The organism is Lelliottia sp. SL45 (genome assembly GCF_026672535.1).
GTDB classification, from domain to species: Bacteria; Pseudomonadota; Gammaproteobacteria; order Enterobacterales; family Enterobacteriaceae; genus Enterobacter; species Enterobacter nimipressuralis.
In genome coordinates this window covers 1-100469 of sequence record NZ_JAPPRH010000009.1, presented here as the reverse complement: position 1 = coordinate 100469, position 100469 = coordinate 1, and the positions used below count along the sequence as shown (strand labels likewise).

The 100469-nt window shown below is 46.8% G+C and carries 72 protein-coding genes and 25 pseudogenes; 38 read left to right on the top strand and 59 right to left on the bottom strand.

Features of this window, described 5'->3' with window-relative positions; all coding sequences use genetic code 11:
- Positions 1-218 precede the first annotated feature (218 nt).
- The 3 genes and pseudogenes from OVA10_RS23615 to istA form a co-directional block, all read right to left on the bottom strand.
- Positions 219-714, bottom strand: a pseudogene (locus OVA10_RS23615) (hypothetical protein); the annotation flags it as partial.
- A 48-nt stretch (positions 715-762) separates the two neighbouring features.
- Positions 763-948: a hypothetical protein gene (locus OVA10_RS23610; RefSeq protein WP_268197032.1), complete on the bottom strand. Its 186-nt coding sequence runs from the start codon at positions 946-948 to the stop codon at positions 763-765.
- A 94-nt stretch (positions 949-1042) separates the two neighbouring features.
- Positions 1043-2531, bottom strand: a pseudogene (gene istA / locus OVA10_RS23605) (IS21 family transposase).
- 283 nt (positions 2532-2814) lie between these two features.
- Here istA and OVA10_RS23600 point away from each other — a divergent pair.
- Positions 2815-4277, top strand: a pseudogene (locus tag OVA10_RS23600) (IS3 family transposase).
- A 113-nt stretch (positions 4278-4390) separates the two neighbouring features.
- Here OVA10_RS23600 and OVA10_RS23595 read toward each other — a convergent pair.
- From OVA10_RS23595 to OVA10_RS23585, 4 genes are all read right to left on the bottom strand, one after another.
- Positions 4391-4747 (bottom strand): D-Ala-D-Ala carboxypeptidase family metallohydrolase, encoded by a 357-nt coding sequence (locus tag OVA10_RS23595; RefSeq protein ID WP_268197031.1) that lies wholly within the window; start codon positions 4745-4747, stop codon positions 4391-4393.
- Positions 4748-4976: 229 nt separating this feature from the next.
- The gene (locus tag OVA10_RS26255) at positions 4977-5276 is read right to left on the bottom strand and encodes a phage holin family protein (RefSeq protein ID WP_442788021.1); all 300 of its coding nucleotides are present in this window, start codon (positions 5274-5276) and stop codon (positions 4977-4979) included.
- 169 nt (positions 5277-5445) lie between these two features.
- Entirely contained in the window at positions 5446-6492 is a 1047-nt protein-coding gene (locus tag OVA10_RS23590) for a hypothetical protein (protein WP_268197030.1), read from the bottom strand.
- Between the two features lie 214 nt (positions 6493-6706).
- Entirely contained in the window at positions 6707-7396 is a 690-nt protein-coding gene (locus OVA10_RS23585) for a DNA -binding domain-containing protein (protein ID WP_268197029.1), read from the bottom strand.
- Between the two features lie 307 nt (positions 7397-7703).
- Between OVA10_RS23585 and OVA10_RS26250 the strand changes: the two are divergent.
- The 5 genes and pseudogenes from OVA10_RS26250 to OVA10_RS23560 form a co-directional block, all read left to right on the top strand.
- Positions 7704-8199: pseudogene (locus tag OVA10_RS26250) on the top strand (hypothetical protein).
- A gap of 709 nt (positions 8200-8908) precedes the next feature.
- Entirely contained in the window at positions 8909-9070 is a 162-nt protein-coding gene (locus OVA10_RS23570; RefSeq protein ID WP_268197028.1) for a hypothetical protein, read from the top strand.
- A 1055-nt stretch (positions 9071-10125) separates the two neighbouring features.
- Positions 10126-10346 (top strand): annotated as a pseudogene (locus OVA10_RS23565) (hypothetical protein); the annotation flags it as partial.
- Positions 10345-10466 (top strand): annotated as a pseudogene (locus OVA10_RS26245) (IS110 family transposase); the annotation flags it as partial. The pseudogenes OVA10_RS23565 and OVA10_RS26245, both read left to right, overlap by 2 nt.
- A gap of 123 nt (positions 10467-10589) precedes the next feature.
- Positions 10590-11074: pseudogene (locus tag OVA10_RS23560) on the top strand (DDE-type integrase/transposase/recombinase); the annotation flags it as partial.
- 468 nt (positions 11075-11542) lie between these two features.
- Here the strand turns inward: OVA10_RS23560 and OVA10_RS23555 are convergent.
- Positions 11543-12079, bottom strand: coding sequence for a fimbrial protein (locus tag OVA10_RS23555; RefSeq protein WP_268197027.1), 537 nt, complete (start codon positions 12077-12079; stop codon positions 11543-11545).
- Positions 12080-12266: 187 nt separating this feature from the next.
- Here OVA10_RS23555 and OVA10_RS23550 point away from each other — a divergent pair.
- Positions 12267-12754: pseudogene (locus OVA10_RS23550) on the top strand (hypothetical protein).
- A gap of 396 nt (positions 12755-13150) precedes the next feature.
- Complete coding sequence (locus tag OVA10_RS23545; RefSeq protein ID WP_268197026.1) at positions 13151-13660, top strand: hypothetical protein; 510 nt, start codon at positions 13151-13153, stop codon at positions 13658-13660.
- A gap of 1312 nt (positions 13661-14972) precedes the next feature.
- Here the strand turns inward: OVA10_RS23545 and OVA10_RS23540 are convergent.
- The 3 genes and pseudogenes from OVA10_RS23540 to OVA10_RS23530 form a co-directional block, all read right to left on the bottom strand.
- Positions 14973-15588 (bottom strand): annotated as a pseudogene (locus OVA10_RS23540) (IS1 family transposase).
- Between the two features lie 217 nt (positions 15589-15805).
- The gene (locus tag OVA10_RS23535; RefSeq protein ID WP_268197025.1) at positions 15806-17029 is read right to left on the bottom strand and encodes a hypothetical protein; all 1224 of its coding nucleotides are present in this window, start codon (positions 17027-17029) and stop codon (positions 15806-15808) included.
- A 207-nt stretch (positions 17030-17236) separates the two neighbouring features.
- Positions 17237-18042 (bottom strand): IS5 family transposase gene (locus OVA10_RS23530; protein WP_268197024.1). Its coding sequence is split into 2 segments (ribosomal slippage): positions 17237-17689 and positions 17692-18042, totalling 804 coding nucleotides; the frame shifts between segments, so codons are not numbered across the junction.
- Positions 18043-19331: 1289 nt separating this feature from the next.
- Between OVA10_RS23530 and OVA10_RS23525 the strand changes: the two genes are divergently transcribed.
- The 6 genes from OVA10_RS23525 to OVA10_RS23505 all read left to right on the top strand — a co-directional run bounded on the left by OVA10_RS23525 (position 19332) and on the right by OVA10_RS23505 (position 25217).
- Positions 19332-20066 (top strand): fimbria/pilus periplasmic chaperone, encoded by a 735-nt coding sequence (locus tag OVA10_RS23525; protein WP_268197023.1) that lies wholly within the window; start codon positions 19332-19334, stop codon positions 20064-20066.
- Between the two features lie 37 nt (positions 20067-20103).
- Positions 20104-22602, top strand: a complete 2499-nt coding sequence (locus OVA10_RS23520) for a fimbria/pilus outer membrane usher protein (protein ID WP_268197022.1) — start codon at positions 20104-20106, stop codon at positions 22600-22602.
- Between the two features lie 29 nt (positions 22603-22631).
- Positions 22632-23078 carry an AfaD family invasin gene (afaD, locus tag OVA10_RS26240; protein ID WP_442788020.1) on the top strand — a complete coding sequence of 149 codons (447 nt, stop codon included), beginning with the start codon at positions 22632-22634 and terminating at the stop codon, positions 23076-23078.
- Positions 23079-23209: 131 nt separating this feature from the next.
- Positions 23210-23722: a hypothetical protein gene (locus tag OVA10_RS23515; protein WP_268197021.1), complete on the top strand. Its 513-nt coding sequence runs from the start codon at positions 23210-23212 to the stop codon at positions 23720-23722.
- A gap of 375 nt (positions 23723-24097) precedes the next feature.
- Positions 24098-24628, top strand: a complete 531-nt coding sequence (locus OVA10_RS23510; RefSeq protein ID WP_268197020.1) for a hypothetical protein — start codon at positions 24098-24100, stop codon at positions 24626-24628.
- 76 nt (positions 24629-24704) lie between these two features.
- Complete coding sequence (locus OVA10_RS23505) at positions 24705-25217, top strand: hypothetical protein (RefSeq protein WP_268197019.1); 513 nt, start codon at positions 24705-24707, stop codon at positions 25215-25217.
- Between the two features lie 245 nt (positions 25218-25462).
- On the opposite strand, the gene OVA10_RS23500 is transcribed toward OVA10_RS23505, so the two are convergent.
- A complete protein-coding gene (locus OVA10_RS23500; RefSeq protein WP_268197018.1) occupies positions 25463-26086 on the bottom strand; it encodes a helix-turn-helix domain-containing protein in 624 nt (207 codons plus the stop codon).
- Between the two features lie 448 nt (positions 26087-26534).
- On the opposite strand from OVA10_RS23500, the gene OVA10_RS23495 reads away from it, so the two are divergent.
- Positions 26535-26783 (top strand): ANR family transcriptional regulator, encoded by a 249-nt coding sequence (locus OVA10_RS23495; protein WP_268197017.1) that lies wholly within the window; start codon positions 26535-26537, stop codon positions 26781-26783.
- Between the two features lie 962 nt (positions 26784-27745).
- Here OVA10_RS23495 and OVA10_RS23490 read toward each other — a convergent pair.
- From OVA10_RS23490 to OVA10_RS23480, 3 genes are all read right to left on the bottom strand, one after another.
- Positions 27746-28123 carry a hypothetical protein gene (locus tag OVA10_RS23490; protein WP_268197016.1) on the bottom strand — a complete coding sequence of 126 codons (378 nt, stop codon included), beginning with the start codon at positions 28121-28123 and terminating at the stop codon, positions 27746-27748.
- A 337-nt stretch (positions 28124-28460) separates the two neighbouring features.
- The gene (gene mscS / locus OVA10_RS23485; protein WP_268197015.1) at positions 28461-29312 is read right to left on the bottom strand and encodes a small-conductance mechanosensitive channel MscS; all 852 of its coding nucleotides are present in this window, start codon (positions 29310-29312) and stop codon (positions 28461-28463) included.
- Positions 29313-30111: 799 nt separating this feature from the next.
- Positions 30112-31248, bottom strand: coding sequence for an ISAs1 family transposase (locus OVA10_RS23480; protein ID WP_268197014.1), 1137 nt, complete (start codon positions 31246-31248; stop codon positions 30112-30114).
- Positions 31249-32597: 1349 nt separating this feature from the next.
- On the opposite strand from OVA10_RS23480, the pseudogene OVA10_RS23475 reads away from it, so the two are divergent.
- Positions 32598-33622: pseudogene (locus OVA10_RS23475) on the top strand (Mu transposase domain-containing protein); the annotation flags it as partial.
- 485 nt (positions 33623-34107) lie between these two features.
- Positions 34108-34314, top strand: coding sequence for an ANR family transcriptional regulator (locus tag OVA10_RS23470; RefSeq protein ID WP_268197013.1), 207 nt, complete (start codon positions 34108-34110; stop codon positions 34312-34314).
- A 562-nt stretch (positions 34315-34876) separates the two neighbouring features.
- Here OVA10_RS23470 and tnpC (OVA10_RS23465) read toward each other — a convergent pair.
- From tnpC (OVA10_RS23465) to tnpA (OVA10_RS23455), 3 genes are read right to left on the bottom strand one after another with little or no spacing between them, the layout of a single operon-like run.
- Positions 34877-36370, bottom strand: a complete 1494-nt coding sequence (tnpC, locus tag OVA10_RS23465; protein WP_268197012.1) for an IS66 family transposase — start codon at positions 36368-36370, stop codon at positions 34877-34879.
- Positions 36371-36419: 49 nt separating this feature from the next.
- Positions 36420-36767 carry an IS66 family insertion sequence element accessory protein TnpB gene (gene tnpB, locus OVA10_RS23460; RefSeq protein WP_042922210.1) on the bottom strand — a complete coding sequence of 116 codons (348 nt, stop codon included), beginning with the start codon at positions 36765-36767 and terminating at the stop codon, positions 36420-36422.
- Positions 36764-37162: an IS66-like element accessory protein TnpA gene (gene tnpA, locus OVA10_RS23455; protein ID WP_268197011.1), complete on the bottom strand. Its 399-nt coding sequence runs from the start codon at positions 37160-37162 to the stop codon at positions 36764-36766. The genes tnpB (OVA10_RS23460) and tnpA (OVA10_RS23455) overlap by 4 nt, the downstream gene beginning before the upstream one ends.
- A 162-nt stretch (positions 37163-37324) precedes the next feature.
- Between tnpA (OVA10_RS23455) and istB the strand changes: the two are divergent.
- A pseudogene (istB, locus tag OVA10_RS23450) lies at positions 37325-38071 on the top strand (IS21-like element helper ATPase IstB).
- A gap of 239 nt (positions 38072-38310) precedes the next feature.
- On the opposite strand, the gene OVA10_RS23445 reads toward istB, so the two are convergent.
- On the bottom strand, positions 38311-38916 hold the full coding sequence (locus tag OVA10_RS23445) for a fimbrial protein (protein ID WP_268197010.1): 606 nt from the start codon (positions 38914-38916) through the stop codon (positions 38311-38313).
- A gap of 525 nt (positions 38917-39441) precedes the next feature.
- Between OVA10_RS23445 and OVA10_RS26235 the strand changes: the two genes are divergently transcribed.
- A complete protein-coding gene (locus tag OVA10_RS26235) occupies positions 39442-39639 on the top strand; it encodes a hypothetical protein (protein WP_442788018.1) in 198 nt (65 codons plus the stop codon).
- A gap of 390 nt (positions 39640-40029) precedes the next feature.
- On the opposite strand, the gene OVA10_RS23435 is transcribed toward OVA10_RS26235, so the two are convergent.
- The 4 genes from OVA10_RS23435 to OVA10_RS23420 all read right to left on the bottom strand — a co-directional run bounded on the left by OVA10_RS23435 (position 40030) and on the right by OVA10_RS23420 (position 46671).
- Complete coding sequence (locus tag OVA10_RS23435; protein WP_268197009.1) at positions 40030-40563, bottom strand: fimbrial protein; 534 nt, start codon at positions 40561-40563, stop codon at positions 40030-40032.
- A gap of 285 nt (positions 40564-40848) precedes the next feature.
- The gene (locus OVA10_RS23430; protein WP_268197008.1) at positions 40849-43962 is read right to left on the bottom strand and encodes an efflux RND transporter permease subunit; all 3114 of its coding nucleotides are present in this window, start codon (positions 43960-43962) and stop codon (positions 40849-40851) included.
- Between the two features lie 3 nt (positions 43963-43965).
- Positions 43966-45132 (bottom strand): efflux RND transporter periplasmic adaptor subunit, encoded by a 1167-nt coding sequence (locus OVA10_RS23425; RefSeq protein ID WP_268197007.1) that lies wholly within the window; start codon positions 45130-45132, stop codon positions 43966-43968.
- Positions 45133-45534: 402 nt separating this feature from the next.
- The gene (locus OVA10_RS23420; protein ID WP_268197006.1) at positions 45535-46671 is read right to left on the bottom strand and encodes an ISAs1 family transposase; all 1137 of its coding nucleotides are present in this window, start codon (positions 46669-46671) and stop codon (positions 45535-45537) included.
- Positions 46672-46759: 88 nt separating this feature from the next.
- Between OVA10_RS23420 and OVA10_RS23415 the strand changes: the two genes are divergently transcribed.
- The gene (locus OVA10_RS23415) at positions 46760-47074 is read left to right on the top strand and encodes an integrase core domain-containing protein (RefSeq protein ID WP_268197005.1); all 315 of its coding nucleotides are present in this window, start codon (positions 46760-46762) and stop codon (positions 47072-47074) included.
- A 371-nt stretch (positions 47075-47445) separates the two neighbouring features.
- Here the strand turns inward: OVA10_RS23415 and OVA10_RS23410 are convergent, their stop codons facing one another.
- Complete coding sequence (locus OVA10_RS23410; RefSeq protein WP_268197004.1) at positions 47446-49023, bottom strand: EAL domain-containing protein; 1578 nt, start codon at positions 49021-49023, stop codon at positions 47446-47448.
- Between the two features lie 385 nt (positions 49024-49408).
- Complete coding sequence (locus OVA10_RS23405) at positions 49409-50368, bottom strand: GGDEF domain-containing protein (protein WP_268197003.1); 960 nt, start codon at positions 50366-50368, stop codon at positions 49409-49411.
- Positions 50369-50706: 338 nt separating this feature from the next.
- Here OVA10_RS23405 and OVA10_RS23400 point away from each other — a divergent pair, with 338 nt between their 5' ends.
- The gene (locus OVA10_RS23400) at positions 50707-50886 is read left to right on the top strand and encodes a hypothetical protein (protein WP_268197002.1); all 180 of its coding nucleotides are present in this window, start codon (positions 50707-50709) and stop codon (positions 50884-50886) included.
- A gap of 21 nt (positions 50887-50907) precedes the next feature.
- On the opposite strand, the gene OVA10_RS23395 is transcribed toward OVA10_RS23400, so the two are convergent.
- The 7 genes from OVA10_RS23395 to OVA10_RS23365 all read right to left on the bottom strand — a co-directional run bounded on the left by OVA10_RS23395 (position 50908) and on the right by OVA10_RS23365 (position 59431).
- Positions 50908-51417, bottom strand: a complete 510-nt coding sequence (locus OVA10_RS23395) for a fimbrial protein (RefSeq protein ID WP_268197001.1) — start codon at positions 51415-51417, stop codon at positions 50908-50910.
- 133 nt (positions 51418-51550) lie between these two features.
- Positions 51551-52582, bottom strand: a complete 1032-nt coding sequence (locus OVA10_RS23390; protein WP_268197000.1) for a fimbrial protein — start codon at positions 52580-52582, stop codon at positions 51551-51553.
- A gap of 57 nt (positions 52583-52639) precedes the next feature.
- Positions 52640-53386: a fimbria/pilus periplasmic chaperone gene (locus tag OVA10_RS23385; RefSeq protein WP_268196999.1), complete on the bottom strand. Its 747-nt coding sequence runs from the start codon at positions 53384-53386 to the stop codon at positions 52640-52642.
- Between the two features lie 39 nt (positions 53387-53425).
- Positions 53426-55903 carry a fimbria/pilus outer membrane usher protein gene (locus OVA10_RS23380; protein ID WP_268196998.1) on the bottom strand — a complete coding sequence of 826 codons (2478 nt, stop codon included), beginning with the start codon at positions 55901-55903 and terminating at the stop codon, positions 53426-53428.
- Positions 55904-55948: 45 nt separating this feature from the next.
- The gene (locus tag OVA10_RS23375) at positions 55949-56473 is read right to left on the bottom strand and encodes a fimbrial protein (protein ID WP_268196997.1); all 525 of its coding nucleotides are present in this window, start codon (positions 56471-56473) and stop codon (positions 55949-55951) included.
- A gap of 247 nt (positions 56474-56720) precedes the next feature.
- On the bottom strand, positions 56721-59042 hold the full coding sequence (locus OVA10_RS23370) for an FKBP-type peptidyl-prolyl cis-trans isomerase N-terminal domain-containing protein (protein WP_268196996.1): 2322 nt from the start codon (positions 59040-59042) through the stop codon (positions 56721-56723).
- Positions 59039-59431, bottom strand: coding sequence for a hypothetical protein (locus OVA10_RS23365; RefSeq protein ID WP_268196995.1), 393 nt, complete (start codon positions 59429-59431; stop codon positions 59039-59041). Before OVA10_RS23365 ends, OVA10_RS23370 begins: the two co-directional genes overlap by 4 nt.
- 447 nt (positions 59432-59878) lie before the next feature.
- Here OVA10_RS23365 and OVA10_RS23360 point away from each other — a divergent pair.
- A pseudogene (locus OVA10_RS23360) lies at positions 59879-61099 on the top strand (IS3 family transposase).
- A 32-nt stretch (positions 61100-61131) separates the two neighbouring features.
- Positions 61132-61741, top strand: a pseudogene (locus OVA10_RS23355) (IS3 family transposase); the annotation flags it as partial.
- A 104-nt stretch (positions 61742-61845) separates the two neighbouring features.
- Here OVA10_RS23355 and OVA10_RS23350 read toward each other — a convergent pair.
- Together OVA10_RS23350 and OVA10_RS23345 are read right to left on the bottom strand one after the other, a co-directional pair.
- Complete coding sequence (locus tag OVA10_RS23350; protein ID WP_268196994.1) at positions 61846-62367, bottom strand: hypothetical protein; 522 nt, start codon at positions 62365-62367, stop codon at positions 61846-61848.
- A gap of 480 nt (positions 62368-62847) precedes the next feature.
- The gene (locus tag OVA10_RS23345) at positions 62848-62988 is read right to left on the bottom strand and encodes a hypothetical protein (protein WP_268196993.1); all 141 of its coding nucleotides are present in this window, start codon (positions 62986-62988) and stop codon (positions 62848-62850) included.
- Between the two features lie 1134 nt (positions 62989-64122).
- Here OVA10_RS23345 and OVA10_RS23340 point away from each other — a divergent pair.
- Entirely contained in the window at positions 64123-64746 is a 624-nt protein-coding gene (locus OVA10_RS23340) for a helix-turn-helix domain-containing protein (protein WP_268196992.1), read from the top strand.
- A gap of 201 nt (positions 64747-64947) precedes the next feature.
- Here OVA10_RS23340 and OVA10_RS23335 read toward each other — a convergent pair whose 3' ends face one another.
- The 4 genes and pseudogenes from OVA10_RS23335 to OVA10_RS23320 all read right to left on the bottom strand — a co-directional run.
- Positions 64948-65715 carry a carbonic anhydrase gene (locus OVA10_RS23335; RefSeq protein WP_268196991.1) on the bottom strand — a complete coding sequence of 256 codons (768 nt, stop codon included), beginning with the start codon at positions 65713-65715 and terminating at the stop codon, positions 64948-64950.
- Positions 65716-66335: 620 nt separating this feature from the next.
- Complete coding sequence (locus OVA10_RS23330) at positions 66336-66767, bottom strand: helix-turn-helix domain-containing protein (RefSeq protein ID WP_268196990.1); 432 nt, start codon at positions 66765-66767, stop codon at positions 66336-66338.
- A gap of 66 nt (positions 66768-66833) precedes the next feature.
- On the bottom strand, positions 66834-67922 hold the full coding sequence (locus OVA10_RS23325; protein WP_268196989.1) for an acyltransferase family protein: 1089 nt from the start codon (positions 67920-67922) through the stop codon (positions 66834-66836).
- Positions 67923-68028: 106 nt separating this feature from the next.
- Positions 68029-68195, bottom strand: a pseudogene (locus OVA10_RS23320) (type VI secretion system contractile sheath small subunit); the annotation flags it as partial.
- Between the two features lie 484 nt (positions 68196-68679).
- On the opposite strand from OVA10_RS23320, the gene OVA10_RS23315 reads away from it, so the two are divergent.
- The gene (locus OVA10_RS23315; RefSeq protein ID WP_268196988.1) at positions 68680-68868 is read left to right on the top strand and encodes a hypothetical protein; all 189 of its coding nucleotides are present in this window, start codon (positions 68680-68682) and stop codon (positions 68866-68868) included.
- A 4-nt stretch (positions 68869-68872) separates the two neighbouring features.
- Here OVA10_RS23315 and OVA10_RS23310 read toward each other — a convergent pair whose 3' ends face one another.
- The 4 genes and pseudogenes from OVA10_RS23310 to OVA10_RS23300 form a co-directional block, all read right to left on the bottom strand.
- Entirely contained in the window at positions 68873-69487 is a 615-nt protein-coding gene (locus OVA10_RS23310) for a DUF2913 family protein (RefSeq protein WP_268196987.1), read from the bottom strand.
- 112 nt (positions 69488-69599) lie between these two features.
- A pseudogene (locus OVA10_RS23305) lies at positions 69600-70476 on the bottom strand (IS66 family transposase); the annotation flags it as partial.
- Positions 70477-70956: 480 nt separating this feature from the next.
- Positions 70957-71052 (bottom strand): annotated as a pseudogene (locus tag OVA10_RS26230) (helix-turn-helix domain-containing protein); the annotation flags it as partial.
- A 47-nt stretch (positions 71053-71099) separates the two neighbouring features.
- Positions 71100-71240 (bottom strand): hypothetical protein, encoded by a 141-nt coding sequence (locus tag OVA10_RS23300; protein WP_268196986.1) that lies wholly within the window; start codon positions 71238-71240, stop codon positions 71100-71102.
- Positions 71241-71856: 616 nt separating this feature from the next.
- On the opposite strand from OVA10_RS23300, the gene OVA10_RS23295 reads away from it, so the two are divergent.
- From OVA10_RS23295 to OVA10_RS23265, 7 genes and pseudogenes are all read left to right on the top strand, one after another.
- Entirely contained in the window at positions 71857-72372 is a 516-nt protein-coding gene (locus OVA10_RS23295) for a fimbrial protein (protein WP_268196985.1), read from the top strand.
- A 92-nt stretch (positions 72373-72464) separates the two neighbouring features.
- On the top strand, positions 72465-73151 hold the full coding sequence (locus OVA10_RS23290) for a fimbrial biogenesis chaperone (protein WP_268196984.1): 687 nt from the start codon (positions 72465-72467) through the stop codon (positions 73149-73151).
- A 115-nt stretch (positions 73152-73266) separates the two neighbouring features.
- The gene (locus OVA10_RS23285) at positions 73267-75795 is read left to right on the top strand and encodes a fimbria/pilus outer membrane usher protein (RefSeq protein ID WP_268196983.1); all 2529 of its coding nucleotides are present in this window, start codon (positions 73267-73269) and stop codon (positions 75793-75795) included.
- A gap of 197 nt (positions 75796-75992) precedes the next feature.
- Positions 75993-76844, top strand: coding sequence for a fimbrial protein (locus OVA10_RS23280; RefSeq protein WP_268196982.1), 852 nt, complete (start codon positions 75993-75995; stop codon positions 76842-76844).
- A 79-nt stretch (positions 76845-76923) separates the two neighbouring features.
- Positions 76924-77460, top strand: coding sequence for a fimbrial protein (locus OVA10_RS23275; RefSeq protein WP_268196981.1), 537 nt, complete (start codon positions 76924-76926; stop codon positions 77458-77460).
- Positions 77461-77898: 438 nt separating this feature from the next.
- Positions 77899-78009 (top strand): annotated as a pseudogene (locus OVA10_RS23270) (IS66 family insertion sequence element accessory protein TnpB); the annotation flags it as partial.
- Positions 78010-78028: 19 nt separating this feature from the next.
- A pseudogene (locus OVA10_RS23265) lies at positions 78029-78367 on the top strand (transposase domain-containing protein); the annotation flags it as partial.
- 78 nt (positions 78368-78445) lie between these two features.
- Here the strand turns inward: OVA10_RS23265 and OVA10_RS23260 are convergent.
- The 12 genes and pseudogenes from OVA10_RS23260 to OVA10_RS26225 form a co-directional block, all read right to left on the bottom strand.
- A pseudogene (locus tag OVA10_RS23260) lies at positions 78446-79983 on the bottom strand (IS3 family transposase).
- An 82-nt stretch (positions 79984-80065) separates the two neighbouring features.
- A pseudogene (tnpA, locus tag OVA10_RS23255) lies at positions 80066-80233 on the bottom strand (IS66 family insertion sequence element accessory protein TnpA); the annotation flags it as partial.
- Between the two features lie 472 nt (positions 80234-80705).
- Complete coding sequence (locus OVA10_RS23250) at positions 80706-81659, bottom strand: fimbrial protein (RefSeq protein ID WP_268196980.1); 954 nt, start codon at positions 81657-81659, stop codon at positions 80706-80708.
- A 14-nt stretch (positions 81660-81673) separates the two neighbouring features.
- Entirely contained in the window at positions 81674-82177 is a 504-nt protein-coding gene (locus OVA10_RS23245; protein ID WP_268196979.1) for a fimbrial protein, read from the bottom strand.
- A 12-nt stretch (positions 82178-82189) separates the two neighbouring features.
- Entirely contained in the window at positions 82190-82720 is a 531-nt protein-coding gene (locus tag OVA10_RS23240; RefSeq protein WP_442788019.1) for a fimbrial protein, read from the bottom strand.
- Between the two features lie 10 nt (positions 82721-82730).
- Positions 82731-85316 (bottom strand): fimbrial biogenesis usher protein, encoded by a 2586-nt coding sequence (locus OVA10_RS23235; RefSeq protein WP_268196978.1) that lies wholly within the window; start codon positions 85314-85316, stop codon positions 82731-82733.
- Positions 85317-85438: 122 nt separating this feature from the next.
- Positions 85439-86164 carry a fimbria/pilus periplasmic chaperone gene (locus OVA10_RS23230; RefSeq protein WP_268196977.1) on the bottom strand — a complete coding sequence of 242 codons (726 nt, stop codon included), beginning with the start codon at positions 86162-86164 and terminating at the stop codon, positions 85439-85441.
- A 25-nt stretch (positions 86165-86189) separates the two neighbouring features.
- Positions 86190-86726 (bottom strand): fimbrial protein, encoded by a 537-nt coding sequence (locus tag OVA10_RS23225; RefSeq protein WP_268196976.1) that lies wholly within the window; start codon positions 86724-86726, stop codon positions 86190-86192.
- 71 nt (positions 86727-86797) lie between these two features.
- Complete coding sequence (gene fimA / locus OVA10_RS23220) at positions 86798-87346, bottom strand: type 1 fimbrial major subunit FimA (protein WP_268196975.1); 549 nt, start codon at positions 87344-87346, stop codon at positions 86798-86800.
- Positions 87347-87615: 269 nt separating this feature from the next.
- Positions 87616-87798, bottom strand: a pseudogene (locus OVA10_RS23215) (type VI secretion system contractile sheath small subunit); the annotation flags it as partial.
- A gap of 81 nt (positions 87799-87879) precedes the next feature.
- Positions 87880-88670 (bottom strand): annotated as a pseudogene (gene tnpC / locus OVA10_RS23210) (IS66 family transposase); the annotation flags it as partial.
- A gap of 242 nt (positions 88671-88912) precedes the next feature.
- Positions 88913-89008: a group II intron maturase-specific domain-containing protein gene (locus OVA10_RS26225; protein WP_442788008.1), complete on the bottom strand. Its 96-nt coding sequence runs from the start codon at positions 89006-89008 to the stop codon at positions 88913-88915.
- Between the two features lie 69 nt (positions 89009-89077).
- Between OVA10_RS26225 and tnpA (OVA10_RS23205) the strand changes: the two genes are divergently transcribed.
- From tnpA (OVA10_RS23205) to OVA10_RS23180, 6 genes and pseudogenes are all read left to right on the top strand, one after another.
- Positions 89078-89752: an IS66-like element accessory protein TnpA gene (gene tnpA, locus OVA10_RS23205; protein ID WP_268196974.1), complete on the top strand. Its 675-nt coding sequence runs from the start codon at positions 89078-89080 to the stop codon at positions 89750-89752.
- Positions 89749-90096, top strand: coding sequence for an IS66 family insertion sequence element accessory protein TnpB (gene tnpB / locus OVA10_RS23200; protein WP_268196973.1), 348 nt, complete (start codon positions 89749-89751; stop codon positions 90094-90096). The genes tnpA (OVA10_RS23205) and tnpB (OVA10_RS23200) overlap by 4 nt, the downstream gene beginning before the upstream one ends.
- A 19-nt stretch (positions 90097-90115) precedes the next feature.
- Positions 90116-91672, top strand: a complete 1557-nt coding sequence (tnpC, locus tag OVA10_RS23195; RefSeq protein ID WP_268196972.1) for an IS66 family transposase — start codon at positions 90116-90118, stop codon at positions 91670-91672.
- Positions 91673-91987: 315 nt separating this feature from the next.
- The gene (gene tnpB / locus OVA10_RS23190) at positions 91988-92335 is read left to right on the top strand and encodes an IS66 family insertion sequence element accessory protein TnpB (RefSeq protein ID WP_268196971.1); all 348 of its coding nucleotides are present in this window, start codon (positions 91988-91990) and stop codon (positions 92333-92335) included.
- Between the two features lie 19 nt (positions 92336-92354).
- Positions 92355-93915 (top strand): annotated as a pseudogene (gene tnpC / locus OVA10_RS23185) (IS66 family transposase).
- Between the two features lie 31 nt (positions 93916-93946).
- Positions 93947-94291 (top strand): annotated as a pseudogene (locus OVA10_RS23180) (IS66 family transposase); the annotation flags it as partial.
- Between the two features lie 146 nt (positions 94292-94437).
- Here the strand turns inward: OVA10_RS23180 and OVA10_RS26220 are convergent.
- The 5 genes and pseudogenes from OVA10_RS26220 to OVA10_RS23160 all read right to left on the bottom strand — a co-directional run.
- Positions 94438-94623, bottom strand: a pseudogene (locus tag OVA10_RS26220) (hypothetical protein); the annotation flags it as partial.
- Positions 94608-95135: a hypothetical protein gene (locus OVA10_RS23175; RefSeq protein ID WP_268196970.1), complete on the bottom strand. Its 528-nt coding sequence runs from the start codon at positions 95133-95135 to the stop codon at positions 94608-94610. The pseudogene OVA10_RS26220 and the gene OVA10_RS23175, both read right to left, overlap by 16 nt.
- Positions 95132-97159, bottom strand: coding sequence for a hypothetical protein (locus tag OVA10_RS23170; protein ID WP_268196969.1), 2028 nt, complete (start codon positions 97157-97159; stop codon positions 95132-95134). Before OVA10_RS23170 ends, OVA10_RS23175 begins: the two co-directional genes overlap by 4 nt.
- Before the next feature lie 11 nt (positions 97160-97170).
- The gene (locus OVA10_RS23165; RefSeq protein WP_268196968.1) at positions 97171-98928 is read right to left on the bottom strand and encodes a hypothetical protein; all 1758 of its coding nucleotides are present in this window, start codon (positions 98926-98928) and stop codon (positions 97171-97173) included.
- A gap of 1 nt (position 98929) precedes the next feature.
- Complete coding sequence (locus OVA10_RS23160) at positions 98930-100360, bottom strand: site-specific integrase (protein WP_268196967.1); 1431 nt, start codon at positions 100358-100360, stop codon at positions 98930-98932.
- Positions 100361-100469: the final 109 nt, after the last annotated feature.

The following is a 100469-nucleotide window of genomic DNA, read 5'->3' as shown; positions in this document are numbered from 1 at the left end:
ATAATATTCTCAAATTATCAAATGCTATATTTATCATAAAATTAAACGTATAATGTTTATTTATTGGCGCTAAAAAATCTTCTCAAAATCAGAATTTTCATTTTTCATCACGCTGTGCATTCATCTAATTTTTTAGCCTCATACACAAGACAATCGCTGTAGGGCTTTGTTGAATAAATCAGAGTGAGAGGGCAGAATGGTCCCCACCGGAATTGCCGTTATACAATGCGGATGCTGTTCGGCATGACCGACAACGTCATGTGGTTTACCGCCTTAACCATTGCCATCGCTTCCCCCACCTGCGCGTCACAGTCTCTCAGTCCCGGATTACCGCCCGGCAAGCTCTGGATTCGGAACATCGCCGTTTATGACACTGACCGCCGGTGATGAAGATGCTTCCCTGATTTTCCGGGGGGCTGGTCAATCAGTCCCGGCAGTGCCTGCGCATCCGTCATTTAGCTGAGCGGTAAATCGGCACGAATAATCTTATGCGTCGTACTGCATGCGGACAGAGAGTAATCAGGGCTGCGCAACGGCAGACCCATAAGCTTAAAAATCAAGTCAACGAAACCCTGTAAAGCCCGAAGCCACAGGCTGTACTCTGTCAGTCCATGCAGCAATAGCAGACTCATCAAGCCAGACTGTCAGCGAACCGCGCTGCCTGAGTGCTTTGTTGTTGCGCCAGTCGGTGGTTTTTAACTCGTTTGATCGGTTTGCGCCAGTTTAAGCATTGATTCACCTCTGAACTCAACACGGTGCTCGTTATGCAGAAGCCGGTCCATCAGTGTATCGGCAACCGTCGGGTTCCGGCCTGTAATCAAGCTGTGAAGGCTGCGCATCCAGTCTCAGTTTTGACTGTCTTCGCAGGCGATTGGCATTCGAGACCTTACGCTGCAGCAGTTCGTGCTCCAGCAGAAGCTCCAGACGCTCCTCGAAGCTGTAGGTCATGGGCTATGACCATTGCAGCTCCAGCGCGTTACTCATATGCACCAGCCGCAGGGGCCTTATCTGTTCCAGCAGGTTGTTGTGCATTATTTTTTCCTCAGTTGTAGTACCCAGCACAGCGTAGATTGCTGTGCTCTACAAGGGATTCATCCGGCGCTTCGTCTTTCAGCTGGTCCCGGTGGTTCGTTAGCAGATTCAGGAGCACTTGTCGCCATTGGCGCTCAAGTAACAGCGGCTGCTGGCAGGCATTCTCCAGCCGGGCATCATCATATTCGCGGCTGAGATTGAGCAGCCCCTGGCAGGTCCTGTAAGCCTGTTCCGGATGTGCCCGGTGGTGCAGATGTCAGGTCACCACTGCACGGGTGGCACTGCAGATGCTTTCTCCCGGGACAGTAGCCTGGCCTTGCCGGCGGTGCGACTCCGGCATATGTTTTGCCTGCGTGGTGAAGCCGCCCTGTTGCTGCGCACGTGGATGCTGGGCAACCAGTGTTCCACGGTGATCGAGGCGAACAGCCTCGATATAGATATGGCTGCCAACCAGCGCGTGGAGGACGGATTACGCATCTTTGCCGTACTGCACGTGATAGTCCGGACCGACCTTTGCCTGGAGGATATCAACGTATTCATACCGCTATGGCGGCAGCGCCTTCAGTGCAGGTTTATCCAGTTTTTCGTACAGGCTTTTCCGGCAACCCGGTAAACGGCGGAACGGCCGCTCATTCAGATCCTGCAGTAGCTCACTGATGGTCAGATTCAGCGCGTCCAGCGTGTGGAACACTTCATGCCGCAACCGCATCAGGAACCAGCGCTCCACAACCAGAACGTCTTTATCTTTGGGTTTGCGTGGCCGCGCCGGGATCACTGTCGTGTTGTAAGGGCGGGCCAGCTTACGGTAGTTCTCGTTCAGTACCTGCTCATAGCGGTCTGCGCGACTTACCGCCGCTTTCAGGTTATCCGGCACAAGAAGCTGGGTGCGCCACAGAAGAACTCGAACGCCCTGACGTGGGTCATCAGCCAGCTTTCCTGTCGCTGGTTTTCGCAGGCTTCGGCGTAGGTGTAGTTTGAGGCACACAGCGTGGCGACGAAGATCTGCGCCTGTCTCACTTCACCCGTATCCGGGTTGATGACCGGGATTGTTGGCCCGCAGAAGTCGAGGAACAGCTTTCTCCGGCGACATGATGCCGGTGCATACTGCGTTTTTGTAGCTTCAGCCAGTCATTGTAGAGGTTGCAGAACTGGCTGTAGCCGTAGGCATTTTCGCCGGCATCCTGTTGATATTCCTGCCAGAGCAGGATTTTTGTCATCCCTTTACGCTTCAGTCCCGGATGGCACACCGGGAAGTCCGGCATCCGTTTATGACTGTCGCTGGCTCGCCCGGTATAGAGCAACGCCTCGAGTTGTTATTCCGTCATACCTTCCGGCAGGGGCCACGCCAGCTGGCTTCCCCTGGAGGGGGGGGCCACATCAGATACGGTGCTACACCCGATATTCAGACAGGGCTAGATGCTCCTGTTGGGCAGGTGACAGTCAAATTTAAGGCGCAGCAGTTCTTTAATTTTACTCATCCGCGTTCTCAGTCTTGCCATGGCGACACGTCTGCGGGAGATGTGTTATCAGGAGAAAGTGTTGTCCATTGTTTTAAAGTGAAAAGCGCGGGATTCCGACAACGGGATCACCCATTCTGACAATCCGATCGAGGATTCCGGAGCCAGGATCACGGATTCCGACGAATGGCCAGATTTGGCCGGAACAAATCGAAATCCCCCAGTGACAGGATACTTGTCGCGTGAATTATTCACTGGGGGCTGGAGTTATAAAATGGCTAAACATCGGATCGCACCTGATTTAAGAGAGCGCGCTATCATGCACCTGATGCCGCCTCATAACTGGACTCTCAGACAGGTTGCACATGATATTGGCGTTGGTACTGCTACGGTACATGCCTGGCGAAAACAACGGGAACTTGAGGAACTTATTATCCGAAAAAAAGAACCCGGTACTGAACTATCGGCTGAGCAAATTTTTACCATTTTGCTTGAGACTGCCTCACTGTCTGAATACTGCCGTAAAAATGGGCTTTACCCTGAGTATCTCGCCGACTGGAAGCAAAACTGTCTGACAGCTAACCACCCGAAACATCGCCAGAACACCTATGAGCCGAGGGCTCTCCGAACAGAGAAAAGTCGTATCCGTGCTCTAGAAAAAGAATTGCATCGGAAAAACAGGGGATTGGCCAAAATGGCTGCTCTGTTGGTACTCCAGGAAAAGTTGTCAGCCCTCCAGAACAACGAAGAGGACGACTGACCTCTTACCTGGAGAGGCAGCGAATATTCCGGCTTATAAAGGAAGCGGTAAAAAGTGGAGCCATGTGTGCAAAGGCGTGTCGGGTGGCAGGGATCATGCATCGCACCTTCAAGCGATGGTTCCGTGGCGGCACGGTGTAAGCTTACGGACGTCCATTAGCCCTGCGACCAGCACCATCAAATAAGCTGACAGAACATGAGAGGGCGCAAGTGCTACAGGTCTGCCCAGAAGCACTGTACGCCTCGCTACCACCATCGAGGATAGTTTCCATGCTGGCCGACCGGGGAATATATCTTGCTTCAGAATCAACGTTTTACCGGATCCTGAAAGCTGAGAACCCGTTGCATCATAGGGGAAACGGGAAACCCCATGGAACTTATGCACGCCCGTCCAGCTTCCTGATCAGCTGTGGTCCTGGCATATCACCCATTTAACGGGAGAGGTGAAAGGCGAGAGATACTATCTGTATATGATAATGGATGTGTACAACCAGAAATAATAGCGGCAGAAGTACGGGAAGTAAAACGTGGAGAATATGCAGCTGCCCTGTTACAACGAGCCGTCATTATGGAAAAGTTTCGGAATAGTGTGCTGATCTTACACTCAGACAACAGTGCGCCAGTGAAGAGCTTCACTATGCTGGCTAAAATGTACGAACTTGGCGTCTGCTCATCTTTCATGCAGACCGCGAGTCAGCAACGGCAATCCTTATTCAGAGTCACTGTTTCGTACGCTGAAATATTGCCCCGAATGTCCGAGCGAGGGCTTTAACAATATAAGTGAGGCGCGAAAGTGGGTGCACAGTTTCATCCGTTGGTACAACACCAGCATCGGAATAGCGGTATTAAGTTTGTCACGCCAGGGCAAAACACCAGGGGCTGGATAAAGAACTACTCAAACAACGGGAAGTCGACTACGAAGCAGCCCGATTCCAACATCCAGAGCGTTGGTCAGGAAAAACTCGCAACTGGACGCCAGTCAGCACAGTGGCACTTAATCCCGAGAATGAATATCGCCGGGCAACATAAAAACGACATCTATCTTGAAAAACGCCGACATGTTTATTTCATAAAGAAACCTGATGTTGATACTCAAATTAGCATACCAAAATCAGGTTAGAGCTCCATACTAAAATATTCGGTTATCCTCGCCAGCGAAATGCAACTTCACGGACATCGATATGAGTGAATCCTTCATAGCGGCCAATGCCATATTTTTTCGGGTATTTTTTCTCAAGATAGTCAGCAACAATTTTTGAGGGGATTTCATTAACCACTATATCTGCAGCGCAGCCAGAAATATGCTGTGAGTTATCTCTCCCCCCGACTACTTTATTGTAAACAACACAGCGGCATCCACTATTAATGATAACGGGCTTACAAAAGTATGTCCTGACATCAATGAGAACAGTAATCAACTCCTGAGATACTGCGTTATAACCACATCCGCAATGACAGGAAAACTCCTTATAATCAAAAAAACCTGAACTATCCAGCACGCAATCCCCCTATGTACAGGATTAAATATTAAGGAAAGATTTCCTTTCCGTTTAGTGACGACAAATTAAATTTGCTAATGTTAAGTGAGGTTTACAATGCCCACTTTATGCTCGACACACTCTAGACTATAAGTGTTGGCCCGGTTTTGCCATGATATCTCAACCTCAAATAATTAGAATGCGAATCATAATGCAGGATATAAATTTCGAGTTGAGGGTTATTTAATTATTACTTCCGAGCTATCTGATTGTACTTTTCTTGACCCAGTTTTTTAATTGCCTTCTCTATTTGAATATCAACCATTACGCTGACTTTTTCAAATCCGAGAAGGCTGACGCATGCCCCAACACAAGGACTGAGCGACTGAGGAAAGGAAAAGAAATCCAGAGAAGAAACAATACCAAAAGTTATAAGTGCGCATAAAAACCCCTCAGTTATAGACTTGAAAATAGTTTCCCCATGATGAAAACTACTAAAAAACGCCAAAAGAAATGAAAGAAAAACCCCATGAAGTGGAGCGCTTTGCATATACGTATAAATATTCACCTCATTTCAGTTTTTATTTAATGGTAATTCCTGTGCACATATAGCCATATCAAATGTAATATTATACTCAGGAAATAACAATACAATGCAACTCATTCAAGTTGCATTGTTTTTTATAAGTTACCGCTTTGCGTTTTTCTTTTGTTTGCTATTAAATCCTGCGATAACACAAGGTATGGCACAGTCCTTCATCAATAACACTGCGACATTCACCCCGATCAAGAACAATAAAGTAATGGTAACCATCAGTGCTTTTTTCACTTGACCAGTAACCACCAGGTACAAATCCAGAATTAGTATATGCCAGCATATTACCCCACTCAGACCAGACACTACCTACAACTCCACGAATGCCGTTACCATAATCAGAACTACCGTTTATTTCCTGAACTGTCGCAAGAGCATTTTCCGGTGACTGCATGACCCAGGTTTGAGTATCTGACCAGTTCATTGAAATGTCATCATTATTAATAAACCACTTCTCCAGAGAGAAACTATATTGATAAATCCGCCCAACGCCTGATAATGGTCTGGCAGTTACAGTTACGTTCTTGGTTTCTGAGGTTGGCGCCCCTGTGAAAATTAACTCCCCCCCCCTTGTAACGGAGACCCAGGATTGATCACAACTCCATTCGTGCTGAGAATTTAAATCAGCGCTTCCATTGATATAAAACAAAGCTTTTGCCATGCTAAAACCTGTTTTAGGAAAACCCTGCTCAGGTGTATACGTAAAGCCGCCAGCCATAACAGACATAGCATTCAAGACAGGCTCTGTAGTGAATGTTACTTGAGTACTTTGCGTGTACCCCATTGCAATTGCTTCCACCGTAACGATTTCATCTTTGGCAACACTTAAAATCTGCTCCGTTCGGCCTGCTGTAAGATAGCCTGTAATAGTATTAGAACCATTGGAAAAAAATGCATTTCCGGAAGCGGTAAATGTAACAGGAGTCCCATTAGGAGGAGCTACACCATCATTATATAATGTAGCAATAACTTTTGTGCTGCTGCTGCTAGGGTTAGGAACAGCTGATACATTCAATTCATATGCTTTTTGAGTCATTTTGAAATTCACCTTTTGAATTTTAATTACTATAGAGATAAAGCTTGCATTACATTTCCTCTCACCATCATCATTTTTACAATAGATGCAAAAAACATCTTTGATGTGATAAGGTGAAATTAATTCTCTGAACATTAATTCATTTTATATCTCTGCTATGTGGATATAAAATGAATGCGTTCTAAATAGAAAGTTCAAAATTCCTATTTAATGTAGCGAGCCCTCCTTGTTTCTTATAAAATCATACTGTTAATTTTTATAAACATCTAAAAAACACTCACCATATAATTCACATAATTACTTCACATCGTAATAATCAAGTTACATATAAAACCCAGATTTTAAATACTTACAAAATACCATGATATCCACCATTAATCATCGATTTCGCTCTTTGTATTTTGTACCGTACCTTTGCCCGTAGCCAGGAATCACTATGCCAATGATTCACCCTGGCTTCTTCTGAATATATTTCATTTGCTATATCTCTGTGAGTCATACCAGATAAATACTTATCATAAGCTCTAAGTGATTTTGCATGCTCGCATTTTTTGGAATTCTCATATTTACCATCTAACAAAAACAGCATTACTCTTTTAATGGTGGCAAAGCAATTTGGGTTTAATGAAATATATACAAATTTATTTTCAATATCATTTTCACAAAGATCTGATGCGCTCAAAAAAAACTGGAAATAAGAGTTTTCATTATACACTTTAACACATGCAGAGCCATCGGATAAAACCAATATTTTATTTTGGAACTGATTTCTATTCATAAGTATATACGAAGCGGGTATATCACCAGTTTTTGATAATGTTATCCTGGCGCTCCTGGTGCTGACTGCCTGACTCCAGAACACATTGTTTTCAGCACTCAAATTAGGATTGGCAAATTCGAGAAGCCCCCACTTCCTCTCTGCGAAATTGTTTTTTTCAATAACCTCGCTCATTGTCTCAGTGCGTTTAGAGTAATTATTCCAGTCATTAACATATTCTTTGTTTCGCTTTAGATATTCCCATGCAAAATCAATGTACATATTCCCTCCTGTATCCATTGCGTTTTATTTAAATACATAATCGTTGATTGGGAAAGGGATAATTTTTATTTTTTTTAACTATCCGTATGTTCCAATTAGATATTAAGCACCTACACCAGCAGGGATTGTCAGAATGTCGTAACTGATAATTTCTGAAGGTGAAATGATGACAGGCAGAAAATGGCGGATCAGCGATGAACTCTGGGGGAAAATGGCACCGATTATTACTCAGGGCTTTGTTAAATAAACCGAACGTTTAGATGATTGGCAACTCTGAACGCTACAGTCGTTTGAGAATCGGGTCTCTATGGAAAAGAAAAAGTTAAAAACCACCGACTGGCGCAACAACAAAGCACTCAGGCAGCGCGGTTCGCTGACAGTCTGGCTTGATGAGTCTGCTATTGCTGCATGGACTGACAGAGTACAGCCTGTGGCTTCGGGCTTTACAGGGTTTCGTTGACTTGATTTTTAAGCTTATGGGTCTGCCGTTGCGCAGCCCTGATTACTCTCTGTCCGCATGCAGTACGACGCATAAGATTATTCGTGCCGATTTACCGCTCAGCTAAATGACGGATGCGCAGGCACTGCCGGGACTGATTGACCAGCCCCCCGGAAAATCAGGGAAGCATCTTCATCACCGGCGGTCAGTGTCATAAACGGCGATGTTCCGAATCCAGAGCTTGCCGGGCGGTAATCCGGGACTGAGAGACTGTGACGCGCAGGTGGGGGAAGCGATGGCAATGGTTAAGGCGGTAAACCACATGACGTTGTCGGTCATGCCGAACAGCATCCGCATTGTATAACGGCAATTCCGGTGGGGACCATTCTGCCCTCTCACTCTGATTTATTCAACAAAGCCGGTTCCAGATTAAACTCTCTGACGAACCTGCTCTCTGTTATACGCCAGCAAGCAACATCAAAGGAATATAAGGCAACCTGACGCATGCTGGAGTGAAGAAAAACACTTTCCTCCGTCAACAACATTTAATACCTGGGGTGTCCAGTTTCTTTCCGCCACAACCCCCGGCTGAAGTTATATGCACTGTGCATGCCCGTAACAAGAGCGATGGTGCTCACATTATGCTCGCCATCCTGTAGCGTTCCGCCAGAAGAATGGCAGGCAGGCCTGAAGCGTACTGAGGATGCAGACTCTATATGACGCAGATGGACATGGTGTCGTGATGCTTAAATATCGCGCAAAGAATTGCTGATATACATAAAGGAATTAGATATCAAAAATTTCCTCAATACCTGGTCAGAGATAAAAAGTGGTCTGTAAAAAAATCGCACCCGGATTTGATGATGTCTTGAATGCCAAGAAAAAACACAATACCACCTATTCCCACAGGTAATATTACACTTGTTAGCAGTGTGGAATTCAACAGGAAAACACAGAATGTACATTAATGCGCATCGGGTGCATTTCATTCCGCATTTGAGTCACTTCATTCCATTGCTATTGAGCAAATGAAGTAAATCAACATAAAATATAGAAAATAAAGGAGAAGGATTGTGAACTACTACCTGACGGCAGTTTTTCTGCTCATGAATGAATTAAATATAGACTTTAAAACAGCGCTTGCAAAGCTACGTGTGCCTGACGTTGTAGAAAAAGAAATTTGCACTAAATACTCAGAAATCCTGATGCGACAAATACAGTTAATGAAAAAGTAAGGTTCTGCAATAAATGTTTTGGATGTGACAGACCTTACAGAGATAAAAGCAATGAGTTCAACTAAAAAATTTTGCTACTTATGCAACGACCATTATGACAGCAAGAATATCTTGTGCCCTAAGTGCAGTAAATCCGTTACAGGGGCCGATATTACGTTCAGAGCCATTTGTCTTTTTATAGTGGTGGCAATCGAACTAATTATTTTGAAAGAAATAACGCCATGAGCAAATTCACTTTTCATGTCATTTTTTGCTCATACGTAGTCAGGGCTTCAGCCCGCCTGCTCATTACTTAAAAGGCATTTTATGGAGTTTTACTTTACTGCAATACAGGTCCTGACCTTGCATCTGAAAATGACTATTGAAGAAGCTGTAGAGTCGACTAATCTGCCTGAAAAACAGAAAGTTTGCTTACGCGAGTTGTACTACAAACATATTCGCAATACATCTCCTCCTTTGGATGACTTTCGAAAGAATTAAATGCAGGTGGTTTTAAAAAAATCGCTACAAGGTAACTTTTTTAACACGTTCTCTCCGACAGCGAGAAGAATTATCCAAAACCTGAAATGCAACGCCTTAGTTCACATGGATGAAGGGCTGTTACAGCACTAAAAAAACCAGAATTACGATGGTGAACACTCAAAAATACCCAAGGGAAGAACCTTGCGTGTGCTATATTGTATCTGCGTTTAGCGATTCTTGCCCAATATCAAGATAGAGTTATTTTTCCCAGAAGGTTTTCGCCGCCCCGTGCGGCTTTTTTTTGTGCAGACTCAAATAAAAAATTGATTAAATATTACGCCATAACTAAAATCGGGCCTATCTCTGGTAATATCATCCCGATGAATTTGACACGTAAACTTAGCTGCTAATATAACCCCCTACTAAGCTGGCCCCGTGATGCATTCTCGAAAAGTAACCATATTAATAAAATCCTTACAAAAAAAATATTTAGGATTTTTTGATGCCCCGTTACCTTATTCACACCCCTATACCAGGAGTCTTAGCAAGTCAGACCCGGAATGATGACGGAGGACTCCGGGTCTGATGGGGCGCTGGTAACCGATAATAGGGGCCAGGTAAGGCCCACCCCGTATCAACAAGGAGACAGAACGACCAAATCCAGCGATTACGAATCAGTCCAGGTATTTACTGGCTTTGATGTCTGTAAAGATACCCATCACGCCGTTGAACGTTCAGGTAAACGATTGTTCGATAGGGCATTACCCAACGATAAACCAAGCTCATGCCTATGATATTTGACCTTACACAGCATGACTCGCCTGGCACACCAGCTCATCACACTACGTAAGCAAAAAGACGACGTGGGGCCCTTGAGGTGGAACAGCGAGTTCTTGCTCACCCTCTTTACCCGGTGCGTATTTTCATGAACGGAGATCACCCAATAACATCCATCGAGATCGGGTAATAACGGCGTTTTTCAAGGTTTGAGGCGACAACTATGCTTGCACAGGGGGGGCATCGCTCTCCTTCATAGTAATACGCAGGGAGGCGATGTAAGCTTATCGCCACAACCAACTCGAATCACAGTCTGCCAGTCGTGCCTAATCTGCCAGAGCAGATCTTTGCACTAACGGCTTCCGATCAGGCTTGGGTGGCTGATATTACCTATATCGCGACCCTGGAGGGCTGGCTGTATCTGGCCTGCATTAAAGAGGAGTTCACGTGCGAGAGCGTGGACTACGCTATGGGTGAGCAAATGGCACAGGAGCTCACCGTGCAGGTTTTGTTTATGGCCATCATGAGCTGGCGTACAGCGAACGGCGTGATCCACCACTCTGCTCCTGGCTCCCAGAACAGTGCTCATGATTATCATGCCATCAAGCACCAGTTCGGCATGAAGACGTCAATGTAGCGTAAGGGGAATTGCTACAACAACGCCTCATGGAGAGCTTCTGCGATCGGCAGCGTCGTCATTCACGGCAGGGTAATCTCTCACCAGCATACCTCAAGAAGAACTCTTATCGCATGGCTGCTAAATAAAAGAACAAATGATAGTGTACGCTAGTGCCAGTACACTTCAATCTCAGTTGAAGCTGTGCTCGATGTCATCACAATACCCGTTCGCCCGGTAAGTACGGCTGGAATAAGTATTACATTCGCTCGTGAAAAGACATATAGACTGGTTCGAACGTTTGTAACTATGATGCTTTTTGATAACGCTGGAAAATTTATTTCATCAAACCACTGATATTTTGACGTCATTAAAAAATCATGCATTCGTTGTATAGTTTGAAGAAAATCGTAATCCGTTTGTGATTTAGTGCCCCACCAGTAAACTCACCGTGAAGTGAGCAATATGCTTAGAGGTAAGCATGTTCAAAACCGGATTGACTTAGGTTATATCGAGTGAAAGAATATATCCATGTCAAAACATGCAGAAAAAAGATAAAAATAGAAAAAACACTCCGTGTATTTTTTCTATTAGTAAGTGGTTTTTCTGTGGGGGGATTAAAAATATTCCATCTCGAAAATGGCAGTACCTGTGAAGTCACCAGGCGTAGGCTCGTCACTTCCGTTACCTTGTACGAAAGCGGAGAAGTCGAGAGTGTTGGAGCCATTAACGAGCGTAACTCGATTAGAATACGCACCAATAGGTAGCCGGGTACCATCTGAGTCTCTCAGACCTATGTAGACAAAATTTGCTGAACCTGTTGTTGTAAGCAATCCGTTGGGAGTAGGGGAGGTAACTCCCCTGAACACTACGCTAGCTTTTTCTTCCACCACAGAACAATCAATGAGTTTAATGCTAAAACGCACTGGCGTGCTGAATCCTTGGTTATCATCTTGCTTAAGGACCTCAAGAGCAACCTGACCCAAGTTGACTGTTTGATCTGCAGACTCCTGCGCGATTGAGCAAGGCGCCTCAATAATTGTGCCTGTGAATGTTACGGTTCCAGAACCACTCCCTGCGGCATGCGAGGCACCAGAAACGAAAGAACACGCCAGACCGCAGTACATTAGAGTTGACAATGCATTTTTTATCATCTTCGTCACCTATATGATTTTTTTAAGATATCTTGCTTAAAGATGCGTCACAAGTTTAAATTTACACAAATACCCCATGTTAAAGTACACCCAAAAAGGGCTTGTAAGAATGTCGTAACTGATAATTTCTGAAGGTGAAAAGATGGCAGGCAGAAAATGGCGGAGCAGCTATGTACTCTGAAGAAAAATGGCACCGCTATTTCCCTGAGAACGAAACCAATAACTCGCCCGGCACTCATCGTCTGTCATGGATGCCATATTCTCGTACTCAGAACCGGCTGCCGGTAGAAAGCCCTGAACACCACCGGGATATGTTCATCGAGTTCTGCAGACCGGCGCATCCAGGAATGGTGCGATGCTTGTGAATTACATAACGATTTGCTGACTGGTTGCTGATGGGTTCGACGCCCTTCAGACGGGCCGTCCGGGACGAAAAAATCAGGCTCTGCATGGACAACACTTACGATGCGGCTGGCAAAAACATATTTACACGGTCGCCGTACGAGCCCCATATCCAGTCCCGTAAATAAGAATCAGATGCCAGTAAAAGCACTGACTTTAGAGCCCATCGCAGGGGTGTCGAAAAAAGTATAGCTGGATGAATCGCTTTCGCCGAATCCTGACCCGATGGCAAAAGAAAGCCGATATTACGAACCCATGTTGCATGTGGTCTAATTATCTTGGAAAAATCTCTGTCGAGACAGACTCTTAGAATCTATTGATGAATAAACATTATTCAATGTCCGTGCCTCTGAGAATATCACAAAACTGAACAACTGAGCTTTCTTTCGAATTAACCTGATAAACTATTTTAAGGTTCAGAGTGGGATGGTTTTTAAATTCGCACATGTTTACCTTTAGAAATTATCACTTATAGCGCTCTGTCTGCCCCTGTCTGAGATGGAGAATAACCTGCAGAATTTTTCACTCGGAAAACCAGATGTGAATTCAGATGATGTAATTTTAATGCTCTAGTTATTTAATTTTGACTTTTCAGGGGGTTATATTCAATGGTAGTATGAATTATCACTTTAAAGTGAATAATAATTAACTAAATAAACGGAGTTACACATGCATCTCACTAAAATTTCCTTATTAATTGCGCTAATGACATCCTCATTTGCATACGCGGGTGGCGTTGTAAATAATGTGGTGTCTCAACAAATTGATTTTAAAGTTGTAGAAGAACTTCCTGCGGTCTCCTTGAGCCTTACCCCAGCATTGAATCAAGTATCAGGCTCAGTCTCCGCAGGCACAATTGTAGGTACTGCTGAGATTACGTTCAGTGGTAATGCAACATCCTCACAATACCCAGCCGTCCGCTGGACTCCATCTAAAGTTACCTTGGGCAGCCAAAGTGACACCGCAATCATTAATGGCCAGTCTGACAGTAACCATAAATTGACTGTCTCATTCGATTCTCCTGATGGAACAACTGCAAATTCAGGCACGGACGGTTGGTACTTTATCAATAATACTAAAACCCGCGTGACCAAAGTTAACCTTTTCACTTTTGGCCAACAGACAGTAATACCAGATACCTACAGCATGTATCTGGATGCAGGTGTATACACCATCTAATCATGTAGTTTAGTAAATTCTGTATTACCATTGATAACAAACTGTAACAAGATGCCACATTTAAAATATTTAAAGTGGCATCAATCTTCCGATTAACATAAATATAAAATCTCATCATTATATTGTACTATCCTGCACTGAAATCATTACCGATAAAAATTAATGTTATGAGGTAATACAAAGTTAGCTGCGTGGGTGCATGCACTAACCTAAAGAACCATGATGTTAATGCGCCCCTCACCCTGAAAATTGCAGTCTGATTAAAATAAAAACAACTGCTTAACATATTTTATCTGATTTCACATTGTGATGACTGTTAGTACAATATGAAATACGCACTTATTACTCTTAATATTGAAAAATATCTTTCCATCTGATTTGTTTTAACACTTTATACCATCCCCGAAAACTACTTTCAGTGTCATACAGACCTCTTAACTGATCTACATTATTAATGTCCACCGGAATGCTATGTGTCTTTCCATGCCTGAAACCTTTATGCCCCGAGGTGACTAAGGTGACCTATATCAACCAGTGTATGTAGGATCAGAAATCTGCACTGCTATAAGTGAAGAAGTCGCCCTGACTTTTACTGTAAGTTGTTTCTTTTTTACTTTGTAAAATGAAAAAGAATAATACACAATTAACTTACATCGTCATCAATAATGTCGACGGTTTAATTATCTAGACTGTTATTTATTATCTCAGCCGCATTCTACATTTATTTTATGCATGGTAGATATTTTTGCGAAACTGTATGAAGCGGTACACGCAGCGCTCTTCTCTTTTCCACAAACCTTCATTCTTCGAATAAACACGTTATATATCAGTCCCTCATCATCAAACTCAAACTCAAACTTAAGATGTATGATCTGCGACATTCACCATTGCCAATAAATGGTACAACCGTGCCCGGTGACCTATTCAGCGGAATCATAGTCTTATGAGACAACTCGTGTCATGATTTTTGCTGAAACAACGTTACCTTCAGTCGGAACAACCCTGAAGTCTTTTCTGAGGCAGTTCCATACTTTCATAAAAAGATACTGACGGCATTGACCTGCTGAAGAGTAAGATATGAAATGGGCGTGTAACAGCGGAAATCAGTCGTTAGTCCATATGAATTATTGACTGCGACCCCTGACAGGGAATTTTTCACGATAGCAACAAATGAAAACCCGGAAGATGATGCAACTGAACATACTATAGTTAAAAATTCATCCTCGACCTGTTAACTAAACAGGTGATGGTTCCGGTTAGTATAACATTTCATTTTCGATAAAGACTCCGATGACTTTTTCGTGGTTTCAACTTAGCGCAGTAAAGTGATCGTTTTACGAGCCAGCCGCTTAGTGGAAGTGCGGAGCATCAGTTTATTATGCATAATGCGTTGGGTGAATATTTTGCCGATAAGATGCTTATCCTTTGACACCTCCCGGCCATAGCTTTACCAGTCGTCGCTCTTGATCATGCCGATGTTGAATTGCATGTGCAGTGGTAGCAGCTCCCGGCTGATTTCATCGGTTCGGGAGCCAAAATTGTTAGCCAGTATAACACCGCATTCTTTGTGTTGTACGCGTACCAAAGCAAGTGCTGCCGTGCTTTACTGCCAGCGAAACTCCTTTGCTCATCGAGTTCGCAAAAGAGCGCCACATCAGAATGGCCAACGGGCGAAGACGTGATTTGCTTTGGCGCAATTTTTTTAGTCCGGATGGCGGTGTTAATGTCAATTTTCTGTCTTCTGCCCGTATAGCTAAAGGTCATTTCAGTGATCTGCTCTTTAACTACCTGTATACGCGATTGTTAATGGGAAAGTGAGTTGAAAAATGCTGTGGCAAGCACGGCATCGAAATGCCTTTAGGGTTTTGGCCATGACGTTAAACCTGAGCAGGATGACAACGGTGGAAATGAACGTTAACGCTGACTATGAGATAGCCTTAATGTCACATTATACATCAGATTCAAACAATTAGAGGAATCTCCCTCATAAATGTAATTCAACGATGCAGCCCACTAATATTAATTTTACATTCGATAATGTTAGTGGGCTGTCTTTGCGAGTAGTAATTCACCTATTCCACGACAGGAATACGTTTTAATGTATGTAAGTAGTATTCTCAGATGATGAGAAGCGTAAGTGCATACTTATTCCACTGTAGGCCATGGACGATTTTGATTAACTTCTCCAATGTTCCCACCCTCAAATTCTGCCAGTGTACCACCGAACAGTTCCGGTAGATATTCCGCGAGTTCGGCGGCAGTGACAGGAGAATGAAAAGCCTCTGAATAACACTGTGAATTACCAGGGTTTCCCTGCCATTTAGAGTCCGGATCCCTGTAGCGAATAATAACAGAATGAGTTGGCTCTCCAAGCAGGTAACCGGTGTAATTACCCCATGTTATTACCGGTGGATGCTGTGGCAGAGCGGCCTGTTCGCTGTGTTTTTGTTGAGTATAATGCGTTGGTGCGAAAAAGACATAAGCATAACCATTACTATCTTTGAATTCATTAAGCATTCGACTGCTAACACTCCAGTAATCCAGTAAGGGTTGTACGCTATCAAGACTTGAAATATTACAGTTCACACTCAGTTCACGACATTCATACTCTCCAAAAACGACATCAGGAGAATCATTGCGTACGAATGTAATTGGTAACTTTATTCTCAAAATAAGCACCTCATGATTTTGTGCTTGCTTTGTATAAAGATAGTCCCTGCTACAACCATCAGATGCGACATCTTCGCCCCAGTTGGAAACTGATGTGGACATTGTCGGCCTGTAAAAATATACCTCTCCAGCTCTTTTAGTATTTCCTGTTATTATTTTGGTGTCATTATGTGAGGGCGCTAACACACCTGTTGTTTTTTGATTGTTGTAATAGAAAACACTGTTGTTACCCTCTATATATGGATTGCCTTGTGGGTCAGAAACATCCAGCTCCTTATCTAAAAATGGAATAGTATAAGAATACCGAAAAAGATCCTCACTTACATTCATATAGGCAACGACTGAATAATATCCGGCGACCTGAAAGATCCCCGTGACAATTGCATTTCTGTTCTGTGTAACATCTGGCTCAATTATTACAGAGTAATATTGTGCGTGCTGGTCAAACCCTCCTTGCGTTTGACCATTAATATATTTCTCATAAGCCCACGGCTCAGGTGGGTTTTCATCCCCGCTGTTCAGGGAAAAAAGTAGTTTCACCTGCTGAGTGACGCCATTAACACTCACCTGTGGAGGAGGGACCGGAATTTTCCACCCCTCTGGAGAACCGTCACCCCATGGGGCATAATAACGAAAAAAAATTACCGCTCGTTCACTTCTCGGGATTTCTATAGATTTAGTATAAACTGGAATTGTCATGATTGAGTATTTCCTCTGTTTGGTTTGAGTTTGTAAGTGTCGTATTTAACCCTGAAGCGCAACAATCATAAGCTATTATTTTCCCTGCGAAAAAAATCAACATGGGGGATGGTTTTCAGCGCTATATCTGTCGCTCACACTCGCTAAACTTACCACCATTATTGAACAGTTGTGTTGTGAAACACATTAGCAAAGCTACTTAAGAGCCTATCCCAATAGGATTTTATTCCAGACAATGACGCCGCAGGAAAAATGTAGCATCGCTTCATAATTTTCGACCTTCTTTTCCCAACGTGTCAGGACGCGGCGGTAGCGATTCATCCAACTGTGCGTTCTCTCCACAACCCAGCGATGAGCCATAAAATCCGTGTTTTTGATGGCTTCTGACTCCTCTTTCCGTGACTGGATATGAGGTTCATAGCGGCGGTCTTTCAGATACGCTTCCAGCCATCCGGCTTCATACCCTTTATCCATGCACAGGCGGAGCCTTCTGCCGGGTCTGCCCGCCTGAAGGGCGTCGAGAGTATCTGCAACCAGCTTTATGTCGTGGGTATTTGCACCGGCGACAACTACAGCAAGTGGCAGTCCGTTCGCATCCGTCATCAGGCTTCGCTTTACCCCCTGTTTCCCGCGGTCCGTGGGGTTGCGGCCTGTTTTTTTGAGCCAGACAGCGGTGATTTGGTCATACAGCCATCCATCGACAGCCACGACCAGTCAATAGCATCCAGTTGCTCACAGGCAAGCAGCCCGTTCTGCCAGAAGCGTTCAAACACTCCGGCATCCCGCCACTCCTGAAAGCGGCGGTGGGCTGAGCTTGACGAGCATATTCCTGTGGCATTCAGAGCATTCCACTGGCAACCCGTTCTGAGCACAAAGAAAATGGCATTCATTGCAGCACGATTATCAACGCGCTTGCGATGCGTACCCAATGGGTGCTGAGTTTTGTGTTCCGGGATGAGTCGAGCCATTTTTTCCCAGAGTTCATCGCTGATCTGCCACTTGTTGCCCGCCATACTTTGCTCTCAGAAATTGCCATCACTTATTACCTGACAATTCCTTTTGGGATAGGTTCTAAGTTACAGTACTTATAGCAACAGGGTATCCTTTTCTGCGACAGGATTTTGACATTTCTAGTAGCTGTAAAATCTCACACGTTACGCCTTTAATGCAATGTCTTTTAAAAATCAATGCATCTTGTTTAATAAATCATGTTTGGACAAAATAATCCCTTGAATGTTTCTATACCTCAGCTGGTTGCGCATCATAGTCATGCAAGGACAGGTGATCTCGAAACAACGGTTTTACTCGGTCCATTATCGCTGCATATTCTGGCGAAAATGAATGGTCATCCCTCCACCTGTGTCCAGAGGGATCCTCACAAGGGGCTATACAATAAATCATCACAATATTCTGACTGGGGTGTGCAAGTTTTTTGAGGACAGAATCAGGATGAAGTCGCCTTAAAATCATATGGTGTGTTGAAAAGTATTTTTAGCGCATGTTAAATGCGAAAGAATCCTACATGATTGTATGCTTTTACCTGAGTTCCTGGATGTGGCCCTTTATTTACAGCATGATAACCAACCAGCAATAGCACACACTAACCTAAAGTGGCCAACAGGCTGAGTATTAATACCCGGCAAGCAGTGCTGGCTGCCCCCGCCTTTATCTTTATTACGCCGGGGTTGAGTTTTTATATTTAAAGAATCCCCCCCCTAATAAAGCCTCATCTTATCGGGCAACGCAATCCCGGCATGACAATTTATTAATTCGGGGTTGCAGGCTTTATTAATTTAGTAACACATATCTATAACCTCCCCACACAGTTAAATTATTTTTAATGGGTGTGATATTTTTAAACAATCACAGTAACTGCCGAGCCATAACACATAGCCGGAGGGGAGCTTATTTAATATGCAGTTTAGAAAGATGCGTTCTGAATTCACAACATGTTGCTTTTATGCAACATGCAACATGCAACATGCAACATGCAACATGCAACATGCAACATGCAACATGCAACATGCAACATGCAACATGCAACGACAAATTTATTTCGAGTCGCCAGAAGAAAACAAACAGACCACAAACACATTGTGTAGGTTATTTTGATGCTGGTCGTTGGTTTTATTGAACAATTCATTGTCTTTGAGCACATAGGCTATCTTGATATAATTCACGGAAAACACCGTCTAACCATTAACAATGCCTGTACACATCGTCAACAGGCACAGCTTTACATTTTATGTACAAATAACAACCAGAGGCATCAGCATTGTTAAATTTTAAAAGAAATGCACGCATGTTAGGTTTGATCGCATGCTCTGTTTTAAACTCAGGGCATTCTAATGCTGCAGGCAATGACCTGAAACAGAAAGTTCAGTCCTATTCAGTAGGTTTGGGCGGCACACGGCTCATTTACCCTGAAAACTCAGGCGGCGTTTTCATGCAGGTTAACAACCCAAATGAATATCCGATGTTGGTCCAGTCTTTAGTTCTTGAAGAAAACAAATCGACGCCGGCCTCATTCATCGTTACGCCTCCAGTTTTTCGACTTGACGGGAAGCAACAGAGCCGCGTGCGAGTTATTATGAGCGGAAGCAGTGAACAGAACGACAGAGAGTCACTTAAGTGGCTTTGTGTTACAGGCATCCCCCCGGAACTTGGCGATGAATGGATTGACGATGCCGAAAAAAAAGCAGTTAAAGAAGCTGAACTTCAAATCAAGGTTCGAGTATCCCGCTGCATTAAGCTTCTGGTTCGTCCTGGAGATCTGCAGCAAAAGCCAGCTTTTGTAAAGGAATCAATTGCATGGGCACGGCATGGAGATAAAATTCAGGCAAGCAATAAAACGCCTTTCTTTATGTCGTTCGGAACATTGAAGGCGGGCAAGAACGAAATTGCGAATCCTGATTATATTCCCCCTTTTGGCACAAAAGATTTCACAATCCCTGCGGGCTCGTCTGGTGAGCTTAGCTGGACATTAATCACAGATGAAGGGAGTTCAAGCGGTCCATTCAGCGTTATGCTGCCGTAATGAGTCTTATTTCCGCGGCTTATCTGCAGACTGAGAAATGAAGTTTACTTTAATTTCAATAACGGCAAGTGTTGCCTGCATTCCAGGTTATTGCTACGCCGATAAATATGTATTCGATGAGAGTTTGTTAGGTGAAAACAGCAAAGGCATTGATATGTCTTTGCTCAATGAGGGCAGCCAATTACCCGGGACATACACTGTTGATATAGTGCTCAATGGCGATGTCGTTGAGACCCGGGATGTGGCTTTCATATCTGAAAAAACTGAAAATGCTAAAGTAGCCTCATTACAACCTTGTCTGAGCAGAGATGATTTGGAACGTTACGGTGTGAAGGTTGAGGATTACACTTTCTCTGAAAATGAAAGCGAGTGTAATGCTATTGCATCCATTCCAATGGCTTCTGCACATTTTGAGTTTAACAATCTGCAACTCTTAATCAACATACCTCAGGCCAGCATGCGCACTGCAATGTCAGGGCTTGCTCCGGAACAAATGTGGGATGATGGAATTCCTGTGTTTCAGCTTAATTATCGGGTAAACACGAGTAAAACCCTCAAAAACTCCGGAGGTACCGCAGGTGAGGTCAATACATATGGTCAGTTTGAGCCGGGTGTAAATTTCGGCGCATGGCGATTGCGTAACCAGACTAGCGGGCAGAACACTGATCAAAGTAAAAAGTGGCAAAACGTGTACACTTACGCCGAGCGTAATCTCAGAAAAATCAAAAGCAGGCTTACCCTTGGCGATCGTTATACACCCGGCAACATATTCGAAAGCATCCCCTTTCGCGGCACAATGCTTGCAAGCGATGAGAATATGGTTCCTTATAATCAACGCGCCTTTTCACCCGTCGTCCGTGGCATTGCGCGGACGCAGGCAACCATTGAAGTAAGCCAGAACGGTTATGTCATTTATAATGCCAGCATAGCACCAGGCCCCTTTGAACTATCTGACTTATCACTTCCGGGTTCATCAAACGGCAATCTGGATATTACTGTACGAGAAGCTGATGGTAAAAATCAGGTCTTCACGATCCCTTACCAGACACCGGCCATTTCGGTACGCAAGGGCTACACAGAGTACAGCATAATGGCAGGGCGTTACAGACCCGCGGATTCAGATATTCGCATGGCAAAAATTGCCCATGCCACTCTGATATACGGTCTTCCATTGAATATGACCCTTTATACAGGCCTTCAGATAGCCGAACACTATCGTGCAGGGGCTATCGGGCTTGGAGAGTCGCTAGGGAAACTGGGGGCAGTGTCTATAGACGCTCTCCTTGGTCAGGGGGAGATGCAGGGAAAGAATACCGAAGGCGGCACAGCCTGGCGCTTGCGTTACAGTAAATCTGTAGAATCAACAAATACTTCCTTCACCGCTACGGCAACACGTTTTACCAGCCGTAACTACCATTCTTTGTCTGAAGTTCTTGATAGCTGGAGAAACTCTCCATCTCAGGGAAACGGAATTCAGGACAACAGCAGTGACGCCAGAAAATCTGTCACATCCCTTCAGCTCAGCCAGCCGCTTGGGCATCTCGGTTTCTTAAGCCTTAACGCAAGCAGAACAAACTACCTCAGTCGTTCAGGGCAAGATAATTCACTCGGGCTCACATACAGCTTCAGTGTTTTTGGAGCATCCTTGTCTCTTGGTCTCTCTCAGGCAAGACGCGTAGACCGTGAAGGCAAAAACACGAAGGACAGGCAGGCCAGCCTGTCACTTAGTGTACCTTTTGAAGAGGTTTTCGGCAGTCAGGTCACCGCTACCTATCAGGCCACATCCCCCTCAGACCAGGGAATATCGCATGAGGCAGGACTCAATGGCTATGGGCATGATAACCAGTTGTACTGGGATATCAGAGAGCGATATCAGGAAGGACAATCAGACAGCAAAAGCAGTGCACTGCAAGTCTCCTGGTCAGGCAAGTTCGGACAGGCCGGGGGAAGTTACAGCTACAGCCCGTCAATGAGCCAGGCTGGGGCTCAGATATCCGGTGGCATGCTGCTTCACCGTAACGGCCTGACATTTAGCCAGACACTCGGGGATACTGTTGCACTTATTGAAGCTCCGGGTGCGGCAGGGGTCGCTGTCAATGGCTCATCCGGCGTAAAGACTGATTCAAGAGGGTACACCACCGTTTCATACCTCACTCCCTACCAGGTCAATACCGTCAGCCTTAATCCGGGGGATCTTTCTGAGAGCGTGGAACTGCCTCAGACAGATTTCAGGGTTGTTCCAACGCAAGGTGCTGTTGTCTCAGCAAAATTCATGCCGCGAGTAGGTCATAAGGCTCTCATGACACTGAAATACAAAGGCTATGAGGTAGTACCTTTTGGGGCGATCGTCAATGTAGCAGAGCATCAGTCCGCTGCTGGAATAGTGGGTGACAAAGGGCAGGTATATATGACGGGCTTACCTGATGAAGGAAAACTGGTAGTAAAATGGAAGAATGGCACGTGTACCAGTCTATACAGTTTAGCTGACATTCCGAAAGAGGCGGGAATGTATAAATTAAATGTGCAATGTGACTGAGGTAATAAAAAACAGTGGATGAAATTAAGATGTCGAAATCAGTGATATTAATGTTACTTCTTTGTACATTATCCTTAATTATGTTCCGCAGCGTGGCGAACTCAGCCGAGCCGCTGACAATAAAAGTCAGACCAACCTCTTCACTCATGGCTGGACAGATATCAGACGGAACCCGAATTGCTATAGTTCAGTTTACATACAATGGGAAACACAAAGGTTTCCGGGCATGGATTAACACGCAACATTCCGCAATGCTGGACAATACATATACAGTCAGGGGGCTCTATAATTCAGATAATATATTGCGAGTTCGAATTCAAAAAAATAACGCGCGATATGACAATGAAAGTGCAGGAGGGGTGTTGATTTTTACCCCAAATTACCAGAGCACATTTTCTGTCGTGGCTCATGGAAACCAAAAAATAAAGTCAGACAGGTATTTAATCGAATTGAATGGGAGTGTCATTTTCATATAATTACCTTGCCTCATGTTTAATATTGAATATGATGCGAGTTTTTTTGGATGGCGTTTTTTGCTATATTATGAAAGCAGTAAAAGCAAGAAACTTCCAAACATCAGTCTAAATACTTTTATCGGAGTATACGTATGAATATCAGTAAGTCGAAAGTAGCAGCTGCTTTAATTTTTTGCTCTGCCGTAAATGCATATGCGCTGGTTCCGGAAAGCGCAATTACAACGCAACAATTTCAGGTAAAAGTAACTGAGACTTTGCCAGCTGTCAGCTTTAACGTAACGCCAGGAGATACTCTTGAGACAGGAACACTGCCTTCAGGTACGAATCTGGCCAATGCAACGTTATCTCTTGGTGGTAAGCTGGGGCATGCGCAGTACGCAGCAATACGGTTCGATCCGACAAAAGGTACACAAGACCCAATGAGTTATGCGATCAGGACTTATTCAGGTAAGGCTAATTCAGCAAACAAACTTACAGTTACATTTTCTTCTAATATCTTAGTGTCTCAGGCAAACGATGGCTGGATGATTTTCGCTGATACCGACGTCATGCAATATGATATCGCAATAAAAACCAGTGGAACTCAAAATGTTGCTCCTGACACATATACAATGTATGTGGATGCTGGTATTTACGCCATTTAGTCAGAAATGTGAGACAGTCAGGTCTATTAATAAACATGGATGCCGTTACATTTGGCAGCGTTATGTAAGTATGTACTCGCGAAAGTTAATCAAGAGTAGAAACTATGCGCTTTTCAAAAACAGCCTTCTCGATGGCGCATCTTTTTGTGGCGAAAAACTGTCCTGAGCCATACGTACACGATTCATCTGTATGCAGGTGTGTATACTGAATGGCAATCGTTTTTTCATTGAAAATGTAGAGAAAAGTTATTCAGTGAATAAAGGCGAGCCTCATAGTCATTGCTCTTCGGCTACTCCTTAGTCACTCTCTTATATAGTGAGTATGCCCCGGTTGTCGGGGAGTCATATACAAAATTATAGAATAGGATTTATAGTATGAACATCATTCGCAATAAACTAATTAAAACAGCAATTGCATTTAGCCTGATGTCACAGTGCAGTGTCCATGCAGCAATTCCTGGTGAAATTGTTTCCAGTTCTGTTGTTTCTAAACAGTTTGATGTAAAAATCATCAATAAATTACCTGCCGCAACACTAAAAATTAATCAAACATCACTTCTACAATCAGGTATTGTTGCAGATAAAACCCCGGTTGCACAACTTGTGATGATGCTTAGCGAAAAGCTAACAGGAATGCAGAGAGCTGCTATTCGCTGGACGCCATCAAAAGCAACAATTGGTCAATCTCCAGACAAGGCATCATTTAATGGCGTTAATAACCCCAACAACAAACTGAACGTTGTTTTCAGCAGTCCTTCTACGATTGAAAATATTGAGATCGATGGCTGGTATGCAAGCGGCTCACAGGGGCCTTCAATTGACTTCTCGGTATCGACAGATGGTGAACAAAATCTGGCAGCCGATCAGTACAATCTTTATCTTGATGCTGGTGTGTTCACCATGTAATTAAAGAATGAGTGGCATTATCTAATTTTGCCACTTTTTTTTAAAAAATTGCGCCTCGAAAACTAACTGGTCTAAAATGCAATTTATAAAATACATTGTTATGTCAATAGTTATAATTTCATCCGGAAATGCAGTTGCCATTCAGGGAGATATTGTTGGTGACTCAGTTATTTCTAAAAGTTTTGACATTAGATTTCACGAAAAAACCAGTCCTGCAAGAATCTCCCTGTCACCCGTACGCATTTTAAGTGAAGACGACTTAACAGAAAGTACTGTGGTAGGAAGTGGGCAAATCGATCTGGGGAGAGCGCTGAGTGAAAATCAAAGCGGCGCGATTCGCTGGAATCCTTATCATGGTAAACAATTCGGTGAATCAGCCAGCATCACTTATTCAGGCGATAACAATCCGGACAACAAACTGACAGTGACGTTTGACGATGGTAGCTGGAAAAGTGCGGGTACCGAAGGATGGCACATTAACTCTTCAGCCGAAAAAATAATCAATTTTGTCATTAAAAAAGTTGGTTCAGAAAAAACACCTTCAGACACTTACACAATGTATCTGGATGCAGGTATTTTTTCATACTGACACCGTCTTCAAATAGGGAGTGTTCAGATGCTTGTTTTGAACACCCCCTTCTTTTCTTTCATACAGCACAACGATTGGCATTATTATTTTAAGATATAGCAATGCTGAATTAATTAGATTCCTTTCATTATTAAATATGGAATGAATGTGCACCAGCACCGGTTTTAAGATCTGGCATTGTCTGAACTAATCATGGCAACAACAGGAAAATTAAAATAAGAACGATCGTAATTATTTACTTTTTATTAGTAATGCTGAGGCAGTTTCTTCATTTCAACTAACTTACCACGCTGCATAATGATATAACCTCCGACTGAGAGATCTTTCAACACTTTGTTGAGCGAACTTCTTGAGATGCTACTTCTGCCCATTACAAAGTCAAAAACAGAAATTTTTTGACGATCTTCAGGCGGATAATACCATAAAATCTCCAGATGGCTCTTTATGACTTCATAAACAGTACTCCCGGAGACAGCTTCATCTCTTCGGTAGTAAAACTGAGCAGCTTGACACAAAACTTTTGATGTTTCACGCCATAAGTTTGATTGTTCTATGTGGTTAAGTAAGGATTTCCGGTTAAGTGCAATAATTTGACACTCAGTTACAGTTGAGAGGTAATGATAGTAGATCCCAGAAAAAAGACTCGTAAGACCAAGAACTGACGGGCCTTTAACAGTAAGAACAATAATATCATCGTGTTTGCGTCTGACATTCACGGTCCCTGACTGGATTATGTATACAAACATATCCTTTTTATCGTCAAAGAGAATTTTCTGGTTCCCCGCAGCATATACAGTGTGACTGTCCTTGCAGACAGACAACTGCTCAATGAAGTTTCCATCTAAGTTAAGGTCCATGTACTTATCCATATAAGTGTCTCACCTGAGGTATTAATAAGCACATGATAACGTCTTACCTTATGACTTAAAGTTTATTTTACGCCAATCAAATGTGTAAAAATAAAAAACATTGCGATATAATAAGCCTGCTAACAACAATCATGATTCATGAAAATAAAATCCATGCATTAGCTTTTTTACAGCGCATGCTTTAAATACTTATTTCAAGCAGGAATTAAGTGTCAGTATTTTCTGGAGATATGTTATATTTTAACTTCGCCCAATTTTCGCAGATGGTTTACTTTCGGGAAATCACTCCGCACGAATCGCAGCAAGCCAGGATGCTGAAATTAAACAATCTCCCTTCCTGTATTAATATGTCACCATGTTTTTTTATACCTAAGGTTTGATTGATATCAATTTTCTATCTGATATAATCCTCACAAGAAAAGTCACGAATAAAGCTAAAAACCAACATATGAAAAAGCAAACAAACAGCTACCATCATAATGCACAACTCGCTGCCAGTTATGAAAGAAAACATCAGTACTGTAACGCAGCGTTGCACTGGAAAATTGCGGCTCAGTTTGCAAAGGGAAGCAATATTAAATGGTGTGATGACCGTTTAGATATGTGTACACACATATCGGAAAATGTTACACCACTTGCTTTGCTCCTGAAAAAAAAGCAAGATGAGGACAATGATTTATACAGAAGCTCATCATGACACTAATTGCTTCATTAATTTACATAATTTTTTCTGCAGAGCACGCCTGAAGCCAGTCAGCACACTTTGCAGTCCTGTCTCAATAAGGCTTTATTTCAGGCAATGAGGCAAAATGCAACATGGCCTCGTAATTTTCTGCGCCCTCCTTTTTTCCTATCGTGTCAGGACACGGCGAAAGCGATTCAGCCAGCGATGAGTTTTTTTACTGCAATCTGACTCTTATGCTGAATATGCGGGCTAGTAACTGCGACTTGTAGATATGTGCCAGCCGGCACCGTAACCGTTGCCCGGCCAGAGTCTGTTTTTTTGTCCTGGACGCCCCGTCTGAAGGACGTAAAGCGTATCCGCAACCATTTTCACCTTTAGAAACGATCATTCACGACATTCTGACGAGCCCTTCTGGGATAGGCTCCTAAAATGCGTTAAAATGTGCTGCCACTTCTGCCTTGGCAGTATAATCCCTGTTCACGCAGCAATTATACTGCCTCCCTACATTGCACCGGAGCAGTCAATTTCGTCCTCTGAGCAGAGTGAGTACTCACCTCAATACAACACAGATGCTCCCGTTTTAGTCTTGTATTCAAACCTGAATCCGATCAGCAGAATCACACCGCTTGTTAAAAAGTGAAGACAATGGATGGATAGTGACTCTGTCCTGCCAGGCGTTCTGTCTGACTGCCATGAAAGCGCACAAGCTATGTTGTACAACTCAGCTAATTTACATAGCCCCCGGGCAGCATGAGCCACTGAACGTTTTCCACCTTTAAAAGTATACAGTGAAGATAAGCTTACATAATGATTACGCTCATGGCTTCATTTCATCTGAAGCAAGAAGTAACACTCGCGAGTGACGCAACATGCAGAACTGACTTATTGTCGTCAAATATCTTAAGATATTCGCACGCTGGTAAAACTTTGCAGTGGATCTCATTCAGTGGTACTGGCGGCCACTGTAGATGAGGCTACTTTTCGCCATCATTCAGCCACAGCGAAATGAGTCCACGGTAAAAATTCTCCACGCAAATATCTGCCTGCACGGGTAAAGACTCGCCCCGCAACTGTAAAAGCAACCAGGTCGGTGACAGCTGCAAGCTCTGCTGCGGAGTAACTAAATACTCATGCTGCTTAAGGGAAAAGAGATTGCGCAAGGCCCCCCCGGCAGTAGGAAATTTGACGCCAAAACGCCATTCTGCTTCCAGGATCAGTTCCTCAATATCCTCACCACAGAATCCGAGCTCTGAAACAAGCCGTGTTTCCGCCGTAATAAAAGCAGGGCAACTGTCGCTGCAACTACGGATAAGATGGATAACCTCCGCGAGAGAGGGAGGCAAACTATGCATGCCCCCTCCCCTCATTTTCTGTTGTTTATTCACTCCCGGGGCCCGGGAGCCTGCGCTATTTAGGCTAAACGGGTCGGCAAGTGTCAGGATGAATGAAGGGTACATGAATTCCTCTTTACATGTTGATGTCATGGCAGATTCATTTCCGGCCACCATCTATATAGAATTATTACTGATATAATCCCGTATATTATGTGCACTAAAACCAGCCCGCACTGGCAGCGCCCGTAATGCCCATAATAAAGAGACGAACAACGCAGGCGCTGCAGAACGCACGGAAGGGGCTGAGACAGGTAGCGGTGATGCGTTACCGTGCTCATCGCCCATGAATCTTATGTTATGATACATATCCGCTTTTGATGCTGACATCCATCTGCGGGCGCGGTGCAGGAATGGCGCTTTCGTCAAGCCCGCGCTTGATGGCTTCCGTCAGGTCAAACCAGACGTCCCAGTAAAGGGCAGTATCTGTCCAGCAGCGCACAACGAAGTTCAGGGCCGGCGGAGCTATCTCATTCAGTCGTACCGTGATGCCATTTTCCTGAATAATGCGGGTATCGGCCATAACGACATCACTCAGCACGTGCTTCACCAGCTCAATATTGGCAGACCAGGCAACGGATACGGTGATATCCACCCTGCGCTGCGGCTCGCGCGAGAAGTTGATGATGTCCCCAGCGATAATTTTGCCGTTCGGCACGATAATGATTTTGTTGTCGGGCGTGCGCAGGGTAGTGGAAAAGATATTCACCCGGTCAACTGTTCCGGCCACCCCGCCCACATCAACAAACTCACCTGCACGCAGAGGACGCAGTGACACCAGCAGCACACCGGCCGCAAAGTTTGACAGCGAACCCTGCAGGGCAAGCCCCACAGCCAGACCAGCGGCCCCCATAACAGCAATGACCGACGTGGTCTGTACACCCAGACAGCCGAGTACGGCAATACCCGTGAAGGCCACAATGGTATAGCGGACCATAACAGCAAGAAAGCCCGATACCGTCAGGTCAATGCCGCGGCGTGATAGTACACGGTCCAGCGTAGCGCTGATAATGCGGGCTAATATTAGTCCGGTTATCAACAGTACTGCGGCCGAAATAAAATTGACCGCGTATTCGGTTAATAAACTTTGATTTTTCACAAGCCACTTAGCGGCCCTGCTTGCTTCATCTGAAATATTAATTTCTTTCATGTGTTTCTCCATTTGAAATTCCACCCTGACGGGCGCTTGTTGAAAATAAGTTCAAGTGGCTACATTCCCGTTCGCTGGAATAGCAAACCACATATATCATCCATAAAAAGAGGTAAATATGACAAAGGTAGCAAGAAGTAACGCACTTAATATCCACGAAAGTAAATCTCGTATCCTTACCCCGGAAAACATTTTTTTATTTTACAATGACTACACCGCTCGGCATTCGTTGCCATAAACGCTCTGCGATGAGTGCATTGGTTGACGATTTCTGTATGCATATGGCTCTCCACATTTATAAAAAACTTATAGCAGAACTTCTTTATTTATTTGGTTTCGCACTTTTATATTATCTCTGCATCCACATGCCGCACCTGACTATTCTGAATGATAGTTGGTATCAGGGGTGAGCTAAAATTAACGATGAATATTATTATTCCGTTATCACTGGTTTGCATTGCTCAATATTTAGCGGCAGCCATGTGGCTTTTTTCATTTAATCCAGTGCCAGGTGCGTATTACCATGAAAAACGCCGGTTGTTCAGTGAACCAGCCAAATGTTATTACCCAATCTCGATGGATGTTATTAGGTGATCTCTCTGACTGGTAATACACACCAGGTTGGTGGTCAGCATGCAAAGACTGCCGGCCTGCAATTTAAGACGCGCAAGAATGGCAGAAAACGCCTGCGTGTCAGCGTCCACCATATGCAGGATAACGTGATATTGCCCCGCTGTACCGTAGATAGGGACAGCGTCAGGTATCGAGGCGAAGGCTTGGTGCCATCACCAGGGCAAGATTACGAAAGCCCGCATCCTGCAAGGACTGACGCGAGGTAGTTTCTGTCCATCGCGGCTTTTCGCATCTTTCTTCTCAATCCTGCTTTGAACTCTTTGTGGTTGGTCAGAATATTTACAGCTACATGTCTTATTCCCGAGAATAATTCAGCTGCATTCCCTCTTCTTATTCTGCAGTCGTCCTCATTCATTGCTACATCCAGACGCCAGTGTAATTTGTTTTCTACGCACCAGTGATTTCTCATTGCTGTCGCAAAATTCTCTGCCGTTAAATCCGCTGAGCTTATATAATATCGAATCTGCATTTCAGGTTCTTTTTGTTTTTCTTTTATTTCTGACCGAAATGAAACCGCCACACATAACTTCCGCAAACCTTTCCATGCAAATGTAAAATCAATCAGCTCGTCAGGTACATCACTGACAATATGGAGTCGTATTTCTTCTCTGCCATGGCTTTTTTCTGATGTTGTATAACTGTCATATTTGGGGTTATTTATTTCTTTTAAAGGAAAATGCTCTTCAAATGCTTTATTCAGTTTCCTCTGATTTCCTTTAACTGAAAATAAATAATCACCTTCCTGATTACGTATTTTTTCTGCTATATCTTTTTGGCATCCCATAGCGTCTGTTGTGATCAACTTTCCTTTGATATCCAGCATGTTAACCAGCTCAGGAATGGCTGTTATCTCGTTGGATTTCTCATCAACTTTTATCTGTCCCAGCACGAGGCTGTTCATCGTAGAAAAAGCACTGATAACATGAATGGCACCCCGGCGGCGACTCCTGTCATAAGAACCACGAAGCGTCTTTCCATCAATAGCAATAATATCGCCATCATCTGAAGAATGACAATCGCGCATCCAGTTTATGAAACACTCATGAAATTTATTAGGATTAATGCAGGACACCACTCTGGCAATGGTATCATGGACCGGAATACCATTTTCAAAGTCACCATATCCCTTTAAAAAATCAATGTGAGCCTCCCCGAAATCCTGAATGTCCTCCCATCCTTCTGCGCCAGAAATAACAGCACATATCGTCAAAAGTAGAATGTCGGATAATTTATGATCCACTTTCCAGGATTGTCTGTAGTCAGGGATTATCGTGATATGAGCCATTAATTTCTCAAGTTCCATTCTTATTGTCCTTAATATTATTAATGGGTTATTTGATCACATAAGGAGATTAAAAACCAGGATTGCACATCATTTTACTGCATCTTTAATGAACAAAAAATGCACATATTTTAGTTCAAAAAATGTACTTTCGTGATCTTTCCCTGGCCCGCTCCGGCAAAATCTATGCGCGGACGCAGAGCTGGAGAAGAAAGAGCGCCCCTTCAATAGCCACGGCACAGTAAGGATTAAGGTGAAATAACGGGATAGCTGGATTGCCCATTTAATCTATTAATAACTTTCAGGTACGCTACCGCCCCTCGCTGTTTACCTTCAAGGTGACCAGAACGCACACGGTCAGGCTGCCAGTTTGTTGGTTTCTTTAGCTGAACTCACGCCACGGAAGGCGTTCAGCAAAGAAAAGTAGACAGAAAAAACCATCCCGCTTGCCACTAACATGAACATACGTTAGGGGCAGCATTCAGAATGAATTATGTTGCAGTCCTCATGGTGAAGGGGAAACTTTATGTAAGACTATTTTTGTATCAGTGCAATGCGTTAGCATGGCCGTTGTCTCATGACATGCACGCTTTCAACTGAACAATTAGACGCATTACCTATCCCGGCTCAGTATCGCTAATGCCGCAGAAGGCTGACGTGAAATGCCCTTCGCTGCTTTGACCCGCCTGGGTGCTCTCGACTAACGTATTTATCGAAAGCAGCAGTTACGCCAGCACACTGTTTATATTAATTTCAATTATCGTCACTTTTTGGGGCCCGTGAATCGTTACTGCCAGTGAAATCACCGGTGAGCATCAGTTTTAAGAGCTCACTGATTTGCCAGAGAGAGAATTAAGAAGCAAATTTGAACGGAACTTTTCTATCTTTTACTGAAAAAATGACTCATTTAATCTCCGGCATTTCAGGGAAAAGGTAAACGTGAAGCATGCAGGTCAACGGTGAGTAACGTGATATATCGAAGTCTTTGAAAATATATAGGTATAATATACAGCCACGATGCAGGGTGCTATAATTAAGAACCTTTATTATTACGCATTGCATTCTATCAAAATGGTTATTTGCTTTTTTGCATGAATGGCATTCGTTGCCTTCTGATTAGATTCCTCTTTTTGCCTATGCCACCTCAGGAGGGGCGTTAAAATGAGTTTCCACAGGAAGCAACGAAGTCGCCGTCAGCGATGCGCACCGGTCAGGTATGCACTGACAGGGGAAAGATGATTGCAGGACATCTGAGGTGCCATCTGTTGATGTTGGCGCCAGTAATATATGACGGTAATTCGCCATTAGTATGGTCCGCCCCACCCGGCATGTTGTTTCCTTGAGGTTGTCACACCAGAAAGGACATCAACATGCTGAGCAGAGAGGTTTTACATGATAAAGCGCAGATGCTCCAGCAGGGTGGGTACATTGTCGATATTGGGAGTCAGGTTGGTTGCGCTGAGCGGACTTTCAGGCGCTATCTCAAAGACCCTGAACCGCCAGCAAGAAAGACTCGCCACAAAATGGTTCAGCTGAAACGATAGATTACATCGACATGCGTCAGGCAGAGGATGTCCGGGAGAGTGAAGTCATCCTCGCGGAAATAAAGGTAATGGGATATATGGGCGGACGTTACATTCTGCGTTACTACATCCAGCCCAAACGTAAAATTCGACCATCAAAAAGAACGGTTCGCTTCGAAAATCAGCCAGGGGACCAGCTCCTGCACGACCGGGGCGAAGTCGATGCAGAGGTTGCCGGGCAGCGGTATAAAGTTAACTTCGCGGTTAATACGCCGGGGGTTCTCCCGACGCTTCCATGTCTTCCCCGCGCCAAAGCAGGATGCAGAACACACCTGTGAGTCGCTGGTTCGCGCCTTCCCGAACTTCGGTGACGGTGTGAAAACGGTTCTGGTTGATAACCAGAAGGCGGCGGTGCTAAAAAATAACAACGGAAAGGTGGTATTCGACTCCGGGTTCCTGTTGCTTGCCGACCACTATGACTTCCTGCCACGGGCCTGACGTCCGCGCAGGGCCAAAACCAAAAAAACCTCTTCGTCCGATACAGCAGGTTCGACAGCTTCACCCATATAAACCCGCAGCTGGAGCATTGGATAGCCGATGTTACTGATAAACGTGAGCTTCGTCAGTTCAGACAAACACCAGAGCAGCGCTTCGCGCAGGAGAATCTGCAGCCGTTACCCGATACCTGCTACTTCGACATCCGCCATGTGTCCTGGGACAGCTATATAGAGGTTGGCGGCAATCGTTACAGTGTTACCGAAATGCTGTGCGGTCAGCCGGTCTCGATACGTATATTGCTGGATGATGAGCTGAGGATTTACAGTAATAAGCAGCAGGTGGCATCAGATCGACTTTGTTTAGCATCGTCCACTGAGTGCCTGAGAGGCCCCTCTTGCCCTTGCCAGTGCGCTCAGCGGGGGAACCTGAAAAAGAGGGTGGCGCTACGGCTTCCACCGCCTGACTTTAAAGATGTTTTTGATTTTTAGTTGCCGTAACGCCATGCTACTGATTGTGCTTAATTTATAATGAGATGTAAATAATCCTGAAGCAAAAAAAATCCCATACCTCGTGGTGATTTAACCCTTATCTGAGCGATAATAGTAAAATTAACCCCTAATTTGGTGTGTTTTTTTTACACTCATTAATGATTATTAATGACATTGATTTTGTTTGTTATTTGATTTATTTAATTTACCGTTAATTGATTCGGTATTCATTCCCTGACATGTTGCGCACTTACGTTACAGCAATCTATTACTGCACGCCGGGATGGATTAAAACATCATCTTCACTTTCCCGACGTGTATATCAACAGGGAATGCTGTGCTTGATGAAAAGCAGAGGACGACAAACCAGAATGAAGCCATACAGCGAATTCAGCCACCTGGCAGAGCGTGCGGTCAAAACGGAACAGATGGGTAACTATGCAGATGCCGCGCGTTTTTGGCACGATGCTTCAATGGCTGCCAGGGTAAGGGCTAATCTGGAGTGGGCTCAGGCAAGAAAGGCATACTGCGAACAGCGCTGTGTTCGCGGTTATAACTTCAAACAATCTGAACAGTGAAACAGATACTGCAGATGAGGTGCAGGGTGCTAAAGAGCAACCCATAGAGCAAATTTTAACATCCATTCCGCTTGCAGCTTGCATCGTCTGGCTCAGACGAGTTCAGAATGTGCGGTGTAAGCATTCCTTAACGTCGTCGACAGTTACTCCCCTGCGTGGAATGCAGAGAGCGCAAGGGGGTTCGTCTAAAATTGGCTATATGACAGATTTTTATAATGAAGCAGACTAAAACGCCCCCGAAAAGTTCGGCGCAAAATAACGCTTCTAATTTTCATCTGGTATAACGCACCTTATTCACCTGTAGCCATACAGGGGGGGGCTACGCCCCTATTGATTAGAGCAAACCTCATGTCTGTGGGATGCAGCTTGATTCTGAAAGTCTGATATTTTTATCCCCCACTCTTATTGAGTGATGGATATTTTGTCGAATACGCCAGATATACCTCCAGACTGCATCCCCCTATCGTGTAAGCATCCCTGCAAATCAGACCATTCACTTTTAGAGATCTTCCGACATACTGATTAGTAAGCGTACAGCGAGGGCCGTATTGACGGGGATGTGTTATTCAGTTACCAGCGCTATGCGCCAGGGAAGCAGTTCGCTGACCCGGTTGACCGGCCAGTCTGCGATGACGCCAAGCACATGGCGAAGGTAGCTTTCTGGATCCACCCCGTTCAGTTTGCACGTCCCGATCAGGCTGTACAGCAGCGCTCCCCGCTCACCACCATGGTCAGAGCCGAAGAACAGGAAGTTTTTACGACCCAGACTGACCGTCCGCAGGGCATTTTCAGCGATATTATTGTCTGCTTCGGCCCAGCCATCGTCCGCATAGTACGTCAGTGCCTGCCACTGCTTAAGTGCGTACGCGAACGCTTTCGCCAGCTCTGAGTGTCGCGACAGCGGTTTCGTTTTTCGCTGACGTTCAGTAAGCCGCTGCTCCGCAGGCATTCCCCTTATATCCGCCTCTATGGCGTACAGCTCGCCGATACGTTTCAGGGCGTCTTCCGTCAGCGCTGACGGGGTGCGGACGTGCACATCGTGGATCTTTCGGCGGGGATTAGCCCAGCAGGCAGCTTCCGTTATCCGGCCATTTCGGTACAGCTCGTTGAACCCGGCGTACGCATCCGCCTGCAGCACACCGCTGAAGCCGGCAAGATGGGTCTGCGGATGGATGCCTTTTCTGTCCGGGCTGTAGGCGAACCAGACCGCCGGCGCCAGCGCTGACCCTGCGTTGCGGTCGTCACGAACATACGTCCACAACCGTCCTGTCTTCGTCTTCTTATTGCCCGGCAACAACACCTGGACCGGGGTGTCATCCGCATGGTGTTTGCCGTCGGTCAGGACATAGCCCTGAAGCGCCTCTTCCAGCGGGGACAGCAGCCGGCAACATGCATCCACACAGCCCGACAGCAGTGAGCGGCTCAGCTCCACACCCTGCCGGCCGTATATCTCTGACTGGCGATATAGCGGCGTGTGCTCTGCATACTTCGAAGTCAGCACGCGGGCCAGCAGCCCCGGTCCGGCGATCCCCCGCTCGATGGGCCGCGAAGGCGCAGGGGCCTGCACGATGGCATCGCACTGAGTACAGGCATGTTTTTCCCGCACCGTCCGGATAACCCGGAAGGCGCTGCGCATCAGCTCCAGCTGTTCGGCGGTATTTTCGCCCAGATAACTCAGCGAACCGCCGCAGTCCGGGCAGCACGACTCCGCAGGCAGTAGTCGCTTTTCGTCACGGGGGAGTGATTCGGGGAACGGTTTACGTGTACGGGTCTGACGCAGCGGGCGCTGTACTGCCGGGTCATCCACCCGACCGGTCAGCGTATCGCTCTCTTTCTGCAGCCGGTTCAGATCGGCTTCCATCTGTGCGATACGGCGGGATACCTTTTCGGAACGACTGCCGAAGTTCATCCGACGCATCTTGTCCAGTTGCGCCTGCAGGTGGTCTATTTCGCGTTCACGATCGGCCAGTTTTTCCAGCAGAGCACGGTTCAGCGCTTCCTGTTCGGCCAGGCGCTGTTTCAGTAGAAGGATGTCGTCAGGAGAGGTGTCGTTCATAAGCCCGCATTTTACCAGGCTTATTCAGTGACAACCAGGATAAAGAGATTTACAGCATGGTCAGGGAGGTCAGCAACCGTTTAGGCTGACGCCAGTCGATACCTTCCAGCAGCATCGCCAGCTGCGCTGGCGTCAGGAACACTTTGCCATCACGGGCTGACGGCCAGGCGAAGCGGCCGCGCTCCAGCCGTTTGGTCAGCAGACACAGCCCGTCACCGGTAGACCACAGCAGTTTGACCTGGCTGCCGCTGCGGCCCCGGAAGATGAAGACGTGGCCCGACATCGGATCATCTTTCAGCGCTGTCTGCACCTTTGCGGCGAGGCCGTTGAAGCCGTTTCGCATATCGGTGATACCGGCGACCAACCAGATCTTGGTTCCTGATGGTAGTGGGATCACCGTTTGAGCTCCTGTATCAGCAGGTTCAAAATAGTTTCGCTGATGGCTCCATTCAGACGGAGTGAACCGTGCCGAAACGTCACTTCACAGCTGATATTGAGTGATTCAGGTACCGCCGTTACAGGCTGTGACCGGGTGGACATTGCAGGGACATCTTCAGCATCAAGCGTTATCGGCAGCAGCTCAGGCACGCGATTCTCTGTTGTTGCAGGAGGTCGGAGTTTTCCTTCACGCCAGTACTGGCGCCACTTGAACAGCAGGTTGTCGTTGATCCCATGCTCACGTGCGAGTTGTGCTACGGAGATCTCTGGTCGGTGTGAGAGTTCAACCATTTTGATTTTGAACTCAACGGGATAATTAGGGCTTTTTTTACGCACTGTGGTTAATGATTTCATGGATAGTGTCCGCCATATTTAGTGTCCACTATCCTCTCAGGAATTTCAGGATCTACCAGACGGTGCTGGGACGACGCTTACAAACAAACCTGACCTGTTATCAACGCTGGAACATGAAAACGTTCGCGGCAGCAAATACTACCACTGATACGGAAGCCAATAATGAACCATCTTTATGAACAACTGACGGAACTGAAACTCACCGGCTTCCGGGATGCACTAAAAAACCAGATCGCGCAACCTGGCGCATACCAGGAGCTGGGGTTCGAGGAACGTCTGTCGTTACTGGCTTCAGAGGAACTGACCTGTCGCGAAAACAGGAAAGCAGAGCGCCTGGTGAAACAGGCGCGGTTCAGGCTCAGCGCCGAGTTATCAAAACTGGATTACCGTAGCAGCAGAGGCCTGGATAAGGCTCTCATCCGTTCACTCGGTCAGGGAAACTGGCTGAACCTGAAACAAAACCTGTTGCTGACGGGGGCGACAGGCAGTGGCAAAACGTATCTGGCCTGCGCGCTCGGTCATAATGCCTGCCGACAAGGATATAAGGTCTATTACTATCGTTTGAAAGCACTGATGGATCTGTGTTACCAGGGGCATGCGGACGGACGATACAGCAAACTACTGACAAAACTGAATCACAGCGATCTGCTGCTTCTGGACGACTAGGGGCTGGAGCACCTGTCGTCAGAACAACGCAGCGACCTCCTGGAAATAGTGGATCTGATGTACCAGCGAGGCTCAATCATCGTCGTGAGCCAGTTGCCGGTGGAAAGCTGGTACAAGATGATCGGGGACTCAACGCATGCTGATGCGATCCTGGATCGCCTGGTTCACGGGAGTATCAAGATAGAACTTAAAGGGGAATCAATGCGAAAAATGCAAACCACGTTGACCGAAGGAGATCAGTGAAGTTAATGTAAAAATGGTTCTGTGAAAGTGACACGAACCGATCTCCATCAATGTTACTCACCGATCTCCTTCATGGTAATACGCAGCGTCCACAGGTGGCTGTCCCTCTGTGCGACGTTGCTTGCGCAGGAGACCCCACACGCGTCGATAACCATAACTCGGCATGTCGCTGATAAAATCGTTGTAGTGCTTTGAGAGACCGGTTAGTGATAAGCTTTCGCAGGCGAAGCATCTTCGTATCAAAAATAATCTATTGAAAATACTGAAGTTGCAGTAAAGCTACCGGCTTGAGGGGGGAACTGCGGTCCTTGTCCGACGAGACCTGCAGAAAAGGTAAATACGGTAATGCCCCCAACCTGGCCTTCTGGAACGCCCGGGACCAATTCCACGGGTTTTGACGCTGTTCCTGTGTTTAGCCTGCTGCCGTCAGCGTCGTAAAGCACAACGCTTGCTCCCTTTGCTGTTCCGACGATGCCTATTGTTCCCGCTTCTCCGGTAAGTGCATCTCCTGTGAACGTTACAACTCCGTTACTAAATCCTGCGCATTTTTCAACATTGATGGTGAAGATTACTGGAGTGGTCATACCAGTATTGTTGTTCTTCCTTATGTCGGAAATGTCAATACTGCCCAGATTGATTGTTTGATCGACAGAACCCGTTGAAATTGTGCAGCTTGGTGAAACTACCTTGCCTGAAAAATATATATTAGCTATATTCCCGGCTAGCACATTAATCGAGTATAGAGCACTTAATACAATGGCGTGCAAGGTGTGTTTATGCATGAAATTACCTGCGATTGCTGTGTAAACCCTTGATAGTGTTGTCTCAGAGCGGTTGATTATCATACTGCACCTAACAAAATTAGAACTGATAAAATAATTATCGAATAATTCGCACTGCAGTATGATTAGACTTCTGCAGGATTATTTGCATCAATGAGTAGCAAAGAAGTAATATAATCAATCTTATACTATCAGTCCTTTGATGTGCGTGCCGATATGATAATGAACATCTTTACGATCTTTTATGTACATTTATTCATGTAGTCGCTTGGGGGGGCATTTACAGGTGCGTCTTAGAACCTGCCCCGGAGAGATTGTCAGAATGCCGTGAATGATAATTTCTGAAGGTGAAAATATGACAGGCAGAAGATGGCTGATCAGCAATGAACTCTGGAATAAGTGGCACCACTTATCCCTTAGCGCAAACCCAGTCACCCGCCCGACACTCATCGTAAACGTAAGGTGTATTCGAACATTTCTGGCAGTGGTCTGCAAGCATCTTGACAGCATTGACTGGTCCCGGTTGTCGATTGACGGTTGCATCACAAAATCGGCGCTCTCGGGAACCCAAAAACAGGCCGCAATCCCATGGTGAACCCAGCCGTAAAGCGCAGCTTGATTACGGAAGCCTACGGGCTTTCTCTGTCGCTGGGTATCGTAGCAGCGAACACGCACGACAAAGTGGTTGCGGATGCAATCGATGTCCTTCAGACGAGGCATCCGGGACAAAAAATCATGCACTGGCCGTACAACAGTTACGATGCAGGCTGGCTAAAACATATCTAAAGAGTAGCCACTACGAGCCACATATTCAGTCTCGTGAAGAGACGTCAGATTCCAGTAAAAACGCTTACCTCAAAGGCCATCATTGGGGCGTCGGAGAGGACTCATCGCTGAATTAATCGCCCTGCCGCGATGGAGAAAGAAGCCCGAAAATCACGAGGCCATGTTGCATGTTGCGTGTGGTGGAAATAAGGTCATGTTGAGACAAGCTCTTAGAGTAACACCGTATAAATAATGATAGTCGCAGTGAGGAGGGGTATAAAAACATCGAGTGATGTCTACATTCAAAAAATTGTATTTAATTTTTTACAATAAAAAATAGTTTTCTTGCCTGAGTGTGGTTTCAGTTAGATAACCAGACTATTTAGATTTATCTAAATAGTCTGGAAGTCATCAATCATAAGTGAGTTCAAAACTTGCCGTTGCAGTGAAATCACCTGCTGAAAGCAGTGTGCTCGAACCATCACCTACAACTGCTGCTGAATAGGCCAGAGTATTGGAACCAAGGATCAGAGGCTTGGGTTTTGAGGGGGCGCCTAAAATTAACGGTGAGCTGTCTTCGTTGTACAGGGCAACACTTGCACCTTTTGCCGAACCTGTAATGCCCAGTAGTCCTGGTGTATCACCTTCAGGGCCACTGAATGTTGCTGTCACTGTGTTCAATGCGGGGGCCGGAGCAAGAGAGCAGTCTTCGAGCTGAATGGTGAACTCTACAGGTGTGGAAATTCCGTTATTACTTGTACCATTCGCCAGTTTTGCGAGAGAAATTTGCCCCAGATCAATTGTTTGATCCACAGAGTCAGGTGTTATTGAACATGGAGCATCGATAACAGTGCCTGTGAAGGTAACGTTCCCTGCCCCCTGACCTGCAGCAAAACAAACGCTGGAGGATACAGATAATGTGAGTGCTATAATTGATTTTTTCAATTTAAATCCCCAACGTAAGCTTTATAATCACACACTATACATAAAACATGACGACAAAAATTGCTTTAAAATACACTTTGACGCTATTATTTTTGCCCCAGCCAGTACTGAGTCTTTCTTCAATCACAGTCAATGCTTTTCATGATAACAAAATTAATAGCCTTTATGCACTAAAGCCTAATTTTTACTACAAACTCATCGAATTCATCACATGCTTATAAATTCAGCCAGCAACAATGCATAACGTTTCATATTTGCTGGCTATGAAAAATTCAAATCAAATCCTCAATTACCGCTTTTTTTAGGAGTCATTCTCATAACGACAACATAAAAAACAGGTACAAAATAAATGGCCAGCAGCGTTGCAGCAATCATGCCCCCCATGACCCCGCTACCGACTGCATTCTGGGCACCACTACCCGCCCCCGAATTTATAACCAGGGGTAATACCCCCAGAATGAATGCAAGGGAAGTCATCAGAATTGGCCTGAACCGCATACGCGCAGCTTCAAGCGTTGCTTGCAGGATAGGGAGATTGTCTTTCTCAGTCAGGTGTCGCGCGAACTCTACGATCATTATAGCATTTTTGGCAGAAAGCCCTATTGTGGTAAGTAACCCAACCTGGAAATAGACGTCATTCTTCATACTGAATATTGTTGCTGCAATGAGTGCACCTGAAACGCCCAGCGGTACAACCAGCATGACTGCGACGGGAACTGCCCAACTCTCATAGAGAGCAGCAAGACACAGAAAAACCACAAAAAGCGATATTGCATACAGAGCAGGTGCCTGCTTTCCTGATAGCTGTTGCTGGTAAGATAGCCCAGTCCACTGATAACCGAAACCTGGAGGTAACTTCTCAGCAAGCTTTTCCATCAATTTCATTGATAACCCTGAGCTTTTCCCGTGAGTGGGTTCGCCCAGTATCTCGATTGAAGGACGTCCGTTGTAGTGCTCTATTCTCGATGGCCCTGATACCCAGCTTGATCCCGAAAATGCAGAAAAAGGCACCATTTGATTATTATCTGCTTTAACGTACCAGTTGTTTATATCCTCAGGCAGCATCCTGAATTTCTGGTCCGCCTGCACGTAGACCTTTTTCACGCGACCACGGTCTATAAAATCATTCACATAAGTGCCACCTAGAGCTGTAGAAATGGTTCTGTTAATGACATCAATACTCACGCCAAGTGCTTCTGCTTTTTGCTGATCTATCTCTAATTTGAACTGAGCAGAATCCTCCATGCCATTTGGTCTTACTTTCGTGACGAGGTGTGGAAACTTTTGCGCCATGAAAAGTATCTGATTACGTGCATTTATCAGTTCAATACGTCCGTTATTTCCTTTATCGATAAGTTCAAAATCAAAACCTGTGGCAGAGCCGAGTTCTGGGATTGCAGGTAGGTTGAAAGCAAAGGCAATACCATCAGACACTTTGCGTGTGAAACTCTTGTTCGCACGCTCAATTATCGCATCAACTCTGTTTTCTGCTGTGCGCCTCAGTTTCCAGTCCTTCAGGCTGACAAACGCGATTCCGTTTTGCTGGCCGTTGCCGTTTAGTCCGAAACCGGCTACCGTGAAAACTGACTTTACATTCTTCGCTTCATCGTGAAGATAATAATCAGTCACGCTATCAAGGGTTTTCTGAGTTCTCGACTGAGTTGCACCTGAAGGAAGCTGAACTAAATTCATAAAAACGCCCTGATCTTCATCAGGGAGAAATGATGCAGGCAAAACAATAAACATGCAGCAAATCCCGACTAAGATTGCAAAATATATTGCCATAACGCGTCCTGTACATTTCAGTATCCTGCGTAACGCACTCTGATAATGAGAAGTACTGGCATCAAAAATTTTGTTAAACTTTCTGAGCACTACAGACTCATTTTTATGAACTGTGGGTTTCAGGATCGTACTGCAAAGTGCGGGCGTCAGAATCATTGCTGTCAATACTGACAGTACCATTGCTGAAACAATGGTGACTGAAAACTGCTGATAGATTATGCCTGAGGAACCGCTGAAAAAGGCCATAGGCACAAAGACAGCAGACAGTACAACCGTAATACCGAGTAAGGCCCCCTGGATCTGTTGCATCGACTTACGCGTTGCATCTTTTGGAGATAACCCCTCTTCCGCCATCACCCGTTCTACGTTTTCGACAACAACAATTGCATCATCAACCAGCAGACCAATAGCGAGTATCATGCCAAACATCGTCAGCGTGTTCACCGAAAAACCGAAGACGGCCAGGATACCAAAAGTGCCCAGCAGTACCACAGGTACTGCTATTGTCGGGATCAGCGTTGCACGCAGGTTTTGTAAAAACATGAACATGACAATAAACACAAGAAAAATCGCTTCAATGAGCGTCTTCATCACTTCATGAATAGAAATTTCTACAAATGGCGTTGTGTCATATGGATAAACAATATCGATACCCGCCGGAAAAAATGGTTTTAGTGCTGAAAGCTCATTTTTCAGGGCGCTGGCCGTGTCAAGTGCATTTGCACCCGGTGAAAGTTTGATCCCAAGCCCTGTGGCGGGACGTCCATTGTATCGCGCGCTTGTACTGTAACTTTCACTTCCCAGTTCTACGTTGGCGACATTGCGTAAGCGAATGTGTGAACCATCAGAATTTACTCGCAGAATAATATTACTAAACTCTTCAGGTGTACTCAGCCGCGTCTGGGCAATAATTGAAGCATTCATAAACTGACTTTCCGGCGCAGGCTGAGCACCCAGCTGTCCGCCGGTAATCTGGCTATTTTGGGATTTTATCGCCAGCACAACATCCTCAGCGGTCATGCTGTAGCTGTTCAGCTTGTGCGGATCCAGCCAAATACGCATGGCATATTGAGAGCCGAATAACTGCACCTGTCCTACACCCTGTACGCGGCTTAACGTGTCCATAATACTGGACGAAACATAATCAGCGATGTCTGACTGAGTAAGTTTACTCCCCTCTGCGGCAGTAAACCCCACTACCATCAGAAATGCAGAACTTGCTTTCTGGACATTAATACCGATGCTCTGTACAGCTTGTGGAAGCAAGGGAATGGCAAGCTGTAGTTTATTCTGTACCTGAACCTGCGCAATGTCTGGGTCTGTACCGCTTTCAAAAGTTACTGTTATGACGGCATTTCCCATCGCATCACTTGTAGAAGAAAAATACATTACACCGTCAAGGCCGTTGATTTTCTGCTCTATAATCTGGGTCACCGTGTCTTCAACGGTTTTTGCATCCGCGCCCGGATAAGTGGCGCTGATTTGCACTGCGGGAGGTGCTATATCAGGATACTGTGCAACCGGCAGTGAAAGAATAGCAATAACGCCTGAGAGCATGACCATGATAGCAATAACCCAGGCAAATATCGGGCGCTGTATGAAGAATTGAGACATTGCTTAGTCCTTACTGCCGTTAGTGAGTCGAGAAAGATGCATATTTTCGCTCGCGAAAACCGGCATACCAGGACGTAATTTCAAGTGACCAGTGACAATTACTTTGTCACCAGATTTCAGACCAGAGGTGACGCGCCAGAGGTCTTTTGTTGCCTCAGCGACAGCGATCATCCTGATTTGTGCCCGGTTTCTACTGTCAACAACCATGACTTTTGCATTGCCTTCGGGGGTTCGTGAGACAGCCTGATGAGGGACAAAAAGAACTTTTTGACGGATGCCGTGCGTCAGACGCGCACGAACAAACATTCCGGGAAGGAGTGTGTGTTCAGAATTAGGACAGACTGCACGCAAAACGACCCCGGAAGTCGTTTTGTCAACAGTGGCATCAGAAAAAGAAATATCACATTTATTTGCATAAACATGACCATCATCAAACTCGAGCATGATGCCTGACTTTGCATCATCGCGAACAATACCCCCATTCTTAACTTCCTGTTGTAAATGCAGATAATCGTCAACAGGCCAGCTCAGTTCAACTAAAACCGGGTCAAGTTGCTGCACTGTTGTCAGTATTTCTAACTGGCCACTGGAAACGAGAGCGCCTTCAGAGAAAAACGACTTGCCAGTAACGCCTGAGATCGGGGCTCTGACCACCGTCCGTGAAAGGTTTATTTTGGCTCTATCGACCAAAGCACCTACTGAAACAATCTGAGCATTAGCATAATCAACATTGGTGACGGCAGTATCGTAATCCTGCCTGCTGACATAGTGATTCTCTACCAACTGATCAAAACGATGCTTTATTACGCGTGCAGAATGTAATGCAGCAGTGGCTTTGTCGAACTCAGCAAGGGCTTGCGCGAGTGAGGCCTTATAGACCGCCGGTTCTATTTGAAAGAGCGCATCGCCTTCCTTTACCCGGCTCCCCTCCGTGAACAGACGCCGTTGAATAATGCCATCGACTTGTGGTCGAACTTCCGCGATACGTGAAGCCTGTATACGTCCTGACAGGAGGCTTATTACCGACATTTGACGTTGCTGTAGCGTAACCACACTGACAGCATGAGGTGCAACAACGGTTGGTACTGATTCACGTTCGCAGGATGATATAAGCGTTAACGACTGAAGCAGAATCGCGGCTGCAATGATACGATGACGACTTGATTTCATGATTTTTCTCGCAATATCAGTTGCTTTAAAAAGTTATTATGTGCGCCATACGAACATTTCTGACATTTAACCTGAGTGTGCCAGAGCACACATTGTGAAAAATGAGAATGGGCCAGGATGCGTGGCAAAGAGTTAATTTTTCTGTAATCGACTAGAAATTATGCAGAAGATTGCTCGATTTATATATTTTAATTTATTTAAAATATATAATAGTGTATGAGGCTGCACTTTAGACCTTTAAAAAGAACGGGAAAAGAGCGTGGTGGCATTAAATTGAGCATGCAAGGTGTCATTTATGCGCATCGCTGGCATTTTCGTGTTAACATTTAACTGAATGCACATCATCAAGAATTTATTTTTTTCTGACAATTTTTGCTAACTGACAGTAATGGCAGGGCAAGATTACGAAAGCCCGCATCCTGCAAGGACTGACGCGAGGTAGTTTCTGTCCATCGCGGCTTTTCGCATCTTTCTTCTCAATCCTGCTTTGAACTCTTTGTGGTTGGTCAGAATATTTACAGCTACATGTCTTATTCCCGAGAATAATTCAGCTGCATTCCCTCTTCTTATTCTGCAGTCGTCCTCATTCATTGCTACATCCAGACGCCAGTGTAATTTGTTTTCTACGCACCAGTGATTTCTCATTGCTGTCGCAAAATTCTCTGCCGTTAAATCCGCTGAGCTTATATAATATCGAATCTGCATTTCAGGTTCTTTTTGTTTTTCTTTTATTTCTGACCGAAATGAAACCGCCACACATAACTTCCGCAAACCTTTCCATGCAAATGTAAAATCAATCAACTCGTCAGGTACATCACTGACAATATGGAGTCGTATTTCTTCTCTGTCATGGCTTTTTTCAGATGTTGTATAACTGTCATATTTGGGGTTATTTATTTCTTTTAAAGGAAAATGCTCTTCAAATGCTTTATTCAGTTTCCTCTGATTTCCTTTAACTGAAAATAAATAATCACCTTCCTGATTACGTATTTTTTCTGCTATATCTTTTTGGCATCCCATAGCGTCTGTTGTGATCAACTTTCCTTTGATATCCAGCATGTTAACCAGCTCAGGAATGGCTGTTATCTCGTTGGATTTCTCATCAACTTTTATCTGTCCCAGCACGAGGCTGTTCATCGTAGAAAAAGCACTGATAACATGAATGGCACCCCGGCGGCGACTCCTGTCATAAGAACCACGAAGCGTCTTTCCATCAATAGCAATAATATCGCCATCATCTGAAGAATGACAATCGCGCATCCAGTTTATGAAACACTCATGAAATTTATTAGGATTAATGCAGGACACCACTCTGGCAATGGTATCATGGACCGGAATACCATTTTCAAAGTCACCATATCCCTTTAAAAAATCAATGTGAGCCTCCCCGAAATCCTGAATGTCCTCCCATCCTTCTGCGCCAGAAATAACAGCACATATCGTCAAAAGTAGAATGTCGGATAATTTATGCTCCACTTTCCAGGATTGTCTGTAGTCAGGGATTATCGTGATATGAGCCATTAATTTCTCAAGTTCCATTCTTATTGTCCTTAATATTATTAAGGGGTTATTTGATCACATAAGGAGATTAAAAACCAGGATTGCACATCACTTTACTGCATCTTTAATGAACAAAAAATGCACATATTTTAGTTCAAAAAATGTACTTTTCGTGATCTTTCCCTGCAATGATAACCCTTACTCTGAATCGCTGTTCCGGACGCTAAAATATTGCCCATGGTGGCCTGAAAATGGCTTTCAGACTATCGATGATGCCCGCGCATGTGTAACCCGCTTTGTGGGTTGGTATAATCTGGAACACAAGCACTGCGGCATTAAATACGTCACACCGGATGAACGCCATCATGGTGCCGATACTGGAATACTTTCGGCAAGGAAAGTGGTCTACAAACTTGCCCGCCAACAACATCCGGAACGCTGAGGTAAAGAAATTCGCAACTGGAGTCCTATACATGAGTTATACCTGAACCCTGAAAAAGAAGCGGCATAACGTAATTTTATTACAAAAAGCGACAACTAACTTGAAAAAAGCCGGTTACTCATCGCTCTCCTTCATGGTAATACGCAGTCGGAATCAGGATGCCAGATAATGCATATTAAATTCCTCATGCTTTTTTAATCTGGAGCGGTCGTTATGCATCTTATTAACCTTTAATATTTATTATATTAGTTTTAATGAATATATCATCCTGTGCATTTAACGCCGCTATGAAAGGACTGTTTTCAGGTCGGCTTAATACCAGGTCGCTGCTTAAAAAATGAATTTTTAGTGACCATTACCTTCCTGCAGGATTACATTATGGCCTTTCGTCTGTACTGCTGAAGGCGGTTATCGGCCCAAAGAATAAATTCAACTCTTGGAAGTGCCTTACTGTAAAGCCAGCCCTGCCCGTATTGCACACCGTGAGCGCGGAGCCAGGATAGTTGTTGATCGGTTTCTATCCCTTCAGCCACCATAGACAGGTTAAGAGACTTAGCCATTTGAATGATATAGGGCGTAACACTTTTGTTACCAAACACATTAACGAAAGACTTATCAATTTTGAGCGTATCAACATCAAGCTCCTGGATATAACTAAGGCTGGAATATCCCGTACCAAAATCATCAATATAAATGACATGCCCTGCATGGCGAAATGCTGCAATTGCAGGTGCAACCTCCTTTGGCTCGATAAAACCACGTTCAGTCAATTCAAACGCGATCTGATGTGATTTAACATCCCACTTTTTCAGCAACTTAGCAAGCGGGGTAAGAAGGGAACCTGACTTCAGATCGGCCGGAGCAATATTGACCGATATATACTGATCGGGATTAAGGTGTAACCAGTGCCCCATATCTTCAAATACTTTCTCTATCACCTGCAACGTCAGCTGAGTGATAAGTCCCGTCTGCTCTGCCAGCGGGACAAAGACATCGGGTGAAAGAGTACTGCCATCAGCCTGAGGCCATCTTGCGAGAGCCTCAGCCCCTACTAATTTACCGGTGCGTAGTTCAATAATTGGCTGATAGTGAATGGCAAAATGACGACTGTAGAGGGCATCCTGGAGACGAGACTTCGGTGACTGTATGCGACGTAAGAGGCGAATCAAAAAATATGAGCCTATTATGCTTACTATAATGCCTGCAGGAAGCCATATCAGAAACTGTTGACGCCTGCGCTCCGTAAGTGGCTTTAATGCTGACCAGGCAACAACTGTTATTCCCTGTCCAGGAAGTTCACTTATGATATACACTGAACCATTATATTCCAGGGGCTCAGATTGATGAGTTTCAAGTAACTGACGAACATGGTCATTGAGTGCTTTACTCCCCGCAAAGACAAGTTTATGTGTACTGTCCATCATTGCAGCTTCTGCTGATATATCCCCAAAAGTAATCTCGTCAACCAGAGATGATGAGTCAATGACAACAAGATAGTGCCCGGATCCGAATACGATCATATAATGATGACGCTGCGATGCGCTATGAGGCCTGAGCCATACGCTGTATCCGTCATGAGTGATACGTAAAGGCGGTGGGAAAGCCTCTTCATCACTGTGATTTTCCTGTGAGGTGCAAAGGGGTTTCAGATTATCTGTATAGATAACCTCCTGAACGTAAGGAGATGCAACAACGATGCGCTGCATCTCCTCAATATGTTGGCGTCCGCACGGAATATCTTTTGAGCTCTGAAGTAGAGAAAGTGCCTGCTTTGACTGCTGAATTACTCTGCCGGTACGGATCATAACACGTGACGAATAATTCTCCAGTTCTTTGACGAAGTATGCTTCAGCCTGATAGTTAGCAATCCATATGCTTATTAATGTCGGCAGGAGTACGGAAAATCCAATGCTTACGGTCACAAGCGTGGTCATATTTCGCATTCTCATTGGGGGGTTTCCTTATAACAGTAAAAGGCTTTATGTTGCGAATGGCCCTCGCGCAGGATTATTTATGCTTATCTGCAGGCTTCTGTTAAAGGGCGCATTTTTTACAAAAGAGGTGGTCGCGGTTTCATCAAAATTATTCGTTTTATACTGTAAAACTATGTGGGACCAATATCATTGGCACACGAATTATTTTTTCTGGCACAAACTAAACCACACCTGAATTATTTCAGTGACACCCTTATCGTTAAGGGATTAAAAATAAGGACAGGGAGAGGTAAAAAACGTTTTTTATCGCCTCTGAAATAAACTCGAGCCAAAATGAAACAGGTCACTAATAAATAAAAATCAATCACCAAAAAAATTAAAAAAACTCGCTGTGAGACTGTTATGCGAAGTTAAATGCAGAACCTTTAATCATATTTCTGCCTGATTTTTTTGCTTCATATAGTAAGTTGTCTGAAAATCTGTATAAATCACTGAAACTGACACCGCCTGATTCGGCAGGGGTGAATGTCACAAGACCTATGCTAACGGTGAATTTTCGCTTAAGGCAGGTCAGGCCTTCAATGTTAACCCTTACTCTTTCGCAGGCATGAAAGCTATTTTTTTCATCGGTGTCCGTCAGGAGGATTATAAATTCCTCCCCACCAAATCTTGCAATTCTGTCATTTTTTCTGAGGCTTCGTTTCATCTCGCTGGCAAGCACTTTGAGTGCCACATCACCTTCATAATGCCCGTACTCGTCATTGTAAGATTTGAATAAATCAATATCCACAAGAGCAAGGGAAAAAACTGTAGAGTAGCATCTGGCGCGTGAGATCGCCTCTTCAAACCATTCCATGAACTTTCTTCTGTTTGCAATTCCTGTGAGACTGTCTACAGTCGCGAGCTTTTCCAGAGCTTGGTTCAACTCATGAAGGGTCTGTTTCTGAGTGAATAATTCAAGTTCGCGCTTTTTCAGTTTGTCGATATCATGTATTTGTGCAATATAATATTTAATTTTCCCTTCATTACTGAATATCATTGAGACATTGAGGAGTGCCCAGATATAGCCACCTGATGCAAGCCTGTAGCGTTTTTCAAGCTGATAACTGCTTCGATTACCACAAGAGTAAGCCATTTTCTGTAAGCTATCACTGATATCGTCAGGGTGAGTGATATCCTGAAAGTTAACAGACAGCAGGTAGTCTTTATCGTAACCCAGCATATTTACGAGTGAGTCACTCACCTTTTCCCAGCGACCTTCAGGGGAGACCAGAGCCATCCCAACAGGAGCATTATCAAAAATAAATGAAAGTATTTCGCTTTCACTTTTAAGCATAACGTTAGCTTCGTTATTTAACAAACACATCTTTACTCCATTTGAACGTTCACATTCAGCGGGGGTATATTCACGCTATAAGGGTAAATCCTGTTCTGCAAACATGAGGTATAAATTGCAGAAGTTATAACAAAAATCAATATAGGCACCGTGGGAAATGGCTGATTAAGGCGAGGGCAAAAAAACGTACGCGCCAGTATATAAAACAGCGACAATAGTAACGATACATGGCTCAACAATGATGAACCTCACTTGCAATGATGGTAATTTTTAAGGATTGATAAAGCTACCGCCCTTCGCTGTCTCATAACTTCAGGACATTATAAGCGAATGGTGTATTGGTATTAATTTTGAGGATTTCAATGAATCAGCAACCAGGTAGTTGCGAAAATACTTATGGCGCACGTGAATTCAGAAGCGAATTTAAATTTTTAGTGATTAATTACACTCACCGTTTAAATATAACAATAAAATCAAAGATAAGTTTATCACCAGATAAACTGGTGAGTTTGAATTGTGTTAAAAATATTAAGGCCATGTAAAGTCAGCTGAACTTCAGTGGTTTAAATTAAGCTTATCGTCATGGTCAGCGAAGCGTTAACGGGGCCTGGAGAGGGATCGGGCAAGCCAGTTATTTTCTTATAAAAGACATTGCACTTAATATCGACGTTAACAGGGCCGATAGGGTTGCCAAATTGAAACACATCTCCGAAAACAACCTTTTGATATTGATTAAAGGCGTTTGTGCACTCAGTTTTCAGAGCAACAGATGGCTGCGTTGTATTCAGCAACGAAGCATCAGTGCGATGGTTCCCGTCGAACTGAAATACTATCGCCCCTGCGGAAGAACAAGTAAAAGGAATCAAAAAATTAGCACCAAAAACATCCTTCCCCCCCTGCAACTCAGTCACGTCAGCATCTTCCAGGGGCACGTTAAGGTCAGTAACAGAAAGGGAGCAGGGCGACGCGCCCAGAACTCCGTGAATACTGAACACAACCGAGTCACTTCCGGCTATCGCGGGCGTTTTTGTCAAAAATGCGCTAAAAAAAATCCAAAAAAAGAGTTTTTTCATAAAGCCTCTGGAGATATTGTAAATATTCACGTTTCTTCAGCACGCATATGTTGAGAATCAACAGAACTGCAGCGAAGCCAATCATGAGGGGCCGCATGACATAAAGGAATAATCGGCCTGAGAAGGAATACACCTATTGCCATATCATTGTCAGCGTTGCGGATGCCGTAAACGCTCCCGGGACAGGCTCTCCGGTAGAGGTTCCTGTTGCTTTTACCGGAATGAAGGTGAAGTCAAGGTATTCATTTCCAATTTTGAAAAATTCATTAATCCCAACCCCGTTTTGGAGGAACTTATCCTTGTACTTGACCGCCACACCTAGCTTACCGATTGATGTTGCTACAGATGGAATTGCAGCACCTGACAATGTGGTGTAATTGAGCGTGAGAGTTACTGGTACACCGAATGCGCCCGCCTCAGTATTTGTGCATGCTACGTCTACGTTTTTTGTAATAGCACTTGCATTAACGCCATTTGTTTCCAGAGTCGAGACGTCGACATTACCCAGGTCAACATCAATGGATTCGCCGTTTGATATAGTGCATTCAGCTTGAGATTCGGGGGCAACTGGTATAGGCAACGAACTTTGGCATGACCAATCACGTCCAGTTCCATAAGCTTCATTTGTTACGGTATTTACTATTGCAATACAGAACGACATACTGTGAGTGGCTTTATTGGGGGTTGCATATGCGTTAAAAGAATATATCGTTTGAGTCGATAAAGGCGAAGTGCCATCCAGTTTATATTTATCTCCGCCCGCAGTCCAATTTGCTTTAGTAATATTACAAGGTCCGGGTGCAGTAGCGCAAATGAAAACCTTTGTCATGTATTCCCCAGCTGGTAGTACGCCGTCGCCAAAATCTATTTCCGCAACCCCTGGCGAACCAAAAGTCCAGCTATCGTTCCCCGTACCATCAGAACGAAAAGAACAATATGGAGCTGCTCCTGTTTGATAGTATCCGTATGGGCCAGATTGAGTCGTCCAACCAGGGCAATTTGTAGGGTACGGATCAGGAGAGAACCATGAATATACGTTCCACCTTATGGTAGCTGATAAAGTAGTTTGAGATTTGACATCGTTTATAGAGCAAACGAAGAAAATTAATAAAAATGGTGCTTTTACAACACTCGAAATCATGAATCGCAGCACATTCATTTTCATAAGCGCCTTATTTAACCAGATACTAATGTTATAATGCAGTCGAAGGAAACGTACTATTTACTTTGAGCTATCCCTAACTAACTTAGCAGTGCACGCACTCCCGGAACAGGTAAAGGCAAGCTCTTTATCACCACCGTAGTCATTGATGTACACGAGCACAGGACTATCACCAAGCTTAGACGCAGGGTCTTTCATCGCTGTTTTGGCTTTGGGCGCTGCGGTCACGGTAGTTATGTCAACAGGAGCTCCCCCTGGCTTACCTCTGGCAGCTTTCACGTTGAGGTAATAACCGGTTGGGTTATCAATCACGTAGTGACCGTCCTCTTTGAGGAGTCTGATTTTTTCCACCCACTCCCCTTCTGCAGCTTCACGCAAATCAAGGTAAAGTGCTTCTGGTCGATAAAATGTCTTAATTTTCGTATGCAGGGCGATTTGCAGCACGTTCTGCTTATCACTTTTCGGTGGGATTTCCTGAACGTTAAAATAAAACATAGTCTCACGGTCCTGAGGCAGTGACTTCGAAGCCGGTAGAGCCTGAATTTTTATCTGGCTCCCCTCACCCGGGTCAAGGCGAATAAGGGGAGGGGTCACAGCAAAGTAACTGGTTACCTTATTTTCCCCCGCATCCTCAAGCCAGCTTTTTGCAAGGTACGGAAGTTTGTTGTTTTTATTTGTTACCGAAAGAACAATCGCGTTTTGCTTACCATCAATAATTGCTCGTGTACGGTCAAGTGCCACAGCAGATGAGGCCTCACCGGTCATCAGGGTGAGGAGAATCAAAAACTTTTCAGTGTGCTTTTTCATGAAGTGCCTCGTCTAACAGATAATGTCTCTTTACTTATGCTATTTGATGCATGGCAGCAGGATATTTCCAGCCGTCACATTGAGCTTCGGTGGTATTAGCACAGCGCACTGCTCTGCGCTGTCCCAGAATACGCGCATCCGCTTGCCCGGAACGACACCTGATAAATAGGCTTCGCCGTTGTCACTTACCATACCAACTTCCTGCCCATCTTCGTTTTTCACGACCGCACCAAAAGGTGGCTGTGAGTTATCTGAGAGCCTGATAAGCGCATAGATTTTTTCACCAACGAGTACGCTGAACTTACGATAACCTATGGCACCTTCGGTCAGGTAGGCATTGTCGACAGAGTTAGACACCTCTGCATTATCAGGCAAGCTCTTCACATTGACTGATAGCCGTGTCCTGGAGTAGTCACTGACATCAGGCACGACGGCCTTACCGAACCAGTTGGTTTCTGCGTCATCCCCAAATGCTCGCACTGGAATGTCAGATGCATCACCTGTATCAATAAGCATTCGCGATGCACCGGCACCTCTCGTCCTGTGCAATGCAGCACCTTTGGTGGTGGCCGTCATGCCGCCACGTATACTCATCCCTGCAGAACTGTATTCATCCTGCCTGTAAGATGCGTTTGTTGTAATGTCAGCATAATCACCGGAGTGGCTGTAAAATGCGCTCGATTCTGATTTATCGCCGGTCAGCCCCGTCGATAAACTGTAGTTATCACCATTTTTCAGATTGTCTGAATAACCCACGCGATAAGTGCTTGTGTTGTTATTGACAGAAGATTCAGTCCTGACGTGTGCACCGTCACCGAGCGGTATACTGACAGAGGTCGACACGCCGTTGTCATTTAATGAACCATATTTATTCTGGTATGCAGATAGGTATGCACTCAGGCCACGCATTTTTCCAATATCGAAGTTACGCGCAAGTGACATGCTGTAACGTTCTTCTTTTTCATCATTCCAGTAGTTTTCACGCGTGTACTGCAGATAGAGTGACAATCCAAGTTGCTCAAGTTGCTGGCTCAGCGTAATGGTGTACATATTTTTGCTTTTTCTTACGTTGTCAGGTGCACTAACAACGTTGAGAAAATCGTTAAAGGACATGTAGTTTTTTTCAGAGAATCGATAGCCCGCAAACGTGATCTGGCTTCCCGTGCTGTCGAAACGCTTAGCGTAACTCAGTCGGTAGGAACGGCCTTCATAATCTTCATTTTTAACGCTGGCGCGGGACTGAGTAACATCAAGTGCAAGCGCACCGAACGCAAACAGATCTCGACCGAAACCAATTGCAAGCGACTTGTAATCTTTGCTCAGCACGGAGCCGCCGTAAAGTGACCAGGTATTGCTCAGCCCATATGAAAACTCAGCCTGCGAAAACTCCGTGTCATTACGGTCGGAACCGTTATCCTTTGTTTTACCCGCATACACTTTGTATCGCAGAGAGCCGGGGCGGGACAGGTAAGGTATGTTTGCAGTGCTGACCTTAAAGGTCTGCACTGAACCATCCTGCTCCTGAACCTTAACATCCAGGTCACCATAAACCCCCTGGCTTAATTCAGAAATAGTGAAGGGGCCAGCTGAAACCTGAGTTTCATAAATTACCCTATTCTGCTGACTTACTGTGACTTTTGCGTTTGTTTTAGCGACTCCGTTTACCTGAGGTGCATATCCCCTTAGGTTGGGCGCAAGCATTTTATCGTCGGACATGAGACCCAGGCCGACGAATTTTATTGAATCAAAAACATCAGAGGATGAGAATGTGCCACCAAGGGTGAGCTTTGCGCCAATTGTCGCGATGGCTCTGAAAGCATAGGTCTGATTCCATTGCAACTTTTTTTGCCCCCCTGTACCTTCATTAGCCTGCCAGTCAGCACGCCCACGCCATGGGCCTGCATTGAGACCAACAGTCCCGTAACCGGTTATCGAGCTATTTACATTATTATCCTGAGGGCTTTTTGATGCATATGCGTTTGCATTGTAATCGACAAACGCACCAGGAATACCATCATCCCACATCGAAGATGGAGCCCAGTTATCATCGGTGTATTCCAGGTATTCATTTGGCGCAGTGATGTACAGGATCCCCTCTTTCATATCAGCTTTGAAGGTTAAGCCGGGGAGTTCGCTGAGATTTGTACAACCTTCATTCTTCCATGGCTTCAGCATTTTCAGCGTATCTTGCTTAAACCCCATCCGTTCCACAGCCTCCATAGGCATGCAAGGCGCAGATTTTTCTTCGCCTTCAAATGGGTAGTATGTTACGTTGAAGTTGTCTACGACATTTTTATTTATTTTTATTTTGAAGTCGTAGGTGCCGGGCGGCACATATCCTGAAGTAGAAAATGATGATATGTCGATAGATTTTTTTTCAGCGTCGCTAAGAACGTCTGTGTTAAATGTAATTACATTACTTGCAACTGATTTTGCAGAAAATGAGCATGCCAGCCCGAGTGAATAAATCACTAACAAACATACTTTGCTCAGGCATAGATTATTGTTCATTTTCATTTATTCTTCTTATGCACCGCACAGTGTGCGGTGCTTTTTTATAGGTTACTGGTAAGCCATTTCGAAAGTGGCAACAGCGGTGAAGTCACCAGCTTTAGGTTTGTCAAGAGTGCCATTGCCTTGCACGTAAGCGGAGAACTCAAGAGTATTTGAGCCTTCTGCTAGCGTGAAAGCTTTAGATTCAGTACCGACAGGAAGCGCTGTGCCATCGCCTTCATTCAGGCCTACACTGATCCCCTTGGCTGTTCCTGATGTCGCCAGCATACCCGGTGAGCCAGCAGTGCCTGCGAATGTGGTGGTTGACGTTTGGATTGTTCCCAAAGTACAGTCATTGAGCTGAATATTGAACGGCACTGGCGTGCTGCTACCATTGAAAGTAGCGTTAGAAAGACCTGCAAGCGCAATCTGACCCAGATCGATTGTCTGATCTGCGGACTCTGGGGCGATTGAGCAAGGCGCATCAATCACGGTACCAGTGAATGTTACTGTTCCTGAACCCTGGCCTGCTGCCTGGGAGGCGCCAGAGACGAATGACATTGCAACAGCAAGGGCAATAATTGTGTTTTTCATTTTCAAATTTCCTATTTGTTTGTAGAAAATTGATTGTATAGTGCTCTTGCGTGTAACGTCTTTTCAAATATACATTTTTAAATGTGTTTTTATGGGCGTTCTGTTGCTTTTTTATCTGCGCTGTCATTTTCGAGTTTATTGCTGTCTTCGTTTGATTATTTTTATCGCGAATTTTAAAAAGGCATTTCAATATACAATGATTATATCGATTATGTGCCGCGCAGGAATTAAGGCAGCTTTAGTGAATTCAACGTAATGTTATCGTAAACTTTACAGGCGTCGTGGCATCAAGGCCTTTAGGGATCCCCGATGGAGAGTAGAAATCAGCTGCCAGTCCATAAATAACAGCTTCACCGCCTTTTAGGGCTTTTGTTATAGCCACTGTTATGAATTCAGGCATCTCATCTTGCGACATAACATGGTTATTAAGACTGTTCATGAGTATTTTCCCGTCCAATAAACTTTCCCGAACGTCAAAAGTAATTCGCTCATCCTTTCCGTATTTTTCACGACCCTGCCTGCTGACAACGAGATACAAACTCCCCTGCAGCTTCGTGCTTTTTTTGGCTGCAATTTCCTTTTTGATTCTGGATAGTGCGGACTTTACCCCTTTTTCAATTTTGCTATTAAATTCATTAATGGTATTTTCAATTTCTCTGTTTTTTAACGCAGTATTACCTCTTTGCGCATCATGAATACCTGCCATTATTGTTTTAATATCGATAGATATATGATTGCTTTTGTAATGTGTAATCTCCTGCTGAATGTTACGGAAAAATGCCACACCTAGTGAATATGCGTATTTATCTTCTGGTGTTGCAAGTTTTACTTTTGCTGTGCCCGAATCAGCAGCCAGAGGTTCTGCTTTTTTTGTCAGCAGTTTAACCTTTTCATTTAGTTCTGCTACCGACTTTTCTGCCTGCACCTTATCCTGCATCAGGGAGGCCATCTTTGCGTCGAGCAGTTTTTTAGACTCTTCCTGTCCTGCAATGCCCTTTGACATCGCAGATTCAAGCTCGCTGTTACGTCGGGTTAGCACGGTGATTTTTTCATTCAGCGCATTCACTGACTTTTCTGCCTGTGCCTTATCCTGCATCAGGGAGGCCATCTTTGCGTCGAGCAGTTTTTTAGACTCTTCCTGTCCTGCAATGCCCTTTGACATCGCAGATTCAAGCTCGCTGTTACGTCGGGTTAGCACGGTGATTTTTTCATTCAGCGCATTCACTGACTTTTCTGCCTGTGCCTTATCCTGCATCAGGGAGGCCATCTTTGCGTCGAGCAGTTTTTTAGACTCTTCCTGTCCTGCAATGCCCTTTGACATCGCAGATTCAAGCTCGCTGTTACGTCGGGTTAGCACGGTGATTTTTTCATTCAGCGCATTCACTGACTTTTCTGCCTGTGCCTTATCCTGCATCAGGGAGGCCATCTTTGCGTCGAGCAGTTTTTTAGACTCTTCCTGTCCTGCAATGCCCTTTGACATCGCAGATTCAAGCTCGCTGTTACGTCGGGTTAGCACGGTGATTTTTTCATTCAGCGCATTCACTGACTTTTCTGCCTGTGCCTTATCCTGCATCAGGGAGGCCATCTTTGCGTCGAGCAGTTTTTTAGACTCTTCCTGTCCTGCAATGCCCTTTGACATCGCAGATTCAAGCTCGCTGTTACGTCGGGTTAGCACGGTGATTTTTTCATTCAGCGCATTCACTGACTTTTCTGCCTGTGCCTTATCCTGCATCAGGGAGGCCATCTTTGCGTCGAGCAGTTTTTTAGACTCTTCCTGTCCTGCAATGCCCTTTGACATCGCAGATTCAAGCTCGCTGTTACGTCGGGTTAGCACGGTGATTTTTTCATTCAGCGCATTCACTGACTTTTCTGCCTGTACCTTATCCTGCATCAGGGAGGCTATTTTCGTGTCGAAATTTAATTTAAAATTAGCCAGTTCTGCATTTTTTTTGGCTGTGACACTCTCAAGCTCGCGGCTTAGCGTGGTGATTCTTTCGTTGAGTATTGACTTCACGCTATTTGAATTTTGCTTTTGATCAGGCATCGCAGAGTCGTGGCCTTTAGCAGCCTTCATGGCGTCCTCCTGAAGTGCCAGTCTCTTAGACAGTTCAGCTTCAAGCACTTCATTACGCCTGGTCAAATCATTGATTTTTTTGTTAAGCGCTGAAGCGGAGTCTCCAGCTTTTAAAGTTGGTGAAGCCTGCTGTGCAGATGGGGCGATTTTTATACTTTCTGGTTGAGCCTTTACCTGCTCAACTGACGAGGAACCAGGTGAAGATTGCTTTTTCACTGATCTGGATTTGGTTAACTTTCCGGACGTTCTTTTTTTTGGTGAATAATTTTCATTTTTTGTTTTTTTCTGTACGTGTGACGGCCTTATTTCAGGTACGACTGAGGTGTGCCGAGACTTTTCTGATTCAGACAAGGAGATGGGTTCTGGTGTGTTTTCTGAAGGAATCTTAATTTCATTAATGCTGTTTAAAAAGTCATCAGAGCTTCTCGCAAGTGTTTCGCCGTTCATGATAACCAGTGCACTTAGTAAGAACGCATTTTTCGCACGCATGCTCATTTAATATTGCTCTCACGATTCATGTCAGATGAGTCGCCAGATTTGAGTTCAGTCAACATTGATTGTGATATTTTATTACAAAAATCATACACTCTGAATTCATAGTATGGGGTAATAGTTACACGTGTTTTTTCAGATATTTTACCAGAGATTGAAGAATAGTACTTTGCATCTTTAATGAGCCGATATAATGAATTGACCTCATTGATGTGTTTATTGCTCATTTTAACAAGGGCATCAGCTTCATTCAGACAAGCCTGCAAATCTGCTGTTTTGCCTTGTGCTGAGCCTGCTGGCGCGGTCTCTGGGCTTTGAGATTTATTGTTATTTTCTGCGCATGCAGACAGACACAGAATCAAAAGCGCATGCCCTATTTTTGATTTGTACATTGGTTCAGACACCTTACATGGCAGACATTTTCTTGTTGGAAAAAATTGAACAATCTTGTCGCTATTGTGATTATATTCTGTTCGGGCATCACATCTAATTTTATTCTATCGCTATACATATCAATATAATTGTTCATTTAAGAATATACATACCGATAAAATAGCGCATGGCGTGTGTACCTTCAGCAAACCAACCACAATCAATGACAAATGAACTCGTCCCAGAACATGAACCGAAAAATTTAATGGCCTGATGGCGTTTACATACAGAATGACAATTGCTGGCTCGCATGAGCTGACCGTAGTCTGCCCCACGCACTACGCACACTGAAGCTGGCTGACGAGTAAATGGCCGATAGACTGGCCACATGAATTTCCAGACAGTTAGTATCACTTAAGTTATTGATAGTCTTGATACTAGTTTTTAGACTAGTCGCTGGAGTCCTGATGATTGATGTTTCAGGTTCAGAGAAGCGCAGACGGCAAAGTGTTCAGGGAAAAATCGTTATTGTTCAGCAAAGCTTTGAACCCGGAGTGACCTTGTCGCTCGTCGCCCGTCAGCATGTCGTTGCTGCCAGTCAGCTGTTCCTGTGGCGTAAGCAGTATCACGAAGGCACCCTCACAGCTGTTGCCGCTGGAGAACAGGTTGTGCACGCGTCGGTGCTGGCATCAGCGATGAAGTAAATTAAAGAGCTGCAGCGCCTGTTGGGCAAGAAAACCATGGAAACGGGCTTTTGAAAGAAGCCGTTGAATATGGCCGACAAAAAAAGTGGATAGTGCACTTGTTGCCGGAGGGTGGCGAATAAGCCTTTACAGTCGTTGCCTCCGGATCTCACGTGCGTACCTGCATGCCATTGCCCGTCTGTCGAAGGACTGGCAGGATTGTCGGTGCAAGCGCAAACCTGATAATACAGAAGAGCTGGCCAGTATCCATTGCGCTATCGGCGATCTGCCCGCCTATGGTTATCGCCGGGTATGGGCACTGCTGTGCGGACAATCAGAAACTGACGACATGGCGATGATCAATGCCAGACGTGTATACCACATCATGCGTCAGAATGCGCTGCTGCCTGAGCGTAAACCGGAAATACAGTCATCGAAGCGGGCGCATACAGGTAAAGTGGCCGTTGGAGAAAGTAACCAGTGATGGCGCTCTGACGGCTTCGGGTTCAGCTGTAATAACGGTTAAAAACTGCGGGTCACGTTCGCGCTGGACTGTTGCGATAGCGAGTCACTGCACTAGGCTGCCAGTTCCGGTGGATATGACAGTAAAACCGTGCAGGCCGTCATGCCGGGTGCAGTGGAGCGTCGCTTCGGTAACAGCCTGCCGGCATCCCCAGTTGAGTTGCTGAAAGGCAATGGTTCAGCCTACCGTCCTTATCAGACGCGTCAGTTCGCCAGAATGGTAGGACTTGGCCTAAACATACGGCAGTACGTAGCCCGGAAAGCAACGGGATGGCGGAGAGCATCGTGAAAACGATGAAGCGCGATCACATCAGTATCATGCCAAAAACTGACGCGTTGACAGCGGTAAAGAATCTTGCAGAGGCCTTCGAACATTACAACGAATGGCATCCTCATAGTGCACTGGGGTATCGTTCGCCACGGGAATATCTGCGGCGGCGAACCCGTAATGGGTTAAGTGATAAAAAGGGTATGGAAATATAGGGGGCAAACCAGCAGAACTCCCTATCCGCCCCGCCGGGGAACTTTGCCGTACCGATGCCACATATCACACCTGACGTAAGAGGTTTGGCGGTACAGGATGTGTACGAGGTTACGCGCCTGAAGTCGCTTGATGAAGAGAACGCCCGACTCAATAAGCTCTGGCAGAAACCATGCTGGATATCAGGGGACACATCCAGGGGGCTCCTGGGCGAAAGTACTGACGGCAGACCAGAAGCGGGAACCCATGAGGTTGATGTGTGATACGACTGGTCTGTCGCAACGTCGTGCAAGCAGGCTGGCAGGCTTGTCCTTGTATAGACTTGCCGTTATTCTGCTCAGTATCCCGTTGCTGACGCGCACCTATCTCCAGGCATCACAGAGCAGGCACTTGAACGCCAACGTTTTGGTTACAGGCGTATCTGGTTGCTTCTGCGGCGTGAAGGTCTTTTAACGCATCTGTTACCTTAATTGCCTGAGTGTTAAAGACAGACGACATCGTAAAGGGCCGGGAACAGAACGTCTGCCGCTGCTCCGCTCGGCAGCACCCAATCTTAACTTGTCTAAGTATTCGTCATGGCTGAGCTGGCAACCGGTCCAGGGGGCAAGTGCCTGAGCTGCGTGGATGAGTTCCCGAAAGCGTGCTCTTGCCTTCGGGAACTCAGGCATTCAGTAAATCCCCCCCCCTGAAATACCAATGGTTTATCCTAATGAGGATTATTCTGAATATCCATGACCTGCGCCGGGCTTTACTTGTCAACTGTGTCAGTGAGAAGAATTTTTTTCAGTGCTATCAGCTCAGGCCACGCTGCATTCCATGCACTCCATGCTTCTCTCACGTGCACCGAACGGGTAAACTTCATTTTTTTCAACACTTTTTTTCGATACGTACTGACTGTTGATATGTTCAGTCCAGTCTCTGCCCGGAGTGTATTTGTACCGCCGCCACAGCAGAGGATACTGAATATCATGGTCTCAGTTAATGACATTTTTACCCTCGAATATGATGGGGCGGCGTTCAGATCCTTAATGCCAGTCAGTTGTGATATGAACCGTCTCAGTGAAATGTTTTTTTCAAATTTATAAGCGTTACTGCCGATCATTGAAGTAAACGGACACGTGAAATCAGATGAAAAAAGCATACTTTGATGCATTACCCAGGCGTACTTTATCCCGGCATCTATAATAATTAGTGGCTCACACGACTTGCTCATTTTAAATGCCTCTGTGACGCCCTGTACGAAGTACCTGTCATTTGATATCACTAACATGCGTCATCCTCTATAGCGTAACATACTCTTTTTATCTGGATTTCAGGGGGGGGCAATGTAATTAATGGCAGTCGGTAAACTACAGCCTGAAAAAATTGTGTTTTGACATACTTAAAGACACTATAAGTTACGCGCATACAATGTTTAAGTTTGAAAACAGATAGAAACCGAACCGGGAATCATTTTTTATTGCTATAATAAGGACGAGGTTGTCACATTGTCTTCCATAACCCTCCTCAGCCTAAGGGCAATAATTGCCTGGTTACAGACTAACCCAATGTCCATGGTGGTTTGTTCAGAATTACAATGCTGATTGATTTAATTTATTTACACGTAAGAATCAAGTCGTGCTAAATTTTCCTTAGTTTCACCTGAAGGTAAAACTACCATCCCTGTTTGTACTCTTTTATAATTATTTTGCCGCACCGTGTGCGGCTTTTTTTTGCCAGAAGGTCAAATACGCACTGCACGTACACAGTATCAGTTCTTAATGCCATTTGAATATAATTGAGTTGCGCGTCTTTCGCCTTTAATTAATGCATTAACAGGGTCTAAAATGAATCTTGCCATTGTTTTTTGCGTGCTTGCATTTCCACAGGCTTCAATTTTTCTTTTTTTCACGTGCTCCATTGCATCTTTTTAGTACTGGTAAGGTTGCGGGAACGCATGTTACATATCTCCCTCTTTGACAATACTCTCGCTCCGCGGAAATTAATGGTTGCTCCAGTCGTCATTCAAGGCAATATCTCTGTCTTAATACATTTTCATTATGCTGTTTTTTCTACCGACAGGGAAATATTTTTAGATGACTCCATTCGTTATATTTACCAGCCACTCAGAATATTGCTGACATAATATCCGAGCGCTTACATTTATGGTCGGAAGTAGCCTTGTATTGACACCATGGTTACGTTTACCCGGTGTTAAACACTCAATTTCGATGATTGGTTCTGATTAGGTAAGCATTATTTACTCCTCATAACACAAAGCATCGTATATATCCCCCTTCGTTTTATGTAACAGACGCTATACTCAACGAAGCGCCTTCGACGGCAACGATATTATACCAGATTTATTTTTGATAATAAGAACGTATCAATAAAAAAAAGAAATTTGATGCTCCACTGACTCATATCGCCATTTTTATTCAACTGATTCACTGAACGACAACTCACTTGTATTATGAATGTCGGGGGCGACAGTATTGTGGTAAAAGTCAATAAGCGCTATCTTCTTCTTTGATCTCAGTTGGTATTGGTTGTCCTGAGATGGAGCCCCCTTCAAATTAAGGTTACAACTATGCTGACACAGGGGGTTATTAGGCGCTCTCTCTGAGTGGTAATACGCAATCGAAGCCTGCGTAATGTACGCAGTATTGCGGTAAAGTTTTCAGTCTCACCAGGACACTGCATTGCTTTAAGTCGCTTTCTGCAGGTAAATGATTCAAATTATACTGGCTGTACAGTGAACTTCAGTAACCTGAATTACCGGGAGCCGTTTCAGACCATGCAGCCTTACAACTGTTATTACTTTATGCCGTTCTGTATACCGGAAAGAAAAAATACTACCAGCTTTCCTGATAGTGGTAAGACTCGTTTCTGATTGTTGCATCTCTATTGCAAAAAAAACGCGCTCAGCATCACAATTACCATCTTTTTGTTAAATTTCATTTCAAAAGTTGTTAACACGCACTATATTCATGGTTTTATTAAGCATAAGTTAAATCTCTATCTCATAATGGAAATGAGGATTGCTATGGATATGTATTGCTCCAGACATGCAGCTTCGATCATTACGAATGCATTCGAGAATATGAATTGTTATCATCTTCTGGCTGCTGCCGGAAAACAAAATATTCATTTTCGCAACCGTGGGGAGCAGTTTATTTACTGTCTGCGTTCAGGAGATGCTGAAGTTCGTCGCTTATCTGATGACACCATTGTGTCTTACCTGAGAGCGCCGGTTGTTTCAGGGCTGACTCTTCTACCTGGAGGGCGTATCTATCACTACCTTAAAACAACCATGCCTGCAGAACTGATTGTTGTCAGACACGACCGCGGCCTTGAGGTTATTGCAGAACTAAACCTCTGGAGAGAGGCTTATTTAGTGACATCGGATGTCGCAAATATGTTTTTTATACGGGATGAGGCCTGCGCTTCCAGAAATGTATATGGCCTTGTCAGGCAGCACCTGGAAATGTTGTGGGAAATGGATGAAACTCAGCGCGCCAGGACTTCGGTATTTGAATTCATTCTGAACAGGACTGCGATATCGAGGAGTTCTTTAAATAAAATACTCAAAGATTTGAGTGCTGGTAAGTATATACAGATGCATCGCGGCAAGCTTCTTAAAAAAGAAACACTGCCACATAATTATTAATGTGGTGGTCTACTGGAAGGAAAGGCATCATGTGAAATATCATAATAAATAAATGCGGATTTGTCACAGCACTGACCGAACCTTAAAGCAGAGCACGCGAAAATAATATTTTAAGGTGTTTTTTTATTTCTCCTGATATGATGTTCATCGTTGCGCATGCAGACTAAACATGCGCAACGATGGCATTAAAAAAGATATGAATCAATTGGATTCAAATATAACCCTGTCATTGAGTTGTTGCACAGGGCGGTTATTTGAATGTCCAATTATTTCATTTAAAGAAAAAATCTGTGAAGCAGAAGCTGTTACTGGAGACTTCATCACTAACCACTTAACATCTTCACTGCAAGGCGGCGTAGTCAGTGAGCCTTCGTATGAATAGTAGTCTTTAAAAAACGGGAAAAGGCTTTCTACTGAAATACGTTCATCAATGCTCGCACTTTGTCCAGCATCTGAAGGCGCGTTTTCAATTAATCCTGCAATCGCTGAATTACTCAGCCCCTCTTTCACCATAACGGCAACAACTGCAAGCCTTCCTTCTTCGTTCTTGTGTACGAAGTGAAACTCAAGCGGGAAAGGCTGGCCCTCAATGGTGTTTTCTGAAGGGGTATGGACGTGAAACTGTACAAGTTTGAACTGTTGTTCGTTCAATGCCACAGATGAGCCTCCAGGCGCAGAAACCTGAATAGTATGACCATTATTCTGTATAGTCTGTTCCACCAGGCTGAAGTTCAGTGTGGCAGGGAGGCTTTTTTGCGTAACCGTTTGTGTGATATTGATTGGGGATTGTTTCATACCTTTCTTGCAAAGTTTATAATCTTCACTCAGTTCGCCCCAGTAAGCTGGCCCTGATTCGCCTTCATAGCCCCAGTGAGGCTCATGATGTGATGTCGCAATGGATGAGGATGAAAGACATAACAATAAAAAAAAAGAAGATGGTTTATACAAAATATTTACCTGATTTTTCAAAATTCACATCCCTATATAATGCCATCTCAAAGCTTTAATTTACATAAGCAGCCCACCTTTCTTTTGCATTTCACCCACCTCTAAAATGCAATTGGTTATGTTTTATTTTGACACCCTCATCGGCTTATATTAATTTTTGCGTTGCGATTGATTTATTTTAAGGACTTACACTGATTAAAGAAAAATACTGCCTGGAGAGGGGGGCTGAATTATCAGTCGCCATCTGGATTTGAGACAGACAGGAGAAAGGGAACGCTGATAGTGAAAGAAACGACATTACTAATTGAGTGTGGCATCTAATACTGAGGACAGGTCAATTTCAACTGTATCCCGGCACCTGAACAACTTATGCAGCCTGACTTAATTGAGATTGCACCTGATTCCGGGCGCCCGGTTTTTCTTTATACTCAATGGTTTTTATTAATCAATGTAGTCAATAATGTCTCGCTTTAAGTCATCCGCATTTTTATATTCATTGAAGTGGTAGCATTCTGCTTTCGATGCCAGACTCTCAATAACTGCGTTATCCTGCTTATTCCCTCGGCGAGACATACTCTGGACGATGCCACTATCCTTTCATTATCTTTATTATCGCGACATCTGATAGTGCTGCGTATTACTCAGCGGTCTCCTTCACGGTAATGTGCCGTGGCGTCCTCCTCCGGGTAAATAATAAATTCTGAAGGTTTTCTCCAGCGCTTACGGTACTCGCCGGGTGAAAGGCCAAACTCCCTTCTGAAGCAACGATAAAAGGTTGAGATATCCTCAAAACCAAGTCCTAATGCGATATCTGATATGCCAGTATCATTTTCACGCAGCAAGCAGGCTGCTGCCCCCAGCTTTCGTCTGCAAATGTAGCGGGCAATTGGCTCACCGGTTACAGATTTGAACGTACGCTGCAGATAAAATTTAGAGTAGCCAGACCTTATGACGATATCCTTTACCGACATTGGTTGATGAATGTTCACCTCAATCCAGTTAAGTATTTCGTGAACGACCCTTCTTATATTGCTCATCGTGTCGGAATGCAGCAGATTAATTTCTGATGACATAATGCCCCCTCATTTACAGTATCTAATGCCAAATTATAAAAATGAGAAATCAATGCGATTTTCATTTTACATTTTTTTAAGCATGCATTTCACGGTTAAAATTTCCGCCACTTTAACCGCTGTTTTAAGTGCCGCAGAAATTCTTTCCGTCGTTATTAATACAAGCACGTAAAACAAGACAGCCAGACCCGAATTCAACTGCGGCATGTTGACATTAGCACTGATAAATATAATCACGACATGCTGAAGAAGCATAATAATGTACGCCCTGGAGGCAAGCTCGGAAACAATATTATGGAGTCTGAGTCGAGTAAAAAAAAAGTTAATAACGGGATAGCATGCATGTAAGATAAACAGAAATGACACTGAAAAAATCAGACTGCGCGGTGCAAGCGGGAAGAGGACGTGCCTGATTGATTTCTGTGACAAGCCAGCCATTATGCACCCGGTAAGAATCACCGCAATGCCCGTCACGGCAAGCAGGCCACGCCATTTTAAGAACCAGGGCAGAAAATGTATAAACAGCATACCGGACGCAAAGTCACTTATTCGCACCTTAGCTGACCAGTACGGGTTTACGACGGTGCTATCGTAACAAAGGATGCTGATGACAAGTGCAGTCATCATCGTCAGAAACGGTTCCAGTTGAATTGCACGGAAAACAAGTGGCGCGATGGCATAATGCAGAATTATACAGCCGACAAACCATTCGCCGGTAAGATAAGCAGTCTCCACTCCCCACACGCCATGCAGGTAGTGGTCAATGCCTGCGATCGAGGGAAGTAACGAGATAACGCTTCTCTCGCCATTCATCAGTTGCTCCAGCGGATTTCCCGGGTAGCGGAAGTAAAGCCCCAGGACTATAAGCGCGAGGCCTGCTGTAAAATACACCACGTTGTAGGGTATAAGGACCGAACAGGTCCGCCTGACGTAGTATTCAGACAGGCTGTAACGTGTAAGAGAAACATATGCCAGCGCGCCCGATATCATAAAAAAAAGTGAGACGCCGAGCCGGCCGATCCCCCCCGTCAGATATTCGCGCGGGAAGGCAATCAGAATGCTGGCATCAAACATGTAGGCATAATGCGAAGTGATCACCAGCAGAACAGCAGTGAGGCGCAGGAAGTCTAAAAAGTTGTTGCGTGTTAAGAGCATTTTCAGGGTATTCACTATGTCGGTTGAGAGAATAATTTAGCGACCCAGACGGGGCATTGATGTTTTCTCATGTCGCTTGTGTACACCCTTCTGTAGACTCAGGACTATTGACTTTCTGGTGTTCAGAAAAGGGGCGCTTCTGCACCGTTGCTGAAATAAACGGCTACCAGCAGTTTTAAGGGCAGTGCAGTTTTTTTGCTGCCCGCCCGTATGCAGGTCAGGCTTTAGCTTAACGCGTACTTTAGGGATTCTGTTCTGAAAGGAATTACTCACGACACCTCCTGTCTTTCAGAGAAAAAATTAATCTGAAATATGCGCAGGCAGCCTGAGTAAATACAGAGCAACAGGGTATATCAGCTTGATAACATATTCCCGCGCAATATATCCGGTTGCCCGGCAGGGCGCCAGAATCAAGCATCGATTTTATTGGGTATGGTGTCATATAAAAATGTCTGTTGATCTTTGTGCGAATAACATTGTTTACATGCACCATGTATTCCCCTTCCGTTTCTTTGCTTCAGGAAGCCTTTAAGGATGAGCCACACCGGAAAGTAACGAAACCGCCATCAGCGCTGGACACTGGCTGAAATGCGCTACGTCGGGCAGGACTACGGCACGGTCAGAGTAATTGCTGAGGATCTGGGCCGTCCGCTGGCCGGCGTCCACATGATAGCTGGCATACTGTGATGCAGAGGGAAAGCCCGCTCCTGGACTGAAGCGCACCCACTACTACGCCCGTGGAAAAGGCATCACCCGGGTGATTGCCCGGGTAGCCTTAAAAATTAAAGCCTGCGAGCTGGGGCTTGCTTTCTGCGGTGAGGGGCTGCTGGGGCGCCAGCGGATGTGGCAGCCGGAAGAGTCGGCCCTGCTGAAAGCGAGCCTGCACCCAGGGCTGACTACGCCCATTCTGCCTTTTTACTGGACGCTCACAGCCGTCTCTCTGTAGCGCCTCAGAGGCCGTCAGAAGACGGTCTCAGGATAATGAAGTTCGGCTCTGCGACCTCAGACAGCAGAGCGAATGCAAACAGGGTATCACACACCACATCCGGCTCACCGGTAACCATGAAGGTGACCGGTGCCATCAGTCTGCCGGCGTCCGAGAACTGGCGCACCAGCTCTGATTTACGGACCAGCATCGCACGCTCCCCTGCATACTCTCTCTGAAGGCTCTCCCGCCGCCATTCCTTATCCGTCACCACCGCATTTATCCAGCCCTGCGATTTAAGCCGGTCAATGGCGAACGTCAGACGATGCAGTTCAGACTGCTCTTGCCCCTGACCATTGCTGGCGGTCAGCACGCCTTCCAGGCGCTGCTGAAGCTGCGCCCCTGCCCCTTTCTGACGCCCGAACCGCAGCAGGTCCTCAATTTCACCGGCAATGGCGCGGGAAAAGCGTTTCTGCCGCTGGGCTGTTCCAAGCCAGCGCATCAGGAAGGCATGTTCCATAAGCGGCGACTGTGCCTGTCCGTCGCGCTGTGCAAGCCTGAGCGCCACAAGAGCACACCAGGCGAAATGCCCCAGCGCGGGCAGGTTTTTTTCTGCAGTGAATATGTTGTTCTGTTTCATGGTGCTGGAGTATAAACGGAGGGGGAAAAGATGAAAGCCTTGTTTTGCTTAGCACCATCACTAACGGGCAAGTGACTGTTAAAACACCTCAAGCACCGCATGGTGAATCTACGAACGCTTTTGTCAGCTCCGAGTGTCGCGACAGGTTTTTCATCTTTTCACACAGCCAACTTTCCAGTGCACTAAGCAGCGGTTTCGTTTTCCGCTGACGTTCAGCAAGGCGTTGTTCTGCTGGCATTCCCCTTATGTCCGCTTCGATAGTGTACAACTGACCGCTCTGCCTCAGAGATTCTTCCGTCAGGGCTTACGGGGGGCGGACGTGCACATCGTGGATCTTTCTGCGGGGGGAACCCTGCAGGCGGCTTCCCTTATCCGGCCTTCACGGTAGAGCTCATTGAACCCGGCGTTACGATCGTCACGAACGTACGTCCACAGCCGCTCTGTTTTCGTCTTTTTATTGCCCGGCAACAACACCTGCATTGGCATATCGTCCGCATGGAGTTTGCCACCGGTCAGCACATAGCCCTGGAGGGCTTCGTCCAGCGGTGACAGTAATCGACTGCATACCCCACAGCACCTAACGGCTCAGTTCAACACCCTGACGGGCATGTATTTCTGACTGACGATACAGCGGCGTATGCTCTGAGTACTTTGAGGTGAGTACCCGGCCCGGCTATACCTCGTTCGATGGGGCGTGAAGGCGCAGGAGCCTGAACGATACTGTCACACTTCGTGCAGGCGTGTTTTTCGCGTACGGTGTGGATAACCCGGAAGGCACTGCGCACCAACTCCAGCTGTTCTGCTGCATCTTCACTCAGGTAACTCAACGAACCACCACAGTCCGGGCAACAGGATTCAGCTGGAAGCATGCGCCTTTTATCACGCGGCAGCGATTCGGGGAACGGTTTACGTGTACGGGTCTGGCGGAGTGGTCGTGGAACTGCGGGAGCGTCGGTCCGACCGGTGAGTGCATCACTTTCCTTCTGAAGCGTAACTGCAACTTCTTCACGCGCTGATGGCAATATATCCACTTAATGAGATGTCAGTGAGGCCCACGGGAAGCTGAAGATACACAGTGATGTGCACTCATTGCGTATTCTGGCGAAGATGAACGATGGTTATTACCCGATCTCGATGGATGTTATTAGGCGATCTCTCTGAGTGGTAATACGCACCTGGCGTGAACTATATCGCTGAACCAGTGCTCATTCAGACATTCATCGCGAAATATTATGTATAATCCCAGTTACTTTCATTACATCCAGGGCATCGTACTTTAAACCCTGAAACCAGTCCTGCAATAAAGTCTGGTTACGTAAGCCTGTTTTTTTTCAACTTTTGCCTTTCCTGTTCATCAAATAACAAGGTCTGCCATTTTTTATGTTGAGACGTCTTCATCGCAAGATTTACATTTAAACATGCGGGTTATTATTGTGGTTTTTTAGAACGCCGTCGATGAATGGGATGAGCTCGCTGAACTTAGGAGGCTCTACTGCTGGTTTTTTGTAGCTGAAGCCGTTGCGGTGCAGCAATTTATTCGTACCCGGCACGCTATAACGAATGTTACACCATTCTTCTGCAAGAGTAATGAAGGCCTGCGTGATGAACAGTGTCAGATAAGCCCTGAGGTTTGCGCTTCGCTGAGATGGCTTTGTAAGTAGCCATTTTCGGGGTTAAGTTTTTCATCATTAAGCCAGTCATTCAGATGGCGACTAACCGTCGCTTCATCAATCAGCTGAGATTTCAAGGTCATAACTGCAGCCCCCCATCAGCAGCAAGCAGGACGCAACGAATTCTGTCACGCATACGACAATCTCTGCTTTTGTGCAGCATCTCCTGTGCGATTCATTGCTCGGGCATCACATGAATATCCATGACGGCATTCTTGATCCTCATTCTTAACAAAATCAAGGACCTTCATTGAGCACTGGTATATAACCTGCTCTGGTCGAACTTGGTAAAAAAATTTCTGATACTGATCTTGACCCACCATCTCCGGACAGCTTTCCGAGCAAAAGTTAACGACACCTGAAACAACCAAAAATATCACTCAGAATGTTTTATTTTAAATTTTTGACTTTATTGCTGGTTGCTAGTCTTAAAACGAAAAAAATTTCGTTAACACAACATAGCAAAATTTTTCTCGCCTTAAAGCATATCTCAGAAGGGATTGTAAGAATGTCGTAACTGATAATAGTAAGGATTGAGGAAAATGTAGGGCTATCGACAAAGGAATTATTCATTGTCAGTCTGGAACAAAATGAACAATTATCTGCTCACTTTACGTTCCTAACAGCCAAGAATAACATGCGTTAAAATAAATAACCATCAAATGAGATGCGCGCATCTCGAACCAAAGGGAGTTTTACATGAAAAAGAATCTGATTGCTGCTGTGGTTGCCGGAGCTCTGTCCTCTTCTGCCCTTGCTGCTGACGGTAAAATCGAATTCGTTGGTGCTATCACCGATGATGCGTGCACCGTCACCAACAACATGAATAACCCGCTGCTCGTGACTCTGGGTACCGTTGCCAGTTCTGCCTTCACCACCGGTAACCGCAGTGCTGCACCGACCGAGTTCAAAATCAACCTGACCAACTGCCCGGATTCAGTAACCTCGGCACAAGTGAAGTTTGATGGCAAGGCAGATGACAACGACAACACCATCCTGCAGCTAACGCAAGAAACTGGCGTGGCAACCAACGTGGGTATTCAGTTAATGGATAAATCCAACGCCGTCGTGCCGTTGTACACCGCCTCTACCGCTTATGAGCTAACAGCCGGGACCAACGACCTGAAATTCGTGGCCCGTTACCTGGCAACCTCACTGCCCGTGAAGGCAGGCCCAGCGAACTCGACCAGCAACTTCACAATCGTTTACAACTAATCGATTGTCGCTTCCTCGCCACGTCTTGGTTGGGAAGTTATCCCTGCGGGCAGACTCCGGTCGACCCGCTTTTTTCGGAGTACGGAATTGTCATGAATACCGGGTTTAAAGTCATTTGCCTTTTTTTATTGCTGAGCAGCACCTTCGCTCAGGCGACCAACGTCGGCGGCGTCACCGTCGGTGGCACCCGCTTGATTTACAATGGTGGGAAAAAGGAGGCTTCACTGAGCGTCACCAACACGGACATCAACCCCTATCTGATCCAGTCCTGGACGGAGACCCAAAACGGTGGCGCTGAGAAAGCTCCCTTTATTATCACGCCTCCGCTGTTTCGCCTCGACGGTAACCAGAAGAACCTGCTGCGTATTGTGCGCACCGGCGGCAGCCTCCCGGAAGATCGCGAGTCGCTTTACTGGCTGAATGTCAAGTCCATCCCGAGGGGCAGTAAAAAAGAAGGGGTCAACACCCTGCAGATTGCGGTCAAGACCCGTATCAAACTGCTCTACCGCCCGCACGGTCTGAAGGGCGTGCCGGAAGACTTCACTAGCAAACTAACCTGGGCACAGAGCGGCAACCGGTTGACCGTCACCAACCCGACGCCGTTCGTTATGAACTTCCAGCAGGTCAAAGTCGGCGGACGTGAGGTCAAGGACATCACCTACGTGCTCCCTATGGGCCAGGCCACCTTTACCGTCCCGGCCAATACGAGTGGCCCGGTCAGTTGGAAAATCATCAGTGATTACGGGGGCATCGGCGCAGAGCACACATCAATGCGCTGATAGCATGTTGATGCTGAAGATAGGTATTCAGGAGCGAGAGGAGTAGCGAAGGATCAACAATAAAAATAAATTCCGAGTGCGCTTGAGCCATTTGGCACACCTGGTGGCAGCTCAGATGGCCCTGATGTCCGGGACAATGATGACGGCACAGGCGCGGGACTATTTTAACCCCGCCCTGCTTGAATTGGGGACGCAAGGCCAGAACGCAGTAGACCTCAGCACCTTTGAAGACAAGGGCGGTCAGTTGCCAGGTATCTACCGGGTTGACCTATTCCTCAACAACGAAATGATGGACACCCGTAACGTGGAGTTCCGGCTGGGCAAAGACGGCAAGGGCAATGAGACACTGCAACCTTGCATCCCGGTCAGCGACCTGGCCAGTTGGGGCGTGCTGGTCAAAAAATTCCCGGGTCTTGGAGCACCGGGCGGTGCCTGCGCCAACCTGGAGGCCATTCCTCAGGCCAGCAGCGATTTCCACTTTCCACGCCAACAGCTGTTGCTGAGCTTTCCGCAGTCGGCGGTCAACAACTACGCCCGTGGCTGGGTGGATCCTAAGTCGTGGGATGAGGGCATTCCGGCTGCCCTGCTCAACTACAGCTTCACCGGTTCTAACAACTATGCAAAGAGCGGGCACGCCAATGGCAGCAGCAACCAGTACGTCAACTTGCGACCCGGTATAAACATCGGCCCGTGGCGGTTGCGCAACTACACCACCTGGACCCGCAGCAGCACCGAGGGTCGCAATGGACAGACCAACGACAAGTGGGACACGGTCTACACCTATGCCCAGCGCGAAATCATTGCCCTCGAGGGCCAGTTGACAGCTGGAGACACCACTACCGCGGCCGATGTGTTTGACAGTATCCCGTTTCGGGGGGGGCAACTGGCATCCGATGACGACATGTTGCCGGAAAGCCAGCGTGGCTATGCGCCGATTGTGCGTGGTATCGCCCGCAGCAATGCCCAAGTGACTATTCGCCAGAACGGTTATGTGATTTACCAGGCCTACGTGTCGCCGGGCAGCTTTGAAATCACCGACATGTTCCCGACCGGGGGCTCCGGTGACCTGAACGTCACTATAAAGGAATCCGACGGGAGCGAGCAGTTGCTGGTCATTCCATTTGCCTCACTGCCGGTGTTACAGCGTGAAGGCCGCCTGAAATATTCGGCCAACGCAGGGGTGTACCGCTCGTACGACAACAGCGTGGACAAGACCCCGCTGAGCGGAGGAACGTTGATTTACGGCCTGCCCGCAGGATTCACCATTTACGGCGGCGGCCAGTTTGCCAGCAAGTATCAGTCGCTGGCGGCGGGTGTAGGCAAGAACCTGGGCGATTTTGGAGCCCTGTCGGTCGACGTGACGCAGGCCTGGTCGAAACAGAAAGACCAACAGAAGGAAAACGGGCAGTCCTGGCGCGTTCGCTACAGCAAGAACTTCGTGACCACCGGCACTAAATTCTCGCTAGCGGGTTACCGCTATGCCACTGACGGTTACCGGGGCATGCAGGAAGTGCTGGACACCTACACCAGTGGCAATAGCTATTCTTTGCCGGAACGACGACGCAACCGTGCGGAGCTGACGCTGTCACAGGACCTGTGGCATGGAGGCGGCAACCTGGGTATAACCGCGGCGCGGGAAGACTACTGGAATAGCGACCGGCGTATGGAATCTTACGGGGTGAGCTACAACAACTCTTGGGACGGCATCAGTTACGGGGTCAACTACACCTACAACCGCAACTCGCAGGCGTCCTACGGCACCGCTGAGTCAGGCAAGAGCGACCGTACATACGACAAGGACCAATTGCTTGCGGTCAACGTGAGCGTGCCTTTGAGTAAGTTATTCGGGGACAGAAGCACAAACTACGTCAACTACATTGCCAACAGCAGCAAGAACGGTAACACCACCCACAGCGTGAGCGTGAGCGGCACGGTGTTGGAGTGCAACAACCTGAACTGGAGCGCGCAGCAAGGGTATGGCACGAAAGGCCAGGGCAATAGTGGCAGTGTCAATGCAGACTGGCGGGCCACTTACGGCGAAGTCAACGGCGGGTATGCGTATGACAACGACAGCCAACGCCTGAACTATGGTGTGCAGGGCGGCATTCTAACCCATGAAAACGGCGTGACGTTTGGCCAGCCACTGGGTGAAACCGTGGTCCTGGTTGCCGCACCTGATGCGAAAAGCGTCGCCGTGCAGGGCCAGACCGGAGTGAAGACCGACTTCCGGGGTTACGCAGTAGTGCCGTATGCCAGTCCGTACCGCAAGAACGACGTGACGCTCAATACTGAGAGCTTCGCCGACAACACCGAGGTGGCCATCACCACGCAGATCGTAGTGCCAACGCGGGGTGCAGTGGTCAGGGCGCGTTACCAGACCAGCGTGGGCAACCGGGTATTGATGACGCTTCTGTACCAGGGCGGCAAGCCGGTGCCGTTTGGAGCCATCGTGTCAGCCAGCGACAGCAAAGATGCTGAGGGTTTTATTGTCGGGGATGCTGGTCAGGTGTACCTAACCGGTCTGATGCAACGCGGCCAGTTGAAAGTGCAATGGGGCAGCAGCCAGGATGAACAGTGCCGCGTGAATTACAGCCTGCCACAAAATGTGAACGGGATTGCGACCATTAACGGGCAATGTCTATAAGTGGCTAACCAATAATTATAGTTTAATCCATAAGAGAGATTTTATATTTTATGAACGTAATAAATAAACGCATACGTTATTATTACTCAATGTATTTTTTTCTATCAATAATTTCAAAAGCATCTTGGGGGACTTGCACTTCACCAAATACAACTGTTAATTTCCCTGCTGTTGTCACTGTTCAGAGGGATGCTGCTGTGGGTACTGTTATTGCCACTGCGCAAAGCACTACAAAAATAACATGTGATCCAACAGGAAGCACTCAAGATCAAGATGGTGCGTGGGATATATATTTAAGCTCCTCGAACATCGATTATGGTAGCAGTCCTGTCGCCGACTACAGAAACACAGTTCTAAACGGTGTGGGATTTAAATGGGTAAACCTTAACTCCGCCACTGGCACATATCTAACAATGACGAACACGGCTATAAACAACTCAGCGGTAAAAAGGGGGATTGATTATAATGGCGTCACAACATTTACTGACACCTGGTCTTTAGTGAAAACAGGCTCTACAGTTTCTGGTGTTTTAAATATTCCAGCAATTGCCATGAACCATAGAACATCTGTTACCGGCATTGATAGAGGCCCTGTGTTTACCTATAGTTTCACTCCTGTTACAGTTAATGTACTTGCTTGTTCTATTACAACACCCAGTGTCAATGTCCATCTGGATACGGTATTATCCAGCAGTTTTACTGGCGTCAATTCTACCAAAGGCGATCAACCTTTTACCATTGGCTTGGAGTGTGATGCGGGGGCGCGTATTAATGCCTCGCTCAGCTTCACCCAAAATACCGGGACATCCGATAACAGCGTGATTCAATTAACTGGTGCGGGAACTGTGGGGGTGGCCAGCGGCGTCGGTATTCAGCTGTTGTATGATGGAGCGATATTAAGAAATAACACTAACGTGGTACTTAAAAATTCCTCCGGCGGACTGGAATTCCCGGCGTCTGCCTTTACAGCGCGTTATTTCCAGACTGCGAGCACTGTGACCCCCGGTGATGCGAATGCTACCGCTACGTTGAACCTGACTTACCAATAAATAATAAGTAGTCTTTTCCAATTTTTCTTATGTGACTGGTCGCGAACGCACGCAACCTCAAATAATAAGGATATTCACCGTGACGACTTTGCATTCTGTTAAGAAAGAACTTTTTCCCCTGGTCGTAATGGGCGCACTCACCATCACCAGCGTGCTTGCCGACCCGGTGACCATCAACATAACCGGCAAGGTAACGGCCGCCGCCTGTACCGTCGACAACAGCGGCATCTATAACGTCTCCATGCCTGATGTCACTGCTGCCGTGATGAACTCGGCCGCCTCATACGGCGACTGGAAGACCTTCGACGTCACCCTGAGCAACTGCCCGGCCGGCACCACCTCAGTCAGGGCAACTTTTGACGGCACCGCCGACGGCGCCGATGCCAACAAGTACGCCAACACCACCGGCATCGGCTATGCCACCAATGTCTCTGTTCAGTTGCAAAACCGTTCCGGCACCGTCGCCGACAAGGGCAAGAACAGCACCATGACAGTCAACGTAGACGCCAGCAAAAAAGCCACCTTTGACCTGCAGGCTCGCCCCTACAGCACCGCAGGCGGTGGCACCGTCGGCAACATCAGTACCGTGGTGCTGATGAGCTTTACCTACAATTGATTGTGTTACCCCTGGCACGAGAGCCATTTGTGTTTAAACGTGTTTTTATGCTCAACATGTTGCTGTCCGCCCTCACTGTCCTGCCGGGCACAAATGCGCACGCCACCAATGTCAATATTACCGGAAAGGTTATCGCTTCATCCTGTACCGTCAGCCCTGTGTCGGTAGCGGGGCATGCTGGAACCTGGAAGAGCTTTACTCTCAACCTGAGAACTGCCCGCCGGTACCACAACGGTCAAAGCCACATATACCGGAACGCCGGACGGCACCAACGCAACGCTGTTTGCAAATACCGAACCGTTGGCCACTGCGGCCCCCAACATAGCGGTGCAGATAGCCAGGGACAGCGAACACTCAACGGTGCTTTCCACTTGCAGCGTCATGAGCGCAGACGTGGACACTCAGAGCTGCACCGCCACCTTCCCGCTGGCGGCCCTGCTGACCCATGACGGTAAAATCTATCTAACGCCTGCACAGCTATCCATGCTGCTCGAAGGCATAAACTGGAAGTATCCTCGGCGGACGAAACGTTCTGGCTTGCGGATATAACCAGCTTTAAAGTAGGGATATGAATACCTCACTGCTCGATGAAAACGCCCGGCTCAGAGTGCTGTTGCAGGTGCAGCAGACCACCATTTTCAAAATGGCGGAGTATAACCGCCTGAAGGCGTTGGTTGCTGAACTGCAGCGTATACAGTTCGGCAAAAGCTTCGAAAAGCTGCGTGAAAAAAACGCGCGTCAGGTACGGGAGGCGGAAGAACGCATCGGTGCCCTGCAGGAGGAGATGGCTGAGGTGCCGGGCGAGCAGCATGATCTGGTATTACCCCAGCCACTGCGACAGTCTTCCGCCCGCAAACCGCTTCCGGCCTCACTTACCCGCGAAACCCGCACGCTGCCGCCGACAGAAATGCGTATTTTCATGAACGGAGATCACCCAATAACGGCGTTTTTCAAGGTAGTTGTCGCTTTTTGTAATAAAATTACGTTATGCCGCTTCTTTTTCGGGGTTCAGGTATACCTCATATATAGGACTCCAGTTGCGAATTTCTTTACCCCAGCGTTCCGGATTTTGTTGGCGGGCTAGTTGGTAGACCACTTTCCTGGCCGAAAGTATTCCAGTATCGGCACCACGGTGGCGTTCATCCGGTGTGACATATTTAATTCCGCTGTGCTTGTGTTCCTGGTTATACCAACCCACAAAGCGGGTGACCCATGCACGGGCATCATCGATATCCTGAAAGCCATTTTCAGGCCACCATGGGCAATATTTCAGCGTGCGGAATAGCGATTCAGAGTAAGGGTTATCATTGCTGACTCGGGGGCGAGAATATGAACTGAGTACACCGAGTGCATACATTTTTGCGAGCATCGTATAACTTCTCATCGGGCCTCCGTTATCGGAATGAAGCACCAGATTTTGGGATGAACATTTTTCACGCCATATCGCTCTTTGCAGCAATTCTGCCGCATGCTTGCCGGATTCACTGGCAAAGACTTCTGCAGCGATAATTTTACGGCTGTAAATATCGACGATCATATAGAGATAAAAATGTTGTCCTCTGACCCTGGAGGCCAGATAACTAATGTCCCAACTCCAGACCTGATTGGGTCCTGTTGCTTTAAGTGCGTCAGGCCGCGTATACCGGCTTTCCCGTGATCTTCTGGTCAACTGGTTAGCGTCTCTTAACACACGATAGAAGGTTGATTCAGAAACAATATAAATACCTTTATCCGCCAGCGTCGGAACAATGACATTTGGCGGCAAAGATGAAAATTCTGGTGAATTGCATAATTCAAGAATTTGTTGTCTCTCTGCTTCCGACAGCTTATTCCGAGGGATCCGGTTCGTTATATCAGGCCTTCTGTCGGCCTTAATATACTCACCGTCACCCCAGCGCTGAAGTGTCCGAATAGAAATGCCAATGCACTGACAGGCCCGCGTTTTGGATGCTCCCTGACTGACCGCATCACCTACAAGGGATATGATTTTCTGCCGCTCCGAAAGAGGTGTCAGTCTTCCTCGCTGTTGTCCCAGAGGGCATTGAACTTTTCCCTTAGCATCAGAAGTGCAGCTGCTTCTGCCAGAGCTTTATCTTTACGCTGAAGCTCTTTCTCCAGCTCTCGTAACTTATTTTTTGCGTCACGTAATGCCCTGTCTGTTCGAATATTTTCCGTCAGTTTTTTTTCATGCGCCTGAATTGAGATAGCCCGCTATTCTTTGACCTGTTCAACAAACAATCCCATACGACGGCAATAATCAGCAAGCTCCATTTCTGACAGCGTAGCCGTCTCAAGAACAACAGAGAATCGACGTTCCGGTGTCCAGTCCTCACCGTCAACGGAGGTAATCTTTTCATTTTCAGGTAAAAGTCCTTGCTCCACTAACTCACATCTCCATTTTGATACAACTGAGGCGCTGATCTTCAGCTTACGGGCTATCTGACGATGTGACCAGCAGTATGGTGGCAAAAGCCATATCAGTCCTTTCTCTTTGAGCTCAATTGGTATTGGTTGTCCTGGCATTGTTATCTCCTTAAAAAATTGAGGCGACAACTATGCTGACACAGGGGGTTACTCACCGATCTCCTGCATGGTAATACGCAGCGGGTTCGCTTGCGCGTCGTTCGGCCTTTGCGACATCCTGCGGCCATTCACGAAATGAAGTAAAGGGAATATCGTTAAGTTCGCAATACTGCTGACGGGTAAGACCGCTGGCCCGCCAGCTGGCGACATGCTGTTTTTTCTGCTCAATGAACCATCGTTGTTTCATCAGTAAACATCCTTCGTCAGTTAAAGATGTTGCTGATATTACCCGCTGAAATAATTATGAAAATATGAGTTCACCGGATGCTTACGAAGTAACGCTGCCAGGCAAGGGGGAGGCAGATTAGATGAGGCAGCCCGGAGTGCAAAAAGCTGGTGCAGGTCATCAACTTGGTGCAGCAGTGTATGCCATAACCAACTGGCTGGACTTCGGCTGAGGAGCAGCATTGGTAACGGCATCGCTGACTGCTTCAGCAACATAGCGACTCTGTTGCAGAGTCGTCAGTAATATGATGTGATTATCGGGTATAAATACTACGATACGGCGAACGTTAGTTCCTGTGATTATAGACGGATTATAAGGCAACAGAAGAACAGGTTGCATTTCACAACCCATTATCATATTTATAAGTCCTTCGGCTGCCAAAGTATATGGCGACAGAATGTGATTAATTCTCGTGCCGCCATCCGCAACAAACGCATTACTGGTAAACAAAGGTCACTTCAATAATTGATTGCACGTTACCCGCAATCACCTGTCCGCTAGTGCGCGCATAATTGGCAGTTAACCCCAGGCTGACCGCCGAGGTTCCTACGGTTCCTAACGATACCGTATTATTGGCGGGAACGACGGTGCCGTTGCGTGTCAACTGAACGCCAACCCCCTGTGCCGGCGATGATGATGCAGTGTTTGCAAAAACTGTGTTGCCCGCATCTACAGTAGTGCCTGAAAGGTAATAATTCAGATTCTGGTTCTGCGCACAATAGACCGTTAATGGAATTGGTGCCGTACCAGGATAGTCAGGGAGAGTTACAGTAACATCTCGGGCTGAAACATCACAGCCTCCTGTTGGTACAAAAACACTATTATTTGCATAAATATTCCAAGTGAATCGTAATTGGTGTTGGTTGCTTCCATCATCATAATTTGATCCAACCTGTCTCATTACTATTGTTGCTATTTTCTCACCCGTATGTATTAGAACAGAACTCGCGGCAGATATTGGTGTAAGGTATAATTGAGCATCCCATCCAATGAATGAAGCTGACTGCAAATCATAAGAGGCAGTTTCTGCGACCGTCGGTAGATTATAGCTATTACCATAGTACCCAAGAGTACCTGTAAAACTATTTAGCGCGCCACCAAATGTAGTTCCTTGTAATATTGACACATAATCATGTCTCCTGGGAGGATCTGCAAAAGAATCATTCCTACATGAAATTGACTGTGACAGGTCAACCACAAGAACCTGGCCAGGTTTTATCTGCGGAGTCAAATTAACAAAAACGTTAGCAGTAGTGTTTCCATTATAATAGCTTAGTTCTTGCCCTGTACTATCTTTACAAGTAAAAGCATAAGTACTAAATGAGGCCCCTACAAATAAGTAAAACATAACTATAGTTCTTAATGAACTGATGAATATATTAACCGTCATCGTTTTCTCCTGGCTCAGGCGTAGGTGTAGGTGACGTTAATCACCGCCTGAATAGTTCCCTGGGTGGCCCCGCCGTTGACCGTCAGCGCTCTGACCTGTAGCGGGAAGCTGGCTGACTGGGTTGCTTCATCCACCTGGACCTCTTTTTTCGCGCCGGTATTCAACGTGGTACCGCCGTCATCCTGCAGTTCAAGCTGGATATTTCCTGCGGTACCCTGATTTTTGTAGTAGCCAGTGGAATCTGCCGTACCGCTGAAGCTGGCTGTGACCCGTGACGTGCCTACCGGGCAGTTGCTCAGGTTGAGCGCTACGCTGTGCCACGGCGAAGAAGAGCCAGCAGACACCAGATTAAAGGTGTATAGGTCGCCGAGATCAACGATGGCGTTAAGGGTGGAAACCGTACACGGTTTCGCCACAACCTTGCCGTTAACGGTAATGGTGACGTCGGCAGCCTGTAACGTTGGGGTGGACGCCGCCAGCACTGTGGCCAGAAGCCAACCGGTGTGGGTAAAATTCATCAGAGCCTCAGCTTACTGAAATTCAAGTGTGAATGTTGCGGTTGCATTTACGTGTCCGGCGGTCACCGGTACCTGAGTTGCCATCAGTCGGGCATAAAAGTTCAACGTGTTGGTCTGGCCGGGGGTAAGCGTGGTCCACTGGATGGTGGATGATGTGGCGTTGAGCGGCAGCACTGTCTGCTGTCCGTCAAGGATCTGCACGCCCATGCCCGCCGCAGCTGACACGCCGCCGTCGAGTTTTAGCAGGTCTGCATTAATGCTGTCGGCAATACCAACAAAACCAACTTTAACCGCCGTGGCCAAGCTGCCGCAGGGTGACAATACAATGCGAAAGGGCACCAGGGGCGTGGTGGCTCCAGGCGTATGTAACTGCTTTGCTGCGTTATTCATAAGGTCAACGGTAAAATCCTTTGATTCAGTAGCGACTTCGCAGGCGTTATCCCGAACGTAGCCGCTGATAGTGATGGTGCTGTCCGCCGCTCTGGCGTTGGCAACCGTCAGCGGTATAAAGGTGCTCAGCAGGTAAAGTGTTTTTAACATCATCATGATTTCCTTAGCGGCACTCGGCTGACAGCTGGCTTAGTGTCTGGTTCTGGCTTTCTGGCGGGAGACTATAGTCGGCCTCACAGCCGGCGTTCGGTCCCTCTCCCCACTTCGCCCGGACTTTACCGATCAGCGGCATTCCGCTCAAATACACTTGGCCGTTATCGGCGACGATGCTGCTCCCCTGGCTCCCCTCCACTGTGACCAGTGCACCAAAGGGAACCGGCTTACCGTTATAGATAAGCGACATCAGCAGCTTGAGTCCGACGTGGGCCTTAAATTCAGCGCGGACTATCGCGCCGTGAGTGGGCACCACGCTTGCCACGGTATCGTCCAAATCGACATTGTCGGCAAGGCTGTTGGTGTTGAGCGCCACCCGATTCTCCCGGTATTCGGTGGCATAGGGCAGCACGGCATAACCGCGCCAGTCTGTCTGAACACCAGTCTGGTTTTCTAATTTTACCCCATCTGCGCCAGGAGCTTTGATCAGCACGACAGTGTCATTCATTGGCTGACTCAGGGTGATGCCGTCGGCGTGGGCCAACACGCCGCCGCTCAGGCCGTAATAAAGATTCCTTACACCGTCGCTGCGGCTGTAGCCCACGTTGGCGTTGCCATAGCCGCCACGATAGTTCAGCGCCGCATAGCCAGTACTGTTGCTACTACCGCCGCCGGGATAACCGTTATAGCCGGTCTGTACGCTGTAACTCAGGTTATTGTCCTCAAGCAGCGTACCGTACAATCCAGCCAGGTTCGTCACCTCGCCGTCAAGGTCATGAGACGAGCTAAAGCTGGCGTTGGCGTGTCGCCAGACGGATTTACTGTCTGAGCGCATCCAGTGGCTGAATGGAATATTGACGTTGGCCGCGAGCATCTGGTCACGTCCCTGCTGCCAGGCGTTTTTGGTCAGGCTGTAGCTCCATGTCCAGTTGATATCATCAATGACAGTATTCAGCCCCGCCTGCAGCTGCTGGTCTACCTTGTCAGTGCCCCAGTAGGTCTGATGACTACCGCTCAGATAGAGGGTAGCGGTACGCCCCAACTGCTGGGTGACGCTGAGCTGCGCTTTACCGCGTTTGTTGTAAGCGAGGTTGTAGTAGTCTGTGAACTTAGGATTCACTTCAATCACGCCGTCCTGGGTCTCTACATTGTAGCCGCTCATCCGACTGTAAGTGGTGTCAGCTAAGCTAAAATAGCCGCGCGTGGAGTAGCGGTAGCCCACCAGTTGAATATTGGTTCCGGTATCCGACAGCGATTTGTTATAGAGGAAACGTACTGACCGCCCCTGATGATCGCTATCATCGGGCAGGGTTGCGTTGGCCTGAGTGATGTCCACAGACAGAGCACCCAGTTCGCCCATATTTTTACCCACGCCAAGGTTAAAAGCACGGTAGCGGCCCGCCAGCTGGGTACCCCCGTACAGTGTCCAGCCTGCCTGAATCCCGTGCAACAGCGTCACCTGGAAGAACTTTGGTTTTTCCTGCAGCCCGTTGCCGCTGCGGTACTCACCGGCGGTGACGGCATAGCGGGTATGGCCCTCACGCTGGAGTACCGGGACGGAAGAGTAGGGCACGGTGAAAACATTGCTGCTGCCGTCGGCCTCGTTGATGGTCACCTGCAGATCACCGCCGTTGCCTGCGGAGTAAAGATCGTTGATAATGAACGGGCCGGGCGGTACCGTGCTCTGATAGATCTCATAGCCGTTCTGTTTCACGGAGACCTGGGCCGTGCCGCGGGCAACCCCATGGATCGCCGGAGCAAATCCTTTCTGGCTGTCCGGCAGCATATTGTCATCGGAAGCGAGCTGCGCACCGCGGAAGTTGATGCCATCAAAAACATCGCCGTTGGTATAGCTGTCGCCCATGGTCAGGCGCGAACGTAGCGAGGTGATATCGCGCTCAAGCCATGTATTGACGTGCTGCCACTTGTTTTCACTGGTCGACGAATTACCACTGCTGTTGTAGCTCCAGGTGGTGTTGTCACGCAGACGCCACGCACCGAGGTTCATCCCGCTTTGAAGGTTTAGGTACGCGTAGTTGCTGCTGCCGCTCACACCGTTATGGACGTTGTTGCCGGAGAAGTTGTAGTTCAGCAGTCCGGCATTAATTCCGTGGTCCCAGAGTTCAGGCGGAATATAGCCGCGCGCCTTATTGCCCATAAACACCTGGGGTATGGTCAGATAAAGCCGCTGCTGACCGACGTCAAAACGGGTAGTGGCATCTTTGATCAATTCAGTTAATGGCACGCAGGCGTCAGATGCCATTGCGCCCATTCCCGGTATAGCAGGCGTATTTACTCCAAAGCTGTTAAGCTGCCCTCGGGTGAGGCATGGCGTTAATCCGTGGCCGTTTTCACCTGCATTAAAGGTGATATCGCGGGTGGTCATATACCCGTCATTCAGGTAAATGTCCGCGCGATAGGTTCCAGGTGGCAGTTCTTGGCCTTTTTCAAAACCGGACAGATCCGCCACGGCACCTGGATCGTCCGCCAGGAAACGTGGGTTGAAATAAAGCTCACCCCGCACGTAGAAAGTTGCCGATACAAGTAAAAAAGCAACAGAAAAATGCGCGAATGTACGCTCAAATCCTGAAGTCATACGCCGAGTATCCAAACGGTAAGGTCCATATTTAAGATGTTACATAATCTCTCCGGTCCAAAGTCGCCCGGCAATCGGTATTTTTATCGTTCAAGGGGAGCCCCGCGCAGCTCCCCAATTAATTACTGCATTACGCCTTTCATTTTCGGGGTCAGTGCGCCATAGTCGTTAATTGTCCGGTAAGTAATCTCACTACCAGCACCAGCGGGCAGACTGATGCTGGCTTCACCCATCGGCGGGACTAGCGCATTTTTAAGCACTCGGGTACCGGCATTGAGTTCAGTAACCGTCAGGTAGTAAGGCGTAGGGTTGATCAGCGTTAGCGAGCCTGCACTACGGCGAAACTTCAGACTTTCAGGGGCCTGATCGGGCGGCAGCGCCAGTTTTTCCGGGCGGTAATAGAGCTTGATACGGCTGATAATCGCCAGCTGCAGGGTGTTATCGCTGAGCTTCGATTTGTCCATGGACGGAATCGCTTTGACGTTCATCCAAAACAGGGTCTCCCGGTCTTGCGGTAGCTGGTTATTCGTCGCATCGAGGATACGCAAGGTACTCTCTTTTTTACCCTGCATGGCAAAAAGCGGTGGGGTGATAACAAAACGCCCGTCTTTTTCGCCATCGGCATTCTCGACCCAAGACTGAATGAGATAAGTGCTCTTTTCATCATTATTCGTTACCGCTAACTGAACCTGCTTTTGTCCTGCCGGGTAAATGACCCGGGTTGCACCCAGCGCCACGCCTGCTTGGGCCTGCGCGGTAAAACCGGTGGTTGCAATCAGTAAAAGTCCCGCCAGTGAACCACGCAGAGTACCCAGTGTATTTTTCATGCTTACCTCTTTATTACTCACTGTTATTTCCTGTTATTGGCACTGATTACTGGTAGGTCAGGGAGAACCAGGCCTGAGCATTTGCAACCCCTCCGGTGACTTGATTACCGGTGGAACGGTATTTAGCGACAAAATGCAGCGTGGTCGGGCCAGTATGCAGCTGTGTCCATGATGCTGGTGGCGCATTGAGTGGGATCAGACTGCCTGTTTTATCAAACAGTGCAACACCAATGCCGGTAGCGATCCCTGGCCCCTCGCCAACCGAGAGCACGTCAGGATTTTTACCATCGGCGACGCCGTGAAATGCCACACCAACGCGCTGGCTAACCGCGGTACTGCATTCCTGTAGGTGAATATCGAAAGGGACAGGATTGTTATCCTCTCCCGCAGAATGAAACCGATTGCTGCTGATTTGCCCCATATTGACGGTCATCTGTCGGTCATCCGCTTCAACGCGGCAGGACTCGGCAATGACTATCCCCTGGAAACGCATGCTCCCTCCCGGCAACATAACGTCCCATTGAACAGCCTGCGTCAGAGGTGATAGCAAAAATATCAACAGACCCGACTTCATCTTTAGCATCGTTATTACCCCAGTCTTATTTGGATAACGGGCAATCCTAGCCCTACATGCTTCCTTGCCTGATGAAGAAGTTACTCGTACTGCACTTTAAAGGTAGCGTCAGCGTTAGCGGTACCAGCAGTTGCAGCGCCAGTGGCGAAGTAGCGAGCCTGGAACGGAATGATGTTGGTGCCATCGTTCAGCGTGGTTGCAGCACTAAAAGTTGCGCCATCCACAACCAACGGTGTATTGGTACGATCAAGGATTTGTACGCCGACGTTAGTCGCGCCGCCCGCAGTAGAACTCTGCAGTGCCAGTACACTTGTGTTAGAACCATCAATTGCAGTACCTGTGAAAGCAACGGATGCTTTGGTGGCTACCGTGGTATCACAATCGTTCAACTGAATATTGAAGCCAACAGAAGAGCTGACGTCACCCAAGGCAGCGAGTGTTGCTGAACGAACCTGACCTAACTGAATGGTCTGATCGACAGAACCGGCATCAACTGCGCAGGCTGCGTTAACGACTTCACCTTTAAAATGCACCGTGCCGCCGTTAACTACAGTGGCGGCAGCCAGAACTGCCGTGGAATTCAAGGACAAAACTGACAGAACAACGAATGCCAGTGTTTTTATTTTCATGCTGTTTTCCTTAAAAAAATCGAGCTATCGAATAATGCTGCATCTGTCTAATCAAACAGCTGCAGAATTATTTGCACTAATGAGGAGCAAAGAAGCAATTTAATTTACTCCCCGCAAAAATAGCAGTTCTTTTATGTGCGCCTTAGCTTTATAATAAATATCTGCACAGTTTTTTATGTGCATTAATTCATGTAATCGCTTAGGGTTTCATTTACAGGTGCGCCTTAGAACCTATCCCGGAAGGGATTCTCAGAATGCCGTAACTGATAATTAATAACGACCTTCTGGCGTTCAGAAAGGGAACGCTGTTCGGCGCCGTTGCCGAAATCACCTGAAACCAGAAGCTTCAGGGGAAGTTCAGTTTTTTAGAAGATCCACCAGTATGTAAATCCAATTTCAGGTTAACGCGTGCTTTACGCTTTAGGTATTTCGTTCTTAAAGAGATTGCTCATAAGACCTCCAGTCTTTCAGGCAAAGGAATTAATCCGAAATATGCGTAAGCGTGCAGCGAGAACCGTATTGACGGGGATGTGTTATTCAGTTGGCAGCGCTACGCGCCAGGGGAGCAGCTCGCTGACCCTGTTTATCGGCAAGTCAGCAATGACGTCAAGTACATAGCGGAGGTAGCTTTCTGACTCCACTCCGTTCAGTTTGCACGTCCCGATCAGGCTGTACAGCAGCGCTACCCGCTCTCCTCCATGATCCGAACCGAAGAACAGGTAGTTTTGCGGCCCAGGCTGACCATCCGCAGCGCATTCTCAGCTATGTTGTTATCTGCTTCGGCCCAGCCGTCGTCAGTATAGTAAGCCAACGCTGGCCACTGGTTCAGTCCGTACATGAATGCTTTCGCCAGTTCTGAGTGTCGCGACAGCGTTTTCATCTTTTCACGTAGCCAGCATTCCAGGGATTTCAGCCGCGGTTTAGCTTTTTGCTGACGTTCTGCAAGGTGTTGCTTTGCCGGCATCCCCCTTATTTCCGCCTCTATGGCATACAACTCGCCGATCCGTTTCAGGGATTCTTCCGTCAGGGCTGACGGGGGGCGAACGTGCACATCGTGGATCTTGCGACGGGCGTGAACCCAGCAGGCAGCTTCCGTTATCTGTCCATTGCGGTACAGCTCGTTGAACCCGGCGTACGCATCCGCCTGCAGAACACCGCTGAAGCTGGCGAGATGGCTCTGCGGGTGGAGACCTTTTCTGTCCGGGCTGTAAGCGAACCACACCGCCGGCGCCAGCTCTGACCCGGCGTTACGGTCGTCACGAACGTACGTCCACAGCCGCCAGCTCTTCGTTTTCTTATTCCCTGGCAACAGCACACGGACAGGCGGTCGAGTAGACCAGAGGGATCCTCCCCCTCTGGCCGCTCACAGAACCGTACGTGATGCTCTCACCTCATACGGCTCCTGTTATTCAACTCTATCTTCCAGTGTACAAACAGTGTCTTATTACGCGGTCTGATCCGCTCCAGTACTTCGCTGGAGCGACTTTGATGCCACCGGTATTGCTTATAACGGCACCGGACCCACTTTACCAACCGCCAGTCCAGTATTCGCTATAACCTGTTCATTTAACTTGGATAAAACTTCCCATAATAATTGATCCATCCACGCAGCTGCGGATTGATTCTTTCCGCAATTTCTTCTGCCGACAGTAAGCGCACCATCTACGACGTCTTGTGAAAACTGTCCTGTCTGGCAACAATCGCGCCCATCTATATTGATGGACACGAACGATGAATTCCCGGACAACAAAAGATATTACCTGCTTCCGTTCTTATCTACCCGATGCTCTGCGATTAAGATTTGAAGACAAGTTAAGCATCAGGATCATCGCCCAGCGTCTTGGCCTCAGTCACTCGACAATACATACGCTTTTTCAGCGATTTATTGCATCCGGTTTCGCATGGCCGTTGCCTGACTCAATTTCATTCGCTCAGCTTGATGCCATCCTTTATGCCAACCGAAAAAATGAATCCACTCGTCCTGAAATTAACGAAGAAAAATGGCGCAAAGACAGGCGTGCCAGTTACAGCCGTGAATTTAAAGTCAGCCTGGTGAAGCAGGCATTACGACCAGGTGCTGTCGTTGCCCGGATCGCCAGAGAGCACGATATAAATGATAACCTGCTGTTTAAATGGAAAAACCAGTACGAGGACGGCTTACTGAGCGATGATGACATACAGGAATGCCAGCCTGTTCCGGTGGCGCTGACTGATACGCCAGAGCCGATCAGGGCAGTGACGAATCCCTTCTGGCGAAACAAACCTTATGACTCTCCTGGAGATGAGCCCGGAAACGCGCCACGGTGCGAGCTGCATCTTAAATCAGGCGTTGTAAAGTTGTTTGACCCGGTGACCCCGGAGCTTCTTCGGGCGCTAATCCGCGAAATGAAAGGTGGTGTCCGATGATAACGTTGCCGACTGGCACCAGAATCTGGAGCATCGCGGGCGTCACAGATATGCGTTGCGGCTTCAACGGTCTGGCCTCAAAGGTGCAGAACACGCTGAAAGATGATCCGTTCTCCGGGCATATCTTCGTGTTCCGTGGCCGTAGCGGCAAAATGGTGAAAATCCTGTGGGCTGATCGTGACGGGCTATGCCTGTTCACCAAACGCCTCGAGCGGGGCCGCTTCGTGTGGCCGGTGACTCGTGAAGGGAAAGTGCATCTGACGCCCACCCAGTTGTCCATGCTTCTGGAGGGGATCGCGTGGCAGCATCCAAAACGAACGGAACGGCCTGGCATACGGATATAACCCATGATAAAACAGGGGCATGAACAGTTCACTCCCCGATGACATCGAGCCACTGAAGGCCCTGCTGGTCGCACAACAGGCGGTTATCGTTCGCTTGTCCGATGAAATAACCGGCTATGCCCGCGAGATCGACTCACTCAGAGCGCTGGTCGCTAAACTGCAGAGAATGCTGTTCGGCCGCAGTAGCGAGAAAAACCGCGAGAAGATAGAAAAGAAGATCGTGCAGGCTGAAAAGCGCATAACCGAACTCCAGAACAGGCTTGGCGAAGCGCAGTCGCAGCTCACCTCAATGGCCGGAGATAATACGCCGAAAGCATCAGACTCATCTGCCCGTAATTCGCTTCCGGCAGCACTCCCCCGCGACAGGCAGTTTATCTACCCACCAGAAAACGAATGCCCCGTCTGCAGTGGTAAACTGAAACCTTTGGGCGAAAGTATCTCCGAACAGCTGGATATCATCAACACAGCCTTCAGGGTTATAGAAACGGTGCGGCCAAAACTGGCCTGCAGCCGGTGCGACTGTATCGTGCAGGCTCCGCTGCCGCCGAAACCCATCGAGCGTAGTTACGCCAGCCCGGGCCTGCTGGCCCGCATCATCATGGCAAAGTTCGCTGAACATCTTCCCCTGTATCGTCAGGCTGAAATCTACAGCCGCCAGGGCGTGGAGCTGAGCCGCAATACGATGGGACGCTGGGTTGATGTTATGGGAGAGCAGCTTCGTCCGTTGTATGATGAACTGAACCACTATGTGCTGATGCCGGGTAAAGTGCATGCCGACGACACGCCGGTGAATGTACTGGAGCCCGGTAATGGTAAAACCCGTACCGGTCGGCTGTGGGTCTATGTTCGTGACGATCGCAACGCTGGTTCGACCATGCCGGCAGCCGTGTGGTTCTCCTACTCTCCCGACCGCAAAGGTATCCACCCACAGCAGCATCTGGTGGGATACAGCGGTATCCTGCAGGCTGATGCGTACGCGGGTTATAACGCCCTCTATGAAAATGGGCGGGTAACCGAAGCGGCCTGCATGGCGCATGCCCGACGCAAGATCCACGATGTACATGTTCGCCATCCAACAACAGTAACAACAGAAGCGCTCAGTCGTATCGGGGCGCTGTATGCTATCGAGTCAGAGATCCGCGGCAGTCCGGCAGAAGAGCGACTGGCGATCAGAAAATCCAGAACGGTACCGCTGATGCAGTCGTTTTATGACTGGCTTCAGGGGCAAATGAATACGCTGTCGCGCCACTCTGATACAGCGAAGGCGTTCACGTATCTGCTGAAGCAATGGGATGCCCTGAACGAATACTGTCGCAATGGCTGGGTGGAGATCGACAATAATCTGTGCGAAAACGCACTTCGTGTGGTTGCGCTGGGGCGGCGTAACTACATGTTCTTCGGCTCTGATAGTGGTGGCGACAGTGCAGCAGTGATGTACAGCCTGATCGGAAGCTGCAAACTCAACGGCATCGAGCCAGAAGCCTGGCTGCGCCACGTGATCAGCGTCATCAATACCTGGCCTGCCAACCGCGTGAAAGAGCTGTTGCCCTGGAACGTCAACCTCTCTGTAAACTAATTTTTACCCCACGTCCTTCACGGGGCGCTTACACCTGCTGTTCACCTGGCGTCAGCGCTATCGTCATCTGGTTGATGCGCCATCTGATGAGCATCCGGCACCAGCCATTATCCGTGACGATATCGTTCCTGTTGTGACCGCCGAATACTCTCAACCCGTGCTGCCCGCTGTCCCGGCATCATCAGCACAGAGCCTGCCACCGGATACCGGGCAACGCTGTGAGGTCAGCATCGGCCGTGCACGCCTCAAGCTGTCCGGCAATCTCACCCCGGCCATGCTGTCGGCACTGGTTCGCGAACTGAAGAGAGGTGGCTGATGATATCCCTTCCTACAGGTTCCCGCATCTGGCTGGTGACGGGCGTTACGGACATGAGAAACGGCTTCAACGGCCTGGCCTCCCGCGTGCAGAATGTCCTCAACGATGACCCGTTCAGCGGCCACCTGTTCATCTTCCGGTGGCGTCGTGGCGACATGATAAAGGTGCTGTGGGCGGACCGGGACGGCCTGTGCCTGTTCACTAAAAGGCTGGAACGCGGGCGCTTCGTCTGGCCGGTGACCCGTGACGGTAAGGTTCATCTGACGCCGGCGCAGCTGTCGATGCTGCTGGAAGGCATAAACTGGAAGCATCCCCAGCGGACGGAACGGCCTGGAATACGCATATAACCTGCTGTAAAGTGGGGTTATGGAGACCTCATACCCCGATGAAAATGCCCGGCTCAGGGCATTGCTGCAGGAGCAGCAAACGACCATCCGCAAAATGGCGGAATATAACCGTCTGCTCTCGCAGCGGGTGGCGACGTACGCCAGCGAAATCAACCGCCTGAAGGCGCTGGTTGCTAAGCTTCAGCGCATGCAGTTCGGCAAGAGCTCCGAAAAACTGCGTGAGAAAACGCAGCGGCAGGTGCGTGAGGCAGAAGAGCGCATCAGCGCCCTGCAGGAGGAAATGGCGGAGGTGCCGGGTGAGCAGCATGACCCGGCACTCCCGCAGCCGCTGCGTCAGTCTTCCGCCCGCAAACCGCTGCCCGCCTCACTTCCCCGCGAAACCCGCACGCTGTCGCCGGCAGAAAGCGCCTGCCCGGAATGCGGCGGCGACCTCAGCCTGCTGGGCTGCGACGAGTCGGAGCAGCTGGAGCTTATCAGCAGCGCCTTTAAGGTTATCGAAACGCAGCGGCCGAAGCTGGCCTGCTGCAGCTGTGACCACATCGTTCAGGCTTCCATGCCATCAAACCCCATCGAGCGCAGCTATGCGGGCCCCGGCCTGCTGGCGCGCATCGTCACGGCGAAGTTCGCCGAACTATCGTCAGTCAGAGATATACCGTCGTCAGGGCGTGGAGCTGAGTCGTGCCACGCTGGGGCGCTGGTCCGGTGCGGTCAGCGAACTACTGGAGCCGCTGTACGACCTGCTGCGCCAGTACGTGCTGATGCCGGGCAAGGTGCATACCGATGATATCCCGGTGCCGGTTCAGGAGCCGGGCAGTGGTAAAACTCGCACGGCCCGGCTGTGGGTCTACGTGCGGGATGACCGCAATGCGGGGTCACAGCTTCCGCCGGCGGCATGGTTCGCGTACTCACCGGACCGGAAAGGTGTCCATCCACAACAGCACCTTGCGGGATACAGCGGTGTCCTGCAGGCGGACGCGTACGGTGGCTACAACGCGCTGTACGAAGACGGGCGCATCATGGAAGCGGCCTGCATGGCCCATGCCCGGCGAAAAATCCACGACGTGCATGCCCGGACACCGACCGACATTACAACCGAAGCGCTGAAGCGAATCGGAAAACTGTATGCCATCGAGGCGGAGATACGCGGCAGCCCGGCAGAGGAGCGGCTGGCGGTGCGTAAAGAGCAGACTATCCCGTTAATGCAGTCACTGTATGACTGGATACAGGTTCAGATGAAGGTGCTGTCGCGCCACTCGGATACGGCGAAGGCGTTCGCCTACCTGCTGAAGCAGTGGGACGCGCTGAACCTGTACTGCAGCAACGGCTGGGTGGAGATAGACAACAACATCGCGGAGAACGCACTGCGTGGCGTTGCCCTGGGCCGGAAAAACTGGCTGTTCGCCGGTTCAGACGCGGGTGGTGAGCGGGCAGCGGTGCTGTACTCGCTGCTCGGCACCTGCCGGCTGAACGGCGTGGAGCCGGAGGCGTGGCTGCGCTATGTGCTGGGGCATATCCAGGACTGGCCGGTAAACCGGCTGCGCGATCTGCTGCCGTGGAAAGTCGATCTTACCTCAGCCTGACAGTCAATACGGTCTGGATGTGACGCTTACGATGAAAACGCTGTCGGTCCACGATGAGATGGCGAAGGCGTTCGCGTACATGCTGAAACAATGGGATGCGCTGAACGAATACTGCCGCAACGGTCAGGTAGAGATCGACAATAACATCGGTGAAAACGCGTTGCGCTCAGTGGCAGTTGGCAGAAAAAATTATCTGTTCTTCGGCTCTGATAACGGCGGTGAGGCCGCGGCGGTCATCTACAGCCTGGTTAGCACCTGCAAGCTGAACGGCGTGGAGCCGGAAGGCTGGCTGCGTGATGTTATAAGCAAGATCAACGCCTGGCCTTCAAACCGGCTACATGAACTGCTGCCCTGGAACCTCTCTTCTGTAAAATAATCCTTACGACCACGCTCAGGACGGAGCGCTTACGTTGATGCGAGAGTTCAACCATTTTGATTTTAAACTCAACGGGATAATTAGGGCTTTTTTTACGCACTGTGGTTAATGATTTCATGGATAGCGTCCACCATATTTGGTGTCCACTATCCTCTCAGGAATTTCAGGATCTGCCAGACGGTGCTGAGACGACGCTTACGCTCCGAGTGTCGCGAAAGGGTTTTCATCATTTCACACAGCCAGCTTTCCAGGGCCCTGTGCGGGTGGTTTTCATTGTAATGTGTGAACGCTGCTGCAAGGTTTAGCAGTGCTGTTTTCACATCCGTTTTTGGAGATTTCGAGGAAGTTGCATAATATTTCCGGCAGGTTCAGGAGCAGAGCTAGTGGTGTGTATGGATGTTAAATTCTCAATTTTCGCTTCCAGTTCGGCAATACGCAGTGTGGCCTGATATAAAGCATGTTCAGTAGTACCTCGCTCAAAACTGAGACGGTGAACTTGTAATTTAAGATTATCACAGGATTCGCGGTACTGAACTTTCAGTCTTCTCTCATTGTCTCGTTCTTTTCTTAGTGACTGAAGTAAATCATGCTGATTTACTATATCCCCCCTCTCTTCACGTTTTCCTTTATTATACTGGGCAATCATGTCACATGCGCGCTTTCGAAATTCATTATAAGGATTGTAATATAACGTCCCGCTACCCACTGCTGCTTCTTTAGCCAGCAGTGCTATGGACAGTTTTTTTCCCGGTGAAATATGTTTGCCTTCATTTCTAAGCAGACGTTCCAGTGCATCTTCAAACAGTTGCAGCTGGATTTCTGTTTTGCTGGGTTTTCTGCTCATTTTTCACACCTTTGAATATTTATACTGCTTTTCAGATTATATGGTTCAAACTGAATACCATGATCTGCCATTACTTTTTCGCAGGCACGAATACCAACAAGCGTTTTTGAAAGTATATTAGGCTGATTCAAATTCTGTCTGACAGCATTGCTGTGACGCGCTATGAGACGTTCACGCAAATCAGCGCGCAATAGTGCATGCTGGTACAGCATGACATCATGGCTGCATAACACCGGATTCAGAAGTGGATCCATTGTACATTCCAGTCGCTCACAGCCCGGATTAAGGCATAAACTATGTCCGTTGTCCACGATGGATAATTCCCCTTTGCGGATCGCCGCCTCTATTTCTTCCCTGTTATGGAACACAATATTGCCTTGAGCTATCTGCTTGCGAATCAGGGTACCCGCGGTACCTGAAACCGGCTCATCTGTCAGGTAGATCTTATCTGCAATATCAGTCATCAACAGCATGTTCATTTCAGCAAGTTCAGACTGAATCTCAGGATCTTGCTCCATATCAAATGTTTTTGCGACCTCAGCATTACGTCCGTACCAGACTGACATGCTGAGGTTCGTATGAGCAAACTGTTGCTTCACCTGCAAAAACGACCCAAAGTTATTGCGTAACAAGAATACAGCAAATGTTCGTCGAAACTGATGAGTGGCGATTGGCCATAGTTTATTCAAGGGAATATCCAATTTATTCAACTGCTTATTGAGCGCTTTAAATTCTGGTAGATGCTCCTCCCTTAGAAACGCCCCTGAAGAACCATCTTTAGCTGGGGCTGTTGCAACAAGTCTGTCCAGTGCATTCTTTATGCTGGATTTTGTTAACACAATATTCCCGCCACGGGCGCCGAGAGCTAAAAAAAGTGATTTTCCATGTTCTTCAAGCTTTTTCGCGGCGTTATGCCTGTCTGATCGCCTTAAAACATCGGACTCGATCCTCAGTCTTTTCCTGCGCGGTTCTGTTACCACCGCCAGTAATTCTGTTGCTACTCTCGCTACTGGAGCAGTCACCCACGCATGACGAACCGGAATACCCTGGCTGTATTTACTGGTTTTTCCAGTCAAAAGGCTGTGAGTGATACCTTTGAACGTTTGTTCATGATATGAGCCAGCCTCAAGTTCATACCACTCACCATTTCTCATCCCGCTGACGGCACCAATAACTGTGCCGCATGCCGCCAAAATATCGTTATAGAAAACCGTCAGCGTATCTGACGGAGCATAAATATAATTTGCCTGCTTTGAGAGCGTTGACAAGAATAGTTCATAGCGAAGCAGTGTGTTACTGACTGGCTTTGGCCGTTTTTGCTCCACTAGTGACAGGTATTCACTGAAAAGCAAAGCAAGGTCGTTTCGTGAACTATGCCAGGCTTCTAGCCGGTGAATCGCATGGGAATAAATTTGCACTGCCAGCGGCTGTGGGATCGCGAGCGTTTGTTGTGATATTTTACCTTTGTCAGCAAGTTTTTCAGCAAGTAATGTTACATTTTTGAGGGGGAAATGAACAAACCCATACCGATGGGCCAGAGTGAGTCCGGCAAGAAGATGTTTAACCCTTGTCACCGTTAATTTACGGGCTGAAATTGCATCCATTAATTTTTGTTGCATTCCAGAATCACCAAGCGCGGACATTACTGGTATTCCACACTGAATACAAAGCTGTGAAAGTGCAGACCATGCGTTGAATCTAGCCGAGACTCCAGAGATTCCCTCGCTGGAGGTACGCCTCTTTTCGAACAGATGGGTGTACATTAAATGCCTGACTGTCTTACGAAAGCTTTCCGGAATTCTTCCCCAGTTCCAGACAGCTACTCCCTGGCTGTTACCTGAACGGGTAAGAACATAGGCTCTGAAATCCCAGATATCGTCCAAAAAATAGCTAAGAGGTCTGCTATCTGGGTCGTAGCTGACAATAATGTCATTCAAAGAAGACCTGCCATCATTATGCAGTTCCACCCAGTTAGGTGATGTGATCGTAATATTGCTATTTGCAGGTTTAAATCGCGGATTCATCAATTTATTCCTCACCAGATCTCATAAAAGTCTGCCGCAGAATTCTCATCATCCCACAGAGGATGAGCATGGTTGTTGAATTTGCTTACGGCTTCTGCGTAAACCTTCGGGTAATCCTGTGCAACCTCAGTTAGCATAATATGTATTTTACTCATGACATCATGAATACGGGTTATCGGAAGATGGTGATTAATCGCAGGACGCAAGAAAGCCTCAGATAAGCTTTCACGGAAACTCAACATACACCATATGTCATCCACTTCAGCAACCAGTGCCTGAAATTCACATCCAAAACAGTCAAGGAACTTGAAACAAGCTACCGACTCCGACTGGTCTAATAAACCGCTGGAAACCAGCTCTCGCTTCAGTTCTTTTGCGTATTTTCCAAACGGCTGTCTGCACCGTATGCCTGATTTTGTCGATGCAGGTTCCGGCTCACCTTTGTCTATGATGTCCTGCACTCGCAAAGGCTTACCATATTTTGCCTCAACCGCTTTTCTTGCTTCATCAATGCTTGCACCGCGCATCGTAAGTTCTAAAGCCTCTGCAGCACTGCCAAGGCGATTTCGGTTATTGTGTGGGTTTCCATTCATGTAATGCCTTGCCGCGGTACTGTTCAGATTGTTCAGACCTTCTGCAACCATGGCTATGGAATTCGTATCAGCCATAAGACCATCACTTTTACTTTGACGAAATCGGCTGATTACAGGTCTGACCTGGTGAGTGCAGCGAGCGATAAACCAGTTAACATAACTAATAAGATCAGCTGAGTATATATTGCCGTCATACTGACCGTTGACAAATCGAGGAAATAGATAAGCATCCTGCGGCAGGTTTAAATGTGCAAGACAGCTAAGATAGGTGCTAAAAAAATCTCTTCCCCTACGGGTAAACCCCATGTCCCATACGTTAGCCCTTCCCCCTTGCCGCCCTTTGCTACTGATTAAACGAAAAAGATTGATTGTCTTATCAAAATAGAACCTGCGTTCAGCTATGTCGCTTCGACGCAGATATCTAAGAGGTGTATTGTTGTCTCCGGTGAAATTAGCAGTAAGGAAGAGCGCCGTTACCGATAATTTATTGAGCCACCTTGTACTGTTAGTTGGACTTGAGTCCCAGTTTGTGGCTGGTTGTTCGAAGGGGCAGGTCTTTGGCTCCCCATTTTTAAGTCGACTGACGAGAACATTAAACACCCGAAAAAGATCGCGAGAAACACCTGTCTGTTCATCGTCAGAATATGCCAATGTATTAGAGGACATAATATTATGGCGAACGATTTTTGGCATAAGGTCTGCGAGCTCATCATATCCTGCCCAAATGAGGAATGCTGCGAACCGATCACTCATTCCTCTATAATAGTTATGAGAACGATAATTGAGGTTAACCTGCATTTTTAGATGTTGCGCATATGCGCTTACGGTCGATTCGGTTAACTCAACTGGCCGCATAGTTGCATCACAAAAGCGAAAAAAAAAGACGACCATATTAAAGTCGTAATAAACCGTGCTACCACTCAATTTTTTAATACTGGCGACAAGCCACTGATAAATCTTGTTGATTAACGGTAGACGGGAAACATGAATTTTTACTTTATTGATCGATTTGAATGGCGGTACTCCATCATAAAGCAAACGAAAGACATAAATTGGTTTACATACACTCTCTCTGGTTGCATGATGCTCTACAGTAAGAATCAAATCAGAATAGTCTGTAGAATGGATGTCGCATTCTGAAATAGTGTACAATCCCGCACAAGGTATTTTTGCCATTTCAGTGCTCCATGTCCGGGTTCAAATCTCCCCAGATACCTATCGTTTTATCGTCGCCATAAATGAGATCCAGCCCCTCCTGATAAATGCGATCAGACTGCCTTGCAAGATTATTGTCCTCCCAGAATTTAACATACAAAGCTGTAGTCTGGGCTGATGAATGGCGCAAACGAGCCTGAACTTCTGACTCAACCTGGTCCCTGGTCATGACAGGTTGATTTGGATGCAGTGGATGTTGGTCGGAATGAGTCAGTTGCAATAATGCAATCGTCAGATATGTAGCGTAAGTTGATCGAAGATTATGAAACTTATGTGAAAATTCAGGCATAGTGAAATCAATGCGTACCGCATTTCGTATTTCTCCCCAGCGAGCATTGAGCGAATTTTCGTGATATTGCATTCCCTTATTATTTAGTAATAATGGTGGATATTGATGAGATAAAGAGTCTGAAGTATGGAGTAGGTATTTTGACAACCTCGCTTTGTATCGTGCGCTCTGTTTGTAAGCATATAAGTGATGCATAAGCCATGCCGGAATTTTAATTTCTCCTGACTCACCGCGCTTTGTATGGCAATTATTGCCAGGTCCAATCATGATGGTTATGGCTTTTTCGTTATAAAGAACTGGCTGAATCAGTGTACTACTGAAAGTAAGAACCTCCATTCTACGCATTCCTGTATACAAAGCGAGATATACTGCTATACACGATTCAGGTGAAATGGCTTTAATTATATATTTATTGTTCTCTCTGGCATACCCCCTTCTGCTATGAAGAACCTTTAAAAGTGACTGTAGTTCAGGCCTCTGTTCTTTGAGCAGAGGGCGTAAATGATTAGGGAGACGAGTATTTTTAACTTTGTCGCGTGCAATAATCTTCAGATCAGTTGTTCTGACTTTAATGTATCGATTAATATGCCCAAATATTCTGCCATCAGGAATATAAACTTCACTAAACTGACATGGAGCTCTCAGGAATCCCCCACAATGTTCTATCCAATATGTATAAAAACCAACAACAACTCCGCGGTAACTTTTTGCAGTAGAACTTGCAAGTCGTCGTTTTCCACTTATCGGCTCAACATGATCGTGTAAGGCTTGAAGATAATCACGGAAGCGATAGAGAGGACGCTGGTGCTTCGCACGAGGCATATCGCACCAGGATATATTTTCTCGTTCTAGAAAATCAAAAAACAATGTTAAGCCTTTTGCAATAGTGCAAAGATCCTTCCGCATGTCGACAGCATTACAATGAATTAAGTACTCATTAGCCGCATTAATGGGGTGGTCCTGTGAGTCAAAGAGTAAGATCATATTTTTAAGATATATACCGCTATCATCCCAAGACATCAAAAGACTCCCACTTTCAGTGAAGCTGAAACAGGGTTTTGCTTCGATGAGAAAATCACCGAGATTTGTGTAACGAACAGACATAGTAGAATCCCTCGAATTCCAGTGCTGAATAGAGTATAGGAGGGTTTTGGCCACCCATTCGAGAGATTTTCATCATTTTGAATGTGTGAATGTAATTAAAGAGTTAGAG

What these genes read in the sequence shown, in the direction of transcription:
- OVA10_RS23590 (WP_268197030.1), bottom strand. Translation starts at nt 6,492, where the DNA reads ATGTTCAGAGAATTAATTTCACCTTATCACATCAAAGATGTTTTTTGC.
- OVA10_RS23415 (WP_268197005.1), top strand. Translation starts at nt 46,760, where the DNA reads ATGAACAAAAAATGCACATATTTTAGTTCAAAAAATGTACTTTTCGTG.
- OVA10_RS23310 (WP_268196987.1), bottom strand. Translation starts at nt 69,487, where the DNA reads ATGAAACAGAACAACATATTCACTGCAGAAAAAAACCTGCCCGCGCTG.
- OVA10_RS23395 (WP_268197001.1), bottom strand. Translation starts at nt 51,417, where the DNA reads ATGAAAAAACTCTTTTTTTGGATTTTTTTTAGCGCATTTTTGACAAAA.
- OVA10_RS23250 (WP_268196980.1), bottom strand. Translation starts at nt 81,659, where the DNA reads ATGACGGTTAATATATTCATCAGTTCATTAAGAACTATAGTTATGTTT.
- tnpC (WP_268197012.1), bottom strand. Translation starts at nt 36,370, where the DNA reads ATGAACGACACCTCTCCTGACGACATCCTTCTACTGAAACAGCGCCTG.
- OVA10_RS23545 (WP_268197026.1), top strand. Translation starts at nt 13,151, where the DNA reads ATGCATCTCACTAAAATTTCCTTATTAATTGCGCTAATGACATCCTCA.
- OVA10_RS23500 (WP_268197018.1), bottom strand. Translation starts at nt 26,086, where the DNA reads ATGGATAAGTACATGGACCTTAACTTAGATGGAAACTTCATTGAGCAG.
- OVA10_RS23430 (WP_268197008.1), bottom strand. Translation starts at nt 43,962, where the DNA reads ATGTCTCAATTCTTCATACAGCGCCCGATATTTGCCTGGGTTATTGCT.
- OVA10_RS23340 (WP_268196992.1), top strand. Translation starts at nt 64,123, where the DNA reads ATGGATATGTATTGCTCCAGACATGCAGCTTCGATCATTACGAATGCA.
- OVA10_RS23420 (WP_268197006.1), bottom strand. Translation starts at nt 46,671, where the DNA reads ATGGAACTTGAGAAATTAATGGCTCATATCACGATAATCCCTGACTAC.
- OVA10_RS26255 (WP_442788021.1), bottom strand. Translation starts at nt 5,276, where the DNA reads ATGCAAAGCGCTCCACTTCATGGGGTTTTTCTTTCATTTCTTTTGGCG.
- OVA10_RS23175 (WP_268196970.1), bottom strand. Translation starts at nt 95,135, where the DNA reads ATGAGCAGAAAACCCAGCAAAACAGAAATCCAGCTGCAACTGTTTGAA.
- tnpB (WP_268196973.1), top strand. Translation starts at nt 89,749, where the DNA reads ATGATAACGTTGCCGACTGGCACCAGAATCTGGAGCATCGCGGGCGTC.
- OVA10_RS23235 (WP_268196978.1), bottom strand. Translation starts at nt 85,316, where the DNA reads ATGACTTCAGGATTTGAGCGTACATTCGCGCATTTTTCTGTTGCTTTT.
- OVA10_RS23445 (WP_268197010.1), bottom strand. Translation starts at nt 38,916, where the DNA reads ATGATAATCAACCGCTCTGAGACAACACTATCAAGGGTTTACACAGCA.
- OVA10_RS23290 (WP_268196984.1), top strand. Translation starts at nt 72,465, where the DNA reads ATGAATACCGGGTTTAAAGTCATTTGCCTTTTTTTATTGCTGAGCAGC.
- fimA (WP_268196975.1), bottom strand. Translation starts at nt 87,346, where the DNA reads ATGAAAATAAAAACACTGGCATTCGTTGTTCTGTCAGTTTTGTCCTTG.
- mscS (WP_268197015.1), bottom strand. Translation starts at nt 29,312, where the DNA reads ATGAAAGAAATTAATATTTCAGATGAAGCAAGCAGGGCCGCTAAGTGG.
- OVA10_RS23325 (WP_268196989.1), bottom strand. Translation starts at nt 67,922, where the DNA reads ATGCTCTTAACACGCAACAACTTTTTAGACTTCCTGCGCCTCACTGCT.
- afaD (WP_442788020.1), top strand. Translation starts at nt 22,632, where the DNA reads ATGTCGAAATCAGTGATATTAATGTTACTTCTTTGTACATTATCCTTA.
- OVA10_RS23380 (WP_268196998.1), bottom strand. Translation starts at nt 55,903, where the DNA reads ATGAAAATGAACAATAATCTATGCCTGAGCAAAGTATGTTTGTTAGTG.
- OVA10_RS23470 (WP_268197013.1), top strand. Translation starts at nt 34,108, where the DNA reads ATGAAGCCATACAGCGAATTCAGCCACCTGGCAGAGCGTGCGGTCAAA.
- OVA10_RS23350 (WP_268196994.1), bottom strand. Translation starts at nt 62,367, where the DNA reads ATGTTAGTGATATCAAATGACAGGTACTTCGTACAGGGCGTCACAGAG.
- OVA10_RS26225 (WP_442788008.1), bottom strand. Translation starts at nt 89,008, where the DNA reads ATGGTGCGCTTACTGTCGGCAGAAGAAATTGCGGAAAGAATCAATCCG.
- OVA10_RS23285 (WP_268196983.1), top strand. Translation starts at nt 73,267, where the DNA reads ATGGCCCTGATGTCCGGGACAATGATGACGGCACAGGCGCGGGACTAT.
- OVA10_RS23295 (WP_268196985.1), top strand. Translation starts at nt 71,857, where the DNA reads ATGAAAAAGAATCTGATTGCTGCTGTGGTTGCCGGAGCTCTGTCCTCT.
- tnpA (WP_268196974.1), top strand. Translation starts at nt 89,078, where the DNA reads ATGAATTCCCGGACAACAAAAGATATTACCTGCTTCCGTTCTTATCTA.
- OVA10_RS23400 (WP_268197002.1), top strand. Translation starts at nt 50,707, where the DNA reads ATGAATCAGCAACCAGGTAGTTGCGAAAATACTTATGGCGCACGTGAA.
- OVA10_RS23610 (WP_268197032.1), bottom strand. Translation starts at nt 948, where the DNA reads ATGACCTACAGCTTCGAGGAGCGTCTGGAGCTTCTGCTGGAGCACGAA.
- OVA10_RS23505 (WP_268197019.1), top strand. Translation starts at nt 24,705, where the DNA reads ATGCAATTTATAAAATACATTGTTATGTCAATAGTTATAATTTCATCC.
- OVA10_RS26235 (WP_442788018.1), top strand. Translation starts at nt 39,442, where the DNA reads ATGGTGAACCCAGCCGTAAAGCGCAGCTTGATTACGGAAGCCTACGGG.
- OVA10_RS23520 (WP_268197022.1), top strand. Translation starts at nt 20,104, where the DNA reads ATGAAGTTTACTTTAATTTCAATAACGGCAAGTGTTGCCTGCATTCCA.
- OVA10_RS23375 (WP_268196997.1), bottom strand. Translation starts at nt 56,473, where the DNA reads ATGAAAAACACAATTATTGCCCTTGCTGTTGCAATGTCATTCGTCTCT.
- OVA10_RS23490 (WP_268197016.1), bottom strand. Translation starts at nt 28,123, where the DNA reads ATGCATAGTTTGCCTCCCTCTCTCGCGGAGGTTATCCATCTTATCCGT.
- OVA10_RS23245 (WP_268196979.1), bottom strand. Translation starts at nt 82,177, where the DNA reads ATGAATTTTACCCACACCGGTTGGCTTCTGGCCACAGTGCTGGCGGCG.
- OVA10_RS23330 (WP_268196990.1), bottom strand. Translation starts at nt 66,767, where the DNA reads ATGTCATCAGAAATTAATCTGCTGCATTCCGACACGATGAGCAATATA.
- OVA10_RS23385 (WP_268196999.1), bottom strand. Translation starts at nt 53,386, where the DNA reads ATGAAAAAGCACACTGAAAAGTTTTTGATTCTCCTCACCCTGATGACC.
- OVA10_RS23170 (WP_268196969.1), bottom strand. Translation starts at nt 97,159, where the DNA reads ATGAATCCGCGATTTAAACCTGCAAATAGCAATATTACGATCACATCA.
- OVA10_RS23390 (WP_268197000.1), bottom strand. Translation starts at nt 52,582, where the DNA reads ATGAAAATGAATGTGCTGCGATTCATGATTTCGAGTGTTGTAAAAGCA.
- OVA10_RS23480 (WP_268197014.1), bottom strand. Translation starts at nt 31,248, where the DNA reads ATGGAACTTGAGAAATTAATGGCTCATATCACGATAATCCCTGACTAC.
- OVA10_RS23160 (WP_268196967.1), bottom strand. Translation starts at nt 100,360, where the DNA reads ATGTCTGTTCGTTACACAAATCTCGGTGATTTTCTCATCGAAGCAAAA.
- OVA10_RS23410 (WP_268197004.1), bottom strand. Translation starts at nt 49,023, where the DNA reads ATGAGAATGCGAAATATGACCACGCTTGTGACCGTAAGCATTGGATTT.
- OVA10_RS23585 (WP_268197029.1), bottom strand. Translation starts at nt 7,396, where the DNA reads ATGTACATTGATTTTGCATGGGAATATCTAAAGCGAAACAAAGAATAT.
- OVA10_RS23525 (WP_268197023.1), top strand. Translation starts at nt 19,332, where the DNA reads ATGTTAGGTTTGATCGCATGCTCTGTTTTAAACTCAGGGCATTCTAAT.
- OVA10_RS23225 (WP_268196976.1), bottom strand. Translation starts at nt 86,726, where the DNA reads ATGCTAAAGATGAAGTCGGGTCTGTTGATATTTTTGCTATCACCTCTG.
- OVA10_RS23555 (WP_268197027.1), bottom strand. Translation starts at nt 12,079, where the DNA reads ATGATAAAAAATGCATTGTCAACTCTAATGTACTGCGGTCTGGCGTGT.
- OVA10_RS23515 (WP_268197021.1), top strand. Translation starts at nt 23,210, where the DNA reads ATGAATATCAGTAAGTCGAAAGTAGCAGCTGCTTTAATTTTTTGCTCT.
- tnpB (WP_268196971.1), top strand. Translation starts at nt 91,988, where the DNA reads ATGATATCCCTTCCTACAGGTTCCCGCATCTGGCTGGTGACGGGCGTT.
- OVA10_RS23365 (WP_268196995.1), bottom strand. Translation starts at nt 59,431, where the DNA reads ATGTACAAATCAAAAATAGGGCATGCGCTTTTGATTCTGTGTCTGTCT.
- OVA10_RS23165 (WP_268196968.1), bottom strand. Translation starts at nt 98,928, where the DNA reads ATGGCAAAAATACCTTGTGCGGGATTGTACACTATTTCAGAATGCGAC.
- OVA10_RS23240 (WP_442788019.1), bottom strand. Translation starts at nt 82,720, where the DNA reads ATGATGTTAAAAACACTTTACCTGCTGAGCACCTTTATACCGCTGACG.
- OVA10_RS23495 (WP_268197017.1), top strand. Translation starts at nt 26,535, where the DNA reads ATGAAAAAGCAAACAAACAGCTACCATCATAATGCACAACTCGCTGCC.
- tnpC (WP_268196972.1), top strand. Translation starts at nt 90,116, where the DNA reads ATGAACAGTTCACTCCCCGATGACATCGAGCCACTGAAGGCCCTGCTG.
- OVA10_RS23370 (WP_268196996.1), bottom strand. Translation starts at nt 59,042, where the DNA reads ATGAGCATGCGTGCGAAAAATGCGTTCTTACTAAGTGCACTGGTTATC.
- OVA10_RS23535 (WP_268197025.1), bottom strand. Translation starts at nt 17,029, where the DNA reads ATGACAATTCCAGTTTATACTAAATCTATAGAAATCCCGAGAAGTGAA.
- OVA10_RS23510 (WP_268197020.1), top strand. Translation starts at nt 24,098, where the DNA reads ATGAACATCATTCGCAATAAACTAATTAAAACAGCAATTGCATTTAGC.
- tnpA (WP_268197011.1), bottom strand. Translation starts at nt 37,162, where the DNA reads ATGAAATCATTAACCACAGTGCGTAAAAAAAGCCCTAATTATCCCGTT.
- OVA10_RS23425 (WP_268197007.1), bottom strand. Translation starts at nt 45,132, where the DNA reads ATGAAATCAAGTCGTCATCGTATCATTGCAGCCGCGATTCTGCTTCAG.
- OVA10_RS23300 (WP_268196986.1), bottom strand. Translation starts at nt 71,240, where the DNA reads ATGACCTTGAAATCTCAGCTGATTGATGAAGCGACGGTTAGTCGCCAT.